Source organism: Streptomyces sp. NPDC057099, assembly GCF_042671245.1.
Lineage (GTDB): Bacteria > Actinomycetota > Actinomycetes > Streptomycetales > Streptomycetaceae > Streptomyces > Streptomyces purpurascens.
The window spans coordinates 111882-224824 of the sequence record NZ_JBHUTX010000005.1; the positions used below are offsets into that span (position 1 = coordinate 111882).

104 protein-coding genes, 2 pseudogenes and 1 riboswitch (1 of these 107 only partly in view) are annotated in these 112943 nt (G+C 70.6%); of the genes and pseudogenes, 57 read left to right on the forward strand and 49 right to left on the reverse strand.

What is annotated here, in order from left to right:
- The 9 genes from ACFT4A_RS09050 to ACFT4A_RS09090 form a co-directional block, all read right to left on the reverse strand.
- On the reverse strand, positions 1 to 18 hold the 5' end (the start) of the coding sequence (locus tag ACFT4A_RS09050) for a hypothetical protein (protein WP_382827336.1). The gene continues 1332 nt to the left of window position 1, outside the view; the window shows 18 of its 1350 coding nt (coding positions 1-18); it begins with the start codon at positions 16 to 18; its stop codon lies beyond the left edge, outside the window.
- Complete coding sequence (locus ACFT4A_RS09055) at positions 15 to 314, reverse strand: hypothetical protein (RefSeq protein ID WP_382827338.1); 300 nt, start codon at positions 312 to 314, stop codon at positions 15 to 17. The genes ACFT4A_RS09050 and ACFT4A_RS09055 overlap by 4 nt, the downstream gene beginning before the upstream one ends.
- Before the next feature lie 40 nt (positions 315 to 354).
- Complete coding sequence (locus ACFT4A_RS09060) at positions 355 to 1440, reverse strand: hypothetical protein (RefSeq protein ID WP_382827340.1); 1086 nt, start codon at positions 1438 to 1440, stop codon at positions 355 to 357.
- A complete protein-coding gene (locus ACFT4A_RS09065; RefSeq protein ID WP_382827342.1) occupies positions 1437 to 2108 on the reverse strand; it encodes a hypothetical protein in 672 nt (223 codons plus the stop codon). The genes ACFT4A_RS09060 and ACFT4A_RS09065 overlap by 4 nt, the downstream gene beginning before the upstream one ends.
- A 306-nt stretch (positions 2109 to 2414) precedes the next feature.
- Positions 2415 to 3089, reverse strand: coding sequence for a hypothetical protein (locus tag ACFT4A_RS09070; RefSeq protein ID WP_382827344.1), 675 nt, complete (start codon positions 3087 to 3089; stop codon positions 2415 to 2417).
- Positions 3090 to 3096: 7 nt separating this feature from the next.
- Positions 3097 to 3615 (reverse strand): hypothetical protein, encoded by a 519-nt coding sequence (locus ACFT4A_RS09075; RefSeq protein ID WP_382827346.1) that lies wholly within the window; start codon positions 3613 to 3615, stop codon positions 3097 to 3099.
- A gap of 255 nt (positions 3616 to 3870) precedes the next feature.
- Positions 3871 to 4548: a hypothetical protein gene (locus ACFT4A_RS09080; RefSeq protein ID WP_382827348.1), complete on the reverse strand. Its 678-nt coding sequence runs from the start codon at positions 4546 to 4548 to the stop codon at positions 3871 to 3873.
- A gap of 281 nt (positions 4549 to 4829) precedes the next feature.
- Positions 4830 to 6065 carry an enoyl-CoA hydratase/isomerase family protein gene (locus tag ACFT4A_RS09085; protein ID WP_382827350.1) on the reverse strand — a complete coding sequence of 412 codons (1236 nt, stop codon included), beginning with the start codon at positions 6063 to 6065 and terminating at the stop codon, positions 4830 to 4832.
- A 1-nt stretch (position 6066) separates the two neighbouring features.
- Complete coding sequence (locus tag ACFT4A_RS09090; RefSeq protein WP_215119644.1) at positions 6067 to 6366, reverse strand: hypothetical protein; 300 nt, start codon at positions 6364 to 6366, stop codon at positions 6067 to 6069.
- 950 nt (positions 6367 to 7316) lie between these two features.
- On the opposite strand from ACFT4A_RS09090, the gene ACFT4A_RS09095 reads away from it, so the two are divergent.
- Together ACFT4A_RS09095 and ACFT4A_RS09100 are read left to right on the forward strand one after the other, a co-directional pair.
- Positions 7317 to 9242, forward strand: coding sequence for a glycosyltransferase (locus ACFT4A_RS09095; RefSeq protein WP_382827352.1), 1926 nt, complete (start codon positions 7317 to 7319; stop codon positions 9240 to 9242).
- A 25-nt stretch (positions 9243 to 9267) separates the two neighbouring features.
- Positions 9268 to 10479, forward strand: a complete 1212-nt coding sequence (locus tag ACFT4A_RS09100; protein ID WP_382827354.1) for an LCP family protein — start codon at positions 9268 to 9270, stop codon at positions 10477 to 10479.
- A gap of 10 nt (positions 10480 to 10489) precedes the next feature.
- Here ACFT4A_RS09100 and ACFT4A_RS09105 read toward each other — a convergent pair whose 3' ends face one another.
- From ACFT4A_RS09105 to ACFT4A_RS09115, 3 genes are read right to left on the reverse strand one after another with little or no spacing between them, the layout of a single operon-like run.
- Positions 10490 to 11686, reverse strand: a complete 1197-nt coding sequence (locus ACFT4A_RS09105; protein ID WP_382827356.1) for an acyl-CoA dehydrogenase family protein — start codon at positions 11684 to 11686, stop codon at positions 10490 to 10492.
- 32 nt (positions 11687 to 11718) lie between these two features.
- Positions 11719 to 12987 carry a hypothetical protein gene (locus ACFT4A_RS09110; protein WP_382827358.1) on the reverse strand — a complete coding sequence of 423 codons (1269 nt, stop codon included), beginning with the start codon at positions 12985 to 12987 and terminating at the stop codon, positions 11719 to 11721.
- A complete protein-coding gene (locus ACFT4A_RS09115) occupies positions 12977 to 15007 on the reverse strand; it encodes a hypothetical protein (RefSeq protein ID WP_382827360.1) in 2031 nt (676 codons plus the stop codon). Before ACFT4A_RS09115 ends, ACFT4A_RS09110 begins: the two co-directional genes overlap by 11 nt.
- Positions 15008 to 15217: 210 nt before the next feature.
- Here ACFT4A_RS09115 and ACFT4A_RS09120 point away from each other — a divergent pair, with 210 nt between their 5' ends.
- Entirely contained in the window at positions 15218 to 15649 is a 432-nt protein-coding gene (locus ACFT4A_RS09120) for an SMI1/KNR4 family protein (RefSeq protein ID WP_382827362.1), read from the forward strand.
- 14 nt (positions 15650 to 15663) lie between these two features.
- On the opposite strand, the gene ACFT4A_RS09125 is transcribed toward ACFT4A_RS09120, so the two are convergent.
- Positions 15664 to 16383, reverse strand: a complete 720-nt coding sequence (locus ACFT4A_RS09125) for a hypothetical protein (RefSeq protein WP_382827364.1) — start codon at positions 16381 to 16383, stop codon at positions 15664 to 15666.
- Between the two features lie 453 nt (positions 16384 to 16836).
- On the opposite strand from ACFT4A_RS09125, the gene ACFT4A_RS09130 reads away from it, so the two are divergent.
- The 12 genes from ACFT4A_RS09130 (at position 16837) to ACFT4A_RS09185 (ending at position 25712) form a co-directional block, all read left to right on the forward strand.
- On the forward strand, positions 16837 to 17559 hold the full coding sequence (locus ACFT4A_RS09130) for a hypothetical protein (RefSeq protein WP_382827366.1): 723 nt from the start codon (positions 16837 to 16839) through the stop codon (positions 17557 to 17559).
- Between the two features lie 17 nt (positions 17560 to 17576).
- Positions 17577 to 18452: a hypothetical protein gene (locus ACFT4A_RS09135; RefSeq protein WP_382827368.1), complete on the forward strand. Its 876-nt coding sequence runs from the start codon at positions 17577 to 17579 to the stop codon at positions 18450 to 18452.
- Positions 18449 to 19756: a CpaF family protein gene (locus ACFT4A_RS09140; protein ID WP_215119620.1), complete on the forward strand. Its 1308-nt coding sequence runs from the start codon at positions 18449 to 18451 to the stop codon at positions 19754 to 19756. Before ACFT4A_RS09135 ends, ACFT4A_RS09140 begins: the two co-directional genes overlap by 4 nt.
- A 44-nt stretch (positions 19757 to 19800) precedes the next feature.
- Entirely contained in the window at positions 19801 to 20757 is a 957-nt protein-coding gene (locus tag ACFT4A_RS09145) for a type II secretion system F family protein (protein WP_382827709.1), read from the forward strand.
- The gene (locus ACFT4A_RS09150; RefSeq protein ID WP_359887480.1) at positions 20754 to 21677 is read left to right on the forward strand and encodes a type II secretion system F family protein; all 924 of its coding nucleotides are present in this window, start codon (positions 20754 to 20756) and stop codon (positions 21675 to 21677) included. Before ACFT4A_RS09145 ends, ACFT4A_RS09150 begins: the two co-directional genes overlap by 4 nt.
- A gap of 74 nt (positions 21678 to 21751) precedes the next feature.
- Positions 21752 to 22003, forward strand: coding sequence for a hypothetical protein (locus ACFT4A_RS09155; protein WP_010041603.1), 252 nt, complete (start codon positions 21752 to 21754; stop codon positions 22001 to 22003).
- Between the two features lie 67 nt (positions 22004 to 22070).
- Entirely contained in the window at positions 22071 to 22529 is a 459-nt protein-coding gene (locus tag ACFT4A_RS09160) for a TadE family protein (protein WP_382827371.1), read from the forward strand.
- A 44-nt stretch (positions 22530 to 22573) separates the two neighbouring features.
- Complete coding sequence (locus ACFT4A_RS09165) at positions 22574 to 22969, forward strand: TadE/TadG family type IV pilus assembly protein (RefSeq protein ID WP_382827373.1); 396 nt, start codon at positions 22574 to 22576, stop codon at positions 22967 to 22969.
- On the forward strand, positions 22966 to 23445 hold the full coding sequence (locus ACFT4A_RS09170) for a pilus assembly protein TadG-related protein (RefSeq protein WP_382827375.1): 480 nt from the start codon (positions 22966 to 22968) through the stop codon (positions 23443 to 23445). The genes ACFT4A_RS09165 and ACFT4A_RS09170 overlap by 4 nt, the downstream gene beginning before the upstream one ends.
- Positions 23446 to 23496: 51 nt before the next feature.
- On the forward strand, positions 23497 to 24156 hold the full coding sequence (locus ACFT4A_RS09175; RefSeq protein WP_382827376.1) for a hypothetical protein: 660 nt from the start codon (positions 23497 to 23499) through the stop codon (positions 24154 to 24156).
- Positions 24157 to 24161: 5 nt separating this feature from the next.
- Entirely contained in the window at positions 24162 to 25193 is a 1032-nt protein-coding gene (locus ACFT4A_RS09180) for a hypothetical protein (protein ID WP_382827378.1), read from the forward strand.
- 291 nt (positions 25194 to 25484) lie between these two features.
- Positions 25485 to 25712, forward strand: coding sequence for a hypothetical protein (locus ACFT4A_RS09185; RefSeq protein ID WP_382827380.1), 228 nt, complete (start codon positions 25485 to 25487; stop codon positions 25710 to 25712).
- Positions 25713 to 25777: 65 nt separating this feature from the next.
- Here the strand turns inward: ACFT4A_RS09185 and ACFT4A_RS09190 are convergent, their stop codons facing one another.
- Complete coding sequence (locus tag ACFT4A_RS09190; protein WP_382827382.1) at positions 25778 to 26140, reverse strand: hypothetical protein; 363 nt, start codon at positions 26138 to 26140, stop codon at positions 25778 to 25780.
- 195 nt (positions 26141 to 26335) lie between these two features.
- Here ACFT4A_RS09190 and ACFT4A_RS09195 point away from each other — a divergent pair, with 195 nt between their 5' ends.
- Entirely contained in the window at positions 26336 to 26842 is a 507-nt protein-coding gene (locus ACFT4A_RS09195) for a hypothetical protein (protein WP_382827384.1), read from the forward strand.
- A 91-nt stretch (positions 26843 to 26933) separates the two neighbouring features.
- Here ACFT4A_RS09195 and ACFT4A_RS09200 read toward each other — a convergent pair whose 3' ends face one another.
- Positions 26934 to 27563, reverse strand: coding sequence for a class I SAM-dependent methyltransferase (locus ACFT4A_RS09200; protein WP_382827386.1), 630 nt, complete (start codon positions 27561 to 27563; stop codon positions 26934 to 26936).
- Between the two features lie 36 nt (positions 27564 to 27599).
- On the opposite strand from ACFT4A_RS09200, the pseudogene ACFT4A_RS09205 reads away from it, so the two are divergent.
- A pseudogene (locus ACFT4A_RS09205) lies at positions 27600 to 28510 on the forward strand (IS5 family transposase).
- 42 nt (positions 28511 to 28552) lie between these two features.
- Here ACFT4A_RS09205 and ACFT4A_RS09210 read toward each other — a convergent pair.
- The 3 genes from ACFT4A_RS09210 to ACFT4A_RS09220 form a co-directional block, all read right to left on the reverse strand.
- Positions 28553 to 29203, reverse strand: a complete 651-nt coding sequence (locus ACFT4A_RS09210; RefSeq protein ID WP_382827388.1) for a hypothetical protein — start codon at positions 29201 to 29203, stop codon at positions 28553 to 28555.
- A 147-nt stretch (positions 29204 to 29350) separates the two neighbouring features.
- A complete protein-coding gene (locus ACFT4A_RS09215) occupies positions 29351 to 30433 on the reverse strand; it encodes a hypothetical protein (RefSeq protein WP_382827390.1) in 1083 nt (360 codons plus the stop codon).
- Entirely contained in the window at positions 30421 to 31089 is a 669-nt protein-coding gene (locus ACFT4A_RS09220) for a hypothetical protein (RefSeq protein WP_382827392.1), read from the reverse strand. Before ACFT4A_RS09220 ends, ACFT4A_RS09215 begins: the two co-directional genes overlap by 13 nt.
- 449 nt (positions 31090 to 31538) lie before the next feature.
- Between ACFT4A_RS09220 and ACFT4A_RS09225 the strand changes: the two genes are divergently transcribed.
- From ACFT4A_RS09225 to ACFT4A_RS09240, 4 genes are all read left to right on the forward strand, one after another.
- Positions 31539 to 34520 (forward strand): BTAD domain-containing putative transcriptional regulator, encoded by a 2982-nt coding sequence (locus ACFT4A_RS09225; protein ID WP_382827394.1) that lies wholly within the window; start codon positions 31539 to 31541, stop codon positions 34518 to 34520.
- Entirely contained in the window at positions 34517 to 35254 is a 738-nt protein-coding gene (locus ACFT4A_RS09230) for a prepilin peptidase (protein ID WP_382827396.1), read from the forward strand. Before ACFT4A_RS09225 ends, ACFT4A_RS09230 begins: the two co-directional genes overlap by 4 nt.
- Before the next feature lie 105 nt (positions 35255 to 35359).
- Positions 35360 to 36559, forward strand: coding sequence for a cyclic dehypoxanthinyl futalosine synthase (gene mqnC / locus ACFT4A_RS09235; RefSeq protein ID WP_382827398.1), 1200 nt, complete (start codon positions 35360 to 35362; stop codon positions 36557 to 36559).
- 17 nt (positions 36560 to 36576) lie between these two features.
- Positions 36577 to 37023 carry a hypothetical protein gene (locus ACFT4A_RS09240; RefSeq protein ID WP_382827400.1) on the forward strand — a complete coding sequence of 149 codons (447 nt, stop codon included), beginning with the start codon at positions 36577 to 36579 and terminating at the stop codon, positions 37021 to 37023.
- A gap of 45 nt (positions 37024 to 37068) precedes the next feature.
- On the opposite strand, the gene ACFT4A_RS09245 is transcribed toward ACFT4A_RS09240, so the two are convergent.
- Positions 37069 to 38118 (reverse strand): chitinase, encoded by a 1050-nt coding sequence (locus ACFT4A_RS09245; protein WP_382827402.1) that lies wholly within the window; start codon positions 38116 to 38118, stop codon positions 37069 to 37071.
- Positions 38119 to 38329: 211 nt separating this feature from the next.
- Between ACFT4A_RS09245 and ACFT4A_RS09250 the strand changes: the two genes are divergently transcribed.
- Genes ACFT4A_RS09250 through ACFT4A_RS09265 form a run of 4 tightly spaced genes read left to right on the forward strand, consistent with a single transcriptional unit; the run spans position 38330 to position 42840 of the window.
- A complete protein-coding gene (locus ACFT4A_RS09250) occupies positions 38330 to 38770 on the forward strand; it encodes a hypothetical protein (RefSeq protein WP_382827404.1) in 441 nt (146 codons plus the stop codon).
- A 13-nt stretch (positions 38771 to 38783) separates the two neighbouring features.
- Positions 38784 to 41036 (forward strand): bifunctional polysaccharide deacetylase/glycosyltransferase family 2 protein, encoded by a 2253-nt coding sequence (locus tag ACFT4A_RS09255; protein ID WP_382827406.1) that lies wholly within the window; start codon positions 38784 to 38786, stop codon positions 41034 to 41036.
- Complete coding sequence (locus tag ACFT4A_RS09260) at positions 41036 to 42148, forward strand: acyltransferase (protein WP_382827408.1); 1113 nt, start codon at positions 41036 to 41038, stop codon at positions 42146 to 42148. Before ACFT4A_RS09255 ends, ACFT4A_RS09260 begins: the two co-directional genes overlap by 1 nt.
- Entirely contained in the window at positions 42145 to 42840 is a 696-nt protein-coding gene (locus ACFT4A_RS09265; protein WP_376386778.1) for a demethylmenaquinone methyltransferase, read from the forward strand. The genes ACFT4A_RS09260 and ACFT4A_RS09265 overlap by 4 nt, the downstream gene beginning before the upstream one ends.
- A gap of 21 nt (positions 42841 to 42861) precedes the next feature.
- Here the strand turns inward: ACFT4A_RS09265 and ACFT4A_RS09270 are convergent, their stop codons facing one another.
- Complete coding sequence (locus ACFT4A_RS09270) at positions 42862 to 43173, reverse strand: PASTA domain protein (RefSeq protein ID WP_382827410.1); 312 nt, start codon at positions 43171 to 43173, stop codon at positions 42862 to 42864.
- A 133-nt stretch (positions 43174 to 43306) separates the two neighbouring features.
- Positions 43307 to 43813 carry a GNAT family N-acetyltransferase gene (locus ACFT4A_RS09275; RefSeq protein WP_382827412.1) on the reverse strand — a complete coding sequence of 169 codons (507 nt, stop codon included), beginning with the start codon at positions 43811 to 43813 and terminating at the stop codon, positions 43307 to 43309.
- Positions 43814 to 43911: 98 nt separating this feature from the next.
- Here ACFT4A_RS09275 and ACFT4A_RS09280 point away from each other — a divergent pair, with 98 nt between their 5' ends.
- Positions 43912 to 45207, forward strand: a complete 1296-nt coding sequence (locus ACFT4A_RS09280; RefSeq protein WP_382827414.1) for a geranylgeranyl reductase family protein — start codon at positions 43912 to 43914, stop codon at positions 45205 to 45207.
- A gap of 24 nt (positions 45208 to 45231) precedes the next feature.
- Here the strand turns inward: ACFT4A_RS09280 and def are convergent, their stop codons facing one another.
- Together def and ACFT4A_RS09290 are read right to left on the reverse strand one after the other, a co-directional pair.
- Positions 45232 to 45858, reverse strand: a complete 627-nt coding sequence (def, locus tag ACFT4A_RS09285) for a peptide deformylase (RefSeq protein ID WP_382827416.1) — start codon at positions 45856 to 45858, stop codon at positions 45232 to 45234.
- A gap of 208 nt (positions 45859 to 46066) precedes the next feature.
- Positions 46067 to 46906, reverse strand: coding sequence for a C40 family peptidase (locus ACFT4A_RS09290; protein WP_382827418.1), 840 nt, complete (start codon positions 46904 to 46906; stop codon positions 46067 to 46069).
- 725 nt (positions 46907 to 47631) lie between these two features.
- Here ACFT4A_RS09290 and ACFT4A_RS09295 point away from each other — a divergent pair.
- The 14 genes from ACFT4A_RS09295 to nuoN are packed head-to-tail and all read left to right on the forward strand — an operon-like array spanning position 47632 to position 63619.
- A complete protein-coding gene (locus ACFT4A_RS09295) occupies positions 47632 to 47991 on the forward strand; it encodes an NADH-quinone oxidoreductase subunit A (RefSeq protein WP_003974383.1) in 360 nt (119 codons plus the stop codon).
- 13 nt (positions 47992 to 48004) lie between these two features.
- The gene (locus ACFT4A_RS09300) at positions 48005 to 48559 is read left to right on the forward strand and encodes an NADH-quinone oxidoreductase subunit B family protein (RefSeq protein ID WP_018528252.1); all 555 of its coding nucleotides are present in this window, start codon (positions 48005 to 48007) and stop codon (positions 48557 to 48559) included.
- Entirely contained in the window at positions 48556 to 49299 is a 744-nt protein-coding gene (locus ACFT4A_RS09305; protein WP_382827420.1) for an NADH-quinone oxidoreductase subunit C, read from the forward strand. Before ACFT4A_RS09300 ends, ACFT4A_RS09305 begins: the two co-directional genes overlap by 4 nt.
- Positions 49296 to 50618 carry an NADH-quinone oxidoreductase subunit D gene (locus ACFT4A_RS09310; protein WP_382489191.1) on the forward strand — a complete coding sequence of 441 codons (1323 nt, stop codon included), beginning with the start codon at positions 49296 to 49298 and terminating at the stop codon, positions 50616 to 50618. The genes ACFT4A_RS09305 and ACFT4A_RS09310 overlap by 4 nt, the downstream gene beginning before the upstream one ends.
- Positions 50615 to 51475 carry an NADH-quinone oxidoreductase subunit NuoE gene (gene nuoE, locus ACFT4A_RS09315; RefSeq protein WP_382827422.1) on the forward strand — a complete coding sequence of 287 codons (861 nt, stop codon included), beginning with the start codon at positions 50615 to 50617 and terminating at the stop codon, positions 51473 to 51475. The genes ACFT4A_RS09310 and nuoE overlap by 4 nt, the downstream gene beginning before the upstream one ends.
- Entirely contained in the window at positions 51475 to 52821 is a 1347-nt protein-coding gene (gene nuoF / locus ACFT4A_RS09320) for an NADH-quinone oxidoreductase subunit NuoF (RefSeq protein WP_267944395.1), read from the forward strand. Before nuoE ends, nuoF begins: the two co-directional genes overlap by 1 nt.
- Positions 52818 to 55322: an NADH-quinone oxidoreductase subunit G gene (locus ACFT4A_RS09325; protein ID WP_382827424.1), complete on the forward strand. Its 2505-nt coding sequence runs from the start codon at positions 52818 to 52820 to the stop codon at positions 55320 to 55322. The genes nuoF and ACFT4A_RS09325 overlap by 4 nt, the downstream gene beginning before the upstream one ends.
- Positions 55319 to 56698 carry an NADH-quinone oxidoreductase subunit NuoH gene (gene nuoH, locus ACFT4A_RS09330; protein WP_382827426.1) on the forward strand — a complete coding sequence of 460 codons (1380 nt, stop codon included), beginning with the start codon at positions 55319 to 55321 and terminating at the stop codon, positions 56696 to 56698. Before ACFT4A_RS09325 ends, nuoH begins: the two co-directional genes overlap by 4 nt.
- Positions 56691 to 57332, forward strand: coding sequence for an NADH-quinone oxidoreductase subunit NuoI (gene nuoI / locus ACFT4A_RS09335; protein WP_382827428.1), 642 nt, complete (start codon positions 56691 to 56693; stop codon positions 57330 to 57332). The genes nuoH and nuoI overlap by 8 nt, the downstream gene beginning before the upstream one ends.
- Positions 57329 to 58171, forward strand: coding sequence for an NADH-quinone oxidoreductase subunit J (locus tag ACFT4A_RS09340; protein WP_382827430.1), 843 nt, complete (start codon positions 57329 to 57331; stop codon positions 58169 to 58171). Before nuoI ends, ACFT4A_RS09340 begins: the two co-directional genes overlap by 4 nt.
- Positions 58168 to 58467, forward strand: coding sequence for an NADH-quinone oxidoreductase subunit NuoK (nuoK, locus tag ACFT4A_RS09345; RefSeq protein ID WP_003992252.1), 300 nt, complete (start codon positions 58168 to 58170; stop codon positions 58465 to 58467). Before ACFT4A_RS09340 ends, nuoK begins: the two co-directional genes overlap by 4 nt.
- A 15-nt stretch (positions 58468 to 58482) precedes the next feature.
- Positions 58483 to 60396, forward strand: coding sequence for an NADH-quinone oxidoreductase subunit L (nuoL, locus tag ACFT4A_RS09350; RefSeq protein WP_382827432.1), 1914 nt, complete (start codon positions 58483 to 58485; stop codon positions 60394 to 60396).
- Between the two features lie 5 nt (positions 60397 to 60401).
- A complete protein-coding gene (locus ACFT4A_RS09355; RefSeq protein ID WP_382827434.1) occupies positions 60402 to 61973 on the forward strand; it encodes an NADH-quinone oxidoreductase subunit M in 1572 nt (523 codons plus the stop codon).
- Complete coding sequence (gene nuoN / locus ACFT4A_RS09360; RefSeq protein WP_382827436.1) at positions 61970 to 63619, forward strand: NADH-quinone oxidoreductase subunit NuoN; 1650 nt, start codon at positions 61970 to 61972, stop codon at positions 63617 to 63619. The genes ACFT4A_RS09355 and nuoN overlap by 4 nt, the downstream gene beginning before the upstream one ends.
- Before the next feature lie 82 nt (positions 63620 to 63701).
- Here the strand turns inward: nuoN and ACFT4A_RS09365 are convergent, their stop codons facing one another.
- Entirely contained in the window at positions 63702 to 64304 is a 603-nt protein-coding gene (locus tag ACFT4A_RS09365; protein WP_382827438.1) for a Uma2 family endonuclease, read from the reverse strand.
- A 201-nt stretch (positions 64305 to 64505) separates the two neighbouring features.
- Between ACFT4A_RS09365 and recQ the strand changes: the two genes are divergently transcribed.
- Positions 64506 to 66509: a DNA helicase RecQ gene (recQ, locus tag ACFT4A_RS09370; RefSeq protein WP_382827712.1), complete on the forward strand. Its 2004-nt coding sequence runs from the start codon at positions 64506 to 64508 to the stop codon at positions 66507 to 66509.
- A gap of 44 nt (positions 66510 to 66553) precedes the next feature.
- Here the strand turns inward: recQ and ACFT4A_RS09375 are convergent, their stop codons facing one another.
- The 8 genes from ACFT4A_RS09375 to fahA form a co-directional block, all read right to left on the reverse strand.
- A complete protein-coding gene (locus ACFT4A_RS09375; RefSeq protein WP_382827439.1) occupies positions 66554 to 69373 on the reverse strand; it encodes a fumarate reductase/succinate dehydrogenase flavoprotein subunit in 2820 nt (939 codons plus the stop codon).
- Between the two features lie 11 nt (positions 69374 to 69384).
- The gene (locus ACFT4A_RS09380) at positions 69385 to 70230 is read right to left on the reverse strand and encodes an ABC transporter ATP-binding protein (protein ID WP_382827441.1); all 846 of its coding nucleotides are present in this window, start codon (positions 70228 to 70230) and stop codon (positions 69385 to 69387) included.
- The gene (locus ACFT4A_RS09385) at positions 70214 to 71107 is read right to left on the reverse strand and encodes an ABC transporter permease (protein ID WP_382827443.1); all 894 of its coding nucleotides are present in this window, start codon (positions 71105 to 71107) and stop codon (positions 70214 to 70216) included. The genes ACFT4A_RS09380 and ACFT4A_RS09385 overlap by 17 nt, the downstream gene beginning before the upstream one ends.
- Positions 71104 to 72450: an ABC transporter substrate-binding protein gene (locus ACFT4A_RS09390; RefSeq protein ID WP_382827445.1), complete on the reverse strand. Its 1347-nt coding sequence runs from the start codon at positions 72448 to 72450 to the stop codon at positions 71104 to 71106. The genes ACFT4A_RS09385 and ACFT4A_RS09390 overlap by 4 nt, the downstream gene beginning before the upstream one ends.
- Positions 72451 to 72465: 15 nt before the next feature.
- Positions 72466 to 72693: a ferredoxin family protein gene (locus tag ACFT4A_RS09395; protein WP_010986276.1), complete on the reverse strand. Its 228-nt coding sequence runs from the start codon at positions 72691 to 72693 to the stop codon at positions 72466 to 72468.
- Positions 72694 to 72726: 33 nt separating this feature from the next.
- Complete coding sequence (locus tag ACFT4A_RS09400) at positions 72727 to 73527, reverse strand: GntR family transcriptional regulator (protein WP_382827448.1); 801 nt, start codon at positions 73525 to 73527, stop codon at positions 72727 to 72729.
- A gap of 128 nt (positions 73528 to 73655) precedes the next feature.
- A complete protein-coding gene (locus tag ACFT4A_RS09405) occupies positions 73656 to 74594 on the reverse strand; it encodes a M56 family metallopeptidase (RefSeq protein ID WP_382490684.1) in 939 nt (312 codons plus the stop codon).
- A gap of 242 nt (positions 74595 to 74836) precedes the next feature.
- Positions 74837 to 76054, reverse strand: coding sequence for a fumarylacetoacetase (gene fahA, locus ACFT4A_RS09410; protein ID WP_382827450.1), 1218 nt, complete (start codon positions 76052 to 76054; stop codon positions 74837 to 74839).
- A gap of 310 nt (positions 76055 to 76364) precedes the next feature.
- On the opposite strand from fahA, the gene ACFT4A_RS09415 reads away from it, so the two are divergent.
- From ACFT4A_RS09415 to ACFT4A_RS09435, 5 genes are all read left to right on the forward strand, one after another.
- Positions 76365 to 77624, forward strand: coding sequence for a DegT/DnrJ/EryC1/StrS family aminotransferase (locus ACFT4A_RS09415; RefSeq protein WP_382827452.1), 1260 nt, complete (start codon positions 76365 to 76367; stop codon positions 77622 to 77624).
- Entirely contained in the window at positions 77617 to 79932 is a 2316-nt protein-coding gene (locus ACFT4A_RS09420) for a lipopolysaccharide biosynthesis protein (RefSeq protein WP_382827454.1), read from the forward strand. The genes ACFT4A_RS09415 and ACFT4A_RS09420 overlap by 8 nt, the downstream gene beginning before the upstream one ends.
- Positions 79933 to 80160: 228 nt before the next feature.
- Complete coding sequence (locus ACFT4A_RS09425; protein WP_382827456.1) at positions 80161 to 81987, forward strand: glycosyltransferase; 1827 nt, start codon at positions 80161 to 80163, stop codon at positions 81985 to 81987.
- A complete protein-coding gene (locus ACFT4A_RS09430; RefSeq protein WP_382827457.1) occupies positions 81984 to 82424 on the forward strand; it encodes a hypothetical protein in 441 nt (146 codons plus the stop codon). Before ACFT4A_RS09425 ends, ACFT4A_RS09430 begins: the two co-directional genes overlap by 4 nt.
- Positions 82421 to 83581 (forward strand): glycosyl hydrolase, encoded by a 1161-nt coding sequence (locus ACFT4A_RS09435; RefSeq protein WP_382827459.1) that lies wholly within the window; start codon positions 82421 to 82423, stop codon positions 83579 to 83581. Before ACFT4A_RS09430 ends, ACFT4A_RS09435 begins: the two co-directional genes overlap by 4 nt.
- Before the next feature lie 16 nt (positions 83582 to 83597).
- On the opposite strand, the gene ACFT4A_RS09440 is transcribed toward ACFT4A_RS09435, so the two are convergent.
- The 3 genes from ACFT4A_RS09440 to ACFT4A_RS09450 form a co-directional block, all read right to left on the reverse strand.
- Positions 83598 to 84353, reverse strand: a complete 756-nt coding sequence (locus ACFT4A_RS09440; RefSeq protein ID WP_382827461.1) for a polysaccharide deacetylase family protein — start codon at positions 84351 to 84353, stop codon at positions 83598 to 83600.
- A gap of 83 nt (positions 84354 to 84436) precedes the next feature.
- Positions 84437 to 85744 (reverse strand): glycosyltransferase, encoded by a 1308-nt coding sequence (locus ACFT4A_RS09445; protein ID WP_382827463.1) that lies wholly within the window; start codon positions 85742 to 85744, stop codon positions 84437 to 84439.
- A 41-nt stretch (positions 85745 to 85785) separates the two neighbouring features.
- A complete protein-coding gene (locus tag ACFT4A_RS09450) occupies positions 85786 to 86856 on the reverse strand; it encodes a GNAT family N-acetyltransferase (RefSeq protein WP_382827714.1) in 1071 nt (356 codons plus the stop codon).
- A 186-nt stretch (positions 86857 to 87042) separates the two neighbouring features.
- On the opposite strand from ACFT4A_RS09450, the gene ACFT4A_RS09455 reads away from it, so the two are divergent.
- Positions 87043 to 87891, forward strand: a complete 849-nt coding sequence (locus ACFT4A_RS09455) for an HAD family hydrolase (protein WP_382827465.1) — start codon at positions 87043 to 87045, stop codon at positions 87889 to 87891.
- Here the strand turns inward: ACFT4A_RS09455 and ACFT4A_RS09460 are convergent.
- Entirely contained in the window at positions 87855 to 88619 is a 765-nt protein-coding gene (locus tag ACFT4A_RS09460) for a transglycosylase SLT domain-containing protein (RefSeq protein WP_382827467.1), read from the reverse strand. The two genes, ACFT4A_RS09455 and ACFT4A_RS09460, sit on opposite strands and share 37 nt — an antisense overlap.
- A gap of 5 nt (positions 88620 to 88624) precedes the next feature.
- A riboswitch (cyclic di-AMP (ydaO/yuaA leader) is annotated at positions 88625 to 88801 on the reverse strand.
- Positions 88802 to 89302: 501 nt separating this feature from the next.
- On the opposite strand from ACFT4A_RS09460, the gene ACFT4A_RS09465 reads away from it, so the two are divergent.
- From ACFT4A_RS09465 to ACFT4A_RS09480, 4 genes are all read left to right on the forward strand, one after another.
- On the forward strand, positions 89303 to 90313 hold the full coding sequence (locus tag ACFT4A_RS09465) for a polyprenyl synthetase family protein (protein WP_382827468.1): 1011 nt from the start codon (positions 89303 to 89305) through the stop codon (positions 90311 to 90313).
- Positions 90314 to 90554: 241 nt separating this feature from the next.
- Positions 90555 to 91829 carry an outer membrane lipoprotein carrier protein LolA gene (locus ACFT4A_RS09470; protein ID WP_382827470.1) on the forward strand — a complete coding sequence of 425 codons (1275 nt, stop codon included), beginning with the start codon at positions 90555 to 90557 and terminating at the stop codon, positions 91827 to 91829.
- A 41-nt stretch (positions 91830 to 91870) separates the two neighbouring features.
- The gene (locus ACFT4A_RS09475; protein ID WP_382827471.1) at positions 91871 to 92866 is read left to right on the forward strand and encodes an ATP-binding cassette domain-containing protein; all 996 of its coding nucleotides are present in this window, start codon (positions 91871 to 91873) and stop codon (positions 92864 to 92866) included.
- Entirely contained in the window at positions 92853 to 93734 is an 882-nt protein-coding gene (locus ACFT4A_RS09480; RefSeq protein ID WP_382827473.1) for an ABC transporter permease, read from the forward strand. Before ACFT4A_RS09475 ends, ACFT4A_RS09480 begins: the two co-directional genes overlap by 14 nt.
- Before the next feature lie 19 nt (positions 93735 to 93753).
- Here ACFT4A_RS09480 and ACFT4A_RS09485 read toward each other — a convergent pair whose 3' ends face one another.
- From ACFT4A_RS09485 to ACFT4A_RS09495, 3 genes are all read right to left on the reverse strand, one after another.
- Positions 93754 to 94335, reverse strand: coding sequence for a flavodoxin family protein (locus tag ACFT4A_RS09485; RefSeq protein ID WP_382827475.1), 582 nt, complete (start codon positions 94333 to 94335; stop codon positions 93754 to 93756).
- Between the two features lie 100 nt (positions 94336 to 94435).
- Positions 94436 to 95725 (reverse strand): amidase family protein, encoded by a 1290-nt coding sequence (locus ACFT4A_RS09490; RefSeq protein ID WP_382827476.1) that lies wholly within the window; start codon positions 95723 to 95725, stop codon positions 94436 to 94438.
- 62 nt (positions 95726 to 95787) lie between these two features.
- A complete protein-coding gene (locus tag ACFT4A_RS09495) occupies positions 95788 to 96291 on the reverse strand; it encodes a DUF6668 family protein (RefSeq protein ID WP_382827477.1) in 504 nt (167 codons plus the stop codon).
- 161 nt (positions 96292 to 96452) lie between these two features.
- On the opposite strand from ACFT4A_RS09495, the gene ACFT4A_RS09500 reads away from it, so the two are divergent.
- Positions 96453 to 98120, forward strand: a complete 1668-nt coding sequence (locus ACFT4A_RS09500) for a tetratricopeptide repeat protein (protein ID WP_382827478.1) — start codon at positions 96453 to 96455, stop codon at positions 98118 to 98120.
- 21 nt (positions 98121 to 98141) lie between these two features.
- On the opposite strand, the gene ACFT4A_RS09505 is transcribed toward ACFT4A_RS09500, so the two are convergent.
- The 3 genes from ACFT4A_RS09505 to ACFT4A_RS09515 form a co-directional block, all read right to left on the reverse strand.
- Complete coding sequence (locus ACFT4A_RS09505) at positions 98142 to 99089, reverse strand: M28 family metallopeptidase (protein WP_382827480.1); 948 nt, start codon at positions 99087 to 99089, stop codon at positions 98142 to 98144.
- Between the two features lie 143 nt (positions 99090 to 99232).
- Positions 99233 to 99706: a VOC family protein gene (locus ACFT4A_RS09510; RefSeq protein WP_382827482.1), complete on the reverse strand. Its 474-nt coding sequence runs from the start codon at positions 99704 to 99706 to the stop codon at positions 99233 to 99235.
- Positions 99707 to 99713: 7 nt separating this feature from the next.
- Positions 99714 to 100139 carry a winged helix-turn-helix transcriptional regulator gene (locus tag ACFT4A_RS09515; RefSeq protein WP_382827483.1) on the reverse strand — a complete coding sequence of 142 codons (426 nt, stop codon included), beginning with the start codon at positions 100137 to 100139 and terminating at the stop codon, positions 99714 to 99716.
- Between the two features lie 166 nt (positions 100140 to 100305).
- Between ACFT4A_RS09515 and ACFT4A_RS09520 the strand changes: the two are divergent.
- Positions 100306 to 101385: pseudogene (locus ACFT4A_RS09520) on the forward strand (MFS transporter); the annotation flags it as partial.
- A gap of 80 nt (positions 101386 to 101465) precedes the next feature.
- Here ACFT4A_RS09520 and rarD read toward each other — a convergent pair.
- Positions 101466 to 102416, reverse strand: a complete 951-nt coding sequence (gene rarD, locus ACFT4A_RS09525; protein ID WP_382827717.1) for an EamA family transporter RarD — start codon at positions 102414 to 102416, stop codon at positions 101466 to 101468.
- Positions 102417 to 102618: 202 nt separating this feature from the next.
- Entirely contained in the window at positions 102619 to 103473 is an 855-nt protein-coding gene (locus ACFT4A_RS09530; RefSeq protein ID WP_382827484.1) for an SDR family oxidoreductase, read from the reverse strand.
- Positions 103474 to 103564: 91 nt separating this feature from the next.
- Between ACFT4A_RS09530 and ACFT4A_RS09535 the strand changes: the two genes are divergently transcribed.
- Entirely contained in the window at positions 103565 to 103951 is a 387-nt protein-coding gene (locus ACFT4A_RS09535; RefSeq protein ID WP_382827485.1) for a winged helix-turn-helix transcriptional regulator, read from the forward strand.
- Positions 103952 to 103983: 32 nt separating this feature from the next.
- On the opposite strand, the gene ACFT4A_RS09540 is transcribed toward ACFT4A_RS09535, so the two are convergent.
- From ACFT4A_RS09540 to ACFT4A_RS09560, 5 genes are all read right to left on the reverse strand, one after another.
- Entirely contained in the window at positions 103984 to 105063 is a 1080-nt protein-coding gene (locus ACFT4A_RS09540; protein WP_382827486.1) for a 2-oxoacid:ferredoxin oxidoreductase subunit beta, read from the reverse strand.
- On the reverse strand, positions 105056 to 106984 hold the full coding sequence (locus ACFT4A_RS09545; RefSeq protein ID WP_382827488.1) for a 2-oxoacid:acceptor oxidoreductase subunit alpha: 1929 nt from the start codon (positions 106982 to 106984) through the stop codon (positions 105056 to 105058). The genes ACFT4A_RS09540 and ACFT4A_RS09545 overlap by 8 nt, the downstream gene beginning before the upstream one ends.
- A 149-nt stretch (positions 106985 to 107133) precedes the next feature.
- The gene (locus ACFT4A_RS09550) at positions 107134 to 107793 is read right to left on the reverse strand and encodes a response regulator (RefSeq protein ID WP_382827720.1); all 660 of its coding nucleotides are present in this window, start codon (positions 107791 to 107793) and stop codon (positions 107134 to 107136) included.
- A gap of 195 nt (positions 107794 to 107988) precedes the next feature.
- A complete protein-coding gene (locus tag ACFT4A_RS09555) occupies positions 107989 to 109353 on the reverse strand; it encodes a sensor histidine kinase (protein ID WP_382827490.1) in 1365 nt (454 codons plus the stop codon).
- A gap of 143 nt (positions 109354 to 109496) precedes the next feature.
- Entirely contained in the window at positions 109497 to 110723 is a 1227-nt protein-coding gene (locus tag ACFT4A_RS09560; protein WP_382827492.1) for a sensor histidine kinase, read from the reverse strand.
- Between the two features lie 220 nt (positions 110724 to 110943).
- Between ACFT4A_RS09560 and ACFT4A_RS09565 the strand changes: the two genes are divergently transcribed.
- From ACFT4A_RS09565 to ACFT4A_RS09575, 3 genes are all read left to right on the forward strand, one after another.
- Positions 110944 to 111351 (forward strand): NADH-quinone oxidoreductase subunit A, encoded by a 408-nt coding sequence (locus ACFT4A_RS09565; protein WP_030234112.1) that lies wholly within the window; start codon positions 110944 to 110946, stop codon positions 111349 to 111351.
- Positions 111342 to 111968 carry an NADH-quinone oxidoreductase subunit B gene (locus tag ACFT4A_RS09570; protein WP_382827493.1) on the forward strand — a complete coding sequence of 209 codons (627 nt, stop codon included), beginning with the start codon at positions 111342 to 111344 and terminating at the stop codon, positions 111966 to 111968. Before ACFT4A_RS09565 ends, ACFT4A_RS09570 begins: the two co-directional genes overlap by 10 nt.
- Positions 111965 to 112943 (forward strand): NADH-quinone oxidoreductase subunit C (locus ACFT4A_RS09575; RefSeq protein ID WP_382827723.1); only part of this gene is annotated, 979 nt, incomplete at its 3' end. The genes ACFT4A_RS09570 and ACFT4A_RS09575, both read left to right, overlap by 4 nt.

The following is a 112943-nucleotide window of genomic DNA, read 5'->3' on the forward strand; positions in this document are numbered from 1 at the left end:
CTTGGATGTAGGTGTCACTTCTTCTGCTTCTTCTCGCCCTGCTTGGCCAACTGCTCGTCCAGGCCCTCGAACGCCTTCTTGGTTCCGGCCACCATCTCGCCCACCGACTTGAGTGACTCGACGAGCCGGGTGCGGTAGTCGTCCCAGTTGTTGACGAAGTCCTCCATGACGCCGGCTATGTCACCGGAGCCCCAGTGCTTGTCCATGTCGTCACGACGATTCTCGATGTCCTCGAAGGTCTTCTTGAGCTGCCCGAGCTTGCGCTCGCAGTCCGCGAGGAACTCGTAGTCGACTGTCAGGTCCGAGTCGCTCATGGATGACCCTCCCCCCGTGTGTGTGCTCGCTGCTGTCGGTTCACCGGTTGACGGCCTGGATCTCCTGGACGGTGATGTCCTGGTCGTTGCCGAAGGTGCCGTTCGGGAGGTCGTCGCCGGCGCCGCCGGTGCCGGTCCAGGCGATCTCCCACGTGATGGTGGCCTGGAGCTTGTACGTGCCGTCGCCGGAGGAGCGGAGGTACTTGATCCCGCACGGCGGTGTCTGGTCGGCCTTGCCCTTGGCGTAAGGCTCGCCGATGGAGTCGTCGGCGTTGATGGTGCACTCGCCGGAGGCCGGGTAGGTCTCGGCGTCCTCGGTTCCCGGCTCCAGCTTGAGGGATACCGGCTTGGCGGTGGTGGTGGCCTGGATGTTGAAGCCGGGGACGTTGAGGGCGGCTGTGGCCTGGACCTCGTCGAAGACGGCCTTGTCGAGCCAGGCCCAGGTCGGCAGGTTCACCTTGGTGTTGGCCTCGGGAGCGAGGGTGACCTCGGTGTCGGGGAGCTCCATGTGCTGGTAGGCGAGCGCGGCGAGGATCTCCGGGGTGATGGCCTCCTCGTACTGGGGCGGCGGGGCATCGCCGTTTTCGACCCAGAACGGGAGGTCCGTGCACGAGGACCGCTTGAGGTAGTCCGGCTCGTTGGGGTTCTCGACGCCGGCCCAGAACATTCCCTTGCCGTCGTTCTCGACGTTGTAGTCCTTGTAGCCGGGGGTGTCGGTCCAGCCGTAGCCGTCCTCGTAGTGGCGCTGCGTCTCGTTGATCGCCGCACCCGCAGTCCCGGTCATGCCGGGTGTGTTCAGCTGGCCCTCAAGGTGCTTGGACATCTCCTTTTTGAAGTCCTTGGCGCCGAGGTAGGGGGCGTACCAGCAGGGAGGTGGTGTCCAGTTGACGTCCGAGGACGTCACGTTTCCGGTGCCGCCGCCCTTGGCGACGGATCCGGAGTACTGGATTCGGGCGGCGGCGTAGATTCCTTTGCCGTCGCCCCCGCCTGACTGTTCTTTATTGGAGCCTTGGGCGTTGCCCGGCAGCTCTCCCGCGTAGGCGGGTTCCTCCAATGTGAGGACACCCAGGGCCAGAGTCAGGGCAGCCGTGGTGGTGCTGAGGGCCGTGCGCCGTGACTTGTTCACTGGCACTTCGCCGCCTTTGTTTCGACGAACACCTTGGACGCCTGCCACAGACCGTCTCCGGTGGGGTGCTTGACCATGATGATCTTGAAGTAGTCGAAGTCCGTGATGCTGGGCTCGCCCTTCAGGACCTTTCCGGTCTTGACCTCTTCGGAGTAGAACTTGCTTGAGTCCACGCACGAGGCGACCTCTACCGAGTTGCCGTTCGGCGCGGACCGCGTGGTGGCCTGGTAGTGGCGTCGTGTGCCGTTTGCCGTCCAGCCGCCTTCGAGCCTGGCTTCGATCTGCGTCGTCGCGTACTTCAGCCCGTCGCCGGTGGCGTACGCGGTCACCGCCGCGTCCTTGGTGGTTCGCTTGTCGACGCCCCGATAGATGGCACGGAAGAAGTTCGCGGCATCATCCATCGCAGCCGCCTCGTTCTTGTCCTTCGGCTTGTCCCAGTCGAAGACCAGGTCCATGTCCTCAGGCAGCGACACGTCCACACCGTCCGGCTTGTCCCCTGCCGGCGCTCCCGCGGGCGATGCCGACTCCTGCGGCGTCTTCGTTCCCTGGTCGGCACCAGCGATCTTGTCGTTGTCGCTGGACTTGTCGTCCCCGCTACCGCAGGCCGTCAACAGCAGTGCTGCCGTCGCTGCCAACGCGGCAGCAACGGGCAATGAGCGGCGCTTCACAGTGGCTCCCCGTGAGAGACAGAAGTTCAGTAAGTGCTCTGACGGTACCGGTGAGGTTTTCGGTTTCACCAGCGTGAACTTTCGCGAGAACCGATGCAATCCGGGAGGTATGGGGCTCTCGGGACGCGGGCTGTGTCCTGATCGTGCCCAAACATGTGACCGCGCCGAATGCCACCGTGTGCGGCGCGCACGCCGCGCTGTTGACGGGTTGCGATTCGCTAGTGCGGTGCCCTGCGTCTGAGGAGCTGCGGTCCGCGGCCGGCACCAGGAGGCGGCGTCGCCGGGATGGGCCACCGCGGTGCTCCGCTAGGGCTGGGCTGTCGTCGACCGGCCTCGTTCAGCAACGGTGCTGCCGTTGAGGAGTTCGACCAGCTCGGTGGTGTGGGCGGAGACGCGTGTGGTGAGCCGTGCCCAGGAGCCGTCCTGGAAGGTGAGCCGGAAGTCCCTGCGGCCGAGGCTGAATTGTTTGACGGTCGCCTCGGCGACGTTGTCGCGTGGTGTCTCCCAGAGTGTCCTGCCGGACTCGACGACGGAAAGACGTCCGGGGGTCAACACGATCTCTGTGACGCAGCGCGGTGGACGTCGGGAAGGGTCGAGCTGCCAGGGCAGGGCGTGGGCGGTGTCGCCGGGGTCGGCCCACATGACCGGGAAGTCGTCGACTTCGTCCTCCTGTTCCTCCAGCTTCCCGCGGCCCGGTTCGGGGTCGACCGTGCTGCCTCCGAGGAGGTCACGGAGGATGCCCCAGGCGAGGAGGAACGGGGCGGAGACAGCGTCGCGCGCATACACACCGATCTTGCCGGGGAGGCGGCGGACCGAGAAGGTGCCGCTGCCCTCCGGCCAGCCGGGGAGCTCGGGTTCGATGTCATGACGGCGGCGGTCGCGGAAGGAGCGGCGGCCGTCCACGGAGGCGGCTGTGCCGGTCGCGAAGGAGACCGGGAAACGCCCCAGCAGTTTCTCGTCGGGTTCCGGATGACAGTCCACGGGGCTCCTACTCGGCAGACGGTGTCTCGGACAGCGCATCTACCGGATCGATGAAGGAAACAGTTTGAAGTACTGCTTCCATCAATTCGCAGAACTGCTGCCAGTGATCGACGTATGCCGTCAAGAGCGTGAAGACCGCTGTGAACGGACCGGTCGGAAAGGGGATGTGCACTTGTAGCTGCGCGGTGACGAGATCCTTCGGGTCGCCGTCCGCTGTCATCTGGGGGTTGACCTGGAACTGGCGCCAAGTGGCGCATGCGACCGCCGGCCCACAAGGAAGGTCGAGCCAGTGGACGTCGTTGTACGGGTCCTGAGAGAGCGTCGCGAGGATGCCCTGCGCCACGACGTCGGTGTTCGCGCCGGTGTGATCTGTAGGGACGGCGGCCAGGGTGAAGGCGCACTGGGCGGCGCCCTCGGAGAGGTCGTGCCTGATCACATCGCCTTGCGGGGTGTGCTCCTCCTCGGAGGTGGAGAACAGGCCCAGCGCCGCGTAGGACACCCCGGTGTCCACCAGGAGCTCCGCCACTCCCGCGTAGTAGGGGGAGGCGGGACTCCATATGGTTTCGTCCCCGCGCGAGTACAGATCACGTACGAAGGAGTCGGCGCGCTGTGCACGCTCTTCGGGGGTGGCGGCGAGCGGGAGGGTGAAGAAGCCCTCGGGGGTGAGGAACCAGACGGGGGGTGGGCCGCTCGGCGGGGCCGGTGGCAGGAGCGGTGCCGTGGAATCAGAAGCGGGTGTCATTGCGTCGCAGGCCGTTCCGGATGAGATGAGGAGATGAGGTCAGAAGTCCTCGGGGAGGTAGTCGCCGATGTCGACCCTTGTTCCGTCGGGTTCCATGGTGATGTTCACCTCCGAGGCTCCGAACAGGGATGTGTACCTGCTCGGGAGCAGGATCTCGACTCGAATGCGACCGGTTGGGTTTCGCGTGATGACGGGAGACACGGACGCCGGCGTCTCCCTCTCGGCGGCGAATTCCAATACCGTGGCTCGCTGTTGTGGCGTCAGGGACTCAAGAGCAATCAGCTCGCGCGGGGGAGCCAGACAACGGGTGAGCTTCCGGCGTGCCTTGCAGCGCAGTCTGCACCACGAGCCGTCGACGAAGGTGACCCTGAAGTCTTCGCCGTCCTTGAAGTTCTTGAGTTCTACGCTGCCGATGTCGGAGCGAGGGCACTCCCAGATCACGTTGTCGTCGATGCGCTCCATGTCCTTCTTGTCGAAGGGCAGGTGAACGATGACGATCCTGCGGTCGGTGACGATCAGATGCGTGACATGGTGTTTCTGATCCGCTCGGCCAGGATCCAGTTGCCAGGGCAGGGTGCGGGCGATCGTGCCTGGCCCGGCCCACATGACGGGGAAGTCCTCGACCTCGTCCGCCGGGTCGTCCGGAGTGTCGGAGCCCTCGCCGCGGGATGTGCCGCCGCCACTGAGGTTGCCGCCGGCTGCGCTGAGGAAGGCCATGACCGCGACGCCCGCCGCCGTTGCGGCACCCCTCAGCGACTTGTCGGCGGCCGCCCCGCTCGTGGAGCGGGGTGTGTAGGAGGGCCCTTCGGGCCAGCCCGGCAGCTCGTGCTGAATATCCTTGCGCTCAAGGTCACGGAACCAGCGCATGCCCCTGACGGGCGCGGCAGTGCCCGTGGCGAACGTGACCGGAGCGCGGGCGAGCAGAGTCTCCCCGGTGCCGGGCTGCCAGATGTTCATTGTGGTGCGGCCTTCCTCACGTGGAGCACTCGGTTCTGCGACTAATCACCGGACAGTGCTTGCCCTATGTGTGTACCGACCTTCGGCGCGATCTTGAAACCACCGTCGATCGCCCTGCCCAGGCCGCTGATCGGATCCATGTTGCCCTTGAACAGCGTGTTGATGCCCTTTGTACCCAACCACTGTCCTTGCTGGTATCCGGCACTCACGAGACCGCCCGCACGGGACATCAAATTACTGCTGGCATGTGAGACCTGATAGGCATGCTCGGACACGCCTCCGATCTTTATCAGGCCGGCTTTCCCAAACCCCTCCGAGAGACCTTCTGAGGCCTTCCCGAAGGAAAGCAGGACCTTGGAGCGGCCGATGTCCTTGTATTTGAACCCCTCCCCGAGCAGCTTCGACGTGGCCTTGGCGGCGTCCAGGGCCTCGTCCGCAGTCTTACCGACCACTTTGACACCCTTGCCGAACATGCCGATGCCCGGCATCAGACCCAGCGCGTCCAATCCGAGCGTGGCCCAGCTCACATCCGCGCCGGCCGCCTTGGCCACGCCGTGCGTCGCCAGCGTCAGGCCCGCGCCGATGAGCGCGGCGGTGCCGAAGATGGCCGCGAGGGGCGGGAACGGGAGGGTGACGATGGCCAGCAGTCCGAGGACCGCGGTGATGTCGCTCAGCACGTCGCCGATCGCCTTGATCAGGTCAGCGTGCTCCTTGAGCCAGTCGCCGGTGGCGTCCCAGGCGTCCGCGATGCCGTTGCCCAGCTTCTCCCAGAAGCCCGGCTCGTCGGGGGCGATGTCGGCGGCCTTGTCCAGCTCCTTGCCGATCTTCGCGGCGGCCTGCTTGTAGCGGTCCTCGAGCTCATGGACCTTCTGGATGAGGCCGGTGACATCGCCGGAGGCCTTGCCGTACTCGTCGGTGCCTTCCTTGGCCTCGGCCTTGGCGTCGAGTTTCTCCCCGGCCTTCTTCTCCAGCCGGTCCGTCTCGTCCTGGAAGTCCTGGAGATCGTTGGCCCAGCGGTGCAGCGCGCGGGATGCCTTGTCGAAGGACTCGTGGCTCTTGCGGATGAGCGGGGTGACGTCCTCGCCTATGTACTCGGTGAAGGCGACAGCGGTCTTGCCCTTCCAGGCGCCGCACTCGATTCGCTCCAGCTCTCTTACTGCCGTGCCCAGTTCGCCCGCCAGCTTGCCCAGCCGTTTGGCGAGTTCCCGGGTGTCCTCCACGCTTCCGGGAGTGGGGTCCCAGCCGATGTTGGGAGGGACGGTGCGCTGACCAGCCACGCTACTTGCCCTTCTTCTTGGCCTTGAGCGACTGAGCCAGCTCAAGGTCAAGGCCGTCGAACGTCTCGCCGATCTTGTTGATCATCTTCACCGCGCCGTGGGTGTGTTTGCCGAGCTGTTTGATGCCGTAGCCCCAGTCATCGGCGAAGTCCTGTACGTCCTCGACGAGTTGGCTCTCGCCGACCGCCGAGGAGTCTGTGCCTCGGAGGTCGCGGCGGGCATCTTCCATGCGGTCGCTGATGGAGGAGAAGGTCTTCTTCAAGTGCTCGAAAATGGTGTCTTCGAGGCGCAGATCGCTCATCTTGAAATCAGTCTCTGTCGGTGGGCGGCGGCCTGCGGAGTGCCGAACCCCGCCTGGGCCAAATCAGCGGTCGCCGGCTGTGAGCGCTTGGAGGGTGAGGACGCGGTCGTCGCCGCTGGGTCCGTGGGCCGGGCCCTCGCGGATGACGCGCGGCGGACGCGGTGGCCTGCGCAGTGGAAGGCGGCGCTTCAAGTGACTCCCCCGAGTAGCAAGAACGGTCTGCCAGTTACGCCGACGGTAGCTGCCGGGTTCCTTGGTTCGCCAGTGCGAACTTCTCCCTAGAATCGGGCGATTCCTGCGCCTGAGGACGAGGTTCGGAGCGTGCGTATATGTGCGCGCCTTTCCCAGGAGCTGGGGAGCGTGAACATTTGACGTCGGCGCACGGTCGCCATCGTGACGACACCTTCACAAAGGCTGTACGAGAGCATCAGCCCTGTTGGGTGTCTGGGGCGGGCGGCTTCCCCGCATGGAGCGCCGTTGCCGCTGTCTCCCGTTCCGCGTCTGGTTGCAGCAGTGACGTACGACCTGCGGCCGACAGGCGGCGATCGATGCCCGCGCGAAGACGGAGGAGTCTGTGAAGCTCGCCGTTCCACCCCTACGACCCCCCCTCCGAAACTACACTCGCGCCCCATGCGTAACTCCCGCAGCGTGCAAGCGAAGCCAGCGCCCCTTTCGTGCGGAAGGCTCCCCGGCGCGCTGTGGAGAAGACGGCTTGTGGGAGGCGGGGTGTGGTCCGTGCGCGGGGGCGGTGAAGCCCCCTGACCTCCACCACGTCCCCCCACCCCCCGCCCCGCCGCAGCAAAGGCCGTCACAAGCAGTCCCGCGACCCCCGGGCCCACTGGCTGCTTCTCGCCCTCACCCTGCCCGTCGTCTTCGCCTTTCTGATCTTCGAGGGCTGGACCCAGCACGAGGTCGACGCCGCGAAGACGCGGTCGGCCTGTGCCTCGCCCGTGCCCGATGCCGTGGCGAAGGGCGGGCCCGTGATCGGGATCAACCGGGACGGGATTCGGACCGGGGGGATGCCCGCCCGGACCGTGGCGCTCACCTTCGACGGTGGGCCGGACCCCGTGTGGACCCCGCGGCTGCTGGATCTGCTCCGCAGGAACAACGCGCGGGCCACCTTCTTCGTGCACGGGGCCCAGGCCGCCCGGCATCCCGAGCTGGTGCGGCGGATCCGGGCCGAGGGGCATGAGATCGGGTCCAACACGTACACCGGGGCCGTGCTGGGGGAGTCGTCCGGGCCCCGTTTCGAGGCCGAGCTGGAGCTGACCCAGAGCGCGCTGGCCGGGACCACCGGGCAGCGGACCAATCTGCTGCGGATGCCGCGGACGACGACCCCCGACACGCTCTGCGGCCGGGAGTGGGACGCGGCGCGGCGGGCCACCGGGTACGGGTACGTGCTGGTCTCCGCCGACAAGGGCGCGCGGAAGCCGGCGCAGGGGATCGTCCGGCAGCTGAGCCAGACGGAGAGCGCCTACGCGGAGGCGCGCAGGCTGCTGAAGGACCGGGGCGTCGACCGGTTCACCACCGTGTCCGACGGGCTCGGGCTCGTCCCGTACAAGTCCGCCTCCTTCGTGGAGCGGTGGTCGGGGGAGGGGCTCATCTGGGTCACGCGGATCGGGCAGGTCTTCTCCACCGCCATGATCTGGATCCTCGGTGTCGCCGGTGGGCTCGGCATACTGCGGCTGTTGCTGCTCGCCCTGTTCGCGCGGGCGCATGTGCGCCGGCTGGAGCGGTTCCGGACCGGGGCGCCCTGGATGCGGGATGCGTCCGGGCCGGTGACCGTGCTCGTGCCGGCGTACAACGAGGAGGCCGGGATCGGGTCGACCCTGCGGTCGCTGCTCGACTCCAGTCATCGGGAGCTGCAGATCGTCGTGATCGACGACGGGTCGAGCGACCGGACCGCCGACATCGCCGAGAACATGGGGGACGCGCGGGTGGAGGTGGTGCGGCAGCCGAACTCGGGGAAGGCCGCAGCCCTCAACACCGGGCTCGCGTACGCCCGGTACGACATCGTCGTGATGGTCGACGCCGACACCGTCTTCGAGCCCGACGCCATCGAGCGGATCGTCCAGCCGCTCGCGCACCCGGCCGTGGGCGCCGTCAGCGGCAACACCAAGGTCGGCAACCGGCGCACCCTGCTGGGCAGATGGCAGCACCTCGAGTACGTCTTCGGCTTCAACCTCGACCGGCGCATGTTCGAGGTGCTGGAGTGCATGCCGACCGTGCCGGGCGCCATCGGGGCGTTCCGCCGGGACGCGGTGATCGGCGTCGGCGGGGTCAGCGAGGACACCCTCGCCGAGGACACCGACCTGACGATGGCCCTGTGGCGGGCGGGCTGGCGGGTGCTGTACGAGGAGTCCGCCGTCGCCTGGACCGAAGTGCCCACCAGCGTCCGGCAGTTGTGGCGGCAGCGGTACCGGTGGTGCTACGGCACGCTCCAGGCGATGTGGAAGCACCGCGGTGCGCTCTTCGGCCGGGGGACCGCCGGGCGGTTCGGGCGGCGTGGGCTGACCTACCTCGCGCTCTTCCAGGTCGCCCTGCCGCTGCTCGCGCCCGTCATCGACGTCTACGCCCTGTACGGCGTGCTGTTCCGCGACCCGGTGGAGTCGGCGGCGGTGTGGTTCGCCTTCTTCGGCGTGCAGGTCGTCTGCTCCGGCTACGCGCTCAGACTCGACGGGGAGCCGGTGCGGGCGCTGTGGTCGATGCCGTTCCAGATCATCGTCTACCGGCAGTTGATGTATCTCGTCGTCATCCAGTCGCTGGTGGCGCTGCTGGTCGGGAGCCGGCTGCGGTGGCAGCGGATGCAGCGCTCGGGGACGGCCGCTGAACAGATCGGTGGGCCCGTTCCGTATAGGAGCGTGCCGATGCGCTGACACCCACAGCACCTTCGAGGGGCCGATGAGCGACTGGACCGACCATCCGGGGGACCACCGGGCGGGGCAGGACCCGAGAAGGGTCCCGCCCTCGTCCCCGATGGTGCCCCCGCCGTCGACCCGTACCGCCCCCCTGCCCGGCATGTCCTCGTCGGCCGCGCCCGGCCGCTACGACGGCGGCGTCCAGGAGCCCGGCCGAAGAGGCGACAGCGGAAACCCAGGCGGCAGAAACCCCGGCAGCAGAACCCCCCGCCGCCGAGCCGGACGCAGCCGCCGCTTCGTGCGTACCGCCGCCGTCCTGTCCACCGTCCTGACGCTCGCCGGCGCCGGTACGTACGTCTGGGCGGACACCCGGCTCAACCAGCAGGTCGACCTCGGCACGCTCAGCAGCCGGGTGCCGCCCGGCGAGGGCACCAACTACCTGGTCGTCGGCTCCGACAGCCGCGACGGACTGTCGGAGAAGGACAAGAAGGACCTCAACACCGGCTCGACCGACGGCCGCCGTACCGACTCGGTGATCCTGCTGCACACCGGGGCGAACGGCACCACGATGCTCAGCCTGCCGCGTGACTCCTGGGTGACCCTCCCGCCCTACGTCGATCCCGACACCGGCAGGAGCTACCGGGCCACTCCGAACAAACTGAACGCCGCGTTCTCGCTGGGCGGCCCCGACCTGCTCGTGCAGACCGTGGAACGCAACACCGGCCTGCACATCGACCACTACGCGGAGATCGGCTTCGCCGGCTTCGTGGGGGTGGTGGACGCGGTCGGCGGCGTCGACATGTGCCTGGACAAGGCCGTACGGGACAAGGACTCCGGCGCCGATCTGCAGGCCGGCTGCCAGACCCTCGACGGCTCCGAGGCCCTGGCCTTCGTACGGCAGCGCAAGCAGGAGGCCCAGGGCGACCTGGGGCGAACCCGCAACCAGCAGAAGTTCCTCGCCGCCCTGGCCGACAAGGCGGCCACCCCCTCCACCCTCGCCGACCCGTCCAAGTCCTTCCCGACCCTGAACGCCGGCCTCGAGACGCTCATCGTCGACGAGGGCACGGAACTGCCCGACCTCATGAAACTGTTCGAGGCCATGAAGAAGGCCACGGCCGGCGGCGGAAGCCAGCTGAACGTGCCCGTGGCCGACCCGGACCTGCGGACCTCCAAGGGCAGCGCGGTGAAGTGGGACGACCGGCGGGCCCGCGCCCTGTTCGCGGCGATACGGGAGGACCGGCCGCCCGGCACATGAGACAGGGCGGCTAGATGAACGGCGTGCCCGGCTCCAGCCCCGCCAGCACCCTGCCGTACAGCTCCAGGTTGGTCGCCGGATGGACGAACGCGTGCAGGTTCAGCGCCCGCAGATCACGCACGGCCCGCTGGATCGGCACCTCCTCGTGGAGGGAGGAGGCGCCCGAGGCCGAGCCGAGCAGGTCGGCGGCCTCCAGGCAGAGCCGCGCCACATAGCCGCTGCGCGCCCGGACCCCGGCCCGTTCCTCGGTCGTGTACGGCTCCCCGCTCGCCGCCCGCTCCCCGAGCAGCGTGACGATCTCGTCGGTCAGATGCTCGGCGCAGGAGATCTTCAACGCCGCCTCGGCCGTCTGCAGATGCGTGACGGGAGCCTCGTTCTGCCGCTCGTAGAAGGTGTACGTGATGCCCCGCCGGTGGATCCGCTCGCGGAACTCGGCGAGGGCCGAGCGGGCGAGGCCGAGGGCGTTCGGCGTCGCCCAGACGCAGAACATCAGCAGCACAGGCACCCGGTAGAACGGGTCCTCCGCGTTGGCCTTCGACGCGAACTCGCCGCCGAGCAGCGGGGCGACCGGCAGTACGCGGTGCGCCGGTACGACGACATCGCGCGCCACGACACTGTTGCTGCCGCTGCCCGCGAGGCCCGACACCCGCCAGTCGTCGAGGATCTCCAGGTCGGCCACGGGCATGGCCGTCCACACCGTCTCGGGCCGCCCCTCGATCCGGGCGGTCAGCAGATGCCAGTCGGCGTCCCGGCAGCCGGTGGCGAAGGGCGAGGTCCCGTTGACCACATAGCCGCCGTCGCCCGTCGGGACGGCCGTCGCGCTCGGGATCAGGCTGCCGCCGACGCGCACGTCGGGGCTGGTGAAGATCTCGTCCTGCGCCTCGTCGGGGAAGAGCGCGGCGACGTACGCGCATCCGGCCTGGATCAGCGTCATGAAGCCGGCCGAACCGCACGCCGCCGACAGCTCCGCCAGCGCGTCGACCTGGGTGCGCAGGCTGCTCTGGTAACCGCCGTACCGCCGGGGCACGTTCATCCGCTGGATCCCGGTCCCGGTCAGCGCCTCCACGACCTCCCGCGTCACCCGCCGCTCCCGCTCGGTCCGCAGGGCGTGCCCGCGGACGAGAGGGGCGAGTTCGCGGACGCGCTCGACCAGGCCGGTGTCGGTGGGAGGTACAGGCAGAACGGTGTCTCGCGTGCCCGAAGTCATGGCTGCACCGTGACCTGCCCCGGGCGCCGGTGTCAACGGGCCCTGATCCCCCGTGAGTTGATCCCGGCCAGCGGCGCCTTCAGCGAGCCGTACCCCGTCGCGGCCCATACGCTCCGCTCGGCCGGCAGCTCGAAGTAGGGGACCGTACGGCCGTTCTCGTCCGTGTCGGTGAGCACCTCCGGGGCGCGGCGGTCCCGCAGCGCGTCCGCGCACTCCTGGCACACCGCCACGTCCAGCCGGTCCCGGCGGCCGAGCGGACGCCAGCCGGTGCGGAGGGCGGCACGGCCGTGCAGGGGGTGGAAGAAGCAGCGGGGGAGCGCCGTGTCGTGGGTGCCGTTCAGGGCGTCCTGGCCCTCTTGGACCAGGGCGAGGACACCCGCCAGGTCGGGCAGGCCCCGGGCCTCGTCGAGGACCGTGCCGGCCGCGGCGTAGGCGTCGAGGGCGTGCTGGAGTCCCGGCGTGGTGGCGAGGTCGGCGGCCTGGGTGGCCTCGCCGAGCGCCAGGACCTCCGTCTCCGCCCGGCGCCGCAGCTCCGCCTCGTCGGCCGCGCGGGCCGTCGCGAACACCAGTTGCGGCACGGCCGGAGGCGTCTTGCGGGTACGGATCCCGCCCCGGGCCGCGAGGGCCGCCGCCAGGGCCAGGACGGGTACGCCGATGAGCAGCCACCATGCGGAGCCGCCCGAGTACGACGCGGCCGAGGTCGCCGCCGAGTCGTCCGGCGTCGCGGAGGGCGCCGTCGCGCCGTCCAGGTCCTTGATCGCCTCCTCGTACCGCTGCGTGCCCTTGCCCTCCGCGACCAGTTCCACGGCCTTGTCGGTCAGGTCGGCGAGTCCCGCGTCCCGCGTCTCGTCCAGGAAGCCGGCGGCGGTCACGGCGTCCCGGGTCTGGTGGGTGTCGGCGGGCCACTCGTAGCCGTTCAGGGAGTCCGCGAAGTCGCCGTCCGTCGTGATGAGGACGAGCTCGCGCTGATCCGGGAGCCGGTCACGGACCGTCCCGGCCAGGACATCGGAGTCGCCGTCGAAGGCGTCGCCCTTGGTGAGGGGAGTGAGCACGACCTTGATCGGCAGGCCCGTTCGGCGGATCTGCTGTGCCAACTGCCGCTGCCGGGACGGCGGTACGGCATCGGCGTAGGCCTCGTCGACGTAGACGGGAGAGGTGCGCAACGCGTTGGCGATGCGTTGCCCGGCGCTGGGCCCGGCGCTGCCCGCCCCCCATGCGGCACCGGGGCTCGCCGTGGTGGTCAGCGCCGCCAGCAGCAGCGCCGTGAGGACGGTGGTCACGCGCTTGACGTCAGTGGACACCTGCGGTCTCCCTCACCTTGTCGATCAGCCGGGCGATTCCGTGGGGTACGGCGGTCAGCGGGCCGTCGGTCGCGTCGTCATAGTCGTAATAGGGGACACGGCTGTTGCCGAGGGAAGGGTCGGGCAGCTTCAGCAATCTGCCCGGGATGCCGCCCGGTTGGGCGATGGCCGTGTCGCGGCAGGGCTCGCAGACGGGGAGCAGCCGTCTGGCCACCCCCTCCGTGGTGACCCTGACGTGGTGACGGCTGACGGCGGGGCCGTGCAGGGGGTTGACGCCGCAGCACAGGCCGTCCGTGTCGCCGGCGAGCGCGGCACGGCCCGCCCGCGCGAGCACGATGACGGCGACCAGGGTCGCGGGATCCGTGCCCGCCGCCCGGGCGCGGTCGGGGTCGCCGTCGACCAGGAGCATCGCCGCGTCGAGGTGGTCCCAGGCGCGGGTGCGGTCGTCCGGGTCGGTGAACTCTCCGGTGAGGGTGTGGAGTTCGGTGTACGCGGTGCGCCGGAGGTAGGAGGCCGAGGGCTCGGTCGGCGCCGTGAAGGGCAGGCGGTCGGTCGGCTCGGGAGCGGGATCGCGGCGCCGCAGCAGACGGCCGGCGGTCCACATCACGCCCGCCACGGCGGCGGACAGTACGAGGGCCGCGAAGGCGCCCACGAACAGGCCGGGCAGGAAGTCGGTGGCGAACAGGGGCGGAAGGGTGTGCTCGTCGGCCTTCGGGGCGGCGGCCGGCGCGGACTCGAGGTCTGGGCGGTCCGTGCGCGGGGCCTTGTCGAGGAAGGTCATGAGCGTGTCGAGGCGCTCGCCGAGGAGGTGGTCGTCGGCGTCGTCCGCCTTGCTGTCGCCGAGCGTGACCGCGTCCGGCAGGTCGAGGGACAGTCGGTCGGCGTCGATGCGCAGGCCGTAGTTGTAGACGTCGATCGTGCCGTCGTCCGGGGCGGCCACGACGTACAGCCCGTCCTGGCGCGCCTTGGCGTGCACGGCGGCGGCGAACAGCCACGAGTCGCCGGCCGACTCGCTCTCCGGCGTCTGCGGCACGAGCAGGACGTACACCGGGCCGCCGCCGTCGGAACGCCGGAAGTCCCGGATCCGGTCGTGCAGCCGGTCCCGTTGGCGGGAGTCGAGGACCCTCGGGCTCTCCGGGTCCGCGTAGACGGGGTCCTGCTTCAGGCCCGCCGCGACGCGGTCGACCCGGGCGGACAGGTCGGCGGGGGCGGGTGGCTCCGCCGCGCTCGACCTGGTCTGGTCGAAGACGACGGGCGCGGTGAGGGCGAAGGCGGCGGCGGTGAGCACGGCCGCGCCGGGCACGACCCAGCGGGGGACGCGCCGCCCGGCCCCGGAGCGACGGCGGCGGCGACGCGCGAAGCCGGCCACCAGGAGGATCGTCAGGGGCACGCCGGTGAGCAGGATGCCCGTGACGAACGACTGGTTCTCGCGGTCGGACGGGCCGATGTACATGTCGGCGGGCTCGTCGTCCCGGTACTTCTCACGCGCCGCCTCGGCCCGAGCCGTGGCCTTCTCGCCGCCCTGGGCGATGACGTCGACGAACCTCTCGAAGCTGAGCAACGGACCCGCGTCATAGGGCAGTTCATACCTCGTGACGGTCAAGGCGGCGTCGGCCGGGACGCGCACGCCGTAGGCCGTGGCCTCCGTGATCCCGCTCTCGTCGACCAGGACGAACACCCCGTCCCGCCCCAGCCGGTCGTGCACCGCGCCGAGCAACTGCCGTGCGTGCGTGCTGCTCTGGGACGGCAGGACCAGGACGTACGTCGGGACGCCGGCCTTCTTCGCGAGCCTCGCGAAGTCGGGGGCGGTGGAGCGGGGGATCTCGCGCGGGAGCTGGTCGGTGACGTGGACCGGGTTCTCGCGGAGGCGGTCGGCGAGGTAGGCGGCCTGGGTGACGGGTGCCGGGGCGTCGGCCTCTGCCGCCCGGGCCGGGGTGGCGGTTGCGAAGAAAGCCGTTACGGCGCAGAGCGCGAGCAGCACCCGGAGGAGACGTGGCCGGTCGCTGCTCAGTACCGGCATATGCACTGCGTATGCCCTGTTTGTCGCGACTGCTCTCACCGGTATGCCCCCCGCGTTCCGATCGCTGTCCGGGCGAAACTCTACCGGGGGCTTCGCGAGTGCTACAGGTTGCCGGGCTCCCGGGCGGGGCGGTCGGGATCGGTGAACACCGGTCGGTGGAAGGATGGATGGCGTTCGCCGGGGCTCGGCACGGGAGGGAGTGAGGCCGGCATGTGGCGCGAGTCGCTCGGAGACTCGGTGACGGGCTCCTGGCGCCCTCCCGCTCCCCACGCCGCCCTCCATGCCGTCGAGACGACCCTGGGCCGCCCTCTGCCACCCGCCCTCCGCTCCCTCCTCCTGGAGACCGACGGGATCGAGGGCCCCTACGGCGAGGACATCGTCTGGCCCGCCGACCGCATCCTGAACGACAACCTCGCCTTTCGCACCCGACCCGAATTCCGTCCCCTCTACCGCCCCTTCGACCCGTTGCTGTTCTTCGGCGACAACGGCGGGGGAGACCAGTTCGCCTTCGTCCAGGACCTCGGCGACGACAGCGTCCACGTCTGGGACCACGAGACGGATGAACGCAGCCTCGTGGCGCCCGACCTGGGCGGCTATCTGCGTAAGGCGTTGGGAAGCGACGGAGAGGACTGGTACCGGTAGCGGAACCCGGTGCCTCAGCCCAGCTTCGCGTTCTGCGCCTTCACCACCGCCGTCGGGAGCTTCGCGTCGCCCGGCCTCTCCTGGACCATGGCCATGGCGTCGACGGAGAAGTAGACGGTGAGGACGTCGCCCTTGCGGACGGCCTGGGCGTGCATGGTGTGGGTGGTGCCCTTGACGGTCGTCGTGGACCGGAAGGCCAGTGACTCGTCACCACCCTCGGCCACCGGCTTCTCGCTGGTGGCGGAGTCGTACGTGGCCGTGTCCTTCGCCTTCGCCGTGAAGCCACCGCCGCACGAGTCGACGCCCTTGGCCAGCCCTGCGAAGGCGGACTCGGCCTTGCCGGGCGCGTACGTCGTGAGCGTGATGTACGTGAACTTGCTGCTTTCCAGGACCGAGTGGGTCAGGTCGCCCTGAGACTCGCCGAGGGGCAGCTGGTTCATCGCGTGGACCAGAGGGGCGCAGGCCGGCTTGTCGACCGTGATCTCGTCCGGGGACTGGGCGAAGGCGTACTCGTCGTCCTTCTTGGACGCGGGCCTCACGGAGAGCCCCGGCACGTCCTTCTTCGTGACCATGAGCTTCGCCAGCCGCTCGGCCGGAGTCACCTGCTTCGCCCGGGACGCGGTGGGCCTCGGCTCACCGGTCGCCGCATCCGATGCGGCGTCCCCGCCGCACGCCGTGAGCGTGGCGAGGGAGAGCAGGGACAGAGTGGAGGCGGCGAGCGCGGCCCGCTTCATAGAGGACTCCTCGTGGGGGACAGGCCGACGATCATGGCACGGCGAAATCCCGCCTCACGTGAGTGAATCGTGTGGGCCTCATGGTCGGTGCGTGACGAAAGGGCCGGTTGTCGTGCGTCCGTCGGTCCGGTGTGGATTCGCTGCCGCACAGGGAGCCGCACGGTGAACGGCCTGTCAGTGTGCCGCCATCAACGGGTTTGTCCGGGCCGGAAGTTGCAGATGGATAACGGCGCGCGCCGTGAGGTTCAGGACGTAGGACGCGCCTTGAGGGGCTTATGTGCGGCTGATACGGTGCGATGGCTTGACACTCACCCCCAGTGCTGGCTATTCGCCCAGGTCGGGCGGGTACGTCCGGCCCGTCCCACAGTTTCCGTGCGGGGCAGGCGCGGGTGAAGTGTCCAATTTTGAAGGCAAATTGACAGACATCATCTTGGGTGTACGGGGAGCGGTTGCGTGAAGATCCAAGAGCGTACGGGGGCGGGCGCTGGCCGTTCCGCCTCTCCGGCTCAGCCGTCGGTCGGCGACCGCCTTCCCGCACCACCTCGCGAGCGCAAACCGGCACTGGCCGCGCTCGCGGTGCTGCTCATCCTGGTGGGCGCGCTGGGCGCGACGATGCTCGTGCTGCAGGCCGGTGACCGGGTCGAGGTCGTCAAGGTGAAGAGCGAAGTCCAGGCGGGCGAGTCCCTCAAGGACACCGACGTGACCTCCGTGATGGTCGCCAAGGACGACAGCATCCACTACGTCGAGTGGTCGCAGCTGAAGACCATCCAGACCTACAAGGCCAAGTCCACGATCTACCCGGGGACTCTCGCGGTCGGTGAGATGTTCGCCAAGAAGGCGAGCCTCCCCGCAGGCAAGGCCTCCGTCGGCCTCGCCCTCAAGGAGGGCCAGTACCCCTCCGACATCAAGGCCGGTGACATCGTCGCCGCCTACCGGGTCAGCACCAGCGGAACCCCCTCGAACAACACCGACGACAACACCGGCTCGAGCGGCACCTCGTCCTCCGGCGCCATCGTCGACAACGCGCGCGTGAACAATGTCGCCGAAGACGACGACGCGACCGTGAGCACCGGCAACCTCTCGCTCACCGTCCTCGTCGACGAGGCCGACGCGGCCGCGCTCGCCTCCGCGGCGGCCGCGAGCCAGGTCGCCATCGTGCACGTCCCCGGCAACTAGAAGGCGGCACCCACCCCATGGCGCTCATCGCTCTCGCCGCCGACAAGGGTTCCCCCGGCGTCACCACCGCGGCCGTCGCTCTCTCGGCGGTCTGGCCGCGCCGTGTCCTGCTCGCCGAGGCGGACCCGGCGGGCGGTGACCTCGTCTACCGCAGCGCCGCCGCGCACGGCGGACCGCTGAACCCCAACACCGGCATGCTGTCCATCGCCGCCACCGCGCGCCGCGGACTCGTGCCGGACCAGCTCTGGGACCACGTCCAGCCGTTGAGCGGCGGCCTCGAGGTGCTCGTCGGGCTCGGCATCGCCGAGCAGGCGGCCGGCCTCGCCGGGCTGTGGCCGACCCTCGGGCACGCCTTCGCCTCCCTCGCCGACTCCCCGAACGCCGCCGCCGACGTCATCGCCGACTGCGGACGGATCAGCGGGGACACCCCTGCCGTCGAACTGTTCCCGCACGCCGCGCTCGTGCTGCTCATCTCGCGCACCGAGCCGGAGGCCATCGCCCGGGTCCGCGACCGCGCAGCCGCCCTCGCCGGCAAGCTGCACGGCGGATCGCGCGGCGCCGCGAGCCTCGGCACCCCGATGATCGGCGTCGTCCTGATCGCCGACACGGGCACGGCGGCCAAGCTCGCCTCGCAGGTCAACGACATGCTCGTGCACGCCCAGACCGGCGCCCGCGTGGTCGGCACCATCGCCGACGACCCGGCCGGCGCCGACCAGCTGGCGGGCCGCAGGCGCGGCCGGCTCGACAAGTCGCTGCTGATCCGCTCGGCCCGCAAGGTCGCGGCCGACATCTACCAGCAGTACGGCGCCGCCTGGGCCGCCTCCGCCCAGGCGAACCAGGCCCAGCACCACCACCCGGGCCAGATGCAGGGCCACGCGGGGGCCGGCGCATGACCGCTGTCGACCACCAGTTGGTCAAGCGGTTCCGCCAGGACGCCGGCGACCGTATCGCCGAGCAGCGCCGACAGGACCAGGTCAACAACGTCACTCCGATGTCCACGGAGGACGAGCGGCAGTACGCGCGTGCCGTCATAGCCCAGATCCTGGAGGAGTACGCCCGCGCCGAGATCAACGCGGGCCGTACGCCGCTGGACGCCGAGACCGAGGAGCAGTACGCGGCCGCCGTGCACGCCGCGCTGTTCGGCGTCGGCCGGCTCCAGCCGCTGCTGGACAACCCCGACGTCGAGAACATCGACATCAACGGCTACGACCAGGTCTTCGTCGGGTACGCCGACGGCCGTGAGGTGACGGCCGACCCCGTCGCCGAGACCGACGAGGAGCTCATCGAGCTCATCCAGGTGCTCGGCGCGTACTCGGGTCTGTCCTCCCGCCCCTTCGACTCGGCCAACCCCCAGCTCGACCTCCGGCTCCCCGACGGTTCGCGTCTGTCGGCCGTCATGGACGTCACCCGGCGCCCCGCCCTGTCCATCCGCCGCGCGCGCATGGGCAAGGTGTTCATCTCCGACCTCGTCGGCAACGGCACGGTGACGCCCGAGGTCGCCCACTTCATGGCCTGCGCGGTCCGCGCCCGCAAGAACATCATGATCGCGGGCGCCACCAACGCCGGCAAGACCACGCTCCTGCGGGCCCTCGCCAACGAGATCCCCCCGAACGAGCGCCTCATCACCGTCGAGCGGGCCCTGGAGCTCGGCCTCGACACCTTCGCCGACCTGCATCCCAACGTCGTCGCCTTCGAGGAACGCCTGCCCAACTCCGAGGGCCAGGGCATGATCTCGATGGCGGAGCTGGTGCGACGCTCGCTGCGTATGAACCCCTCGCGCGTCATCGTCGGTGAGGTCCTCGGCGACGAGATCGTCACCATGCTCAACGCGATGTCGCAGGGCAACGACGGCTCGCTGTCCACGATCCACGCCAACAGCTCCCACGAGGTCTTCAACCGTATCTCCACCTACGCGTTGCAGGCCTCCGAGCGGCTGCCCATCGAGGCCAGCCAGATGCTGATCGCGGGCGCGGTGAACTTCGTCGTCTTCATCCAGCGGCGCAACAACTACGGCAACGGCGGCCGCCTCCAGCGCATGGTCACCTCCGTCCGCGAGGTCAACGGCGTCGACGGACGCGTCCTGTCCAGCGAAGTGTTCGCGGAGGCTCCCGACGGCCGGGTCGTGCCGCACGCCCCCATCGCCTGCCTGGAGGAACTGATGGCACACGGCTACCGGCCGACCGGGACCTGGGGGTGACGGGCGTGAACACAACTCTCGCGGCACTCGGCTCGCTCGGCTCCATGGGCGGCCTGTTCTCCACCACCGTCCTGTACTCGATAGGCAGCGGCGTCGCCGTCGGCGGCGGCATCGCGCTCCTCCTCGTCGCCGTACGCGGCCTGCCCGCCAAGCCCGACCACGAGAAGCAGAAGGCCGCCGAGCGGTGGAGCGAACTGATCCGCTTCGCCGGCCAGCGCGGTTCGCTCGCGGCCATCGTCGGCCTGGTCGTCCTGCTCCTCACCCGCTGGGCCGTCGCGGGCATCGCCGCCGGCGTTCTCGTCTTCTTCTGGGACCGCCTGTTCGGCGGCGCCGGGGAGGAGCGGGCCGCCATGCGCCGCGTGGAGGCCCTCGCCTCCTGGACGGAGTCTCTGCGCGACACCATCGCCGGCGCGGTGGGCCTCGAACAGGCCATCCCGGCCTCCGCCCGCGCCGCGGCCCCGGTCCTGCGTCCCCACCTCGACGCCCTCGTCGACCGCCTGCGCTCCCGCACGCCGCTGCCCGAGGCGCTCCAGCAGCTCGCCGACGAGATCGACGACGCCTCCGCCGACATCATCGTCGCGGCCCTGATCCTCAACGCCCGCCTGCGCGGACCCGGTCTGCGCCAGGTGCTCGGCGCCCTCGCCAAGTCGGCCCGCGAGGAGGTCGACATGCGCCAGCGTGTGATGGCCCAGCGGTCGTCCACGCGGCGGTCGGTGCAGATCGTCGTAGCGGTCTCGATCTCCTTCGTCCTCGGCCTGTCGATCTTCAACCGCGAATTCGTGGAGCCGTACGGGACGCCCGCCGGCCAGCTCGTCCTGGCCTGTGTCTGCGGCCTGTTCGCGCTCGGCTTCTGGTGGCTGCGCAAGCTGTCCACCATCGAGACGCCCGAGCGCTTCCTGGTACGGGACGAGGCAGCCGTCCAGTTCGTCCGTCCCAGGACGCCGTCGCAGCAGTCGCAGCAGTCCCAGCAACTGCCGCAGGAAGAGGGGGCACGCCGATGAACCTCACGATGCCGCTCGTCGTCGGCGCCGTCATCGGTCTGGGCATCTACGCCCTCGTCCGCGCCCTCATGCCCAGCAAGCGGAGCGCGATCTCACAGGTCGCGCGGATCGACGCGATGCGGGCGCGCGGCTCGGCGTACGAATCGGCGCGCCGCGAACGGGAGAAGGGCCGCCTCGGCGCGCTGCGGGCCGAAGTCGGCCTGCGGGTCTCCGAGTTCTACCTCCAGCAGGGGTGGGAGCAGCGCTCGCTGCGCGCCGACCTGGCGGTGCTGGAGCGCAGCTGGGAGAAGTTCCTGGCGACGAAGGTGCTGCTGGGTGTGGCGGGCCTGTTCTTCGGCCCGTTCCTGTTCGCCATCGTCTGGACCCTGGGCGTCGGCAAGAGCCCGATCATCCCGGTGTGGCTGGCGCTGCTGTTCGCGGTGGTCTTCTTCTTCCTGCCCGACCTCGAGGTACGGCGGGACGCCGCCGACAAGCGGCGCGACCTGCGGCGCGTGATCGGCGCCTACCTCGACCTGGTGTCGATGAGCCTCGCCGGCGGACGCGGTCTGCCGGAGGCCCTGATGGCGGCGGCGGAGGTGTCGGACGGCTGGGCCAACCAGCGCATCCGCAACGCCCTGTCCGACGCCCGTATCACCGGCCTCAGCCAGTGGCAGGCGCTCGGCCAGCTCGGCGAGGAGATCGGCGTCGAGGAGCTCAAGGACCTCTCCGCCTCCCTGGCCCTGGTCGCGGACGACGGAGCGAAGGTCCGCGAGTCCCTCGCCTCCCGCGCCGAGACCATGCGGCACCGCGAACTCGCCGAGATCGAGGGCAGCGCGGGCGAGAAGTCCCAGTCGATGCTCGTGGCGCAGCTGCTGCTGTGCGCCGGGTTTCTGGTGTTCCTGATCTTTCCGGCGGCGATGCGGGTGTTCCAGGTGCAGTGAGCCGTGCATGAGCCTTGCAGCGACCTTCACAACTCCAGAACTTCCGTGAACCGATTTCGAAAGGACAAGACGTCATGAACGGACGCAACTTCCACACCGGCATCCCTGCCGTGGACTTCCTGGTCACCTTCCTGCAGGCCCGCACTGAGCGTGCCCGCTCCGGCGAGCTGGACCGCGGTGCCTCCGCGGTCGAATGGGTCATCATCTCCGCGGTCGTCGTGGCGATCGTCGGTGTCGTGGCCGCCATCATCAACGCCGCGCTGAGCGAGGGCGCCAACAAGGTCGGCGACTGCATCAAGGGCGCGGACGCGGGCAAGACCTGCTGATCGCCGATCGCCTGATCGTCGTAGAGGCAGTCGCAGGGACAGACGTAAGGACAACGGGGTCACGGGGATGCCGGCAGACGTGAGCAGACGGGTACGCCGCAGGGTGGAGGCCGTACGGAAGAGGGCGGCCGCCCGCGGTGACTCAGGCATGACCGCGATCGAGTTCGTGCTGCTCACCCCGGTGCTGTTCTTCATGATCTTCGCGACGGTGCAGTTCGCCCTGTACTTCTTCGCGGACCACGTGGCCCAGGCGGCGGCCCAGGCGGGAGCGCGCAAGGCGCGTGCCACGGCGAACGAACACCCGGGTGCCTGGCGGGGCGAGGCACAGGACGTGGTGGACGCCTACATCCGCCAACTCGGCCCGCAGCTGGTGCTGGGGCCGGACGTGACGATGCTCCAGCCGGACCAGAACACGGTGGGCGTGGAGATCGCTGCCCGGGTGCCGACGGTGTTCCCGGGCCTGGATCTGACGGTGCACGCGCAGTCGGCGGGCCCGGTGGAACGGTTCGTCCGGGAGGAGAACTGATGGCTCTCTTCCCTCCAGACGCTCCTGCGAAGGACGGCCGGTCCATGGACGACGATCGGGGCCTGTCCACGGTCGAGGTCGTGATCCTCGCCCCGGTGATGATCCTGTTCATCCTCGTCCTGGTGGCCTTCGGCCAGCTCGTGGACGGCCGCGGGGCGCTCGACGGAGCGGCCCGGGACGCGGCCCGCGCGGGCTCGATCCAGAAGAACCACGCCACCGCCATGGCCGAGGCCAAGAAGGCCGCGGAGGCGAACCTGACGGATGTCTGCGCGGGTCCCGTGTCGGTCGTCCAGACGAGCGACGGCTTCGAGCCCGACACCATCTTCACGGTCGAGGTGAGCTGCGAGGTGCGAGGCCTCGCCATGCTCGGCCTCGACGTCCCGACGACGCTGACGGCGAGCTTCAGCTCTCCGCTGGACCCGTTCCGGAGGTCGGCGTGAGCCACAACCGCTCGTACCGGCCGTCGTTGCGCTCCTGGTGGGCGGCCCGTCGCAGCCACCTGGACGACCGCGGCTCGGGCGCCGGCGCGGTCATCATCTTCACGCTGGTCTTCCTCTCCCTCTCCGCGTTCGTGATCGACGGCGGACTGTCCATCTCCAAGCGGGAACGGGCGGCCGACATCGCGGAACAGGCGGCCCGTTTCGCCGCCCAGGACATCGACCGCGAGGCCCTCTACGACGATGTGGGCGGCCCCGCTCCGATCAATTTCGAGAACTGCAACGCCCGAGTGAAGGCCTTCGCACGCGAGATGGACATGACGGGTGCGGACATCGCGGCGACCCACTGCGTGGCGGCGACCGCCGCGCAGGTGGAGGTCGACGTGCAGCTCACCTACTCCCCGGTCTTCACGGGGATGTTCTACGGCGGCGACGTGGTCGTCCACGGGCAGGCGGTGGCAGAGAACGAGGTCCAGTGAGGCCCTGTCACCCTCGCTGAGCACCGATCCCCCCACTGGAGGTACACCCCCATGCGCACACGCACGACCACGGCGGCCGCGACCGCCCTGACCGCGGCGGTGGCGCTGCTGCTGACGGGCTGCGGTGGCTCGGAGACGTCGGACAAGAAGGACGACGACAAGATCGCGGGAGCGGACGCGGGTTCGGGTTCGTCGAACCCGTCGGCGTCGGCCCCGGCCGACGACATCGACCGGCCGGAGATCAAGCTGCCGGCGGATGTGAAGAACGTCTTCGAGGGCGGCACGACCGGTGACCCCGTCAAGGACGCCGTGCTCGCGGACAACGAGCGGATGATCAACTCGATCGACGAGGCCATCACCGTCGACGCCGACAAGCACCCGGCGCTCAAGTTCTACAGCAAGGACGACGCCCTGCTCGCGGCCGCGACCTACGTCGAGTCCTTCTACGACGCCGGAACGTCATGGGCCGGCGAGACGCGCTACTACGACCGCGAAGTCACCCTGGACGGCGAGACGTCCGCCACGATGACGTACTGCGGTGACGAGACGAAGTCCAACAGCAAGGACCGCAAGACCAAGGAGGTCAAGCAGGCACCGGGGTCCGCGGACGACTACGTGTCCTACAACGCGCGGATGCAGAAGAACGCGACGGGTGTCTGGCAGGCCGTGAAGGTGACGTCCGAGCGAGGAGCGGAGAAGTGCCGACCGTGACATGCATGCGTACGCGAGCCGGGGTCGCCGCCGCGCTCGCCCTGCCGCTGGCTCTCATACCGGCGATGGCGCAGGCCGGAGGCAAGACGGACCAGGGCGCCAGTCTGGGGGATGCACAGGGCGGCAAGAAGGGCCAGAACATCACCGTCCGGACCAAGGTGCGGACGACGGTCGACGGTGCTCCGGGTTCCACGAAGTCCGGCTCCCTGTCCTCCACCGACAGCAACTGGACACCCCCGGCCTGCTGGTACGAGCCCGCGTTCTCGCCCAAGGAGATCCAGTCCACGGTGAAGTCGTGGCGGAACTTCGACATCTCGTTCTTCTACGGGATCGGGGACTTCATCGGCGACTCCCTGGACGTGCGGTACAAGGACGGGCACCCGTACAAGAACTACAACCTGGACAAGCAGGGGGAGGGAATGTTCTGGGCGGCCGCGGTGAACCCCAACCGCAAGGACGAGCCCGAAGCCCTGTCCTGCGACAAGCCGCCCTTCTGGGTCGACGAGGGCGAACCCCCCAAGGAACCCCTGGCCGTCTCCCCTCAGGTCCTCGCGGAATACGCCTACGACGAGCTCCCCGTTCCCGACACCGAGATCAAGATGGCCCCGACGGGCAAGTCGACCGTCAACCTGCCCACCTGGATCTGGCTCGACAAGGCCAAGTTCAAGAAGCTCTCGGTGACGGCGAGCCTCCCCGGCACGGGCCTGTCGGCGACCACCACCGCGGAACCCGTCTCCCTACACATCGAACCGGGCACGGCCGACGCCGAGACCTACCCCGCCTCCGGCGAATGCGCCATCAACGAAGACGGCAGCATCGGCGAACCGTATGCGAAGGGCAAGGCCGGCAAGACCCCGCCCTGCGGCGTGAGCTACCTGCGCTCCACGGGCGACGGCGAGTCCTACCCGCTGAGCGCCACGGTCACCTGGAAGATCAACTGGACGAGCACGAACGGCGACGGCGGCGACCTCCCTGACGGCACATTCGGTACGACCCAGGACGTGACGGTGCAGGAGATCCAGTCGGTGAACCGCTGATCCGGAACATTCGACGGATCTGCACACCGTTCACCGCGGGGTCGTAGGCATCCCGGGCAGGAACCGCGCTCGGCGCATTTCCCGCGCCGCGCAATACATTCCTGTATCGCGAAGCGGCGGAAGATGTGAAGAGGGCGCGGTACCCGGTGACCGAATGGTCACACCCATGAATCAGGCCCCCGATATCCACCGCACCCCCATGACCACTGACTGGCCGCCCCTTCTCCCGGCGTGCTTTGATCGGTCACGCTCGAGCACTTCGAATTATTGAACGAAGGGAACCACCCCCCCATGGCCTTCACCCCGCAGATCGAGACCGCCCAGATGTCCGACGCCGAGCTGGACACCATCGCCGGCGGCCAGGCGGGCGCCGCCGCGGGTGCCGGCGCCGCAGCCGGTCTCTACGTCGAGACCTCGGCCGCCGGCGTCAACGCCGGTGTCGGCGGTGGCGTGGGCCTCGCCGTCTCGCCCCAGGGTGTTGCGGCGGACCTGCACCTCAACGCCGCCGTCGCTTCCTGACGAAGGCACACGAAAGGCCCCGGATCTCAGGATCCGGGGCCTTTCCATCTCTCCTGGACAGCGGGCTACTTCCCCCCGCCGTCCCCCTTGCCACCTTTACCGCCCTTGCCGCCCCGCTTGTCCTCGGTCTTCATGGCATCGTTCGCCTTCTTGGCAAGCTCGTCATCAAGCTTCTTGAACTCGCGAACAACCGCATCGGACATACTCGCCAACGCATCGAGCTGCTGCGTGATGTCCTCGCGCCCGTCTTCCCAGTTGGACTCGAAATCCCCGAGCGCGTCATTGACACTGCCGTCGCCGATGTCGTCCTTGTAGGAGTCGAAGAGCTTCTTGGTGTGATTCAGACGGGTCTTGAGGGAACGAAGCCGGCGCCCGTAGCCCTCCAGCTCCGTCAGCGGGAGCGCGAGGTCGCTCTTGCCCTTGCCCATACGGCAGTCCCCCAACGTCCGACACTCTGATCCCGCATGAACCGTACCGCGAGCCGATCTTTCCGTCGAACGGTTGTGCCTTGTAAGTTCGCGCGTGCATTCGGTTGTTGACGTTGATGTGCGTGGCACGGGGTTGCCGGGCACGCTCCTGGAGGTTCTTTGTCGTGGACGAGGGCGGGCGGCTGAAGATCGAGTGTGTCCAGCTCGTCGGCTCCGGCGGATGGCATCTTCAGCAAGCTGGTCTTCCACCTCTTGGAGTTCCAGATCGGGGGCATCGTGAGCAGCACCTACGCATACCGCTTCCGTGGCTCACGGGGTGGGCTCGCCGCCGACCTGACGGCCGAGTCGGGCGCGCCCGCCGACGGTGACGCCCATCTGCAAATCGAACGGAACGTGTGCCTGACGCTACCCCCGGGAGTCAACTGGCGGGACGCGGCCTGGCTTTCCTTTGGCCTCGCGGTACACGCACCCGAACTCGTGTCGCGGCACCCGGAAGGACTCTGCGTCAGAGTCACATCGTTGGTCTTTCCCCATGCCTATTTCCGCTCGGAAGTCGCGGCATTGGTCATGGATGGCTGGCTCCGGCAGGAATTCGACCTTCCGGACCGTGAGCTGAGCGTTGCCTTCGACGCGGCAGGGGACACCTACAGGTTCCAATGGGGAGAGCACAAGGAACCGTTCTCGGACGACCTCGTGCACTAGGGGGTGTCTGACAATTCCGGTCTGATCAGCGAGATTCGGCTGAGCTGGCAATCAGGAGGTGCGCCGATCGGCTGGGGGGACTGGGCAGTGGCTACGAACGGCGGGCCAGTAGATGGGCGTCGAGGAAGCCCCGATCAGAGGCTGGATCGTGGAGCAGCCGGGCGAAGGGATCGAGCCCAGCATCGCCCAGCAGTTCGGCGAGGCGATCCACCGGCCAGCTGTAGGCGGGCGCCACCTTGTGGTCGAACCGGACCGGTTCTTGTCCGTCGGTCCCGAAGAAGGAGACCAGGAGCAGACCGTCCGGTGCCAGGACGCGTACCTGTTCGGCGAGCAGCTCCGGTAGTTCCCCCGGAGGGGTGTGAATCATTGAGTAGTGGGCCAGTACGCCGCCGAGCGTGGCGTCCTCGATCGGCAGGGATTCCATCCGCGCCTCTTGGAAGCGCAGCGCCGGATGGGCCTGCCGGGCGTGGTCGACCATGCCGGGGGCAAGGTCTAGTCCGAAGGCGTCCAGGCCGAGTTCGTGCAGCATGGCTGTCAGATGTCCGGGCCCGCACCCGACGTCCGCTGTCCGCAGGTTGCCCGTCGCGCGCACCAGTTCGGCGAAGGTGCCGATCATGGCCCGGGAGAAGGGCTGTGTTTCCAGCCGGTTTGCGAACAGCGATGCGTACAGCTCGACGACACCGTCGTAGGCCGTCCTGGCCTCGTCCTGATGATTCGCCACGGGCAGGACTCTATAGCCGGTCTGATAATTGATCTTGTGGCAGGTCGAGGTGAGTTGACGGATGCGGCATGGAGGCGGATAGAGCCTCTTTTGCCTCAGGTGGACGGACGGGGCCGTCCGTGGCGTGATCACCGGCAGGTGGTCAACGGGGTGCTGTGGCGGCTGCGGACCGGGGCTCCGTGGCGGGATCTTCCCGACCGGTTCGGGCCGTGGCAGACCGTCTACGAGCGGTTCGCCCGCTGGGAGGCGGACGGCACCTGGGCACGGTTGCTGGAGCACGTTCAGGTCCGCGATGACGCGGTGGGCCGGGTGGAATGGACCGTCTCCGTCGACTCCACCATCAACCGAGCCCACCAGCACGCAGTCGGCGCCCGCAAAAAGGGGATGTGAACGGGGACGAACTGGAAGATCCGGGCCGCTCGCAGGCGCGCCAGGCCCTCGGCCGCTCCCGAGGCGGACTGACCACCAAAGTCCATCTCGCCGTCGATGGCCGGGGCCTGCCCCTGTCGATTGTGCTCACGCCCGGCAACGTCAAGAACCTACGGCGTTCGGCCAGGTCCTCGACGGCATCCGCACCCCGCGCCTCGGCACCGGCCGCCCGCGCACGACACCGGACCGTGTGCTGGGTGACAAGGCGTATTCCAGCAGGGCCATCCGCCATCTGCTGAGGCGCCGGGGCATCGCTGCCACGATCCCCGAGCGCCGCGACCAGGCGGCGAACCGCCACCGACGCGGAGCCCTCGGCGGCCGGCCGCCGGCCTTCGACAAGGTCACCTACCGCGACCGCAACGTCGTCGAACGATGCTTCGCCCGCCTCAAGCAGTTCCGCGCGATCGCGACCCGGTTCGACAAGCTCGGCGACCGCTACCGTGCCGGAGTTGTCCTGGCTTCCTTGATCCTCTGGCTCCGCGAGTCCACGGGGTAATCATTTGTCAGACAGGCCCTAGTGGCCTTGTCCAGCCACTCCCAGGTCGCCCGGCACCGTGCCCTCACCTGGAGCACTTGCCTCGCTCGGAGCGAACCGACGCGTTCTGCCAGACGCCCTGATCGTTCTTCGCCAGGGAAACCGCGTAGAGGACGTAAGGGCTCGTGTCTGCCGGATTCCCCTCGACCTTGCCGGTCTTGCGGTGCCTGGTCTTGGCCTTGCTCTCGTCCGTGCAGTAGCTGAGCGACGCTCCCCTGCGGTTCTCTGCCAGGGTGACCTTGGGGTTGAAGGCCGGCAGGTCACCGATGACAGTCAGGTTCTTGTCCGTGTAGGACTTGATCCACTCCTTGGTCAGCCCGTGGACGCCCTCGGTGTCGTAGAAGGCGACGGCCTCGCTGTCCGGGTCGTCCGCGATGATCGCCGCGTATCCGGCCCGGACTTCCTCCTTGGCATCATCGAGCACCGCCTGCTGGCCGGGGTTGTTGCTCGTCCAGTCCTCGAAGGTCAACCGGAAGCTGCTCGGGAGGGTGATCTCGGGGCGCCCGGGGCCGGACGGCGTCGATGCCCCAGCCGAAGCCGACGCGCTCGACTCCGTGTCCGCGCCCTCCACGCCGTCCGACGACTTGTCGTCACCCCCACCGCAGGCCGTGAGCAGCAGTGCCGCTGTCGCGGTCAGCGCGGCGGCGGTGGTGGTGGTCAGTGCGCGGCGTGCCAACGTTGGTCTCCCCCGGTGTTCACCGTATGCGACAGGGAACGAAGTTATCAGGGGCAGGCCATGGGTTCTTGAGAGGCAGTGGTGGGTGGAGTGGGGAAGGTGAGGAATCCCCGTGGCAGTTGCGAACGGTGCGGTCGGCCCCGGTAGTCAGCGGTTGATCGACTGGATCTCCTGGACGTTCATGTCCTGGGTGGTCTCGAAGGTGCCGTCGGGGAGGTCGCCGTCGGAGCCGTCGGAACCCTGCCAGGTGATCTGCCACGTGACGCTGGCCGAGAGTTCGTAGGGTGTGCCGTTCGAGGCGCGGAGGTAGCGGATCCCGCACGGCGGGGTCTTCTCGGCGTCGCCCTTGGAGTACGGGGTGCCGATGCTGCCGTCGTCGTTGATCTCGCAGTCGCCGGATGCCGGGAAGACCTCGGCGTCCTCGGTGCCGGGCTCCAGGTGGAGGGCGATCGGCTTGGCGGTCGTCTCGGCCCACAGGCCCGTGTTCGGGAGTTCGGCGCGGACCTTGACGTCCTTGAAGGTGCCCTTGTCCAGCCACACCCAAGTGGGAAGGTTGACCGTGGACTTCGCCTCCGGCTTCAGGTCGACCTTCGTCTCGGGGACCTTGACCTTGTTGTAGGCGTACTCGGCGAGCGTCTTCGGGGTGGGCGCGTTCGGGTCGTCCGGCATCTCGCCGGCGTCGGCCCAGAACATGATCCGGCCGCAGTCCCAGGAGTCCGAGGCGTTGGGGTCCGGTGCCACACCGCGCCAGAAGTAACCGTCCTTGCCGAGGTTGTAGTCCTTGTACCCCTCGGCCATGCTGTTCTTCGACGCGTGCATGTCGAAATTCTCCGCGGGCTTTCCGTCGCGGTAGTGGTCGGTCCAGAGTCCCTTGCCCCACCAGGACTCGTGGATACCGACATCACCGCCACTGTCCGTGTCCACGAACTTCTTCAACTGCGCCGGAGAGAAGGCGGGCTCGTACCAGCAGGCAGGCGGCTTCCAGTTGGGGTCGACCGTGCCGAGGTTGCCCTCTTTGCCGTCGCCGCCCCCGCCGCTGGGATACGAGAGCTTGATGTTGGAGACAGAGGCCGACAGCCCTCCCTTTCCGTCGGAGCCACCTTGCGGAGGGGGTGTGGCCTGGCCGGGGACCGGCTTGTCGGCATGAGCCGGGCCGGCGGTCCAGACGAGGGATCCCGCCGCCAGGGCCACGATCAGCTTCGTTCGCCTGGATGCGGTCAGCCTCGGCATTCCTCCGCCTTCCCCTCGACGGTGACCTGCTGGGCGCGCCACACCGGCTTGCCCTGCACCGACGCCATGAGGATGGTGAACTTCTGGTAGCTCGCCAGGCTTTCCTTCGTGCGGTGGATCTTCTCGGACTTGACTTCCTTGCCGTAGACCTTGGACTGGTCCTCACAGAAGGTGACGTTGACCGTCTTGACCTTCTCCGACTCGTCCACCGGGTTGGTTTCGGCCTGGTAGTACCGGTCCTTGCCCGTGAGGGTCCAGCCGCCGTCCGCATACTCCTTGATCTGCGAGTTCGCGTACTGGGCGGCCTGGCCCGACGAATAGAACTGGAAGGCGGGGTCCGCCGGATCCTGCTTCGTGATGCCGTGGTTCAGCGCGCGGATGTAGTTCGCGGCGTCCTCGAGCGCTGCCGCGCTGTCCTGGTCCGACGGCTTCTCGAAGTCGAAGACCAGATCCAGGTCCTTCGGGACGCTCACGTCGGGCCGGTCGACATCGGTGGACCCCGAACCGGAGGAAGCCGAGGCAGAAGGGCTCTTCGAGCCCTTGTCCGCTCCCTTGATGTCGTCCGACGAGTCGCCGCCTCCGCCGCAGGCGGTGAGCAGCAGGGCGGCTGTCGCGGTGAGCGTGGCGGCTGTCGTTGTCAGAGCGCGGCGGGCCACTGGCGTTCTCCCCCGAAGTTCGATCGTCTTCCTGCGTGTGCGGTAGGGAAGGAAGCTATCAGGGGTGGGTCATGGGCCCTTGAGAGACAGTGGTGGATTGTGTGGGGAAGGTGAGGAGTGTGACGTGGCGGTTGCGAACGCCGGGTGCTGTACAGGCGGAGCCTCGGCGGGGCCGGACGCGGACGCCGATACGCTTCGTCGCTCCGCCCGCCTGATTGTGAGGGGTGCGTGAGGGTTGTGCGGGGCACCTGCGGCGGAGGCTGTTTCGATGCCCGGCAGTAAGGCCGAGCGCATGCGGTCAGCCGGGCAAACCGGACGTCAACGCGCCTCCTCCCCTCCACCCTTCGACGACCTCAATGAGAGTCCATAAGATCTCTGTAGGCTCAGCACACCCCTTACTTCACAGCTCTGCCTCACGGCACTCCACACACGACCCCAGGACACCCGCCATGCCGCGACGCCGCACCTCCAGCTCGTCAAGCTCGACGGGAAGTACTACGGGAGCGACGGCCCCAAGGAATCGGACGCCGCAGCCGGTGAGGATCCGGCGGCGGTCGTTCGGGGACTTCGTCAAGGCGTTCTTCGCCTTTGTCGCGCTGGCCGTTCTGCTCGTCGGCGTGCCGGGCGCGCTGGCCACGCAGATCGGGTGGCCGTTGCCGAACGGTGTGCCGAGCTTCGACTGGCTGCAGCAAGAGATCACCGTTCAGACGTTCCTGAACATCCTCACCGTCGTGGTGTGGCTGGCGTGGGCGCAGTTCACCGCCTGCGTGCTCGTCGAGATGAAGGCCGCGCTGTCGGGTGTCGGCGTGCCGGGACGGGTACCGGGCGCCGGACCCAGTCAGTTGCTCGCGCGGCAGCTCGTCGCCGCGCTGCTGCTCGTCGGCGCCACGGCCGCCAGCTTCGCGCCCGGGCTGTCGCAGCTCGGGCAGACGTACGACGCCAACCAGAAGCCCACCGTCGCCTCGGCCCAGCAGACCCCGGGCGGTCTCTTCGCCCAGCAGCAGGAGCAGGCCGCCGACACCGCGTCCGCCCTCGCCGAGCAGGCCTCGCACGCCGCCTCGCACGCCGAGGCCGGCGGCAGCACCGCCAAGCAGGGCGACACGAAGTACTACCGGATCCAGCCGCCCGAGGGACGTCACCACGACTCCCTGTGGGAGATAGCGGACCGGCACCTCGGTGACGGGCGTCGCTACAAGGAGATCTTCGAGCTCAACAAGGACCGCGTCCAGCCGGACGGGTCCAAGCTCTCCGAGGCCAGTCTCATCCGGCCCGGCTGGATCATGGAGATGCCGGGCGACGCGCGCGGCGGCGACCTCGTGGAGATGCCCGACGAGGCTCCCAATGTCTCGCCCGATGTGCAGCAGCAGATCAGCGACTACGCGCAGAGCGGCGATCACGCCCAGGGCGGCGGGGGGTCCGGCGCCCAGGGCGGTGGGCACGAGCACGCCGGTGGTGGCGCCTCCCAGGTGTCCCTGCCCGAGCAGCGGCCCGCCCCGGACACCGGACACCAGCAGGCCACCAGTGTCGACGCCGAGTCCGACAGCTCCTTCGGCCTGCCTGAAGCGCTTCTCACCGCTCCCCTTCTCGCCGCCGGTCTCCTCGGCGCCCTGGGGCGGCGGCGCCGGCAGGCGCTGTGGCAGTCGGCGTTCGGGGCCATCGGCGGGCGGCGCGGCATGGAGCCGCCCACGCCGACCGGGGATGCCCAGGACGTCCAGGACGCACTGCTCGTGGGCGCCGACCCCGAGGGCGTACGGCTGCTCGACCGGAGCCTGCGGGGGCTCGCCGCCTCCCTCGCCGAGGAGTCGCGCGCGCTGCCGGTCGTGTACGCGGCCTGGCTGAGCAACGGCGACCTGCACCTCCAGCTCGCCCAGCCCGCCGGAAAGCCGCCCGCCCCCTGGCAGCAGGGGCAGGACCAGACCTTCTGGATGCTGGCCAGGACCGACGCCGAGCGCTACGAGGACGTCGACACGGCCGCTCCGTACCCGGGGCTCGTCAGCCTCGGCACCATGGACGACTCGCGGCTGCTGCTCAACCTGGAGGCGGTGCCCGGCATCGTCTCGCTGAGCGGCCGGGAGGCCGACCGGGCCGCCGTCTTCGCGTCCGTCGCCGCCGAGTTGGCGACCAACGGCTGGTCCGACCGCATGACCATCACGCTCGTCGGCTTCGGGGAGGACCTGACGCCGCTCGCCCCGAACCGGATCCGGCACCTCGAGGACATCGAGGCGCTCGTCGAGACCATGGAGGCCGAGACGCGGCAGCGCCGGGGCGCACTCGGCGCCGCCGGGCACGACTCCGTGCTCACCGGCCGCACCGGGCCCGCCCAGCACACCCGCTGGGCCCCGCACCTCGTCCTGCTCGCCGCCCATCCGTCCGCCGAGGACGCCGTCAAGCTCGCCGAACTCGCCTCCGACGCCGGACGCCTCGGCATCGGATACCTCGTCGGCACCGAGACCGGCGATCTGCCGGGCGCCGCCTGGGAGATGGAGATCACCGGCCAGGGCAAGCTGCTCGCGCCCCTGCTCGGGCTCGAACTCGACGCCCAGCTGCTGCCCGCCGCCCAACAGCGCGCCGTGGTCGAGCTGTTCACCGACGCCGACCCCGAGCGCGAGACGAACGGACCCGTGACCACCCCGCCGTTCCTCGTCGACATCAGCGAGCACGGGCGGCCGGCCGTCTACGCCCGTCTCGTCGGGCCGTACGAGATCATCGGCCTGGACACCCCGGACGGGGAGCGCAGCCCGCTGCTGCACGAGGCGCTCGCGCTGCTGCTTCTGCACCGCGAGGGCGTGCACCCGCGCGTGCTGGCCTCGGCGCTGTGGCCGCGCGGCGTCACCGACGACGTACGGGACGCGCTCCTGGACCGGCTGCGGGTGTGGCTCGGCGCCGACCCGGACGGCACGCCCCGCCTCGGCCGGGACGGGACCGGGCGGCTCACGCTCGCCAAGTCCGTCGTCTCCGACCTGGACGTGCTGCGCTCGCTCTACCACGAGGCCACGCAGGGCAAGGGCGTCGACAGCCGGGCCGTACGCGGGCGGCTGCTCACCGACGCGCTCGTCCTGGTGCGTGGGCCGCTGCTCGCCGACCGGCCCGAGGGCCGCTACCGGTGGCTCACCCACGAGATCGTCGACGCCCAGCTGCCGCTGCTGGTCGCGGACACCGGGCTCGCGCTGTGCGAGTTCCACATGGAGAGGGACCGCGCCGAGAAGGCCATCGAGGCCCTGAACGCGGCCCTGCGCACCGCCCCGGCCGACGAGCGCCTGTGGCACGAGCTGCTGCGCGCCACCCACGCCACCGGCGACACGTCCCAGCTCACCGCGCTCGCCACCGATCTCATCGGCCGCAGCGGGGCCCGGGGCCTGCCGCCGCGCACCGAGGCACTGCTCGACGAGCTGCTGCCGACGTGGCGCGACGCGATCGCCGCGGTGGGATGAACGCCGGGCTGCTGATCGTCGCCGCCGCGCTCTGGGGTGCGGCGGCGGGAGCGTTCCTGCCCCGCGCGGCCTATCGCTTCTCGGCCGAGGCGGGCGAGCCGTGGCGCGACAGCTGCCCCGGCGGGCATGCCCTCAAGGGCTGGCTGGGACGCGCCGCCTGCCCGGAATGTCCGGAGGGTGAGGACGCCGGATACGGGCCCCGTACGACCCCCCTGGTGATCGCCACCGCCCTCGTCTGCGCCGCCCTCGCCGCCGCCACCGGTACCCGCCCCGAGCTCGGCGTCTGGCTGCTGCTCGCCCCCGTCGGGGTCCTGCTGACGGCCGTCGACTTCCGGGTGCGGCGGCTGCCCGACCCGCTCACGCTCCCGTTCGCCGGGGCCGCGCTCGCCCTGCTCGGCCTCACCGCGCTCGTGCCCGAGCACGCGGGGGAGTGGACGACCGCCCTGCTCGGCTCGCTCGCGCTGGGCGGCGGCTACTTCGTGCTGTTCCTCATCAACCCCGCGGGCATGGGCTTCGGGGACGTCAAGCTCGCCCTGGGCACGGGGGCGGTGCTCGGCTGGTACGGCTGGCCGACCGTGATGCTCGGCACCTTCGCCGGGTTCCTGCTGGGCGCGCTGTACGGCGGTGCCCTGGTCGTCGCGCGGCGGGCCTCGCGCAAGACGGCGATCGCGTTCGGGCCGTTCCTGATCACGGGCGCTCTGCTGGGACTGCTCGTGGGCGCCTACACAGCCTGACGTCCGGTCCGCGCAACCCCTGCACGACGGCCTGACGTCCAGTCCGCACACCCGCTGGCGTACGCTGGCCTGGTCCGTCCACAACCCTTACGAAAGGGACGCCCGGTGACCGAGAAGGCCGACCTTCAGCCCATCCTCGACCGCGCAGCCGCCGGTGGGCGGATCACCCCGGACGAGGCGCTCGCGCTGTACCGCGACGCCCCGCTGCACGCGCTGGGCGCCGCCGCCGACGCCGTACGCCGCCGCCGGTACGCGGGAACCGAGCACATCGCGACGTACATCATCGAGCGCAACATCAACTACACGAACGTGTGCGTCACGGCGTGCAAGTTCTGCGCGTTCTACGCCCCGCCGAAGGCCAAGGACAAGGGCTGGACGCGCGACCTCGACGACATCCTGCGCCGCTGCGCGGAGACGGTCGAGCTGGGCGGCACCCAGATCATGTTCCAGGGCGGCCACCACCCGGACTACGGCGTCGAGTACTACGAGGAGCACTTCGCCGCCATCAAGCAGGCTTTCCCGCAGCTGGTCATCCACAGCCTGGGGGCGTCCGAGGTCGAGCACATGGCCCGCATCTCCAAGGTGTCGGTCGAGGAAGCCATCCAGCGCATCCACGCCGCCGGGCTCGACTCCTTCGCCGGTGCCGGTGCCGAGCTGCTGCCCGAGCGGCCCCGCAAGGCCATCGCCCCGCTGAAGGAGTCCGGCGAGCGCTGGCTGGAGATCATGGAGATCGCGCACGGACTGGGCGTGGAGTCGACGTCTACCATGCTGATGGGCACCGGCGAGACCAACGCCGAGCGCATCGAGCACCTGCGGATGATCCGGGACGTACAGGACCGCACGGGCGGCTTCCGCGCCTTCATCCCGTACACCTACCAGCCCGAGAACAACCACCTGAAGGGCCGTACGCAGGCCACGCTCTTCGAGTACCTGCGGATGATCGCGATCGCGCGGCTCTTCATGGACAACATCGCCCACATCCAGGGCTCCTGGCTGACGACGGGCAAGGAGGTCGGCCAGCTCTCCCTGCACTACGGCGCCGACGACCTCGGCTCGATCATGCTGGAGGAGAACGTGGTGTCGTCGGCCGGCGCCAAGCACCGCTCCAACCGGCTGGAGATCATCGACCTGATCCGCAAGGCCGGGCGGGTGCCGGCCCAGCGGGCGACCACGTACGAGCACCTCGTCGTGCACGACGACCCGGCGAACGACCCCGCCGACGACCGCGTGGTCTCGCACTTCTCGTCCACGGCCATCGAGGGCGGCACGGCTCACCCCGAGCTCAAGCTGCTCGCCCCCAACTAGGCGGCGGCGAGCAAGCGTTGGAGACGATCCACACGGCGGACGCCGTCCGCATCACCTGGGACTCCGATCCCGTCAAGAACGGCGCCGTGGTCGTCGGACGGGACCGGATCGGTGCCGTCGGGAAGCTCGGCGACGTGCGCGGGGCGTTCCCGAAGGCCCGGGTGCGCAGTTGGCCCGGGACCCTCGGCCCCGCCCGCGTCCACGAGGGCCCGCTCCCGGACGCCCCGAGCCCGCGCGAGCGCGTCCACGCGGTGCTGAAGCTCGGAGCGGTGGCGGTCCTGGAGGAGTACGTCGACTCGGCGGAACTCCGGGCCGCCGCCGAGCGCAACGACGTCGTCGTCCTGCCCACCACGCGCCGGCCCGCCCTCGTGCCGACCGGCCGGGCCGACCTCGCCGTCTTCGACGAGGCCGGGGAGTGCGTCGCGACGGTGTGCGCGGGGCGGCTGGTGCACCGGCGGCGCTGAGCAGCGCCCTTCCGACGCGCGCTTTTCAAGCGCCTTGTCGATTCGTCAGCCCGTGAACTCCGCCGCGAACGCCCCCGAACTCTGCTTCACTCCACTGCAGTCGGTCGCCGGCTTGTCGGTCTTCGCCCCGTCCGCGCACTGCCGGTCCCGGGCCGCCGACCACATCGACACCCACCCGATGCCCTTGCCCGCGGCGAAGGCGCGGACCTCGGCGGCGTCGGCGAGCGTGAAGGTCTCGCCGTCGACGTCGTTGACGCCGATCATCGAGGTGAGCGCCATGCCCCGCCAGGCGGCCGCGTCCGACGTGCCGAAGACCTTCTTCAACTGGGTGTGCGAGGCCTTGGCGGCCGCGAGGGCGTAGCCGCCCATGTCGCCGTCGAACGACGAGCCGTAGTTCATCGTCATCAGATTGACCGTGGCGACCTTGACGCCGTTGTCGTTGGCGGAGGCGAGGAGCGCCAGGCTGTCCTTGCCCAGTCCGGACGGCATGACGGGCAGCGTGAAGGAGACCTCCAGATCCGTACGTTCCTTCTGGAGCAGCGCGATCGCCTTCGAACGCACCTCTATGGAGGCGGAGTCGGCCAACTCGTCGCCCTCGATGTCGAAGTCGGCCCGGGTGGCACCGGCCGCGTCGAGGGCCTTGCCGTACGCCGCCGCCAGCTCCGGCGCGCTGTCGCAGGCCGCCGCGAGTTCCTTGCCGGAGGCGCCGCCGAAGGAGACCCGGACCTGAGCACTGTCCCCCTTCAACTTGGCGATACGGGACTTCACCGCGGAATCGTCGATCGCGTCCGTGCCGTTCCAGCGCGGGGTGCAGCCGCTGCCGCCGGCCAGCACGAACGCCAGGTTGTACGTCGTGGGGGAGCCCGCGGAGTCGGTGCCGGAGGCGTCCCTGGCGTCGACGTACGGGGCGTACGCGGTGCTCGTGCCGGTATCGGACTCGGAGTCGGACCCGGACTCGCCGGGGGATGAGGCGCTGGGCGCGGCCGACGCCGGGGGTGCCGGACGGGCCGCCTCGCCCTGCTCGGAGCAGGCCGTGGTGGCCAGGGCGAGCAGACAGCCCAGTCCGACCGCCGCCCGCTTCCGGTGACTCCTCATAGCGCACGCTCCCGTTCTCGTGAGGTCATAAAGGTCCAAACCCCTAGTACGTTTCCCGGCAGCAAACGTCTCACGATGATGGGCGCTCGGATCGAGTTCCGCAGGTGTTCCCGAAAACTCTCAGAGAAAGGACAGCTTCGGTCGTTTCTCATGGGTCTCTCACATCAGAGCCCAAGTTTATGGCACATAAAGCCCGCCTAATGTCCGGGGAATGCATTCCGAGCCTGCCATCGAAAGCCGCGTCACCCGCGGTCGCCGCCGCAAACGCGGCAACGAGTCCGCCGAAGGGCCCGTGTTCGTTGACAACTCCGGACGCCGGGCCCGGCTGCTGCGCCGGATCGGTCTCCTCCTGGGGGTCGTCTGCCTCGGGTACGCGGCCGTGCTCGGCGCGGCCTTCATGGGCTGGGGCACCTCGCTCACACCGTCGCAGCTGCTGCCGTTCGCGGGCGGCGGGCCCGGCGGTGGCCGGCCGCAGGACGGAGGGCCGCAGGGCGAGGGGCAGGGGGGTGTCGGGCCGGGGGGCCCGGGCGCCGCCCCGCCGAGCGGCGTCCCCTCGGCTCCGCCCCAGGTCACCGAAGACGGCACCGCCGGTTCCGCCACGTCCCCGTCCACCGCGTCCCCGTCGGCCTCCGCCGCCGCGGGCGCCAACTGACCGGGGCCGCCGTATGACCACGACCACCCCCTCCCGCGGCCGCCGCCGCGCCCCCTCCCGGATGGAGCGGGCCGCCGGCAAGGCCGCCGCGCTGCAGAGGCCGCGCGTCATCCTCGCCCTGCTGCTCCTGCTCGCGCTGATCTGCGTGATGCTCCTCGACGGCTATCTGCGCGCCGAGGTCGGCGGCGACCAGCGGGTACGCACCGGGGCCGGCTCCAGCGACGTACCGGACGACGTCCTGGACGGCGGGCCGATCGTCACCTTCCGCGGCGGACAGGCCACGACCGTCTCCGTCCCCGACAAGACGATCGCGCTCACCTTCGACGACGGACCCAACCCGACCTGGACGCCCCAGGTGCTGGCGATCCTCGAGAAGTACGACGTGCCCGCCACGTTCTTCCTGGTCGGCTCGATGGTGTCGCGCTACCCGGGCATCGTCGAGGACATGGTCGAGCAGGGCCACGAGGTGGGCATCCACACCTTCACGCACGTCGACCTGTCGTACCAGAGCGATGCCCGGGTCCGGCGCGAGATGGAGCAGACCCAGCTCGCGCTGGCGGGCGCGGCCGACATCACGACCACCCTGTTCCGGGCGCCGTACTCCTCGGAGACGGACGCCATCGACAACTACAGCTGGCCCGTCTACAAGAAGCTCGGCGAGGACGGCTACACCAGCGTCTTCGTCGACACCGACAGCGACGACTGGAAGCGGCCGGGCGTCTCGAAGATCGTCCAGTGGGCCACGCCGAAGAAGAACAAGGGCGCGTCGGTCCTCTTCCACGACGCGGGCGGCGAGCGCTCGCAGACGATCAAGGCGCTGCCGCAATACATCGAGAAGATGCGGGCGAAGGGGTACACCTTCACCACCATCAGCGGCGTCGTGGAGCAGGGACGTGGCTCCGGGCAGCAGCAGCCCGGAACCGGAGGACCCCAGAGCGCCGCGAACGGCCCTCAGGGCACCGCGAACACCCTCCAGGCCGCCCACCGCGAGGCCACCGGCGCGATCCTCTACGAGGGCAAGGCCCTGGTCGCCGCCGTGGCGGTCGCCGAGTGGGCCGTGCCGACGCTGTCCGTCGGCCTGATGGTGGTCGGCGTGGCCGTCATCGGCCGCTTCGGGATGATGCTCGTCCTGGCCCGCCGCCACTACCGCCTGCGCAACAGGCGCCGCTTCAGCTGGGGGCCGACGGTCACCCGGCCGGTGAGTGTGATCGTCCCGGCGTACAACGAGAAGGAGTGCATCGCCAACACCCTCGCCTCGCTGGCGCGGAGCACGCACCCGATCGAGATCATCGTCGTGGACGACGGCTCCACGGACGGCACGGCCGAGATCGCCGAGTCCCTCGGCATGCCCAACGTGCGTGTCGTCCGCCAGGCCAACGCGGGCAAGCCGGCCGCCCTCAACAACGGCGTACGGAACGCGGCCTACGACATCGTGGTGATGATGGACGGCGACACCGTCTTCGAGCCGGACACCGTACGGCAGCTCGTCCAGCCCTTCGCCGACCCGGAGGTCGGCGCGATCGCGGGCAACGCCAAGGTCGGCAACCGCACCACCCTCATCGGCGCATGGCAGCACATCGAGTACGTGATGGGCTTCAACCTCGACCGGCGCATGTACGACCTGCTGCGCTGCATGCCGACCATCCCCGGCGCGATCGGCGCCTTCCGCCGCGAGGCGGTGCTCCAGGTCGGCGGCATGAGCGAGGACACCCTCGCCGAGGACACCGACATCACCATCGCGATGCACCGCGCCGGCTGGCGGGTCGTCTACCAGGAGCACGCGCGCGCCTGGACCGAGGCGCCGGGCTCCCTCAAGCAGCTCTGGTCCCAGCGCTACCGCTGGTCGTACGGCACGATGCAGGCGCTGTGGAAGCACCGCAAGTCGCTCACGGACAAGGGACCTTCGGGGCGTTTCGGGCGGGTCGGCATGCCGCTGGTGGTGCTGTTCCAGATCGTCACGCCGGTCTTCGCCCCGCTCATCGACGTGTTCACGGCCTACTCGATGATCTTCATCGACTTCGAGGCGGCGCTGCTGGCCTGGCTCGCGGTGCTCGGGGTCCAGCTGGTGTGCGCGGCGTACGCCTTCCGCCTGGACCGCGAGAAGTACCGCTATCTGCTGATGATGCCGCTCCAGCAGCTGGCCTACCGCCAGATGATGTACCTCGTCCTCATCCACTCCTGCGTCACCGCCCTGACCGGCGGCCGGCTGCGCTGGCAGAAGCTGAAGCGGACCGGCGAGGTCGGCACCCCGGCGGGGGCGGGCTGATGGGGGCGCACAGCAGGACGGCCGAGCGGGTGCTCCCGGAGGCCGTCGCCCGCCCGGTGCGGGACCGCTACTTCGACACGCTGCGGGCCGTCGCCCTGGTCCGCGTCGTCACGTACCACACCTTCGGCTGGGCCTGGGCCGGGCTGGTCTTCCCCTCCATGGGGGTCATGTTCGCCCTGGCCGGGACCCTCATGGCGCGGTCCCTCCAGCGCCCCGCCCTCACGGTGATCAGAAGCCGCCTGCGCAGACTGCTGCCGCCCTTCTGGTTCTGGGGCGTGTTCGTGGTGGGCGCGATGCTGGTGCACGGCTGGATGCCCGGCTGGCAGATCGTCTACTGGGTGGTGCCGCTCGGCGACCCGCCGGGCAACGCCTGGGGCGAGCAGGCCTGGGAGATCCTCTGGTACCTGCGGACGTACCTGTGGTTCGTGCTGCTCTCCCCGCTCCTGCTACGGGTCTTCCGGCTCGCCCCGATCCCTGTGCTGCTGCTGTCCCTGGGGCCCGTACCGGCCTTCCAGTTCGTGTGGCAGCCCCCGGACGACCGGCTCGGCGCCGCGCTGTGGGACCTGGCGACGTTCCTGTTCTGCTGGCTCCTCGGCTTCGCGCACCACGACGGCGTCCTGGCCCGGCTGAAGCCCGCCGCGCTGCTCCCGCTCGCGTCGGCCGTCCTCGCGTTCGGCGGCTGGTACGCCCTCGCGCACCAGGCCGAGTACGGCACGTACGACCTCGACGAGAACCCGCTCGCGCAGGCCTTCTGGTCGGCCGGGTTCGTGACGCTGCTGATGTACGCCAAGGCCCGCTTCCGGACCGACTTCGCGGGACTCGCCCGGTTCCGGCGGCTGGACCGGCTCGTGACCGTCTTCAACGCCCGGGCCGTCACGCTCTACCTCTGGCACGAGATCGCCCTGATCCTCGCCGTACCGCTGATCGACCGGCTCTGGAACGTGCCCGCCTTCGAGGCGTACCTGCCGCTGGACAGCCAGTGGTTCATGTTCGGGGTCGGCTGGGTGCTGATCGCGGTGTTCGTGCTGCTGTGCGGGTGGGTGGAGGACGTGGCGGCACGGAAGAAGCCGCGGCTCCTTCCCCGATCGGGTGCTGCAAGAATGGGCGCGTGACCCGCGCATCCCTGGACAAGCAGCCGCACGAAGTCGCCTCGATGTTCGACGACGTGGCGGAACGGTACGACCTGACCAACGACGTGCTGTCCCTCGGCCAGGACCGGCGATGGCGCAAGGAGGTCGCCAAGGCGGTCGACGCGCGCCCCGCCCAGAAGGTCCTCGACCTGGCGGCGGGCACGGGCACCTCCTCGCTGCCCTTCGCGCAGACCGGTGCCTACGTCGTCCCGTGCGACTTCTCCCAGGGCATGCTCCAGGTCGGCAAGCAGCGCCGGCCCTGGCTGCCCTACACCGCCGGCGACGCGACGCGGCTCCCCTTCAAGGACGACACCTTCGACGCCGTCACCATCTCCTTCGGGCTGCGCAACGTGCAGGACACGGACACGGCCCTGCGGGAGATGCAGCGCGTGACCCGGCCCGGCGGGCGGATCGTGATCTGCGAGTTCTCGCACCCGACGTGGGCGCCGTTCCGCACCGTCTACACCGAGTACCTGATGCGCGCCCTGCCGCCGGTCGCCAGGGCCGTGTCCTCCAACCCCGACGCCTACGTCTACCTCGCCGAGTCCATCCGCGCCTGGCCCGACCAGCCCGCGCTGGCCGAGCGGCTGGGCAAGGCCGGCTGGTCGCGGGTGGCCTGGCGGAACCTGAGCGGCGGGATCGTCGCCCTGCACCGGGGCTTCAAGGAGAGCTGAACCCCTCCGGGCAGCCGCCGGCTACGGGGAGCTGAGCACCATGTACGGGTCGCCCGGCTCGTCCAGCTCCCGTTGCAGACCGCCCCGGGGCGGTCTCGGGATCCGCGGCTCGTGCACGCCTCCGCCGCCCTCGCCGGGGCCGAAGTCGAACCACACGTAGACCATCGAGTCCCGCGGCACCTCGGCCTCGGGCTGCGGGTACTGACGTACGACGTAGTCGACGACGGCGAGATGGAAGTCGGGCCGGTCCGGCGCGTTGAGGAACAGGCCCCGCGACCGGGCCGTCTCGCGCGCGTCCACGGCCATCAGACCGACCAGACGCGGTACGCGCACTTCGGGTGCTTTGCGGGATATCTGCACAGAGGTCACCCCCAGCGGTACAGGAAGGGTAACTCCGGGCCCGTACCGGCCGGAAGCGACGGATGTCTTTCTGTGACAGTCGACTACGCAGGGTGATGTCGTCGTCTCAGAGGTCGAGCCGGTAGCAGTGCCCCGCGCGGTCCGACGCCAACGTCGTGAACGTCTCGGCGAGGCGCATTCCCAGCCGCCGGGTGACCGCGATGGACCGGCTGTTGCGGGCGTCGACCATCGCCACCACGCCCGGAACACCGGCCGCCCGCATCCGCTCCAGCGTCTGCCGCGCGGCCGCGGTGACGTACCCCTTGCCCCAGTGCTCCCGGCCCAGGCGCCAGCCGATCTCGATCTCCCCCTTCGGCCCCCAGTCCCGCTCCCAGGGCTGGGCCCCGGTGAAGCCGATGACCTGACCGGACTCGTCGAGCAGGGTCCACAGGCAGAAGCCGCGCTCGGCGTCGTGCCGGCGCTGGCGGGCGGTGAGCTCCTCGTAGACCGACAGTTCGGCGGCCTTTCCGCCGTGGAACTCCATGACGTCCGGGTCGTCGAAGATCCGGTGCCAGGCGAACGCGTCCTCGTGGGTGGGCACGCGCAGTCGCACAGCGGGGAGGGCAGGGTTCACGGAGGCATCCCTTCAGCAGGTGATCGATACCGCTGCATAGACTGCCCATGTCCTGTGCCGGCCGGCACACAGATTCCGAAGCTTGGGGAGATCCCGCCGTGACCGTCGTGACCGAGCCTCTCTCCGAGAACACCGCCGATGTGATCGTCGTGGGCGCGGGGCCGGCCGGCTCCACGACCGCCTACCACCTCGCCAAAGCGGGACTCGACGTCCTCCTGCTGGAGAAGACCGCGTTCCCGCGCGAGAAGGTCTGCGGCGACGGCCTCACCCCGCGCGCCGTCAAACAGCTCGTGGCGATGGGCATCGACATCTCGGAGGAGGCCGGCTGGCTGCGCAACAAGGGCCTGCGGATCATCGGCGGCGGAGTGCGCCTCCAGCTCGACTGGCCGGATCTCGCCTCTTTCCCCGACTACGGCCTCGTCCGCAAGCGCGACGACTTCGACGACCAGCTCGCCCGGCAGGCCCAGAAGGCGGGCGCCAGGCTGTTCGAGCGCTGCAACGTCGGCGCCCCGGTCATCGACGACCGCACCGGCCGGATCACCGGTGTGCACGCCAAGCTCGGTGAGGAGAAGCGCGAAGTCACCTTCCACGCGCCGCTCGTCGTCGCCGCCGACGGCAACTCCACGCGCCTCTCCCTCGCGATGGGCCTGCACCGCCGCGAGGACCGCCCGATGGGCGTGGCCGTACGGACGTACTTCGAGAGCCCCCGCCACGAGGACGACTACCTGGAGTCCTGGCTGGAGCTGTGGGACCGCCGGGGCCCGGGGGAGGACCGGCTCCTGCCCGGCTACGGCTGGATCTTCGGCATGGGCGACGGCACCTCCAACGTCGGCCTGGGCGTGCTCAACACCTCCGACTCCTTCAAGGAGCTGGACTGGCGCGAGGTCCTGAAGGCCTGGTGCGCGTCCATGCCGGAGGACTGGGGCTACACCCCCGACCACATGACCGGCCCGATCCGCGGGGCGGCGCTCCCGATGGCCTTCAACCGCCAGCCGCACTACACCAAGGGCCTGCTGCTCGTCGGTGACGCCGGCGGCCTGGTGAACCCCTTCAACGGCGAGGGCATCGCCTACGCCATGGAGTCCGGCCAGATCGCCGCCGACGTCATCGTCCAGGCCCACGCCCGCGCGACCCCCGCGGGGCGTGAACTCGCCCTCCAGCGCTACCCACGCGTCCTGAAGGACACGTACGGCGGCTACTACACACTCGGCCGTGCCTTCGTGAAGCTCATCGGCAATCCGAAGGTCATGCAGATCGCGGCCCAGCGCGGTCTCACGCACCCGCTGCTGATGAAGTTCACCCTGAAGCTCCTCGCGAACCTCACGGACCCGACCGGCGGCGACGCGATGGACCGCATCATCAACGGGCTGAGCAAGGTGGCCCCGAAGGCCTGATCACGCACGCGGCGCCGGGCCCGATCAGGTACTCAGCGCCTCGACGTTGGCGGCCCGGCGCGCGAGCACCTCGTCCCGCCGGTCCGCCGCCTGCCGCAGCGCGTCCTTCCGCTCCCGCCTGGAGAGCCGGTCCAGATAGAGCCGCCCGGCGCAGTGGTCGGCCTCATGGGCGAGGCAGCGCGCGAAGTACCCCGTGCCCTCGATCACGACCGGCTCGCCGTCCCGGTCGAACCCGCGCACGACGGCCCGGTCCGGCCGCGGTACGTCCATGGTGGCACCCGGCACCGACAGGCACCCCTCGCCTTCGTCGAGCAGCCTCCGGTGAGCGGCGTCGAGCGGCTCCAGGACCGGGTTGACGATGTGCCCGACGTGCCGCACCCCGTCGTCGTCCGGGCAGTCGTACACGAACAGCCGCAGGCCGACACCGACCTGGTTCGCGGCGAGCCCGGCTCCGTCCGCGGTGTACATGGTCAGGAACATGTCGTCGATGTGCGCGGCGAGGTCCGGGCCGAACTCGGTGACGTCCCGGCACGGCTTGTGCAGGACCTCCTCGCCGGCCTCGGTGATCCGCCTGACCTTCCCGCGCCGTGCCTCGGGCGTGAGCCGGGGGTACGAGTCGACGGGCCGTCCCTGTACGAAGACGCTCGACATCCTGCTCTCCTCGGGTGTCGGTGGGTGACCGGCACCCATCATGGGCCAGAGGGCCGTCTGAGCACCGCGCTACGGCTCGGTCTGCTCCGGGCACACTTCGGCCCCGAAAGGCCGGGAGACGGCCGTGAGGGCGGCAGGAGGGGTGCGGACACGCCGGGAGGGCCGCTGCCTCCGAGAGGCAGCGGCCCTCAAACCCGTGTGCGTGACGTCAGAGGACGCGGACGGCACCCGACGCCGGGTAGCCCGACAGGTCCTGGATGACGACGCCCTTGGACGGGTTGGCCGCGTCCAGGTACTGGCCGTCGCCGATGTAGACACCCACGTGGTACGCGGAGCCCTTGCCACCCCAGTACAGGATGTCGCCGACCTGGACGTCGGACAGCGGCACGTCGGTGCCGGCCATCGACTGGTCCTGCGAGACGCGCGGCAGATCCACACCAACCTGCTTGTACGCGGCCTGCACGAGGGAGGAGCAGTCCCAGGCGCTGGGACCGGTGGCGCCCATGACGTAGGCGTCGCCGACCTGAGCCTTGAGGAAGGCGACGACGGTCGCGACGCTGCCGCTGGCAGGCGCGGTCGTCGAGGTGGACGCCGACGCGGAGGCGGAAGCGGAGAGGGTGGCGCGCTCGGCGCTGCGCGTGGCGCGCTCGGCGGCGGCCTTGCGGGCTTCCTCGGCGGCCTTCTTCTTGGCCTCCGCCTTCTTCTTCGCCTCGGCGAGGTCCTTCTTGGCCTCGGTGGCGGCCTTGGCGGCGGCGGCGTCACGCTCGGCGCGCAGCTCGTAGTTCGCGGCGGCCTGCTGCGTGGCGGCCGCGGACTGGGCGACCTGAGTGGCCATGTCGGCCGTCAGGGTGGGCAGTTCGATGGTCTGCGTCACCGGCTCGGCGGCGCTCGCCGAGGCCGACGCACCCGCCGCTGCCAGGCTGAGGATGCCACCGGTGACTCCGGCACGCACGGCGATCGTCGAGGTCGCACTGCGGCGGGGTTTCCGGTGGCTGCGTATGTGAGCGGTGTGGGACATGGGAACAACCGGTACCAGGGGCTCCTTCATATCTTCAAGAAACGTGTGCTGCGCCACAGTTGTTCAATCGAGCCCTCAAAACCCCCGCTCGAGGCCCTTTATTGACGCCGTAACGGACATTGCGGGCACACCGTGACCGGGCTGTGATCACGGTCTTTGATCAATACGCCCGAATTGCCCCGCACCTACCACCGGTTGCGTTGATTGGCCAAGCCCCGTTCTCATGGATCTCTCATCGGTGTGACGGAGGTCACGGAACGGTAGCCCCGGTGCTCGCGTCGCGCGCCGTGGATCACGAGCCGGTCACGGCCTCGCGAAGATCGTGAACGCGCGCACACGTCCACATCCCGCTCCACATGCCCTCTGATGTGTGAATGCGGCCTCTATCAAGAGATCGAGCCCCTCGCCAATTTGCATGCAAGGGAACCCTCTTGATATTGAGACGGCCCTTCTGGCCTGCGCTGACTAGGTAAAATGTCACGTCTGGTGATCGCCCGGACGCTTCGCGTGTGAAGATCACCGCTCATCCGACTTCATGATCCTTCGTCAGGTGGTGGAGATCACAAAGGTTGAGTAATACCCCGTGTCGCAGATCACAGAGCGACAGGCATAAGATGCACGCGGTTGGGCTTGTGACCTGCTTCACATGTTCCCGATCTTCGCCGGGGCGGGCGGGGTTCGAGGGACGGACGGGGCGGAAGTGAGCCCGATGCAAACCGCCAGCAGTCAGTGCCGACTGAGAGGAGCGAGGAGCGGTGAACGCGTATGCGCCCATCCTCGTACTGGGAGCCCTCGGGGCAGGCTTTGCGATCTTCTCCGTGGTCATGGCCACGTTGATCGGGCCGAAGCGGTACAACCGGGCCAAGCTCGAGGCCTACGAGTGCGGGATCGAGCCGACCCCCACGCCGGCCGGCGGCGGGCGCTTCCCCATCAAGTACTACCTGACGGCGATGCTCTTCATCATTTTCGATATCGAGATCGTCTTCCTCTACCCCTGGGCCGTCACCTTCGACGCCCTGGGGATCTTCGGGCTCGTGGAGATGCTGCTCTTCGTGCTCACCGTCTTCGTCGCGTACGCGTACGTATGGCGGCGCGGCGGCCTGGAATGGGACTGAGGGGCCTTTAGTCATGGGACTCGAAGAAAAGCTGCCGAGCGGCTTCCTGCTGACCACCGTCGAGCAGGCCGCGGGCTGGGTGCGCAAGTCGTCCGTCTTCCCCGCCACGTTCGGCCTCGCCTGCTGTGCCATCGAGATGATGACCACCGGCGCCGGCCGTTATGACCTGGCGCGCTTCGGCATGGAGGTCTTCCGGGGCTCGCCCCGGCAGGCGGACCTGATGATCGTCGCCGGCCGGGTCAGCCAGAAGATGGCGCCGGTACTGCGGCAGGTCTACGACCAGATGCCGAACCCCAAGTGGGTGATCTCCATGGGGGTCTGCGCCTCCTCGGGCGGCATGTTCAACAACTACGCCATCGTCCAGGGCGTCGACCACATCGTGCCGGTCGACATCTATCTCCCCGGCTGCCCGCCACGGCCGGAGATGCTGATGGACGCCATCCTCAAGCTCCACCAGAAGATCCAGTCCTCCAAGCTCGGCGTGAACGCCGAGGAGGCGGCCCGCGAGGCGGAGGAGGCGGCGCTCAAGGCCCTGCCCACGATCGAGATGAAGGGGCTGCTGCGATGAGCGACGCGAACGGCACGGGCGGCGCCAACCCGGAGAAGGACCTGTCGGCCTCCAACCTCCCCGGCCGGCGCGGCGAGGGCGGCGAGGAGATCCGCGTCCAGCGCGGCATGTTCGGCGCGAACAACGGCGGCGACACCTCCGGCTACGGCGGCCTGGTCCGCTCGGTCCGGCTCCCGGGCCAGACGAACCGCCCCTACGGCGGCTGGTTCGACGAGGTCGCCGACGAGCTGGAGGGAGCCCTGGAGGAACAGGGACTGCTCCCGGAGAACGCCATCGAGAAGACGGTCGTCGACCGCGACGAGCTGACCTTCCACATCGAGCGCGAGCACCTGGTCCGCGTCGCCCGCACCCTGCGCGACGACCCGGCCCTGCGCTTCGAGCTGTGCACCGGCGTCAGCGGCGTCCACTACCCGAACGACAAGGGCCGCGAGCTGCACGCCGTCTACCACCTGCGCTCGATCACCCACAACAGGCTGATCCGCCTGGAGGTCAGCGCCCCCGACGGCGACCCGCACATCCCGTCGCTGTTCTCCGTCTATCCGACGAACGACTGGCACGAGCGCGAGACGTACGACTTCTTCGGCATCGTCTTCGACGGTCACCCGGCCCTGACGCGGATCATGATGCCGGACGACTGGCAGGGCTTCCCGCAGCGCAAGGACTATCCCCTCGGCGGTATCCCCGTCGAGTACAAGGGCGCCCAGATCCCGGCTCCGGACCAGCGGAGGTCGTACTCATGAGCACTTCGCACGCCTCCCCTCGCGAGACCACCGAGGGCACCGTCTACACCGTCACCGGCGGCGACTGGGACGAGGTCGTCGAGTCGGCGGCCCGCGCCGACGACGAGCGCATCGTCGTCAACATGGGCCCGCAGCACCCGTCCACGCACGGCGTGCTCCGTCTGATCCTGGAGATCGACGGCGAGACCGTCACCGAGGCCCGCTGCGGCATCGGCTACCTGCACACCGGCATCGAGAAGAACCTCGAGTACCGGACGTGGACGCAGGGCACGACGTTCGTGACGCGCATGGACTACCTGACGCCGTTCTTCAACGAGACGGCGTACTGCCTCGGCGTCGAGAAGCTCCTCGGCATCGAGGACCAGATCCCGGACCGGGCCTCGATCATCCGGGTGCTCCTGATGGAGCTGAACCGGCTGTCGTCGCACCTGGTGTGCATCGCCACCGGCGGCATGGAGCTCGGCGCCACCACGGTCATGATCTACGGATTCCGTGATCGTGAACTCATTCTCGATATCTACGAGCTGATCACCGGCCTGCGGATGAACCACGCGTACATCCGCCCCGGCGGACTCGCCCAGGACCTGCCGCCCGGCGCGGTGGACCACATCCGCGAGTTCGTGAAGAAGATGAAGAAGAACCTCCCGGAGTACGACAAGCTCGCCACCGGGAACCCCATCTTCAAGGCCCGTATGCAGGACGTCGGCTATCTGGACCTGGCCGGCTGCATGGCCCTCGGCGCGACGGGCCCGATCCTGCGCTCCACCGGCCTGCCGCACGACCTGCGCAAGACGCAGCCGTACTGCGGCTACGAGACGTACGACTTCGACGTCCCGACCGCCGACACCTGCGACTCCTACGGCCGCTTCCTGATCCGGCTGGAGGAGATGCGCCAGTCGCTCCGGATCGTCGAGCAGTGCCTGGACCGGCTCCAGCCCGGCCCGGTCATGGTCGCCGACAAGAAGATCGCCTGGCCCGCCCAGCTCGCCCTCGGGCCCGACGGACTCGGCAACTCCCTCGACCACATCAAGAAGATCATGGGCACCTCCATGGAGGCCCTGATCCATCACTTCAAGCTGGTCACCGAGGGCTTCCGCGTCCCGCCGGGCCAGGCGTACGCGGCGGTCGAGTCGCCCAAGGGCGAACTCGGGGTGCACGTCGTGTCCGACGGCGGCACCCGCCCCTACCGGGTCCACTTCCGCGACCCGTCCTTCACCAACCTGCAGGCCATGGCGGCGATGTGCGAGGGCGGCCAGGTCGCCGACGTCATCGTCGCCGTCGCGTCCATCGACCCCGTGATGGGAGGCGTCGACCGGTGACCACCTCTTCTTCCGAGCGGGGCGTCAGCCTGGGCATGCCCGAACTGCCCGCGCCCGCCTACCCGGACGACGTCCGGGCCCGACTGGAGACGGACGCGCGCGAGGTCATCGCCCGCTACCCGGACTCCCGGTCCGCCCTCCTGCCCCTGCTGCACCTCGTGCAGTCGGAGGAGGGACACGTCACGCGCACGGGCATGCGGTTCTGCGCGGACATCCTCGGCCTGACCACGGCCGAGGTCACCGCGGTCGCCACCTTCTACTCCATGTACCGGCGCCGGCCGAGCGGTGACTACCAGGTCGGGGTGTGCACCAACACCCTGTGCGCGGTCATGGGCGGGGACGCGATCTTCGAGGAGCTCCAGGAGCACCTCGGCGTCGGCAACGGCGAGACCACCGACGACGGCAAGGTCACCCTGGAGCACATCGAGTGCAACGCGGCCTGCGACTTCGCGCCGGTCGTGATGGTCAACTGGGAGTTCTTCGACAACCAGACCCCGGGCAGCGCCAAGCGCCTCGTCGACGACCTGCGCGCGGGACGCCCGGTCACGCCCACGCGCGGTGCGCCGCTGTGCACCTTCAAGGAGACCGCCCGGGTCCTGGCCGGATTCCCCGACGAGCGGGACGGGGCCGTCGAGTCCGGAGGAAGCGCGGGACACGCCTCCCTGGTCGGCCTGAAGCTCGCCAAGGGGGAGGCCGCACCCGCGCGCGTGGTGCATCCCCGCGGTGAGGCGGCCCGGACCGAGACACCCCACGACCCGTCACCGACGGAGCACTTGAGCTCGCACGACGCGCCGCAGGACACGTCGGCCTCCGACCCGGCCCACCCGGCCGGGCCCGCCGCCGAGGAGGGGGAGTGATGACCTTGGCACCCGAGCTGAAAGACATGAGCCCCGAGAAGCTGCTCGCACCGGTGCTGTCGGCCTTCTGGGACGAGGACAAGTCCTGGACGCTGGACGTGTACCGAAGGCACGAGGGGTACGAAGGGCTGCGCAAGGCGCTCGCCATGTCGCCGGACGACGTGATCGCGTACGTCAAGGAGTCCGGTCTGCGCGGGCGCGGCGGCGCGGGATTCCCGACGGGGATGAAGTGGCAGTTCATTCCCCAGGGGGATGGAAAGCCGCACTATCTAGTTGTCAACGCCGACGAGTCGGAGCCGGGGACGTGCAAGGACATCCCGCTCCTCTTCGCGAACCCGCACAGCCTCATCGAGGGCATGATCATCGCGTGTTACGCCATCAGGTCTTCGCATGCCTTCATCTATCTGCGTGGTGAAGTCGTACCGGTGCTGCGGCGGTTGCACTCCGCCGTACGCGAGGCGTACGAGGCGGGCTTCCTGGGCGAGAACATCCAGGGCAGCGGACTCGACCTCGACATCACCGTGCACGCGGGCGCGGGCGCGTACATCTGCGGTGAGGAGACCGCACTGCTGGACTCGCTCGAAGGCCGCCGGGGTCAACCGCGGCTCCGTCCTCCCTTCCCTGCTGTCGCGGGTCTCTACGCATGCCCGACTGTGGTGAACAACGTCGAGTCGATCGCGTCGGTTCCCGCCATCATGAGCCGGGGCAAAGACTGGTTCCGGTCGATGGGGAGTGAGAAGTCGCCAGGCTTCACGCTCTACTCCCTGTCCGGCCATGTCGCGGGCCCCGGTCAGTACGAGGCGCCGCTCGGGATCACGCTCCGCCAGCTCCTCGACATGAGCGGCGGCATGCGCCCCGGCCATCGCCTCAAGTTCTGGACGCCGGGGGGCTCCTCGACCCCGATGTTCACCGACGAGCATCTCGACGTCCCTCTTGATTACGAAGGAGTGGGCGCCGCGGGTTCCATGCTCGGCACAAAAGCTCTCCAGTGCTTCGACGAGACGACCTGCGTGGTCCGTGCCGTCACGCGCTGGACCGAGTTCTACGCCCACGAGTCCTGCGGCAAGTGCACGCCCTGCCGCGAAGGCACGTACTGGCTCGTGCAGTTGCTGCGCGACATCGAGGCCGGCAAGGGACGGATGTCCGACCTCGACAAGCTGAACGACATCGCCGACAACATCAACGGCAAGTCCTTCTGCGCCCTCGGCGACGGCGCCGCCTCGCCGATCTTCTCCTCGCTCAAGTACTTCCGCGAGGAGTACGAGCAGCACATCACGGGCCGGGGCTGCCCCTTCGACCCGGCCAGGTCGACGGCCTGGGCCGACCGCACGGAGGTGAACGCATGACCGTGACCACCAGCTCTCCCTCCGGCGGGGGAGAAGCGGCGGTCCCGCCGGAGGACCTCGTGTCGCTGACGATCGACGGCGCCGAGATCAGCGTGCCCAAGGGCACCCTGGTCATCCGGGCCGCCGAGCAGCTCGGCATCGAGATCCCCCGGTTCTGCGACCACCCGCTCCTCGATCCGGCCGGCGCCTGCCGCCAGTGCATCGTCGAGGTCGAGGGCCAGCGCAAGCCCATGGCGTCCTGCACCATCACCTGCACCGACGGGATGGTGGTGAAGACCCACCTCACCTCGCCGGTCGCCGAGAAGGCCCAGAAGGGTGTGATGGAGCTCCTGCTCATCAACCACCCGCTGGACTGCCCGGTCTGCGACAAGGGCGGCGAGTGCCCGCTGCAGAACCAGGCCATGTCGCACGGCGACGCCGAGTCCCGCTTCGAGGGCCGCAAGCGCACGTACGAGAAGCCCGTGCCGATCTCCACGCAGGTGCTGCTCGACCGTGAGCGCTGCGTGCTGTGCGCCCGCTGCACCCGGTTCTCCAACCAGATCGCGGGCGACCCGATGATCGAGCTGGTCGAGCGGGGCGCGCTCCAGCAGGTCGGCACCGGCGAGGGCGACCCGTTCGAGTCGTACTTCTCCGGCAACACCATCCAGATCTGCCCGGTCGGCGCGCTGACCTCGGCGGCGTACCGATTCCGCTCCCGCCCCTTCGACCTGGTCTCCTCCCCGTCGGTGTGCGAGCACTGCTCCGGCGGCTGCGCGACGCGCACCGACCACCGGCGCGGCAAGGTCATGCGGCGGCTCGCGGCCGACGACCCCGAGGTCAACGAGGAGTGGATCTGCGACAAGGGGCGGTTCGGGTTCCGGTACGCGCAGCAGCGGGACCGGCTTCAGACGCCGCTCGTGCGCAACGCCGAGGGTGAGCTGGAACCGGCCTCCTGGCCCGAGGCGCTGCAGATCGCGGCCCAGGGGCTGCTGGCCTCCCGAGGCCGCACCGGCGTCCTGACCGGCGGCCGGCTCACCATCGAGGACTCCTACGCGTACAGCAAGTTCGCGCGCGTGGCGCTCGACACCAACGACATCGACTTCCGCGCGCGCGTGCACAGCGCCGAGGAGGCCGACTTCCTCGCCGCCCAGGTCGCCGGGCGCGGCCGGGACCTCGACGGTACGGGCGTCACGTACACCGCGCTGGAGAAGGCGCCCGCCGTCCTGCTGGTCGGGTTCGAGGCGGAGGAGGAGGCGCCCGGCGTCTTCCTGCGGCTGCGCAAGGCCTGGCGGGGGCACGGACAGCGGGTCTTCTCGCTGGCCACGCACGCCACCCGCGGTCTGGCGAAGGCCGGGGGCACGCTGCTGCCCGCGGCTCCCGGCACCGAGACCGAGTGGCTGGACGCGCTCGGCAGCGGCGCCGGCCTGGAGGACGACGGCGCCACGGCCGCCGAGGCGCTGCGCGCCGAGGGCGCCGTGATCGTCGTCGGCGAGCGGCTGGCCGCGGTGGCCGGCGGACTCACCGCCGCCATGCGCACCGCGACCGCCACCGGCGCCCGGCTGGTGTGGATCCCGCGCCGGGCCGGGGAACGCGGCGCGATCGAGGCGGGCGCGCTGCCGTCGCTGCTGCCGGGCGGACGCCCGGCCACCGACCCACGCGCGCGTGACGAGGTCGCCGGCGTCTGGGGCGTGGCCGGCCTCCCGCACCGCTACGGCCGCGACACCGGCCAGATCGTCGAGGCCGCCGCGACCGGCGAGCTGCAGGCGCTGCTGGTGGCGGGCGTGGAGATCGCCGACCTGCCCGACCCGGCACGCGCGCGTGAGGCGCTCGACGAGGTCGGCTTCCTGGTCTCCCTCGAACTGCGGCCCAGCGAGATCAGCCGCGAGGCCGATGTCGTCCTGCCCGTCGGCGCGGTCGCCGAGAAGGCCGGCACCTTCCTCAACTGGGAAGGCCGGGTGCGCTTCTTCGAGGCCGCGCTCAAGCCCGACCAGATGACCCGCCGCCTCGCGCCGACCGACGCGCGGGTGCTGCAGATGCTGGCCGACGCCATGGACGTCCACCTCGGACTGCCGGATCTGCGCACCGTGCGCGCGGAGATCGACCGGCTCGGCTCCTGGGACGGCCCGCGGGCCGGCGAACCCCTGGAGACCGCGGCCGCGCTGCCCCGCCCGGCCGTCGGCGAGGCCGTCCTCGCCGGGCACCGGCTGCTGCTCGACCAGGGCCTCCTCCAGCAGGGCGACGAGGCACTCGCCGGAACCCGGCACGCCGCACGCGCGCGTGTGTCGGCCGCGACGGCCGCCGAGGCGGGCGTCAAGGACGGCGACCTCCTCGCCGTGACCGGCCCGCAGGGCGCCGTGGAACTCCCGCTCCAGATCAGTGAGATGCCCGACCGGGTGGTGTGGCTGCCGCTGAACTCCAGCGGTGGCGGCGTCGCCTCCGACACCGGGGCGCGGCCCGGCTCCCTCGTCCGCATCGGACCGGCGACGCTCGCCGGCGAGGCCCCCAAGGAGGTGGAGGCATGAGCCCGTATCTCCTCGCCGCTGAAGACCTCTCGATGTTCGGCCGCGACCCCTGGTGGCTGGTCGTCATCAAGGCGGTGTTCTGCTTCGCCTTCCTGATGGTGACCGTGCTGATCTCCATCGTCATGGAGCGCAAGGTCGTCGCCTGGATGCAGCTGCGCGTCGGCCCCAACCGGCACGGCCCCTGGGGCATGCTCCAGTCGCTCGCCGACGGCATCAAACTGATGCTCAAGGAAGACGTGATCGTCAAGCGCGCGGACAAGGCGGTCTACGTCCTCGCGCCGATCATCGCGGCCATCCCGGCCTTCATGGCGATCGCGGTGATCCCCTTCGGCCCGGCCGGCAACGAGATCTCGATCTTCGGCCAGCGCACCACGATGCAGCTCACCGACCTGCCGATCGCGATGCTCTACATCCTCGCGGTCGCCTCGGTCGGCATCTACGGCATCGTCCTCGCGGGCTGGAGCTCCGGCTCGACGTACCCGCTGCTGGGCGGCCTGCGCTCCTGCGCGCAGATGATCTCCTACGAGATCGCGATGGGCGCCGCCTTCGCCTCCGTGTTCCTCTACTCGGGGTCGATGTCGACGTCGACGATCGTCGAGCAGCAGGCCGACCGCTGGTACATCCTGCTGCTGCCGCTCTCCTTCATCCTCTACATCGTCACCATGGTCGGCGAGACCAACCGCGCCCCCTTCGACATGCCGGAGTCCGAGGGCGACCTGGTCGGCGGCTTCAACACCGAGTACTCGTCGATCAAGTTCGCGATGTTCATGCTCGCCGAGTACGTCAACATGGTGACCGTCTCGGCCGTCGCCACCACGCTGTTCCTCGGCGGCTGGCGGGCCCCCTGGCCGATCAGCACCTTCTGGGAGGGCGCGAACCACGGCTGGTGGCCGATGCTCTGGTTCACCGTCAAGGTCCAGCTGCTGCTGTTCATGTTCATCTGGATCCGCGGCACGCTCCCGCGCGTCCGCTACGACCAGCTGATGAAGCTCGGCTGGAAGGTCCTCATCCCGGTCTCGCTGGTGTGGCTGATGCTCGTCGCCACCGTGCGCGCCCTGCGGAACGAGAACTACGACTTCGCCGACATCGTGCTCTACGTCGGCGGCGGCGTGCTGGCCCTGCTGGTGCTCTCCTTCGTCGTCGACATGTTCCGCGAGAAGTCCAAGGAGGCCGAGCGGCCGGCCGAGACCCCGGCGGCCTTCGACCCCATGGCGGGCGGATTCCCCGTACCGCCGCTGCCCGGACAGGAGCTTCCGCCGGCTCCCCGGCGCCGCTCGCGCCGTGAGCGGGAGCTGATTGTCAGTGGTGGGCCCGATACTCAGAGTGACGGATCTCTGGACGGATCTACGGATGGAAAGGAGGCGTCAGATGGCTGAGGAACCGAAGGACACCAAGCCCGGTTTCCAGAACCCCGTGGCCGGCTTCGGCGTGACCTTCAAGGCCATGTTCAAGAAGCGGCTGACCGAGCAGTACCCGGAGCAGAAGAAGACCACGGCTCCGCGCTTCCACGGACGGCACCAGCTCAACCGCCATCCGGACGGCCTGGAGAAGTGCGTCGGCTGTGAGCTGTGCGCGTGGGCCTGCCCCGCGGACGCGATCTATGTGGAGGGCGCGGACAACACCGACGAGGAGCGCTACTCGCCGGGCGAGCGGTACGGCCGCGTCTACCAGATCAACTACGCCCGCTGCATCCTGTGCGGCCTGTGCATCGAGGCGTGCCCCACGCGCGCGCTCACGATGACGAACGAGTTCGAGCTGGCCGACTCCAGCCGGGCCAACCTCATCTACACCAAGGAGCAGTTGCTCGCCGGTCTCGAGGACGGCATGGTCGACTCGCCCCACGCCATCTACCCGGGGACGGACGAACAGGACTACTACCGGGGCCTGGTCACCGAGGCCGCGCCCGGCACGGAGCAGCAGGTCGTCCACTCCGAGGGCGAGGTCGTGCAGGAGGCCGACTCCACCTTCGGCGACACCGAGCCGGCGTCGGGGAAGGTGGTCGGCCGATGACCGCCCAGCTCGCCGCCTACTCCACCTCCACCGGAGAAGCCGTCCAGTTCTGGATCCTCGGCACGATCGCGGTGATCGGCGCCCTGTGCACCATCCTCATGAAGAGGGCCGTGCACAGTGCGCTCTGCCTCGCCGGCACCATGATCATCCTGGCGGTTTTCTACCTCGCCAACGGCGCCTACTTCCTGGGCGTCGTCCAGATCGTCGTCTACACCGGCGCGATCATGATGCTGTTCCTGTTCGTGGTGATGCTCGTGGGTGTGACCGCGGCGGACTCCCTGAAGGAGACCATCAAGGGCCAGCGCTGGCTGGCCCTGCTGTGCGGTCTCGGCTTCGGCGTCCTGCTGGTCGGCGGCATCGGCAACGCCTCGCTCACGGAGTTCAACGGCCTCGGCCAGGCGAACGCCGGGGGCAATGTGGAGGGCATCGCCGCCCTCATCTTCACCAAGTACGTCTTCGCCTTCGAGATCACCGGCGCCCTGCTCATCACGGCCGCCGTCGGCGCCATGGTGCTCACCCACCGCGAGCGCACCGAGCGGGCCAAGACGCAGCGGGAGCTCTCCGAGGAGCGGGTCCGCGCAGGAAAGCAACTGCCGCCCCTGCCGGCCCCCGGTGTGTACGCCCGGCACAACGCGGTCGACATCGCGGGCCTGCTGCCCGACGGCACACCCTCCGACCTCACCGTCAGCAAGACGCTGCGCGAGCGCGGCCAGATCCGCGACGTGTCGCAGGAGGCGCTCAACGACCTCAAGGCTCTGGAGCAGCGGTCCGAGGACCGCCTGGAGCGCAGGGCGGTCGGGCCGGCGAAGTTCCAGCGGTCCGAGGAGGCGTCGAAGTGAACCCCGTCAACTACCTCTATCTCGCGGCCCTGCTGTTCACGATCGGCGCCACCGGCGTGCTGATCAGGCGCAACGCGATCGTCGTGTTCATGTGCATCGAGCTCATGCTCAACGCCTGCAACCTCGCGTTCGTCGCCTTCTCCCGGATGCACGGCAACCTCGACGGACAGATCATCGCGTTCTTCACGATGGTCGTCGCCGCCGCCGAGGTCGTGGTCGGGCTCGCGATCATCGTGTCCCTGTTCCGTGCCCGTCACTCGGCCTCGGTCGACGACGCCAGCCTGATGAAGCTGTAAGGGGTCGGAAGAATCGTGGAGAACCTGATTGCGCTGCTGGTGGCGGCGCCCCTGCTCGGAGCGGTGGTCCTGCTGTGCGGCGGACGCCGGCTGGACGCCGTCGGCCACTGGATCGGCACGGCCCTCGCCGCCACTTCCTTCGTGCTCGGCCTGGTCCTGTTCGCCGACATGCTGGGCAAGGACCCGGAGCACCGGGAGATGGGCCAGCACCTGTTCAGCTGGATCCCGGTCGAGGGCTTCCAGGCGGACGTCGCCTTCCAGCTCGACCAGCTGTCGATGACGTTCGTCCTGCTGATCTCGGGCGTCGGCTCGCTGATCCACCTCTACTCCGTCGGGTACATGGAGCACGACGAGCGGCGCCGCCGCTTCTTCGGCTATCTGAACCTGTTCCTCGCGGCGATGCTGCTGCTCGTCCTCGCCGACAACTACCTGCTGCTGTACGTCGGCTGGGAGGGCGTCGGTCTCGCCTCCTACCTGCTGATCGGCTTCTGGCAGCACAAGCCCAGCGCCGCCACGGCCGCGAAGAAGGCCTTCCTGGTCAACCGCGTCGGCGACATGGGCCTGTCCATCGCGATCATGCTGATGTTCCTGTGGTTCGGCACCTTCGCCTTCGGGCCGGTGCTCGGCACCGAGGGGGAGGCCGGGCTGGCCGGTGCCGCCGGTGAGGACAAGCTGACCGCCATCGCCCTGATGCTGCTGCTCGCGGCCTGCGGCAAGTCCGCCCAGGTGCCGCTGCAGTCCTGGCTCGGGGACGCGATGGAGGGCCCGACCCCGGTCTCGGCTCTCATCCACGCCGCGACGATGGTGACCGCGGGCGTGTACCTGATCGTCCGCTCCGCGGCCGTCTTCAACGGCGCCCCGGACGCCCAGCTCGTCGTCACCGTCGTCGGAGCGGTCACGCTCCTCTTCGGTGCGATCGTCGGTTGCGCGAAGGACGACATCAAGAAGGCACTGGCCGGCTCGACCATGTCGCAGATCGGCTACATGGTGCTCGCCGCGGGCCTCGGCCCCATCGGCTACGTCTTCGCGATCATGCACCTGGTCACGCACGGCTTCTTCAAGGCGGGGCTGTTCCTCGGCGCCGGTTCGGTCATGCACGGCATGAACGACGAGGTGGACATGAGGAAGTACGGCGGTCTCAGGACGTACATGCCGATCACCTTCGTCACCTTCGGCCTCGGCTATCTGGCGATCATCGGCTTCCCGGGCCTGTCCGGCTTCTTCTCCAAGGACATGATCATCGAGTCGGCGTTCGCCAAGGGCGGCACCGAGGGCTGGATCCTCGGCGGCGTGGCCCTGCTGGGCGCGGCCATCACGGCCTTCTACATGACGCGCGTGATGCTGATGACGTTCTTCGGCGAGAAGCGCTGGCAGCCCGACGCGAACGGCAACGAACCGCATCCGCACGAGTCGCCCAAGGTCATGACGATCCCGATGATCGTGCTGGCCGTCGGGTCGGTGGCCGCCGGTGGGTTCTTCAGCATCGGCGACCGCTTCGTGCACTGGCTGGAGCCGATCACCGGGCACAGCCACGGCGACTCTCCGCTCAGCGCCGCCGCGGTCACCGGCGCGACCGTCACCTGCATGGTCATCGGCGTCGCCCTCGCCTGGGCGCAGTACGGACGGCGCCCGGTCCCGGCCGTCGCCCCCCGCGGATCGCTGCTCACCCGGGCCGCCCGGCGCGACCTGCTCCAGGACGACTTCAACCACGTCGTCCTGGTCCGCGGCGGCGAACACCTCACGCGGTCCCTGGTCTACGTCGACCACACCCTGGTCGACGGCGTCGTCAACGGCACGGCGGCCTCGGTCGGCGGCCTCTCCGGGCGGATGCGCAAGCTGCAGAACGGCTTCGCCCGCTCCTACGCGGTCTCGATGTTCGGCGGTGCGGCGGTCCTGGTCGCCGTGACCCTGCTGATGAGGGCGGTCTGATACCGATGTCCTTTCCTCTGCTGACAGCGACAGCGGTGCTCCCGGCCGTCGGGGCGATCGCCACGGCCGCCGTACCGGCCGCGCGGCGCACCGTCGCCAAATGGCTGGCGCTGCTCTTCTCGCTCGCCACGCTCGTCCTCGCGATCGTCGTCCTGGTGCGCTTCGACCCGGGCGGCGACCGCTACCAGCTCACCGAGTCCCACTCCTGGATCGCGGACTTCGGCGTCCGCTACGAACTGGGCGTGGACGGCATCGCGGTGGCGCTGATCGCGCTCACGGCGCTGCTGATCCCGTTCATCGTCCTCGCGGGCTGGCACGACGCCGACCCGCTGGAGACCGGGTCCACGCGGTGGCGGCCGACACAGGGCTTCTTCGCCCTGATCCTGGCCGTCGAGGCGATGGTGATCATCTCCTTCGAGGCCACGGACGTCTTCCTCTTCTACATCTTCTTCGAAGCCATGCTGATCCCGATGTACTTCCTCATCGGCGGCTTCGGGGACCGTGCCCACGAGCACGGCGAGAAGGCGGCAGCGACGCAACGGTCGTACGCGGCGGTGAAGTTCCTGCTCTACAACCTGGTCGGCGGTCTGATCATGCTGGCCGCGGTGATCGGCCTGTACGTGGTCGCCGGGAACTTCTCGCTCACGGAGATCGCCGAGGCCCGGGCCAACGGCTCGCTCGACATGGCGACCAACACCGAACGATGGCTGTTCCTGGGCTTCTTCTTCGCCTTCGCGGTGAAGGCCCCGCTGTGGCCGCTGCACACCTGGCTGCCCAACGCGATGCAGGAGTCCACCGCCCCGGTCGCCGTCCTCATCACAGCGGTCGTCGACAAGGTCGGCACCTTCGCGATGCTCCGCTTCTGCCTCCAGCTCTTCCCGGAGGCGAGCAAGTGGGCGACGCCCGCGATCCTCGTCCTCGCCCTGATCAGCATCATCTACGGGGCGCTGCTCGCGGTCGGCCAGCGCGACATCAAGCGGCTGGTGGCGTACGCGTCGATCTCCCACTTCGGCTTCATCATCATGGGCATCTTCGCGATGACCAGCCAGGGCCAGTCCGGGGCGACGCTCTACATGGTCAACCACGGCATCTCGACCGCCGCGCTGATGCTGGTGGCGGGCTTCCTGATCTCCCGGCGCGGCTCGCGGCTCATCGCCGACTACGGCGGAGTGCAGAAGGTCGCACCGGTGCTCGCCGGCACGTTCCTGATCGGCGGTCTGGCGACCCTGTCGCTGCCCGGACTCGCACCGTTCGTCAGCGAGTTCCTGGTCCTGGTCGGCACGTTCACGCGGTACCCGGTGGTCGGCATCATCGCCACCTTCGGCATCGTCCTGGCCGCGCTCTACACCCTCGTCCTCTACCAGCGGACGATGACGGGCCCGGTGAAACCCGAGCTCGCGAAGATGCCGGACCTCAGGGTGCGTGAACTCGTGGTCGTCGCCCCGCTGGTCGTCCTGCTGATCTTCCTGGGCGTCTACCCGAAGCCCCTCACCCAGATCATCGACCCGGCGGTCAAACAGACCATGTCCGACGTACAGCAGAAGGACCCCAAGCCCGAGGTGGAGGCGGCCAAGTGAGCGCAACAGCCGTCCACAGCCTGTGGACAACGGCGGCCGAACCGATCTCGAAGATCGACGCGCCGAAGATCGAATACGGGCAGCTCGCCCCCACCCTGATCATCGTCGGTGCGGCGATCCTCGGGATCCTGGTCGAGGCGTTCGTACCGCGCAAATCCCGCTATTACGTCCAGATGTTCGTGTCCGTCGTCGCGATCGCGGCCGCCTTCGCGGCGGTCGTGGCGCTCGCGGCCGACGGGTACGGCACGACCAAGGCGCACATCGCGGCGATGGGCGCCATCGCCGTCGACGGACCGGCCCTCTTCCTGCAGGGCACGATCCTGCTGGCGGCCCTGGTCGGTCTGTTCACCTTCGCCGAGCGGCGCCTCGACCCGGAGGCGCACGGCAACCGTGTCGACTCCTTCGCCGCGCAGGCCGCGTCCGTGCCGGGCAGCGACAGCGAGAAGGCAGCGGTCAAGGCAGGGTTCACCACCACCGAGGTGTTCCCGCTGCTGCTGTTCGCCGTCGCCGGCATGCTGATCTTCCCGGCGGCCAACGACCTGCTGACGCTGTTCGTGGCGCTGGAGGTCTTCTCCCTCCCGCTGTACCTGCTGTGCGCGCTGGCCCGCCGCAAGCGGATGATGTCGCAGGAGGCGGCGGTCAAGTACTTCCTGCTCGGCGCCTTCGCCTCCGCGTTCACCCTGTTCGGCATCGCGCTGCTGTACGGCTACGCGGGCTCGATGTCGTACGCGACGATCGCGCAGGTCGTCGACGGCACCGTGCAGGACGTCAACCCGGCGCTCGCCGGCACCATGGGCAACGACGCGCTCCTGCTGATCGGCGCCGCGCTGCTGGTGATGGGCCTGCTGTTCAAGGTGGGCGCGGTGCCGTTCCACATGTGGACGCCGGACGTGTACCAGGGCGCGCCGACGCCGGTGACCGGCTTCATGGCGGCGGCGACGAAGGTGGCGGCGTTCGGCGCGTTGCTGCGCGTGCTGTACGTCGTCCTGCCGGGCCTGCGCTGGGACTGGCGGCCGGTGATGTGGGCCGTGGCGATCATCACCATGCTGGGCGGTGCGATCGTCGCGATCACGCAGACCGACATCAAGCGGCTGCTGGCGTACTCGTCGATCGCGCACGCCGGGTTCATCCTCGCGGGTGTCATCGCGACCACGCCCGACGGTGTCTCGTCCGTCCTCTTCTACCTGGCGGCGTACTCGTTCGTGACGATCGGCGCCTTCGCGGTGGTCACGCTCGTGAGGGACGCGGGCGGCGAGGCGACGCACCTGTCCAAGTGGGCGGGGCTCGGCCGGCGCTCGCCGCTGGTGGCGGCGGTGTTCGCGGTGTTCCTGCTGGCCTTCGCCGGCATCCCGCTGACCTCCGGCTTCACCGGGAAGTTCGCCGTGTTCAAGGCGGCGGCGGAGGGCGGGGCGGCCCCGCTGGTCGTGGTCGGTGTGATCTCGTCGGCGATCGCGGCGTTCTTCTACATCCGCGTCATCGTGCTGATGTTCTTCAGCGAGCCGCGGCCGGAGGGCCCGACGGTGGCCGTGCCGTCGCCGCTGACGATGACGGCGATCGGGGTGGGCGTGGCGGTCACGCTGGTGCTCGGTGTGGCGCCGCAGTACTTCCTGGATCTGGCGGGGCAGGCGGGGGTGTTCGTGCGCTGACGAGGCGCTTGCCCTGATGAGGCTGCGGCCCGGTTTCCCCTTGGGGGAGCCGGGCCGTTGTCCTTGGTGCGGTGCCTGGTGGCTATTCGCCGCTCTTGCGGCGTGCCTTGATGTCGGTGAGATCGAGGTCCACGGGGAACGGGGCACTGACCTTCATCCGCTCACGGAAGATGCCGATGCTGGTGTACGCGCCGGTGGTGGGCTCCAGCTCGAAGGCGTGCACGGCGGCGAGGCCCTTGTCGTTCTCCACCCGCCAGTAGTGGGGAATACCGGCCCGGGCGTACTTCAGCGGCTTGGTCTCGCGGTCCCGCGATACGGAGTCCGGCGAGACGACTTCGATGGCGAGGAGGACGGATCCCGCGGGATACCGGGTCTGCTCGGGGTCCTCCACCACGTCCTCCCGGACCACGATCACATCCGGCTCGGGCCGGTTCTGGCGGTCGATGTCGATGGTGAACTCGCGGATGACCTCGAATTCCGCGGGGGCCAGGGACTGGAGCTGCCAATTGAAGAAGTCGACAGCGCGTGAGTGGAAAAGAGTCTGCGGACTCACGAAGACGAGGCTCCCGTCGATCAGTTCCGTGTGCGGAGGCAGATTCGGGAGGCGGTCCAGGTCATCGGCGGTCCAGCCGCCTTCCGGCGGGGTCGGCCAGCTGGGCGTGGACGCCTTCGGTGCGACGCTCATCAGTGCTCCCATGGGACGGAGTCTCGCCGGGGCTTTCAGACTATCGGGCGGAATCGGACGAGGTCTCGCGCGAACGTATGAACGATGATCGCGCCCTTGACGCAGCCTGAGCGGATGCGCCTGTGGATAACTTCGGGGCTGTCGGTGGGGACCCCTATCGTGGAGGCAGTGGTCGAGGGACGACGTACGGGGGACAGGACGATGGGCGGGACGGGCGGTATCGCTGAGATGTCAGTGACGCAGAGCGAGGCGTTGGCCACGCTGCACCGGGTCTTCGGGTACGAGACCTTCCGGGGCGAGCAGGAAGCGGTCATCGAGCACGTGGTCGCGGGTGGCGACTCCGTCGTGCTCATGCCGACCGGTGCCGGAAAGTCCCTGTGCTACCAGGTGCCTGCCCTGGTCAGGCCTGGTACGGGGATCGTCGTGTCCCCGCTCATCGCCCTGATGCAGGACCAGGTGGACGCACTGCGGGCGCTGGGTGTGCGGGCCGGGTTCGTCAACTCCACGCAGGACTTCGACGAGCGGCGCGTGGTGGAGGCCGAGTTCCTCGCGGGCGAGCTGGACCTGCTGTACCTGGCTCCGGAGCGGCTGCGGCTGGAGAACACGCTCGATCTGCTCTCGCGCGGCAAGATCTCCGTGTTCGCGATCGACGAGGCGCACTGCGTCTCCCAGTGGGGCCACGACTTCCGGCCCGACTACCTGACGCTGTCGCTGCTCGGCGAGCGCTGGCCGGACGTGCCGCGGATCGCCCTCACCGCGACGGCCACGCGTGCCACGCACCAGGAGATCACCGAGCGGCTGAACATGCCGGCGGCCCGCCACTTCGTGGCGAGCTTCGACCGGCCCAACATCCAGTACCGGGTCGTGCCGAAGGCGGACCCGAAGAAGCAGCTGCTGAGCTTCCTGCGCGAGGAGCACGCGGGCGACGCGGGCATCGTCTACTGCCTGTCGCGCAACTCCGTCGAGAAGACCGCCGAGTTCCTCAGCCGCAACGGCGTCGAGGCAGTGCCGTACCACGCGGGCCTGGACGCGGGCACCCGCGCGGCCCACCAGTCCCGCTTCCTGCGGGAGGACGGCCTGGTCGTGGTGGCGACCATCGCCTTCGGCATGGGCATCGACAAGCCGGACGTCCGCTTCGTCGCCCACCTCGATCTGCCCAAGTCGGTCGAGGGCTACTACCAGGAGACGGGCCGGGCCGGCCGTGACGGGCTGCCGTCGACGGCCTGGATGGCCTACGGGCTCAACGACGTCATACAGCAGCGCAAGCTGATCCAGTCCGGCGAGGGCGACGAGGCCTTCCGGCGGCGCGCACAGGCCCACCTGGACTCGATGCTGGCGCTGTGCGAGACCGTCCAGTGCCGCCGGGGCCAGCTCCTCGCCTACTTCGGCCAGGACCCGGACCCGGCCGGCTGCGGCAACTGCGACACCTGCCTCACCCCTCCGGAGACCTGGGACGGCACGGTCGCGGCGCAGAAGGTGCTGTCGACGGTGGTGCGGCTGCAGCGCGAGCGCGGGCAGAAGTTCGGCGCGGTGCAGATCGTCGACATCCTGCTGGGGAAGCGGACCGGCAAGGTCATCCAGTTCGACCACGACCAGCTGTCGGTGTTCGGCATCGGCGAGGAGCTGACCGAGGCCGAATGGCGGGGCGTCATCCGGCAGCTGCTGGCCCAGGGACTGCTCGCCGTGGAGGGCGAGTACGGCACGCTGGTGCTGACCGACGGCAGCGGGACGGTGCTGCGGCGGGAGCAGGACGTGCCGCTGCGCAAGGAGCCGAAGAAGCCGGTGACCTCCCGGTCGGGGTCGTCGGGGTCCGGACGGGGCGAGCGCAAGGGCAAGGCGGCCGCCGCCGAGCTGCCCGAGGCGCTGGTGCCGGCCTTCGAGGCGCTGCGCGCCTGGCGGGCCGAGCAGGCACGCGAACAGGGCGTACCGGCCTACGTCATCTTCCACGACGCCACACTGCGGGACATCGCCACGGTGTGGCCGGCGTCGGTGGCCGAGCTCGGTGGGATCGGCGGAGTGGGCGAGAAGAAGCTCGCGACGTACGGGGAGGGCGTGCTGGCGGTGCTCGCGTCACTGGGCGGGCAGCAGCCCGGCTCGACCCCGGACCAGGTGCCCGAACGGGCTCAGGCCCAGGCACCCGGCCCGCAGGCGGGTGAGCCGGACGACTGGCCCGAGATGACGGAGCCGGAACCCGACTGGATATGAGGCCGGGCTCCGGCCAGGTCACGTAGCCGCGGGGGACGGCCCGGTCACAGCGCCCGTGCCGCGTACGCCCTGACGTCCGCGTCGGAGTCGGTCGTCGCCGTGGCGAGGGCAGCGCGGGCCTCCTCGGCGGTGCGGTGCCGGGTCAGTGCCAGGACGGCGGCCTTGCGGACATCGGCGTTGGCGTCCGCGAGGGTCTTGGCGAGGGCGGGGACCGCCACCTCCGGGTCGGCGACGGACAGGGCCGTGGCGGCTCCGGCCCGTACCTGCCAGGCCGACTCGGACAGGGCGGTCACGGCATGCGTGGTGAGGGGCGCCGGGCAGCCGGTGGTGCCCAGTGCTCCGTAGGCCGCCGCGCGCACCAGGGCGTCGGGGTCGTCGAGGAGACCGGTGAGGGCCGCCTCGATCGAGTCGGCGGCGGCATCGGAGCCGGCCGGAAGGCTGCCGGACAGCCGCTCGGCACCCACCGTGGCCAGCCCCTTGGCGATCGCCACCCGGACCTCGCGGGACGGGTCGTCGACCGCCGCACGGGCCAGTTCCTCGGCGGCGTCGACCGACACCAGCGCGCGTACGGCCTCGATCCGGACGGCGATGTCGGCGTCGGCCACGGAGTCCGAGAACAGGACGGCGTCCCCGAGGCGCAGGGCCCGCAGGACGTCCAGCGCGGCGGCGCGGACCACCGGGTCGGGCTCGGCCAGGGCGGCGGCGAGGCCGTCCCGCAGGTCGGGCTCGGGCGGGAGCGTCTCGACGAGCTCCCGCAGTGACGCGGCCGCGGCCGCCCGTACCTCGGCGGCGGTGTCGCGCAGCGCGGAGGCGAGGGCGCGTCCTGTTCCGGGCGGCAGCGTCTCGGTGAGCACGGCGACCGCCTCACGCCGGACGGCTGGCGCGGGGTCGGTCAGATAGGGCTGAAGGGCGTCGAGTTCGGGCTCCTCATCGGCCAGAGCGACGAGTTCGAGGAGGCGCGCGGAGGACTGCTCGGTGGCGGGTGTGGGGGACGAGGACGGCGCGGCCTGCTGCGCCTGCTCAGCCCCGGCCGCCCCCACCTGGGCCGCCACCGGAGCCACATCACGCGGCCCCGCCATCGCCACGTCCTCGGCGTGGACCTCGCCGATGAGCCGGGACTCGCCTCCGACGGGGGTGAAGCCGTCGACCGGAACGAGATAGGGAGCCACGGGACGGGCCGTGAACTCCATGGCACCAGAGGGGGACTTGTGCAGATCGAGGTGGTGGAACCAGGACGCGTCGTCGCGTTGGGGGTGGTCGAGGCGGTCGTGGTAGAGGCCCCAGCGGGACTCCGTGCGGGCCAGGGAGGACCGGGCGGCCATCTCCGCGCAGTCGCGGATGAAGGTGACCTCCGCGCAGCGCATCAGTTCGTGCGCGGTGTGGGCGCCCATCTCGGCGATGTCGGCATGCATCCGCTCGAACGATTCCAGGGCCAGCGACAGCCGGGCGCCGGACTTCGGCGGGGCCACGTAGTCGTTCACGAAGCGGCGCAGCTTGTACTCGACCTGGGGCTGCGGCGGGCCGTCGGGGTTGCGCAGCGGGCGGTAGATCAGCTCGTGTGCCTCCCGGAGCTGCTCGGAGGGCAACTCCCCTTCGTAGGCCGCGTACTGGGAGGCGTCCGCACCCGCGAGGTCGCCGTAGACGAACGCGCCGATCATGTAGTTGTGCGGGACGCAGGCCAGGTCGCCGGCCGCGTACAGCCGGGGCAGGGTCGTACGGGCGTGGTCGTCCACCCGGACGCCGGAGGCGGAGTGTCCGCCGCACAGGCCGATCTCGGAGATGTGCATCTCGATGTCGTGGGTGCGGTAGTCGTGGCCGCGGCCGGAGTGGAAGGTGCCGCGGGTCGGGCGTTCGGTGGAGTGGAGGATCGTCTCCAGGGCCGAGACCGATTCCTCGGGGAGGTGGCTGAGCTTCAGGTAGACCGGGCCCCGGTCGGAGGCGACCTCCGCCGCGAACTCGGCCATCATCTGGCCCGACCAGTAGTCGGAGTCGACGAAGCGTTCGCCGTGCCGGTTGACCTGGTAGCCGCCGAAGGGGTTGGCGACGTAGGCGCAGGCCGGGCCGTTGTAGTCCTTGATCAGCGGGTTGATCTGGAAGCACTCGATGCCGGTCAGCTCGGCGCCCGCGTGGTAGGCCATGGCGTAGCCGTCGCCCGCGTTGGTGGGGTTCTCGTAGGTGCCGTAGAGGTAGCCGGAGGCAGGCAGGCCGAGGCGGCCGCAGGCGCCGGTCGCGAGGATCACCGCGCCCGCGCGGACCTGGACGAACTGCCCGGTGCGGGTGTTGAAGCCCGCAGCGCCGACGGCGCGCCCCTCCGCGGTGAGGACACGCACCGGCATCACCCGGTTCTCGATGCGGATCCTCTCCCGCATCTCGCGCCGCCGCAGCTGCCGGTACAGGACCTTCTTGACGTCCTTGCCCTCCGGCATCGGCAGCACATAGGAGCCGGAGCGGTGGACCTGGCGGACCGCGTAGTCGCCGTGCTCGTCCTTCTCGAACTTCACGCCGTACGACTCCAGCCGCTGCACCATGCCGAAGCCGCGGGTGGCGGTCTGGCGGACGGTGGACTGGTCGACGATGCCGTCGTTGGCGCGGGTGATCTCGGCGACGTAGTCGTCGGGTTCGGCGCGGCCCGGGATGACCGCGTTGTTGACGCCGTCCATGCCCATGGCGAGCGCGCCGGAGTGGCGGACGTGGGCCTTCTCCAGCAGCAGCACGTTCGCGCCGTGCTCGGCGGCGGTCAGTGCCGCCATGGTGCCGGCGGTGCCGCCGCCGATGACGAGGACGTCGCAGGTCAGTTCCTCGGCGTCGGCGAGGGACGGGACGGCCAGGGAGGTGTCCGCAGGGGGGTTCACGGAGGTGGTCACCAGGGTGCCTTTCACGTACCGAGCGAGGTGAGGACGTCGCGCCGCAGGGCCACGCGCGCCGGGTCGTCGTGCGCGCCCCGGTCGCGCGGGCGGGGCACGTCCCGTACGGCGACGAGGCCGCCCGCGCCGAGCAGGGCCACACGGTCGCCGAGGAAGAGCGCCTCGTCCACGTCGTGGGTGACGAAGACGACGGTCGCGCCCGTGCCGTGCAGCACCTCCACCAGCAGGTCCTGCATGCCCGCCCGGGTCTGGGCGTCGAGCGCGCCGAACGGCTCGTCCATCAGGACGGCGCGGGGGCGTGCGGTCAGGGCGCGGGCCAGCTGGACGCGCTGGCGCTGCCCGCCGGAGACCCGGTGCGGCAACTGCCGTGCCTGCGAGCCGAGTCCGACCCGCTCCAGCCAGGCCTGGGCCTGCTCCCGGCGCTCGGCGCGGGACACACCGTGGATGGCGAGGGGCAGTTCGACGTTGGCGCGCAGGGTGCGCCAGGGGAGCAGGGCGTCCTCCTGGAAGACCAGGGCGCGATCGGCCGCGGGGCCGGTCAGCGGGTGCCCGTCCTGGGTGATCTCCCCGGCGAGCGGCGACAGCAGGCCGGCCAGGGTGCGCAGGAGGGTCGACTTGCCGCAGCCGGACGGGCCGACGACGGTGAGGATCTCGCCGGGGGCGACGTCCAGGTCGACGTCGTCCAGGGCGGGGGCGCCGGGGCGGCCGAGGGAGGCGCCCGACAGGGTGAGCCGGGTACCGCGCACCGGCGTCGCGGCGGCATCGGTCTCGGGTGAGGTGCTCCGGACGGCCTCGGACGAGGTGTTCGGGACGGTGTCAGACGAGGTGTTCGGGACGGTGTCAGACGAGGTGCTCATCGCGTGCCTCCTCGGATGCGGGGCCGCCGGAAACGGGGCCGCCGGATGCGGCGGCGGGTGCGGCCGGCGTGGGCTTCACGGCCCGGGCGGGCCGGGGCGGCCGGGCGCCGGGAACGTAGGCGGTGCGGGGCAGCCAGCGGGTGAGGCGGCGGCCCAGCAACTCCACGGCCGTGGAGGTGAGCCAGCCGAGCACGCCGATGGTGACCATGCCGACGAACACGCCCGGGTAGTCGACGACGGTGTAGTCCTGCCAGGTGCGGTAGCCGACCCCGTACTGGCCGGAGATCATCTCGGCGGAGATCACACAGATCCAGGACACGCCGATGCCGACGGACAGGCCGCCGAAGACGCCGGGCAGCGCGCCCGGCAGGACGACGGAGCCGAGGATCCGCCACCGGCCGCCGCCCATGGTGCGCACCGCCTCCTCCCACATGGGGGTCAGGGCGCGCACCGCGTGCCGGGTGGAGACCAGGACCGGGAAGAAGGCGGCGGTGCAGGTGATGAAGACGATGCCCTGTTCGTTGGAGGGGAAGAGCAGGATCGCCACGGGGACGAGCGCGATGGCCGGGATCGGCCGGATCACCTCCAGCACCGGGCCGAGCAGGTCCTCGGCGAGCCGCGAGCGCGCCACCAGCACGCCCGTGGCGACGCCCAGGACGGCGGCCAGCAGGAAGCCCGTGAGGATCCGGGTGAGGCTGTCGGTCAGGTCCGTCCAGTAGTCCGGCCCGGACAGCCGGGCGGCGAAGGCGCGGGCCACGTCGGTGACCGTCGGGAACTGCGAGAAGCGCAGCCACAGGTCGACGTTCAGGCTGGTCAGCGTCTGCCACAGGCCGAGGGCGACGGCCAGGGAGGCCACGCGGAGCGCATAGCGCCTCACGACGCCCGCTCCAGAGCGTCGGCGTAGGAGACGACCCGCGCTCCGCCGTGCCCGGCGATGTACGCCTGCGCGGTCTCGGGTGCGACGAAGGGCAGCAGCTTGTCGCCGTCGGCCACCCACACGGCCTTGTCGGCGAACCACAGGGTGCCGGTGGTGGTGTCGGGGACGTAGGCGGCGCGGAGATCGTCGCGGTGACCGGCCACGTAGTTCAGCAGCTGAGAGGGGGAGGTGAAGGTGACGGTCTTCGAGGCGCCCTTGGGCCAGGCCTCGCTCGCGGCCGGTGCGGGCTTCGTGGCGAGCTGCTTGGCGTACGCCGCCTGGCCGAGGGCCTTCTTCACGTACTGGTCGTCGACGAAGGAGTCGACGTCCACATCGCCGGTGAGCTTCGCCGACTTGAGGATCGAGACGTCCTTCTTCAGGGCGGAGACGAGCTGGGGCTTGATCGCCGGGTCGAAGGTGGCGATGCCGTGAGCGCCGTTGTAGAGGTAGACGACCTCGGCGGGCAGGCCGGTCGCCTTCGCGACCTTCTCGGCCGCGTCCACCGGGTGGTCGTTCAGATAGTCCGTCGCCTGCGCCTGAGCCTTCAGGAACGCGTCCAGCACGGCGGGCCGCTCCTTGGCGAAGTCCTCGCGGGCGGTGACGCCGTGGAAGGTGGGCAGATTCAGCCGGGCCCCGTCGTACAGGGCCTTCGCCTTGCCCTGGTAGGCGAGCAGGCCCGGCCAGGCGACGAACTGGGACAGCGCGTCCGCGCTGCCCGCGGTGAGGGCCGAGGCGCCGACGGAGGGCTGCTGGTTGAGCTTCTCGATGCCGCTGTTCGGGTCGATGCCGGCGCGCTGCAGGGCTCGTACGAGGGTGCCGTCGGCGGCCGAGCCGACGCTCGTGGAGACCTTCTTGCCCTTGAGGTCCTTCAGGGTGGCGAGCTTGGAGCCGGGCGCGGTGACGATGGTGTTGAGGCCGCCGCGGAGGTTGTAGCCGGTGACCGAGACCAGGCGGGTGGGGCTGTTCAGCTGTTTGCCGCGGGCCGCGTTGATGAGCAGCGGGAAGTCGCCCATCGAGCCGATGTCGATCTTCCCGGCGGTCATCTGGGCGGTGATGGGGGCGCCGGTGGCGTAGTCCTGCCAGTTCACCTTGTACGTGATGCCGTCGTGGCGGGCGTTGAGCTGCTTCTCGAAGTAGCCGAGGGAGCGGAGCAGGGTGCCCGCCGTGACGGTGTTGATCGTCCGGGACTGGTAGCCGACGGTGACGGTGACCGTGGAGCCGCTGCCGGCCTCGGCGTCACCGCCGCAGGCGCTGAGCGGGAGCAGGAGGACGACGGCGGATACCGCGACTGCTGTGCGTTTCATGACGGTTGGGGCCTCTCACCGGAGCAGATAGGGCATGTTGACCGTGACGGCTCCGGTGGGGCATCGGGCCGCGCACGGGCCGCAGTACCAGCACTCGTCGACATGCATGTACGCCTTGCCGTTGCTCTCGTCGATGGCGAGGGAGTCCAGCGGGCACATGTCCACACAGAGCGTGCAGCCGTCGATGCACTTCGACTCGTCGATGGTCACGGGCACGTCGGCCCGCTGGGGCGCCAAGGGCATGGCTGTCTCCAGGAATCTGCGCGAGCGGGATGGTTACTGAGACCGGTGCAGCAGGCCGCTCATGGTGATGCGGTCGCCGCGGAAGCGGATGAACTCCAGGTCGACCGGGCGGCCGTCCGCGAGGTGGGTGAGGCGTTCCAGCATGAGGACGGCGGTACCGCGCGGGGCCTCGAGCACGGCGGCCGAGTGGGTGTCCGCGCTGACCGCTTCCAGGGTGATCTCGGCGTGGCCGAGGGGCCGGCCGGTGACGGCTTCCAGGAGGCGGAAGACGTCGGTGTTCTCCAGGTCGGCGCCGAGCAGTTCGGTGCCGATGTCGAGCGGGATGTAGGTGAGGTCGAGGGACAGGGGGAGGCCGTTCAGACGGCGCAGGCGTTCGATGTAGAGGACGTCGGTGCCGGGCGCGAGGTGGAGGCGTTCGGCGACCGGCGCGGGTGCCGGGGCGGGGCCCATGGTGCGGACCTCGTTGGTGACCCGGCCGTGTTCGCGGAGGGTTTCCGCGAGGCCCATCAGGCGGTCGAGGCCGTGGGGGTACTTGTGGGCCACGACCACGGTGCCGACGCCGGGCCGGCGTTCCACGAGGCCCTCGGCCCGCAGCAGGTCGAGCGCCTCGCGGACCGTGTTGCGGCCGGCGCCGTAGTCGGCGGCGAGGGTCGACTCGTGGGGGAGGGTGCCGCCGGGGAAGGCGCCGGTGAGTGTCTGCTGGCGGAGCAGGTCCGCCAGTTGCCTGGCCCGGTCGGCGCGCAGCCGTCGCCGCGCGCGGTGGGCGGCGACGGTGGTCGCGGCTCCCGGTCCGGCGTGGTCTCGGCTGCGGTCGATGGGCATGGATCGGACCATACCTATCCGATAGGAAAAGGAGTGTTGCGGGAGTGTTGCGCCACCGGGAATGTGACCGGTTCGACTGTTGAGCTGCGGTTTCGGCGGGCCCGTGGGGAGATCTGCCACCACGGCTCGGGCCGGTACGGCTACGACAGCGCCGTCAGGCCCGGGGCGAACGCGATCAGCAGGGGCAGCAGCGGTACGAGCGCGGCCGTGGTGGTCGTCAGGGCCCGGTGCCTGCGGCCCAGCCGGGGCGGCGGTTCCAGGAGCCGGTCGACCCGCTCGCCCAGCAGCCGGTGGCTGGAGGCGCAGGACAGGACACCGCGGTGCTGGTTGAGCTCGATCAGGGCCAGTGCGGTGGTCAGGTGGCCGCAGCGGCGGGAGGCGGTGTCGTCGGCGGCCAGTTCGACCAGGCGGTGGGTCTGGTCGCAGAAGTGGGCGAACAGCGGGATGCGGGGGAAGCCGGTGGCCAGGGCCGTGGACAGGTGCAGCAGCCAGTCGTGGCGGGCGCGCGCGTGGCCGCGCTCGTGGGTGAGGACGGCGTCGAGCTGGTGGCCGGTGAGACGGTGCAGGGCGCCCGTGGTGACGATCAGCTGGGACGGACTGCCGGGCATCCACCAGGCGTCGGGGTACTCGTCCTCCAGGACCAGCAGGGGACCGCGGGCGGCGGGCAGGCCGGCCGGCAGGTCCGGGGCGCGTTCGCGCAGATGGGCGCGGGCCTGGGCGCGGCGCCGGCGGGCCTCGACAAGTTCACGCGCGAGCATCGCGGTCGTCCAGGCGGCGCCGCAGGCCAGCAGCAGGGTGAGGGTGGCGGCCCACGGCGGGGCGGTGGAGAGGTCGTACGCCGCGGTCACGGCCGGCGGCGCCGGGGCGAAGAGCTGGGCGCGGACCGTGCCGAAGACGGCGGCGGCACCCAGCGCGAGAGCCGTCACGCAGCACAGCAGGACGGTGGCGACCAGGCACTGCCACACCCACAGCGCGACCACCGGTTCCCGCTCGGGCCACGCGGACCGGGTCAGCGCCCGGGGCGCGGGCACGGCGGCCGTCACGGCGACAACACTCAGCAGGAGCAGGCAGACGGTCATTGCCACGGGCTCCGGTTCCTGGTCGGAAGAGGGGCGGCTACGGGTGGTGCGGGGGAGAGCGGCTGCTGTGCGCGGGGGTGCCACGGCCGAAGTGCTCGCCGAACGTTCCGTGTACCGCGCGCGGGCGGACGCACCGCCCGACGCCCAGTATGACGGGCAGGGCGGTGTGAGTCAGGAGTCGAACGCCATCGGAAGAGCCGGGAGGGGCGACTGTCGGCCAGACTCGCCCCTGCCGGGAGGATTCACTCCGCTCCCGGTGTCACCCGCCCCGTCACCTCGCCGAGCCCCACCCGCACGCCGTCCGGCCCCGGGGCCCAGGCCGAGAGGGTCACCACGTCGCCGTCCTCCAGGAACGCCCGCTTGCCGTCCGGGAGTTCGAGGGGGTCGCGGCCGTTCCAGGTCAGCTCCAGCAGGGAACCCCGCTCCCGGTCCGACGGGCCGCTCACCGTGCCCGAGCCGTACAGGTCGCCGGTGCGCAGGGAGGCGCCGTTCACCGTCATGTGGGCCAGCTGCTGGGCGGCCGTCCAGTACATGGTGGAGAAGGGCGGCTCGGAGACGACGTGGCCGTTGACGGAGACGGTGATCCGCAGGTCGTAGCCGCCGGGTTCCTCGTCGCTGTCGTCCAGGTACGGCAGCAGCTCGTGCGTCCGGGCCGGCGGGGCCACCCGGGCGTCCTCCAGGGCGTCCAGCGGGGTGATCCACGCCGACACCGAGGTGGCGAAGGACTTGCCGAGGAACGGGCCGAGGGGGACGTACTCCCAGGCCTGGATGTCGCGCGCGGACCAGTCGTTGAGGAGGCAGAGGCCGAAGACGTGCTCGCGGAAGCCGTCGAGGGAGACCGGCTCGCCCATCCGGGACGGGGCGCCGACCACGAAGCCGACCTCCGCCTCGATGTCCAGGCGGACGGACGGTCCGAACACGGGAGCGGCGTCAGTGGGCGCCTTGCGCTGGCCCGAGGGGCGTACGACGTCCGTGCCGGAGACGACGACCGTGCCGGAGCGGCCGTGGTAGCCGATCGGCAGATGCTTCCAGTTGGGGGTGAGGGAGTCCTCGGCGTCGGGGCGGAAGATCTGGCCGACGTTCCGGGCGTGGTTCTCGGAGGCGTAGAAGTCGACGTAGTCCGCGACCTCGAAGGGCAGGTGCAGCGTCACCGAGGACAGGGGGTGGAACAGCGGTTCGACGGTCTCGCGGTGGGACGGCACGGTCACCCAGGCGGTCAGCGCCCGGCGCACGTCCGACCAGGCCGTGCGCCCCGCGGCCAGCAGCGGGTTGAGGCTCGGCTGGGCCAGCAGGGCGGCGTACGGGGAGCCGAGCGCGTGGGCCGCGGCACCGGCGTCCAGCACATGGTCGCCGAGCCGGACACCCACGGACCGGTGGGACGAGCCGGGGAGGGAGAACACGCCGTACGGCAGGTTGTGCGGGCCGAAGGGGTCGCCCTCGGGGACATCGAAGGGGGGCATCGGGTGCTGCCTCGCTTTCGGGTGTGCCATGTCGTCGCCACGTGTTCGTGGTCGTGCCACACGTTACGGGTGGCACGCCGGTCATGGGCAGAGTCCGAGGAGGCGGACCCGGGCGAACGGGGCAGGTGGGTGTGGGGGTGACCGGTCGGTGCGACTCGGACGGGGCGGACGAGGCGACACTTTCGTACGTGCCGGAAGTTATCCACAGGACGCGACGCAATCTTGACGGAGCGGTGCGAACGGGGCGACTCTGGGCGGGTGCCGGAAGGCCTCGGGGAGGGGGCGTTCCCATGGCACACCAGGGGGGCGGATGGCCATAGGGGAGGCCGGTCCGGGCTCGGTACGGCGTGGTCCACAGCCGAAGCGGCTGGAAGAGACCATGCGCGTCCGGCTCGGCCGGGAATGTGTGTATGTACCGTCGTGCCGTTTCGGGCTGTACGTGGCGCTGCGCCACTGGTGCCCGCCCGGCGGACGGGTGTTGATGTCGCCGGTCAACGACGACGTGATCTTCTTCGTCGTGCTCGCGGCCGGACTGCGCCCGGTGCAGGCGCCGCTGAACCCGCTCGACGCGTCCATCGACCTCGATGCCGTGCCCGAGGAGACGTGGCGCTCGGTGTCGGCCGTGCTCACGACGAACCTGTACGGGAACCCGGACCCGGCGCCACGCCTCAGACGGAAGTGCGACGCGCTCGGCATCCCGCTGTTCGAGGACGCGGCGCACGCCATCGGCAGCAGGGTGGGGGACCGGCCGGTCGGGGCATGGGGGGAGGCGTCCGCGTTCAGCCTGTCCAAGCATGTGGGCGCCAAGGCCGGAGGCATGCTCTCGCTCGCCGATCCGGGGCTGCGGGAGGCGGTGGAGAAGACCTGCGCGGGGCTGCTCGTGCCGCGCCGGACGAGTTCCGAACTGGCGTACGCCGTCCGTCCGTTCGCCGAGGCGACGGTGCGCGGGCTGCGGTTGCGGCGCGCCGCCTGGGCCGCGATCCGGCTGCTGGGCCTCGCGGACCGCGAGGAGATCCGGATGCCGCTGCGCCCGGACGAACTCGCCCGGGCCGAGGGCCGGGCGCCCGGGCTGGAGGCCCACCACCCTTGGGTGCGGGTCGACATGCACGACTACCGCCAGGAGTCCGGCCTGTTGCGGCTGCGGCGCATCGGGCGCAAGCTCGACCGGCTCGACGACGTGCTCGACGCCTGCCGGGCGGGCACGGAACTGCTGCTGTCCACGCCCTGGGCCAAGCCGCGCGACGCGTACGGCACCCAGCCGCTGTTCCGCGTCCCGCTGTTCGTGGCGGACCGGGACGCGGCGATCGCGGCACTGGCGCGACGGGGCATCGTCGTCGGCTACCTCTACGACCCGCCCCTGGACGACTACGCCGGTGCGGAGTTCACCGACTCCTCACCGGCCCCCGAGGCGGCCCGCTGGTTCGCGCGGCACGCGCTGCCCGTGGACCCGCTGCGGGCGCGGACGGTCGTCGAGGTGCTGGAGCGCTCCGGGGCACGACCGGTCGAAGCACCGGGGGAGCTGCCTGGGAGCAGGCCGACACCGGGAGGGCCGGGTCAGTCCCGTGGCTGAGATCCAGGTGCACGAGCCCGCCCCCGCGCGCGCCGACGGGGGCGGGCCGCGGCCTGCCGACAGCGAACACACGCACGACTCGCTGTTCAAGAACGCCTACTTCCTCATGCTCAGCACCGGCGTGTCCGCCGTTTTGGGCCTGGGATTCTGGCTGGTGGCCGCCCGCTACTACTCCGAGGAGGCCGTCGGCCAGGGCTCCGCCGCGATCGCCGCGATGCGGCTGCTCGCCAGCATCACCGCGACGACGATGATCGGGGCCGTCGTGCGCTTCGTCCCGCGCGCGGGACGGGAGACCGGGCGCCTGGTGTGGGGCACGTACGCGGCCAGTTCGCTGGTCGTGGCGCTGGCCGCCGCCGTCTTCCTGCTCACGCTGGACGCCTGGGGCGCCTCGTACGCGCCCCTGGGCACCCCCATGGCGGGGGCGGTGTTCGTCGCGGCGTGCGTGGCCTGGGCGCTGCTCACCCTCCAGGACGGCGTGCTCACCGGGCTGCGCAAGGCGGAGTGGGTGCCGGCCGGGAACGCGGTGTTCTCGGTCGGGAAACTGGCCCTGCTGGCCGTCTTCGCCGGCACCCTGCCCGTCCTCGGCATCTTCGTGTCCTGGGCGGTGGCGATCGCCTTCTCCACCCTGCCGCTGGGCTGGCTGATCTTCCGCAAACTCATCCCGGGCCAAGCGGCACACGACCGCGAGAAGGAACCTCCGCGACTCCGCGACATGGGCCGCTTCCTGGCCGGGGACTCGCTGGGCGCGCTGTTCAGCCTGGCCATGATCAACCTGTTGCCGGTGATGGTCGCGGTCCGCTTCAGCGCCGCGGAGAACGGCTACTTCTACGTGGCGTACACCGTCGGCGGCACGATGGAGTTCATGGCCATCAACATGGCCTCGTCCCTCACCGCGCACGCCTCGCACGACCCGCGCCAGCTCGCCGACGGCGTCCGGGGAGCGCTGCGGCGCATGACGCTGCTGCTGGTGCCGGTCGTGGCGGTGCTGGTCCTCTTCGCCCCGTACATCCTCACGCCCTTCAGCCCGGACTACGCCGAGCACGGCTCGACCGTGCTGCGGCTGCTCGCCCTGGGCGCGCTGCCGCGGGTCGTGGTGGAGCTGTACATCGGCGTGCTGCGCGTCCAGGGGCGCACGGGTGTGCTGGCCGCGCTCCAAGGCGCCATGTGCGTCCTGGTGCTGGGCAGCGCGGCCGTGCTGTTCACCCCGGCGGGGATCGCGGGCGCCGGCTGGGCGGTGCTGCTGAGCATGACGCTGATCGCCGTCGTCTCCTCGGTCGGGCTCCGCGCGGCACTGCGCCACAATGACAGCGCGCCCGTTGTCCGCCCGCCCGCCGACCCCTCCTACGGCACCCGCTGGGCCAAGCTCAACGCCACCGCCGGGTACGGCACGACCTGGGCCCGCCGGGCCGCGTACCAGCCCAGGGACGGTGACGAGGACACGGTCACGCTGTTCATCGGCCGGCCGGGGTACGAACGCGAGGCGCTGCAGGCGGACACGCTGGCGCTGATCGTGCGGCCGGAGGGGCCACACCGGGAACCACCGCACCCGCCCGGAGCACCACCCCACGAGCCCGGAGCGCCCCCGCACGATTCCGCGGCACCACCGCACGAGCCCGGAGAACCGCTCCCGGACCAGGAGTCGCAGGAGCGGCGGCTCAGAGGCGCCCTCTGGAGTCTGCTCGGTGTCGCCGCCGTCTTCTTCCTGGCACCGCTGCGCGACCTGCCCTGGCTCGACGACGCCTCCGCAGCGGCACTGACCGGACGCCAGTTGCTGGACGGGCTGCCGTTGCCCTCGCTCACCGCGGGGGGCCTGCTGCTCGTGGTGTTCGTCGCCGCCCTCACGCTGTGCACCCGGCGCGACCCGTGGCTCCCTGGCACGGCGCTGTACGCGGCCCTGCTCGCCCTGTACACCGCACCGGTCGCCCTCGGACGGGAACCGCGGCCGGTGGACGGGGCGTTGTACGAGAAGACGGCCGGCTTCCTCGCGGACACGCTCGGGCTCGACGGGCCCGAGCCGCTGCTGCGCTGGGCGCCGCCGGTCTGCCAGCTGCTGTGCCTCGTGCCGCTGTGGCTGCTGCTCGCGAGCGCGGGCGGGCGGCTGACGTGGCCGGGGCGCTGGGGGGTTCTGTATCTCGTCGCGGTCGGCGGCTGGGTGTGGCGCGAGGCGCTCGCACCCGTCGCGCCGCCCCTGCTCGCCGTCCTCGTCCTGCTCCTGCTGCTCCGTCGCGCCGTGTCGGCGTGGACGCTCTCCCGCTCCAGATCCAACCGAACGGCCGCCGGACCACCGCGCGGCCGGCCCAGCGACTGATCACGATCCAGCGCCGTACAGACAAGATCCAGCGCCGAACAGAGTCGAACAGAGCCGAATCGCCAGGGGGGAACCACCGTGCGTCCGCCAGCAACTCCACGGGAGAGATCCACGCCAGAACCCACACCTGCCCGGGGTGAAGCGGACTCGTCGGCTCCCCACCCCGAGACCTCCAGCCAGTCCTCCAGCCCCTCTTCCTCGGAGTCGTCGAGCCCCGCCCATGAGCCCGTGACGGACCTGTCCGATCTGCCTCCCGTCTGGCCCGGGCGCCGCGCCCTCGCCTGGCCCGGTGTTCCGCTGTTCGCCGCGCTCGCCCTCTGGGTGTACGCCGTACGGCACACCGACGTCTCGGGGCTCGACGACTACGGCCTGATCACCGCGCTGCACCCCACCTTCTGGGCGGGCCTCGCGGTGCTCACCACCGGCTTCTGGTTCACCGTCCGCGATCCGCGCCGACGGGGCGGCTGGGCGGCGGCGTACGTCCTCGGGCTGCTGGTGATGGAGCGGGCCACCCAGGCCGTGGTCTACCCGACTCCGCTGTACGCCTGGGCGTGGAAGCACGAGGCGGTCATCGACCATCTGCTGACGGCCGGCGGTCTGCAAACGGCCGACCAGGTCGGCGACATGGCGGTGTACGACCAGTGGCCGGGCTTCTTCGCCGCCCAGGCCGCCCTGGTGCGGCTGCTGGGCGTGGACTCGACGGCGATGTTCATGGCCTGGTGGCCCCTGGCATCCAGTCTGATGCTGCTGCTCCCGCTGCTGCTGATCTACCGCACCTTCACCGAGGACCGGCGGCTGATCTGGACGGCGGTCTGGCTCTTCTACGTCGCCAACTGGGTCGGGCAGGACTACTTCTCGCCCCAGTCCGTGGCCTACGCGCTGCATGTCGGCGTCCTGGCCGTCGTCCTGCGCCGCTTCGGCCGGTCCGCCGTGCGGCGCGGGCAGCCCCGGCAGGCCGTCTGGACGGTGGTGATCACCGTCATGCTCGTGGCGATCGTCATCTCCCACCAGCTCACCCCGGGCATGCTCGTCGTCTGCCTGCTCGCCCTGTGCCTCAGCCGCCGCTACCGCGACTGGGTCCCGGTGGTCACCACCGTCGTGATCTTCCTCGCCTGGTGTCTCACGGCGGCGCTGCCCTTCCTGTCCGCCGCGATGCCGGACATGATCCGCTCCATCGGCGACGTCGGCGCCAACGTCGAGACGGGATACGGCGCCACCCCGACCGGCACCGGAGCGATCGCGACCTCCTGGGCGGCCCGGCTGCTGTCCGGCTCCGTCCTGCTGCTCGCGGCCCTCGGCGTGCTGCGCCAACGGGTGCTGCGGCACCGGGCCCGGCCGCTGCTGCTGATCGCGGCGGCCCCGCTGCCGATGTTCGCGGCCAGCAGCTACGGCAGCGAGATGATCTTCCGGGTGCTGCTCTTCATGCTGCCCGGCGCCGCGTTCTTCGCCGCCGCCGCGCTGCTGCCCAAGGTCCGCACCCTGGCCGCCGACGCCGCCGCCCGGGAAGCCGGCAGCCGGCAGGCCGCCTCCGCCAAGGGCAACGCCAAGGGCGGACGACGGTGGCTCGGCGTCTGGCTGCCGCTGGCCGCGCTGCTCGGCGGAACCCTGGCGTTCGTCCCGGCCTACTCCGGCAAGGACCGGATCAACTACTTCCCGCCGCAGGAAGTGGCCCTCGTACGGCAGCTGTTCGACCAGGCGCCCGACGGCTCGCTCGTCGTGGCGGCCAACCGCAACTATCCGCTCGCGTACGACTCCTACTGGAGCGTCGACCACTACTGGTTCCTCGACGACGCCCGCAGTCATGTCGACCGGATCGTCCAGAAGCCGGCCGCCACTCTCGCCAGTGACATGGCCGGGGTGGAGCGGCCGGCCCGGGCCTACTTCCTGCTCACCCAGGGGCAGTCGGCCAACTCCGAGATGAACGGCCAGCTCACCAAGGCGCAGCTGGACCGCATCCGGAAGTCCGTCGCCGCCTCACCGCGGTTCCGGCTCGTGGCGCAGAACAGCGCCGGATGGCTCTACGTACTGAAGCAGTCCGAGGGAGCGGAGCGATGACACCGCAGGAACTCGTGGTCCGGATGCTGCCGCCGTTCGGCGGCTGGCTCGCGCTCGCCGCGCTCGCCCTGCCCGGCGGATCGCCGCTGCGGGGCGCCGCGGTCGTCCTCTTCCTGGCGACCGGCCCGGGCGCGGCGATGGTCAGAGTCTGCGCCCCCGCACTGGGGGCGCGGCCCGCCGAAGGGCCCGTCGAGCGCCGGGACCCGGACTTCGCACGCCACTCCGACCTGCTGGAGCGGCTGATGCTGGTGCTGTTCATGAGCATCGGTGCCGTGATGCTCGTCGCGACCGTCCTGATCGCCACGCACACCTTCAGCGCGCAGCGGGTGCTGCTGACGCTGACCCTGCTGACCACGCTCGCCGCGTTCTGTCCGCCGCTGCGCGCCTCCCCGCAGCCCAGGGCGACGCCGAGTACACCGAAGGGTTCCGCTCAGTGAGGTTCAACCGTCCCCACCGGTCCGACCGTTCCCACCGTTCCCGCCGATCCCACCGCCCCTTTCGCCGCGACCCGAACACGACGACCGAGGAGCGGCCGGCGGCCGGCCCGTTCGCATCGAGCCGGCGCCGTCTGCTGATCACGTCCGCCACGGTCGTCACCGCGGTCCTGGTCGGCGCAGTCGCCCTCCGGAACGCCTCCGGACCGGACCCCCAAGGCGCCGGTTCCAGGGCGGACTGCCGTCCCACCGCACTCCTGGAACCGCCCTGCGGCGCCTGGTTCGGCGCGTTCGTGCCGCACGAGCGCGGCGACCTGCCCGAGAAGGTGCGCGCCTACGAGAAACGCGTGGGCCGCGAGCTGGACATCGTGTACACGTACCACGACATGTCGCTGCCCCAGGGCACCCGCCGCGAGGGCCAGCTGCTCACCCCCGAGGAACAGCGCGTCGGCGAGGACCACCTGCTGCTGCTGTCCTGGGAGAGCAAGTGGTGGGGCGGCACGAAGCAGCAGCAGCCGACCTGGAAGCAGATCGCGTCCGGCGAGCTGGACGACAAGGTCGTCGACGTCCAGGCCCGGCGCATCAAGGACTACGGCAAGAAGGTCTTCCTCTCCTTCGACCTGGAGATGGACACCCGCACCCCGGACAACGGCACCCCCGCCGAGTACGTGAAGGCGTACCGGCACATCCACGACCGGTTCCGCGAGCTGGGTGTCGACAACGTGGTGTGGACGTGGATCACCACCGGCTATCTCGACCACGCCGACGAGATGAAGCGGATGTATCCCGGCGACCGGTACGTCGACTGGATCGGCTACAACCAGTACAACTACTACCGCTGCCACAACACGGGCTGGATGAGCTTCGCGCAGACCCAGGACGCCGCGCACGACTGGATCCGCGAGAACATCTCCGACGACAAGCCGCTGATGCTCTCCGAGTTCGGCACCGCCGAGGACTCGGCCCGCCCGCAGCGACAGGCCGAGTGGTACGCCCAGGTGCCCGGCGTGCTGAAGGGCCTGGACGGCGTCAAGGCCGCCCTCCAGTGGAACTACCGCGACCCCGGACCGCACTGCAACCTGGCGCTGGCCAACGACGCGGCCTGGGACAGCCTGCGCAAGGCGGCCGCCGACCCGTACCTCAACCAGCCGCTCAAGTAACGGCCGGGCGCGCCGGTCAGCCCGCGAACTCGGGCCCGTGCACGACGGCACGGGCCCGCCGGTACCACCGCCACCCGATCGTCTTCGGCCCGTCGCGGTACGGCGCGACCCGCGCGCCCGCCCCCGCCAGCCAGCCCTCGACATCGGCGACGGTGTGGGTACGCCGGACGATGAGCCGGGCGATGCGGTACCGCTCGTCGTGGTCGGAGCTGAGCGCGTGCCGTACGGCGGTCGCCGTCTCGTAGCCGGCCCGGGCCGACATGGCCCGCACCCGCGGGCTGTTGTAGCCGTGCGGATAGGCGAGGTGGCGGACCTCGTGCCCGAGGACGTCCTCCAGCACGGCCTTCGACGTGCGCAGTTCGTACGCGAGGTCCTTGCCGGACAGGGTGTCGAGCTGGGCGTGGGTGACGGTGTGGCTGCCGATCTCCATGCCGGAACGTTCCAGCTCCGCCGCCCGGTCCAGGGTCATCATCGGGGCGGGCGGCAGCAGACTGCGGCCGCCCGGGGCGATGGCGCCGGTGGTGAGATAGGCGGTGGCGGGCAGCCCCCGTCCGGCCAGTGTCTCGGCGGTCGGGCCGGGCAGATCGGCGAAGCCGTCGTCGAAGGTGAGCAGCACCGGCCGGGGCGGCAGGGGTGCCCGCCCGGCCAGATGGTCGGCGATCGCGCTGATCGTGACGGGCGTACGGCCGCTGTCCGCCAGGGCGTCGAGATGGGCCGCGAACTGCTTCGGCGTGACCGTGAACTCGGCGATCCAGTCGGGCGGGTCGTCCATCACGGCGTGGTACAGGAAGACGGGGATGGCCGGGGTCCCCGAGGGCGATATCGGCCCCTCACCACGCGTCCGTGCCGACGTCCTCATCTCGCCCCCCGAACCGTCGCGCCGACCGTCGCGCGCAGCGCCCGCCGCGCCCGCACATAGCCGACAGGCCCGTACAGCATCCCCCTGCGCTGCAGCCGCGACAGCCGCCGTGGCCAGGGATGCGTCCGCACGTCGTGGTCGCCCGGCGCGCCGCCCCCGTCCGTCTCGCGTACGGCCGTCAGCGTCCGGGCGTGGGCGAGACCGCGGGGCAGCCGTGCGAGGAACGCCGGCAGCAGCGCGGGCCGGTTCACCAGCACCGCGGTCAGATAGGCGGTGAGCCCGGCGCCGTAGCCGTACGCCTGGGTCTCCAGGTCCCGCCAGGTCTCCCGGTGGTGGTGCCACACCAGTGCGGACGGCGTGTAGCGCAGCCGGTGGCCCTGGGCCAGGACACGGACGAAGCCGTAGAGGTCGTCGCCGCCCCGGGCGGCCGTACCGGCACCGGTGGCCGGGTCGAAACCGCCGACGGAACGCAGCACCGCCGTTCGGAACGCCATGTTGGCGCCGGAGCCGAACCGCCCCGCCGTGAACGGGAACAGCGGTTCGTCGCCCGGCGGACGCGCCGGGTCGTACGTCCTTGGAGTGAAGCCCTTCGCGAAGCCGCCGTGGCTCTCCAGCAGCACCTGGGCCGGGGTCGTCAGCCGCGCGGGCAGGATCAGCCCGGTGGCGCAGCCGAGTGCGGCGTCGGCGGCGAAGGGCGCGGTCAGCTCGGTCAGCCAGCGCGGATCGGCGACCACGTCGTCGTCGGTGAAGGCGACCACCTCGCCCCGCACGGAAGCGAGACCCGCGTTGTGCGCGACCGCGAGGCCGGGCACCCGCTCGCACACGTACCGCACGCGCTCGGCGTACTTCCGCTCGATCAGCTCCCGCGTCTCGTCCGTGACGGGCGCGTTGTCCACGACGACGATCTCAAACCGGGGGTGGTCCTGCGCCAGCAGCGAGTCCAGCGCGCGGGCCAGCTGCCCGGCCCGCTCCCGGGTCGCGACGACGACACTGGTGTACGGAGGCTCACCGGCAAACCCAAAGTCCTCGACATCCCGGGCCGCACACTCCGCCCGCGCCCGCCCCTCCAGCACACCCCGCGCGTCCGCTCCCTCAGGCACCCGCCCCAGCAGCGTGCCCACGGGCCGCCCACCCCTGCGGACCAGCACGAACACCTCGCCGTGCGTCACCGGCGGGCCCCCCGGACCGGGTCTGAGCACCGCCTCCTCACCCTCGAGTCCGTCGAGGTCCAGCTCGGCGACCTGCACCGCCCCGATGTCCAGGAACCGCCGTATCTCCTCCCGCGCACGCGACGAACGAGCCATGCGCCCCTCACCCCCCACTCGTGTCAGGTACGAACTCGTGCTCAGCCACGGCGCAGCCGAGCCGCGCCCTTCAGGGTCCGCGCGGCCAGCGCCGCGAGCCGCGGCCTGCCCCGGACGAAACTGTGCGCGCGGCGCGCCGGCTCACGGCTCAGCCAGTGCAGCGCCGCGCCCGCCCCCGGCCGCGTCACCGCACCCTCGTACACGGGCAGTTCGCCCGTCTTCAGCGCGTCCTTGTACTCCGCCGCGCCCCGCCCCAGGTCGAGCATGCCGATGCCCTCGGCGGCCGCCGCCTCGGCCATCCGCAGGTGCAGCACCAGACCCGGCGAGTACTTCGCGAACTCCGGGTCGTAGGCCGGGAACCAGCAGGCCAGGACGGACGTCGAACGCAGTCCGAAGTGGGCGGCGACGGGTCGCTCTCCGGCGTACAGCACGGACAGCGTGCCGCCGCACTCCGGTGCCCGGGTTTGGGCCAGCCGTCCCACGAGCCGGGTGATCCACTCGCGGGCGAAGCGGTCCTGCCGGCCCGTCCTGCGGTACTGCGCCGACTTCCACTCCATGAGGGTGCGCAGCGCGGCCGGGTCGCGTTCGTCGAACACGAACCGCGTCTCTCCGGCCTGCCGTCCCAGCCTGCGCTCCTTGGCCAGGGTGGTCTTCAGGAACTTCGGCGACTGGGCGCGCAGCACCGACTCGTACGTCTCGTAGCCCTTCTCCACGTCGACGACGTAGGTGGCGTGCTCCTCGGCCGCGTACCGGACGAACAGCCGCTGCTCGGCCTCCAGGTTGTCGAAGGCGAAGCTCGACACCGAGCAGGCCTTGAGGAGCCGGCCCGCGTCCAGGTCCAGGCCCGGCCGCAGGATCGCCCCCTGCGCGTCCGAGACCCCGAGCCCGATCGCCCGGCCCTGGCCCAACGGGCCCCGTTCATAGGGCAGGAAGCCGACCGGCTCCGGCCCCTCGTACACCACCGCGATCCGGGCCTGCGGCCTCACCAGGCCGACGGCTTCGGTGAACTCCGGTTCCATGAAGGGGTTGCGCGGTGCCTCGGAGGCAGCGCGCAGTGCGCGCCAGCGCTCCTTCTCCCCTTCGCCGAGCTCCCCGGGCCCAGCCACGCGAATGCGCCCACTGCTCAACCTGACCCCCCGATCAAGTCCCCCCTGGACACATGGAAGGTACCGCCCGAGACGGCCCCGACGGTAGGTAGCGGACCATGTTGTTGCCAACTGGTACAGAGGCCTTCAACCGGGCAATCGGTGTCCACGGTGCGATGAAACGAAGGGGCGCGCTGTCCGTATTCTCAGATCATGGCCGCACCCATCGCATATTCACTCATCGCCACCGACCTGGACGGAACGCTGCTGCGCGGCGACGACACCCTCTCCGACCGGTCGCTCGCCGCGCTCGCGCGGGTGGCGGACACCGGTGCGCAGCACCTCGTGGTGACGGGCCGGCCGGCACCGCGTGTGCGACCGCTCCTCGACGACCTCCGCTGCACGGGGCTCGCGGTGTGCGGGCAGGGCGCGCAGGTGTACGACGCGGGCGCGGACCGGCTGCTGTGGTCCGTCACCCTGGACCGGGAACTGGCGGAGACCGCGCTCGGCAAGATCGAGGCCGAGGTGGGGCAGGTGTACGCGGCGGTCGACCAGGACGGGGTCGACGGGCTCACGCTCATCGAGCCGGGCTATCTGATGCCGCACCCGACCCTGCCGGCCGTCCGGGTCGAGCGGCGCGACGATCTGTGGGGCGAGCCGATCAGCAAGGTGCTGCTGCGCCATCCCTACCTGACGGACGACGAGTTGGCGGCGACGGCCCGTTCGGTGGTCGGCTCATTGGCGACGGTGACGATGTCGGGGCCCGGCACGGTCGAGCTCCAGCCGTGCGGTGTCACCAAGGCGACGGGCCTGGCGCTGGCCGCCGAGCATCTGGGGCTGCGGCCGGCGGACACCATCGCCTTCGGTGACATGCCCAACGACATCCCGATGTTCGACTGGGCCGCCCACGGCGTCGCGATGGCGAACGCCCATCCCGAACTCAAGGCCGTGGCCGACGAGATCACCCTGTCGAACGAGGACGACGGCATCGCCGTCGTCCTCGAGCGACTGCTGGGCGGGACGGATCAGTACGGGCCGTTGACGTTGTCGATCGAGCCGTAGCGGTCGGCCGCGTAGTTGCAGGCCGCGGTGATGTTGGCGACCGGGTCGTACGGGTCCCACGACGTGCCGTCCACGTGGTAGGCCTGGAAGGTCGGGTCGATGGTCTGGAGCAGGCCCTTGGACGGGGTGCCCTTGACGGCGTTGGAGTCCCAGTTGTTGATCGCCTGGGGGTTGCCGGACGACTCGCGCATGACGTTGCGGTAGATGCCGTCGTACGACCCCGGAATGCCCTTCTGGCCCATGATGTCCAGCGCCTCGCGGATCCATCCGTCGAGGTTGTCGGCGTAGGTCTTCGCCGAGGCCTGGGTGGCCTTGGCGACGCCGCCGGCGGGCTTGGCGGGGGCGGACGACTTGGCCGCCTTCTTCGCGGCGGGTGCCTTGGTCGTCGACACCTTCAGCTTCAGACCCGGGTGGATCAGCTTCGGGCTGTCGCCGATGGCGGAGCGGTTGTCCTTGTAGAGCTTCTTCCAGCCGCCCGCGACGTCGTACTTGTCCGCGATGCGGTAGAGGCTGTCGCCCTTGGCCACGGTGTACGTGAGCGACTTGGGCTGGGCCGCCTGGGGCACGGACTGTGCGACGGCGGGTGCGCTCTGCGGCGCCTCGGCGGCGCTGGCGTAGGTGGCTCCGAGGAGCGGGAGGGTGAGTGCCGCTGCGCCGGTGCCGGCGATGGCGACACCTCGGGTGAGCGGGTTGGTTCTGGGGCGACGGTGCTTGCCTCGTCCGGCCATGGCGATATTCCTCTCCGGCGCCTGCGAGGTGAGCTGTCGGGTTCGGGCCGGGAGGTGCCCGGCCGCGTACGGCGGTGTACTGCCGTGCGCGGCTTCACCCCGAGCCGTGCCGCTGTGCGGACCGGCGACTTACCTGGGTCCCCCGCTCCTGCCCTGCGTGAGTGAGTCGGTTCATGTGGGGGTCCGGGCGGTGGCAGGATTCGGCGTCCGCCGGACAGGCCGGGAACGTATGCGAGAGCACATGTCGGGAACAAGCACCGGAGTCACATATCGCGCGGTTGACCTTGGTCGGGGGCATTTGGCCCGCTTGATCCTTTGCGGGAGCCAAGGCTCAACTGGCGTTCGGCTGAAGGGGGTACGGGTCGATGCCGGGGTGCGGCGACACAGGGGTTAACGTGATTCAACTCACTGATCACGGGCCTGTGGGGCAATTCCCGCCAAAGGGAATTTGCTCAATCATCATGGCAAATCGTGTATATCTCACTACCTCCCGGTAAGTCGATAAATGTCTGTTCTTATGAGCTGATCGAAAACATAACGGTCGTGATCAGATACCACCCGGCCTGTAACCATGGGCGCTGGCGGTGATCGAAACGTGACCGGATACGCTGACTCGAGTGATGGCAGCGACCTATCGACAATCCGCGTAATCACCGGCAGACACAGCAGACAGGAGACCCCTCGTGACCGACGTCGGGCCGTTCGGGCTGAGCGTGCGGGACCAGGCTCTGGAAGCCGATGTCCAGGCCGGGTTGGCGGCTGTCGAGGAAGGCTTGTTCGAGGCCACCAAGAGCGAGGTGCCCTTCATCACGGAGGCCGCCCAGCATCTGGTGCGGGCCGGCGGCAAGCGGTTCCGTCCGCTGCTCGTGATGCTCTCCGCCCAGTTCGGTGACCGCTACGCGCCCGGGATCGTGCCGTCGGCCGTCGTCGTGGAGCTGACCCACCTCGCCACGCTGTACCACGACGACGTGATGGACGAGGCGACGGTGCGCCGCGGGGTGGCGAGTGCGAACACTCGCTGGGGCAACTCCGTCGCGGTCCTCACCGGCGACTTCCTCTTCGCCCGTGCCTCGCACACCCTGGCCGACCTCGGCCCGGAGGCGGTGCGGGTGCAGGCCGAGGCGTTCGAACGGCTGGTGACCGGGCAGATCCTGGAGACGGCCGGACCGCAGGACGGCCGCGACCCCGTCGAGCACTACCTGGACGTGCTGGGCGGCAAGACGGGTTCGCTGGTGGCGGTGTCGTGCCGGTTCGGCGCGATGATGTCCGGCGCCGACGAGACGACCGTGGACGTGCTGACCCAGTACGGCGAGCGGCTCGGCGTCGCCTTCCAGCTCGCCGACGACGTCCTGGACATCGCCTCCGACTCCCACGAGTCCGGCAAGACGCCCGGCACCGATCTGCGCGAGGGCATCCCCACCATGCCGGTGCTGCGGCTGCGCGAGCGGGCGGCCCGGCTCGGGCTCGCGGACGACATCGCCCTGTGCGAGCTGCTGGACTCCGACCTCACCGACGACGAACGGCACGCCGAGGCCCTGCGCCTGCTGCGCGCCCACCCGGCGCTGGAGCAGGCCCGGAAGGACACCGTCCGCTACGCCCAGGACGCCCGCTCGGCACTGGCCCCCCTGCCCGAGTGCGCCGCGAAGACGGCACTCGTGGAGCTGTGCGACGCGGTGGTGCACCGGGCGGGCTAGCCCCGAAGCCGCCCGAACCGGCCCCCGTCCCCTACGGGTCGGGGGAGGAGCCGCTCCTCCGTGTCATACCCCAGCAGTACGTGGAGTTGAGTCCGGGGTCTGACGTATTTCCCTGGCCGATTTGGTCAGATGGACACCAGGGAAAACACCACTCCTCACCTGTTCGGGTGAGAATGGCGGCTCAGGGACGAGTGCGTGGACGACACGGACAGCCGCCGCCGACCACGGAGGTAGGGCACACATGGCACCGTACGCATCCGACGACAGCACGACCGCCGGGGAGGTCGACGAGCAGCGTTCCGGACGGCGCAAGGCCGCGCGGTACGTCGTACCGGTCACGGTGATGGGGGTGGCGGCCGCGACGATCGGGCTGGTCCCCGCGCTCGCCGACTCCGGTGACCCCGACCTCCCGAAGATCACCGCACAGCAGCTCATCGAGAAGATCGCGAAGTCGGACGTCCAGCAGCTGTCCGGCACCGTGAAGATCAGCACGGACCTCGGGCTGCCGGACCTCGGCGGGCTGGAGAGCAGCCTGATGTCCGGTGCCGCGGGCCGGGGCGAGGGCGGCTCCTCCGCCGACCCGACCGCCAAGCTCACCGAACTGGCCTCCGGCACGCACACCCTGCGCGTCGCGGCCGACGGCCCGGACAAGCAGAAGCTGTCGCTGCTGGAGAACGCCGCCGAGTACAGCATCGTCCACAACGGCAAGGACGTCTGGGCCTACGACAGCAAGTCGAACGAGGTCCACCACGGCACGGCCTCCGAGAGCGGCAAGGACCACCGGCAGCAGCCGCCGGCCACGCCGAAGGACTTCGCCGAGGAGGCCCTCAAGGCGGCCGACGACACGACCTCCGTGACCGTGGACGGCACCGCCCAGGTCGCCGGCCGGGACGCCTACAAGCTGCTCATCAAGCCGAAGCAGTCCGGCTCGACGGTCGGCGCGATCACCGTGGCCGTGGACGCGAAGACGGGCACCCCGCTGAAGTTCACGCTGACCCCGGCGAGCGGTGGCTCCGCCGTCGTCGACGCGGGCTTCACCCAGGTCGACTTCGCCAAGCCGGCCGCGTCGACCTTCGACTTCACCCCGCCGAAGGGGGCGAAGGTCACCGAGGAGGAGGCGCCCGAGAAGGGCTCCGAGAAGGGCCTCGAGAAGGGCTTCGGCAAGGACTTCGGCAAGGACTTCGACAAGGGGGAGGCCCCTCGGCACGCCCCGAAGTCCCTCCCGAAGTCCGATGAGGACCTCGGCCAGGGCCTCGACGGCATGAAGACCATCGGCGAGGGCTGGAACGCGATAGCCACCTTCGACACCGGCGGCGAGGGCGTGCCCTCCGGCAAGGCCGGCGGCGACCTCGGCGGCTTCGTGGACTCGCTCGGCGACAAGGTCACCGGCAAGTTCGGCTCGGGCACGGTCTTCTCGACCCGCCTGGTCAACGCCCTGATCACGGACGACGGCAAGGTCTACGTCGGTCTGGTCACCAAGGACGCGCTGGTGAAGGCGGCCGACGCCGGCAAGTAAGTCCCGTACCGCCACGGGGCGTCGAGAGAACGAGGAAGCCGATGGGCGAACCGTCCGCCACGGAATCGGAGCGGCGGGAGGCGCGGGGTGAGTCCGAAGACCCCGCGGACCCCGTCATCTCCACCCGCGCGCTCACCAAGCGCTACCGGGGCGGACAGCTCGCCGTCGACGGTCTCGACCTGACCGTCCCGGCGGGCAGCGTCTTCGGCTTCCTCGGCCCCAACGGCTCCGGCAAGACCACCACCATCCGCATGCTGATGGGCCTCATCGAGGCCACCTCCGGCACGGCGCGGGTCCTCGGGCAGCCCATGCCCCGGGCCACCCGCGCCGTGCTGCCGCACGTCGGCGCCCTCATCGAGGGCCCGGCCCTCTACGGCTTCCTCTCCGGCCGCGACAACCTCATCCGGTACGACTCGGCCGACCCGGCCGCCGATCCGCGCACCCGGCGGGCCCGGGTCGCCGCCGCCCTGGACCGGGTGGGCCTGACCGCCGCGGGGAGCAAGAAGGCCAAGGCGTACTCGCTGGGCATGAAGCAGCGCCTGGGCCTCGCGGCCGCGCTGCTCCAGCCGCGCCGGCTGCTGGTGCTCGACGAGCCGACCAACGGCCTCGACCCGCAGGGCATGCGCGAGATCCGCACCCTGATCCGGGAGCTGGCCTCGGACGGCACGACCGTCTTCCTCTCCTCCCATCTGCTCGACGAGATCGAGCAGGTCTGCACGCACGCGGCCGTGATGGCCCAGGGCCGACTGATCACTCAGGGCCCGGTGGCGGAGCTGTCCGCCGGGGCACGCGGCCGGCTCGTCGTGACCACGCCGGACCCGGCGGAGGCGGCCCGGGTGCTGAAGGAGCAGGGCGTCGGCGACCTCGTCGTCACCGACGACCGGGTGACCGGCGAACCGCCGGACCGCGACCTCGCCGACGTGAACGCCGCGCTGGTGACGGCCGGGGTGCGCGTACGCGGCTTCACCGTCGAACGGGCCTCGCTGGAGGACGCGTTCGTGGCGCTGACGGGGGAGGGGTTCGATGTCGCAGGCTGACACGGCGAAGGCCGCCGTACGCCCGGTGAGTCCGCTGTGGACCTTCGGGCTGCTGCGCAGCGAACTCACCACGACCTTCCGGCGCTGGCGCACCCTCGCGCTGCTGGCCGTCCTGGCGGGCGTGCCCGTCCTGGTCGGCATCGCCGTCAAAATCGAGACGGGTGACGGTTCGTCGCCCGGCGGTGGCGGGGGCGGAGGACCGGCTTTCATCTCGCAGATCACCAACAACGGCCTGTTCCTCGTCTTCACCGCCCTGGCCGCCACCCTCCCGTTCTTCCTGCCGATGGCGATCGGGGTCGTCGCGGGCGACGCGATCGCCGGCGAGTCGAACGCCGGCACCCTGCGCTATCTGCTCGTCGCCCCGGCCGGCCGCAGCCGTCTGCTGCTCACCAAGTACGCGACCGTCGTCATCTTCTGCCTGGTGGCCACCCTGGTGGTCGCCGTCTCGGCGCTGACGGTCGGCGCGCTGCTGTTCCCCCTGGGCGACCTGACGACCATCTCCGGTACGCGGATCAGCTTCGCCGAGGGCCTGGGCAGAGCCCTGCTGATCGCCGTCGCCGTCGCCGCGTCACTGATCGGCGTCGCGGCGCTCGGCCTGTTCGTCTCGACGCTCACGGGCAGCGGCATCGCGGCGATGGCGACCACCGTCGGCCTGCTGATCACGGTCCAGATCCTCGACCAGATCCCGCAGCTGCACGCCCTCCAGCCGTACTTCTTCTCGCACTACTGGCTGTCCTTCGCCGACCTCATGCGCGAGCCGGTCTACTGGGACGACCTGACGAAGAACCTCGGCCTCCAGGCCCTGTACGCGGCGGTGTTCGGCTCGGCGGCCTGGGCCCGCTTCACGACGAAGGACATCACGGCCTAGAGCTCTTCGCCGTCTGGGCTCACTCCTCGTACAGGAACCGGGCGGGCGGTGCCTCCTGGGAGAAGAACGTCTTCGCCCGGGTCAGCGCCTCGGTGTCGTTCAGCACGTCACCGGGCTTGCTGCCGTTGCCGAGCAGCACTCCGCCGAAGCGCATCCCCATGTACGCGGCCGAGTTGTGCAGCGTCCCGATCAGCGGGTCGGCGACCACCTCCTCCCGGTGCGCCAGGGCGGTCACGCCCCACAGGGTGCGTCCGGCCAGGGTCGCCTTGAAGTCGAGGCCGGGCGTGCGCAGCCAGCCCGACCAGTAGTCCAGGTAGCGCTTGGTCTGTGCGGAGACCGAGTACCAGTACAGGGGCGTGACGATCACGATGTCCGTCGCCGCGAGCGTGGCGTCGAGGAGCAGGGCGTGGTTGCCCTCGGTGGGGCGGACGTGGTCGCTGTCGTGCCGCAGGTCCTCGAAGTCGGGCACGGGGTGCTCGGAGAGGTCGAGCCACTGCTGTTCGGCGTCCGGGGGCAGTTGCTCGGCGGCCCGACGGGCCAGCAGCTCGGAGTTGCCCTCGGCGCGGGCGCTGCCCAGGACGAAGAGGAAGCGGCGGGTCATGGTGTCCCCCAGAAGAAAGGCGTACGGCGATTACACGCGCTTGCATCATATGCGTGCGCATTCAAATCCGCCAGGGGTGCCCGTCACGCGGGCCTGCGCGTCAGCTCTCGATACGTGCCTCCGCCTCTCGCGCCACGGCCAGCAGCAGCGCCTCCCGCCCGTGCGGCGCGACCAGGTGCAGCCCGGCCGGGCAGCCGTCCTCGCCGAAGCCCGCCGGGAGGCTCAGCGCCGGATGCCCGCTGAGGTTGAACGCCCAGGTGAGCGAGGTGGAGTAGCGGTCCCCCGGCCCTTCGTGGCCGTGCGGGGCGGTGGGTGCCGTGGGTGTCAGCAGCAGCTCGCCATCCTCGAACAGCCCGGCCAGCCGCCGGTCGTTCTCCGCCCGGTCGCGATGAGCCCCTGCCAGGTCGGCGCCGGGTGCGCGCAGGGCGAGCCACGCGGGCCCGGGGTCCGTGAGCCGCAGCGGCACCCGCGGTCGTACGAGCCGTACGACGCCCGCCGCCACGAGCCGTTCCACCGCGGCCCGGGCGAGGGCGACCGGCTCCGGATCGGGCCCGGCGAAACCGAGGTCGGGCGACCAGACGGCGGTGACGGGCAGGGGCGGGGCGACGGGCTCCGGCTCGCCCGTCACCACCTGCCACCAGCCCGCCGCGTCCGACGCCGAGCGGGCGAGCACACCGGGGACGGCAAGCCCCGTACGGTCGGCGGAGGGCAGCCGCCCGGCCGTGGCCTTCAGCCCGACGACCCCGCACCACGCCGCCGGGATCCGCACCGACCCGGCCCCGTCACTGCCCGTCGCCAGCGGCACCAGCCCGGCCGCCACCGCCACCGCCGACCCGGCCGAGGAACCGCCCGGCGTACGGTCGGCCCGCCACGGATTGACGGTCCGCCCGCGCGCACCGAGCCCCCAGGTCTGCCAGGGCGTCCCCGGCCCGGGCGCGGAGGTCGCCCCTACGACCACCCCTCCGGCTGCGACCAGCGGCCCCGCGGCCCGCATCCCGTGTCGGCCCTTCACGGCGATGGGCACACCGGCGAGTGGCAGGGGCCCGGCCTCCATGAACCCGTCGGCGACACCCCCTGGCCCTTCGGCACCACTCGTGCGAGGGGCATCCCCGGATCTGTCGGCATCACTCGTGCGAGGGACACCCCGGGGCCTGCTGGCTGCGCTCCTGCGAGGGAGATCCCCCGACCTGTCGAGGGCTCCGCTCGTGCGCCGGGGGTGCTCGGAACCGTCGGCTCCACTCGTGCGGGGGACACCCCCGGCGCACCCGTCGAGCAGCGCGTCCACCTCGCCCGCCCGCCGCAGCGCCTCCTCGTGCCACACCTCGACGAACGCGCACAGCTCCGGATCGGCCCGATCGATCCGTTCCAGTGCCGCCGCGACCACGTCCACCGCGCGCAGCTCCCGGGCCCGAACGCCCGCCGCGATCTCCCCCGCCGACAGGGGCGCGGCCGTCAGCGTGCCGCTCCCGTCAGTCTGGCCAGGGGCGCCGTCTCGCGCGGCGGGTGGCCCAGTTCACCGAGCCGCCAGGACGGCATCCACGGCACGCGGTACACGTCGATGACCGCCTCCAGGGCCTTGACCCGCTGGGCGAGCGGGCGGGGCAGCCGGCCCGGGGCGTCCGCCACGAGGACGACGCCTTCGAGGTCGAGCCCCGGCGGAGCCTGGCCGCGCCGGAAGATCTCCACCGCACCGGCGACCGTGTCCAGCCCGGCCGCGTGCGTCCGGGCGACCAGCAGCACCGACGGCGGATCGCCCGGCCCGGGCCAGGCGCGGCCGCCGTCATGACCGCCGTAGACCGCGGCGAGCGTGGAGACGCCCGCGCCGCCGTGCGTGCCGACCCAGGAGAACCGCCGGGCCCCGGCATGGGCGTGGGCCGGCTCCGGCGGTCCCGGCTCCGGGGTGGTCACCGGGCCGCGGATCCAGATCTCCGGGCCCTGTCGCATGCCTGTCTGCATGCACCTCTCCTCCCTCGTACTCCCGATCTTCATGCCGACCGGAACAACGCGCGCCGGGGCCTACAGTCCTTGGGACGAGCCTGTGACACCGCGGTGACGTGAGAAACGGGAGCGAGCGGACACACTCGACAAGTAGGTGTACGACGCCGAGTGAGGGGACGATGTCGCGACTCAGCCGCGAGAAGAAGCGGGAACAGAAGCAGGCCGCACACGCGGCGACTCCGGCGGCGCCGATCGACGTCCATGTCCCCGGGGCAACAGGACACGGTGCCGGAGCCGGTGTCGGAGCGCCGGGGGTGTCCGACGGCGCGTCCGTCGGCGGCGTCCCGGTCTTCGCGGCCCCCGGCGAGGAGATCCAGAAGGCCGTCCTGAACCGCCTCCACCACATCGCCCTCGCCACCGGCCATGCCGTCCTCGCCACGATCCACGACGAGCGCATCGGCTACGTCGTCCCCCTCCGGGTCGAACCGGACGGCTCCAGCCACTTCACGGCCGAGCCGGTCCGTACGACACCGCCGGAGGAGTCCGTCACCGGACGCCCGCCGCACTCCCCGACGACCGGCCCGACCACCCGCCCGGCCCCGGAACCGACGACGGCCGGCGCAGCGGTGAAGTGGCCCGAGGCCGGCACACCCACACCACCGACCGCCGCCCCGGCGACGGAGTGGCCCCCGGCCGCCGCCGCTGAGCAGCCCCCGGTGGGCGCGGCTACGGAGCCGCCCTCGGTCGGCCCGGCCGTGGAAGCGCCCTTGGCCGGCACACCCACGCACCCTCCGACCGCCGGTCCGGCGACGGAATGGCCCCAGGCCGGCGCCGCCGCTGAGCCGCCCCCGGTGGGCGCGGCTACGGAACCGCCCCTGACCGGCCCGGCGACGGAATGGCCCCCGGCCGCCGCGGATGCCGAGCCGCCCCAGGTCGACGCCGTCGCGGAACCGCCCGCACCCGGCACGCCCGGACCTATGCCACCCGCGGCGGAGCAGGAGTTCCCGCGGAGCGACAGCGCCACACACGTCCTGCGCCCCGTCCCGGAGTCGGACGACCTCGGCGCGGCCCCGACGTTCCGCCTGCGCGCCGTACAGGAGCCGCCCGCACCCGAAGACACACCCCCCGGCCCGGTCACACCGCCCGGCACCGTCGTGCCCCCGACCGGTGAGTTCGGCCCGCCTCCGCCCATGGACGTGAGGCCGCTCCCCCTCCCCGAAGCGGGTCCCGTCGTCGAGCCCCGGCGCACCAGGAAGCCCGACCCGGTGCTCGAAGCGGAGATGCTGGCCGACCTCGACGCCAAGCCCACGCCCGCCCGTGGTTTCGACGCCGTCGCGGAGGCCATGTTCGGGGACGAAACCTCTAACACCTCGGGCGACTCGGCAGCCCCCGCCCTCGTCGCGGAGCCGATCACCCGGATCAACGAGGCCGTGAAGGAGGGCAGGATCGAGGAGGCGGCCGGGCTCGCGGAGCAGACCGTCGCGCAGGCGTCGGCGGCGCTGGGGCCGGAGCACCCCGAGGTGCTCCGGCTGGGTGAACTCAGCGCGTACATCGCCTATTTGGCGGGCGACCCGCTCCGTGCCTTCCGGCTGTCGCTCGACCTGGCCGGTGCCCGCCGCCGTACGGGCGACGCGGAGGCCGCCTACGGCAACGTGCAGAGCGCGTCCACCGCCTGGCGGGCCGTGCGCGACCCGGCGGTGGGCCTGGAACTGGGGCGCGACCTGATCGGCCTGTGGACCGAGCTCGCCGCCGAGGACGGCCCGGCCGCCGACGAGATCGAGCAACTGGAGTCGGCCCGGGCCCGCATGGGCCGACTCACGGAACGCGCCCGCAACCAGGAGGGGTGACCCTGACCTAAACGACAGGACCTACTCCGACAGCTCCCACACCGCGTACGCGACCGCGTCGCTGTTGCGGTCGAGGGCCGTGTCGTTGATGTTGGCGGTGGTGTCGCAGGAGGAGTGGTAGCACCGGTCGAAGGCCTGCCCGGCCGTACCGCCCCACTTGGCCGCCTGCGCCGCCGTCTTCGCACGGCTGGCCCCGGTGAACAGGCCGCCCACCGGCACGCCCGCGCTCTTGAAGGGCGCGTGGTCGGAGCGGCCGTCGCCCTCGGTCTCGATCTCGGTCGGGACGCCGAGGCCGGTGAAGTAGTCCTTGAAGGTCTTCTCGACCGCCGGGTCGTCGTCGTAGACGAAGTAGCCGGGGTTCGGGGAGCCGATCATGTCGAAGTTGAGGTAGGCGCTGATCCGCGAACGGTCTCCGGTCGTCAGCCGGTTGACGTAGTAGCGGGAGCCGACCAGGCCGAGTTCCTCCGCGCCCCACCAGGCGAACCGCAGATGCTTGGTGGGCTTGTACTGCGCCCGGGACACCGCGAGGGCGGTCTCCAGGACGGCGGCCGAGCCGGACCCGTTGTCGTTGATGCCGGCCCCGGAGGAGACGCTGTCGAGGTGCGAGCCGGCCATCACGACCTGGTTCGCGTCACCGCCGGGCCAGTCGGCGATCAGGTTGTAGCCGGTGCGTCCCGAGGCGGTGAACTGCTGGAGCGTGGTGGTGAATCCGGCGGCGTCCAGCTTGGCCTTCACGTAGTCGATCGAGGCCTTGTAGCCGGTCCGGCCGTGCGCGCGGTTGCCGCCGTTGGCGGTGGCTATGGACTGCAGCTGGGTCAGATGGGCCTTGACGCCCGCCAGGGGAAGGTCGGGCGCCGCCGCCGGTCTCGGGGGAGCGGACGCGGCATCGGCCACGGCACCACTGGTCAGGAGCATGACACTCGCTATGCCGCCTGCTGCCACGGCACGCGCGGAAACGGAGAGCTTCATGTGGGGACTCCGAGTTCCTTCGGGCAGCCCGTGGGGTGTCCGAAGGCCGCCCGGGGTGAATGGGGTGCCTGGATGGTGAGGCTGATGCTGACTCTCCGTCAAGAGCCTGAACAGGACAGGGCGTTACCGGGCCCGCCTCCGTGCTACTGCACGCAGAACTCGTTCCCCTCCGGGTCCGCCATCAGAGCCCACTCGCCGCCCTGCTCCGCCACCCGCCGCAGCACCCTCGCCCCGAGCCCCTCCAGCCGCGCGACCTCCTCCTCGCGCCGCCCCTCGCCCGGGTGCAGATCGAGGTGCAGCCGGTTCTTGACCGTCTTCGCCTCCGGCACCCGCTGGAACAGCAGCCGCCGCCCCAGCCCGGTCCCGCTCTCCTCCTCGAACGGGTCCTCGGGGTGCCGTACGGCGACCAGGTCCCGGAAGGCGTGGCGGCCGTGGAACTCGACGACGAGGTCCTCCGGCACGACACCGGCGCCGAGCAGCTTCCCGATGAGGACGCTGTTGTCCTCGACCTCGTAGTGGAGCGCGGCGGCCCAGAAGTCGGCCTGCGCGTGCGGGTCGTTCGCGTCGATGACGACCTTCCAGTGCACGGGGGCGGGACGTGCCGGTGTCTGTGTCATGTACCAGTTATACGGCGCGGGTGTCGTACGCGGTCCGGGCCGCGGCGATCTCGTCCTGGTGTTCCTCCGTCCAGGTCACCAGGGACTGGATCGTGGAGTGCAGCGTCCTGCCGAGGGAGGTCAGTTCGTACTCGACCCGCGGCGGCACCACCGGGTGCACGGTCCGCTTCACCAGCCCGTCCCGCTCCAGCGACCGCAGGGTCACCGTCAGCATCCGCTGGCTGACCCCGTCGATCTCCCGGCGCAGCTCGGTGAAGCGCAGCCGCCGGTTCTCCAGCAGTGCGATGACCAGCAGCGACCACTTGTCGGCGATCCGGTCGAGGATCTGCCGGACCTGGCAGTCCTCCCGGGTGTCCCACTGGAAGGGGTCGGCGTCGCCGTAGTCCACGGTGCTCTCGCGGTTACTCGGTGACTTCGAAGTGCCTTCTTCCATGTCTCCCGATGCTGCCGGAGGCTGGTCGTGGTTACAAGAGGGAACCGACCCTCGGTTGCGTAACCGACTGACGGCGGAGGAGTGTGGACTGATGGGCACCCGTGCCTGGGCGCTGCTGCTCGTTCTGTGCGGAACGATCTTCCTCGAAGGCATCGACATCGCGATGATGGCGGTGGCGATCCCGGCCATCCGCTCCGACCTGGGGCTGGGCACCGACACCGCGGCGTGGGTGATGAGCGCCTACGTGCTCGGCTACGCCGGCTTCACCCTCCTGGGCGGCCGGGCCGCCGACCTGCTCGGCAGGCGCCGGATGTTCCTGCTCTGGCTGGCCGTCTTCCTCGCCTTCTCGGGGCTCGGCGGCTTCGCGACCGAGGGCTGGATGCTGGTCGTCGCCCGCTTCGTCACCGGCGTCGCCGCCGCCTTCATGACCCCGGCCGCGCTCTCCCTGATCACCACGTCGTACGCGGAGGGCCCCGAGCGCAACAAGGCGCTGCTGATCTTCGCCGGGACGGGCGCGGCCGGCTTCTCCCTGGGGCTGGTGATCGGAGGTCTGCTCACCGAGTTCGGCTGGCGCTGGGTGTTCTTCGCGCCCGTGCTGCTGGCCGCGGCCCTGCTCGTCCCCGCCGTACGGCTGATCCCCCGGAGCGTTGCCCCCACGGCCCGCCGGGGCACCTTCGACCTGCCCGGCGCGATCACCGCCGCCGGAGCGATGCTGCTGGCCGCCTACACCGTCGTACGCCTCGAACACGGCCTGAGCGACTGGCCGCTCACCGCGGCCTCGGGGCTCGCGGCGCTGCTCCTGGCCGGTGCCTTCGTCGCGGCCGAACGCCGCTGCCCGGACCCGCTCGTCCGGCTCGGCATCCTGCGTCAGGGCCGCGTCGTGCGCGCCGACCTGGGGGCGCTGCTCTTCCTCGGCGCCTTCTTCGGCTTCCAGTTCATCGTCACGCTCTACCTGCAGGAACTGCGCGGCTGGTCGTCCCTCCAGACGGCGCTGGCCCTGATTCCCATGGGCATCGACGCCGTCCTCGCCCCGACGCTCACGCCGCGGCTGGTGGCCCGCTGGGGCAACGCCCGCGTGATCGTCGGCGGTTTCGTCCTGGCCGTGGCCGCGTACGCGCTGTTCCTGCCGGTCGGCATGGACTGGGCCTACGCCGCGATGTTCCCGACGCTGTTCCTGGCGGGCTTCGCCTTCGCCCTGGCCTACGGGCCGCTGACGATCGCGGCCACGGACGGGGTCGCCGAGTCCGAGCAGGGGCTGGCCGGCGGGCTGCTGACCACCGCCACGCAGTTCGGCTCCGCGATCGGCATCTCGGCGGTCACCGCGGTCTACGGCTTGGCGTCCACCGGGTCCGGACCCGAGGCCACGCTCTCGGCGTTCCGGGCGGCGCTGGTCGTGCCGGTCGTCCTGGTGGTGCTGGGCACGCTGATCTCGTCGGTGAGCGCGCGGGCGGCGCGGCGGGCGGTGCGCAGCGCGTCCCAGGTGAGCAGTGTCAACGCCAGCCACACCAGCGCGAAGCCGGCCCAGCGCTCCGGCGGCATCTCCTCGTGGAAGTAGAGGATGCCGAGCAGGAACTGGAGGACCGGCGTCGAGTACTGCAGCAGGCCGATGGTGGACAGGGGCACGCGGATGGCGGCCGCGCCGAAGCAGACCAGGGGCAGCGCGGTGACGATGCCGGCCGAGGCGAGCAGGGCCGCGTGCCCCGCGCCCTCGACGGTGAAGGTGGAGTCGCCCCGCGCGGTCAGCCACACCAGGAAGCCGAGAGCGGGCAGGAACTGGATCGCGGTCTCGGCGGCCAGCGACTCGATGCCGCCGAGGCCCACCTTCTTCTTCACCAGCCCGTACGTGGCGAAGGAGAAGGCGAGACAGAGGGAGATCCACGGGGGTTGGCCGTAGCCGATGGTCAGTACGACGACCGCCAGGCAACCGGTCCCGACCGCCGCCCACTGCACCGGCCGCAGCCGCTCCTTCAGCAGCAGCACCCCGATCCCGATGGTGACCAGCGGGTTGATGAAGTATCCGAGCGAGGCCTCGACGACGTGGCCGCTGTTCACGGACCAGATGTACAGGCCCCAGTTGACGGTGATGACCGCCGCGGCGACCGTGATCAGCGCCAGCTTGCGCGGCTGCCGCAGCAGTTCTCCGGCCCAGGCCCAGCGGCGCAGCACGAGCAGGGCGGCGCCCACGAAGACCAGCGACCACACCATCCGGTGGGCCAGGATCTCCACCGCCCCCGCGGGCTTCAGGAGGGGCCAGAACAGGGGGACGAGCCCCCACATCCCGTAGGCCGCGAACCCGTTCAGCAGTCCTATCCGCGCCTCGCCCTTCGGCTTGCCGGTCACGGGCCCCCTCCTTCGCACTTCGCACGTGGTGTTCCGCGACCACGAAGGTAACGCCGAGCACCCCCGGCTGTCATGGCCGTATCGGCATACGGTCATGACAGCCGGGGGTGGGGCGGCTCAAGGGCCCGCCGGGGGGATGTCAGCCCTTGAGCGCCGCGGCGATGGCCTCGGAGAACGGGGTGGTCGGGCGGCCGGCCAGACGGGACAGGTCACCGGTCGGGACGACCAGCTCACCCTTCTCGATGGAGGCGTCGACCCCGGCCAGGATCTGCGCGAACTGCTCGGGCAGACCGGCGCCGGCCAGGATGCCGGTAAGGGCCTCGGGCGTGACCGCGTTGTAGGTGATCTCCTTGCCGGTCTGCCGGCTCAGCTCGGCCGCGTACTCGGCGAAGCTCCACGCGGTGTCGCCGCCCAGCTCGTACGTCTTGTTCTCGTGCCCCTCACCGGTCAGTACGGCGACGGCGGCGGCGGCGTAGTCGGCGCGGGAGGCGGAGGAGACCCTGCCCTCGCCGGCGGCGGCGACGACCGCGTTGTGCTCCAGCGTCGGGGCGAGGTTCTCGGTGTAGTTCTCGTGGTACCAGCCGTTGCGCAGCAGCGCGTAGGGCACACCCGAGTTCAGCAGGGCCTCCTCGGTGCCGCGGTGGTCGTCGGCGAGCGCGGCGGTCAGGCTGCCCGGGGCGCTGGTGTAGGCGAGCAGGGCGACCCCGGCCGCCTTGGCGGCGTCGATGACGACCTGGTGCTGCGCGACGCGGCCCTTGTCGAACTCGTTGCCCGAGATCAGCAGGACCTTGTCACCGGCGGCGAAGAGGCCGTCGAAGGACGCGGGGGTGTTGTAGTCGGCGAGCGCGATCCTCACCCCGCGGTCCGCGAAGCCGGCGGCCTTCTCGGCGTCGCGGACGACCGCGGTGATCTGCTCGGCGGGAACCTTCTCCAGCAGCTGCTCCACGACGTGACGGCCGAGCTGTCCGGTGGCTCCGGTGACGACGATGCTCATGGTGATGACTCTCCTTGTGGGGTGCGGTGGCACTAACCCTAGGAGTAGCGCTAACTCTTGGAAAGTACCCACTTTGAAGTAAGGTACTGGCATGGCAGTAAGTGATGGCGAGGCCCTGTGCCCGTACCGGCTCGTCCTGGAACACGTCACCAGTCGCTGGGGCGTGCTCGTCCTGATCGAGCTGATGGAGCGCCCGTACCGCTTCAGCGAGCTGCGCCGGGCGATCAGCCGGTACGGCAACGGCGCCCGGGGCGTCAGCGAGAAGATGCTCACTCAGACGCTCCAGACCCTGGAGCGCGACGGACTCGTCGACCGGGACGCCAAGCCGGTGATCCCGCCCCGCGTCGACTACTCCCTCACCGACCTGGGCCGCGAGGCCGCCGAGCAGGTCAGGTCCCTCGCCCAGTGGACCCACGACCGCATGGACGACGTGGAGAAGGCCCGTCTGACCTACGACGAGACCCGGGCCGCTTCCTAGCGCTCCCGGGCCTCGGTGTTCCTCGGAGGGGCTCAGCCGGCGACCGTCCAGGTGTCCCCGCCCGCCAGCAGCGCGCCCAGGTCGCCCTTGCCGTGCTGCTCGATCGCCTGGTCGAGCTGGTCGGTCATCTGCGTGTCGTAGACGGGCCGGTCCACGGCACGGAAGACGCCGATCGGGGTGTGGTGCAGGGTGTCCGGGTCGGCCAGGCGGGACAGGGCGAACGCCGTGGTCGGGGACGGGGAGTGCGCGTCGTGGACGAGCACCCGGTCCTCGTTGTCCGGCGTCACCGCGACCACCTTCAGATCCCCGGTCAGCGGGTCCCTCACGACGCCCTTCGCCAGGTCGGCTCCGAAGCGGATCGGCCGGCCGTGCTCCAGCCGGATCACGGCCTCCTCGGCCTGCTGCTTGTCCTTGAGGGCCTCGAAGGCGTTGTCGTTGAAGATGTTGCAGTTCTGGTAGATCTCGATCAGGGCCGTGCCCTGGTGGGCGGCGGCCTGGCGCAGCACCTCCGTCAGATGCTTGCGGTCGGAGTCCACCGTCCGCGCCACGAACGAGGCCTCCGCGCCGATCGCCAGCGACACCGGGTTGAAGGGCGCGTCCAGCGAGCCCATCGGCGTCGACTTGGTGATCTTCCCGACCTCGGAGGTCGGCGAGTACTGGCCCTTGGTCAGACCGTAGATCCGGTTGTTGAACAGCAGGATCTTGAGGTTGACGTTGCGGCGCAGCGCGTGGATCAGATGGTTGCCGCCGATGGACAGCGCGTCGCCGTCACCGGTGACGACCCACACCGACAGATCGCGGCGCGAGGAGGCCAGACCCGTGGCGATGGCGGGGGCGCGGCCGTGGATGGAGTGCATCCCGTACGTGTTCATGTAGTACGGGAACCGGGAGGAGCAGCCGATGCCCGAGACGAAGACGATGTTCTCCTTCGCCAGACCCAGCTCGGGCATGAAGCCCTGCACCGCCGCGAGGATGGCGTAGTCGCCGCAGCCGGGGCACCAGCGCACTTCCTGATCGGACTTGAAGTCCTTCATCGACTGCTTCGCCTCGGCCTTGGGGACGAGGGAGAGCGATTCGATGGTGCCCGTGCCGTGCGTGGACGTCTCAGCCATCGATGGCCTCCTTCAGAGCCGCGGCGAGCTGCTCCGCCTTGAACGGCATGCCGTTGACCTGGTTGTACGACTGCGCGTCGACCAGGTACTTCGCCCGGATGAGCGTGGCGAGCTGCCCGAGGTTCATCTCGGGGATCACCACCTTGTCGTAGCGCCCGAGGACCGCGCCGAGGTTCTTCGGGAAGGGGTTGAGATGGCGCAGATGCGCCTGCGCGACCGACTCCCCGGCCCTGCGCAGCCGCCGCACCGCCGCCGTGATCGGCCCGTACGTCGAACCCCAGCCCAGGACGAGGGTCCTGGCCTCGTGCGGGTCGTCCACCACGAGGTCCGGGACGTCGATGCCGTCGATCTTGGCCTGCCGGGTGCGGACCATGAAGTCGTGGTTGGCCGGCGAGTAGGAGATGTTGCCGGTGCCGTCCTCCTTCTCGATGCCGCCGATCCGGTGCTCCAGACCCGGCGTGCCCGGGATCGCCCACGGCCGGGCCAGCGTCCGCGGGTCGCGCTTGTAGGGCCAGAACACCTCGGAGCCGTCCTCCAGGGTGTGGTTCGGGCCCTGCGCGAACTGCACCCGCAGGTCCGGCAGCTCGTCCAGGTCCGGGATCCGCCAGGGCTCGGAGCCGTTGGCCAGATAGCCGTCGGAGAGGAGGAAGACCGGCGTGCGGTACGTCAGCGCGATCCGCGCCGCCTCCAGGGCCGCGTCGAAGCAGTCCGCCGGGGTGCGCGGCGCGACGATCGGCACCGGAGCCTCGCCGTTGCGCCCGTACATCGCCTGGAGCAGATCCGCCTGCTCGGTCTTGGTCGGCAGACCGGTCGACGGGCCGCCGCGCTGGATGTCCACGACCAGCAGCGGCAGCTCCAGGGAGACCGCCAGGCCGATGGTCTCCGACTTCAGCGCCACCCCGGGACCGCTCGTCGTGGTCACGGCCAGCGAACCACCGAAGGCCGCGCCCAGCGCGGCCCCGATTCCGGCGATCTCGTCCTCGGCCTGGAAGGTGCGCACGCCGAAATTCTTGTGTTTGGACAGCTCGTGCAGGATGTCCGACGCCGGAGTGATCGGGTACGACCCCAGATACAGCGGCAGATCCGCCTGCCGGCTCGCGGCGACCAGGCCGTACGACAGGGCGAGGTTGCCGGAGATGTTGCGGTAGACACCCGGCGGGAACGCCGTGGCCGCCGGGGCCACCTCGTAGGAGACGGCGAAGTCCTCGGTGGTCTCGCCGAAGTTCCAGCCGGCCCGGAACGCGGCGATGTTGGCCGCCGCGATGTCGGGCTTCTTCGCGAACTTGGACTTGAGGAACCTCTCCGTGCCCTCGGTGGGCCGGTGGTACATCCAGCTCAGCAGGCCCAGCGCGAACATGTTCTTGCTGCGCTCGGCCTCCTTGCGGCTGAGGTCGAACTCCTTCAGCGCCTCCACGGTGAGCGTGGTCAGCGGCACCGGGTGCAGGTGATAGCCGTCCAGCGACCCGTCCTCCAGCGGACTGGTGTCGTAGCCGACCTTCTGCATCGCCCGTTTGGTGAACTCGTCCGTGTTGACGATCACCTCGGCGCCGCGCGGCAGGTCGCCGATGTTCGCCTTCAGCGCGGCCGGGTTCATCGCCACCAGCACGTTCGGCGCGTCACCGGGCGTGAGGATGTCGTGGTCGGCGAAGTGCAACTGGAAGGACGACACACCCGGCAGGGTCCCGGCGGGCGCCCGGATCTCGGCCGGGAAGTTCGGCAGCGTCGACAGGTCGTTGCCGAACGACGCGGTCTCCGAGGTGAAGCGGTCACCGGTGAGCTGCATACCGTCACCCGAGTCCCCCGCGAACCTGATGATCACCCGGTCGAGACGGCGGACGCCCTTGGCGCCCCCCGCTTTGCGCTGCTCTCCTACGACTGGTCCGTCGGCCTGCTCCGCTGGGCTACTGACCTGGCTGGTCACTGAACTGGACCTCCCTCGAGGCGGCTGTCCCGGACAGGCCTTCCCGCAGGCCTCCCAGGATCAACCCTACGACCGTAAGGGTCGCCTTCTTTGTGTCATTCGCATCTTGGACGCGACTTTGGGGTGATCACGCACCCGTGCCGCCCATGTCAGGAATTGAGGTACGTCAGCACGGCCAGCACCCTGCGGTGGTCCCCGTCGCTCTGCGACAGCCCCAGCTTCAGGAAGATGTTGCTGACGTGCTTCTCCACCGCGCCGTCGCTGACCACCAGCTGCCGGGCGACCGCCGAGTTCGTCCGCCCCTCGGCCATCAGCCCCAGCACCTCCCGCTCCCGCGGCGTGAGCCCCGCGAGCACGTCCTGCTTACGGCTGCGGCCCAGCAGCTGCGCGACCACCTCCGGGTCGAGGGCCGTACCGCCGTCGGCCACCCGCACCACCGCGTCCACGAACTCACGGACCTCGGCCACCCGGTCCTTCAGCAGATAGCCGACGCCCCTGCTGGACCCGGCGAGCAGTTCCGTGGCGTAGCGCTCCTCCACGTACTGCGACAGCACCAGCACACCGAGCCCCGGGTGCGCCTTGCGCAGCCGCACGGCAGCCCGCACCCCCTCGTCGGTGTGCGTCGGCGGCATCCGCACATCGGCCACCACGACATCCGGCAGCTCGCCCTGCGCGTCCAGCTCGGTGATGGTCTTGATCAGCGCCTCGCCGTCACCCACCCCGGCGACGACCTCGTGCCCGCGGTCGGTCAGCAACCGGGTCAGGCCCTCCCTGAGCAGCACTGAGTCCTCGGCGATGACCACCCGCACCCTGTCCTCCACGATGTTCCGGCCCCCCACAGCCCGACGCCGCCCGTCCGCGACCCACATCGGCCCCGCGCCCACCCGTGCGACGGGTCCAGCATTTCAGGATCGGGGGGCGGATGGGGGGTGGGACGGGCTTCTTGTCCGACCTTCTTGTCCGACCTTCTTGTCCGACCGAACAGGGGAGGGGCTCGCCGGAGGTCACCTCACATACGCCCCCCGCCACGGCAACTCCGCCGTCACCCGCGTCGGCCCGCCCGCAGGCGAGTCCACCACCAGGATCCCGTCCACCGCATCGAGCCGCTCCGCCAGCCCGGCAAGACCGGACCCCCGGGACACATCGGCCCCACCCCGCCCGTTGTCCACGACCTGCAACATCAGCCGGTTCTCGACCCGCCAGACCTCCACACCCGCCCAGGTAGCCCCCGCGTGCTTGCTGACGTTCTGCAGCAGCTCCGAGACGGTGAAGTACGCGATCCCCTCGATCGCCGGCGCCGGCCGCTCCGCCAGATCGACCTCCACCCGCACCGGCACCGTGCACCGCGACGCCACCGCCGACAGCGCCGCGTCAAGCCCCCGGTCCGTCAGTACCGCGGGATGGATCCCCCGGGCCAGGTCCCGCAGCTCCTGCAGCGCCGTCTTCACCTCGCCGTGCGCCTCGTCCACCATCCGCGCGGCCGCCTCCGGATCCTCCTGGAGCTTCTCCTTCGCCAGCCCCAGATCCATGGCCAGCGCCACCAGCCGGGCCTGCGCCCCGTCGTGCAGATCCCGCTCGATGCGCCGCAGGTCGGCCGCCGCCGTGTCGACCACGACCCCCCGGTCCGACTCCAGCTCCACCACCCGCGAGACCAGCCGCGACGGCCCGAGCAGCCCGTGCACCAGCAGCCGGTCCACCATCGTCAGCGCCCGCAGGATCCACGGCATGGCGATCGTGAACAGCAGCCCGACCAGCGCGGTCATCGTGATCTCGAACGGGTTGTCGAGGTAGATCCGGTGCGTCTCGTCGCCGTACAGCTGGATCCCGTCCTGGCCGGCGTACATCGGGAACACCCAGAACCACAGCGGATACGTCAGCAGCCCCCAGCCCAGCACCCACACGTTCACGGCGACGGCGAACGAGAACACCGCCCACGGCAGCTGCAGCAGCGCGTACAGCAGGGCCCGCCACGAGGCGCCGCTCTTGAGGACGGCCCCCATCCACGCCATGGCGCCCGGCTTCCGCATCCGCAGCGGCTCCGGCTCGGCCACCTCCAGGTCCAGCAGCGCCCGCGCCCGGAACCGCTCCATCGCCCCGAAACCACGGCACCCGGCGAGCGCCGCCGCCAGCACCGGCACGCCGAGGAACGTCACCAGCAGCCCCGCCCCCAGCGACACCATCGTGACCGCGTAGGTGAACAGCACGATGCTGATCGGCAGGCTGAGCAGCACATGGCCGAGCTCCCGCCAGGTGCGGCCCTCGACCGGCGCCCGCAGCGCGACCGGCAGCCGGTGCCGCCGTCGTGCGGTGCCCCCGCCGAACCCGGGCCCGCCGTCGAACCCGTATCCCTGTCCGTACTCCGTGGCCATCGGCGTCGTCCTTCTCCTCGTCCCGCTGCTGTGCTCCCGATACCTCCACCCTGCTCCGCCGCAGGTCGGCGGACCATGGAGTCCGTCGGCGTCTTGGACGGGGGGTTTTCCCCACCTCCGGCCCAGCGGTTTCCCGGTTCGGCTCAGCGGCCGCCGGTGCCCGCGGCGGAGGCGTCCGTGCGGTTGCGCCACGGCAGTTCCGCCGTGATCGTCGTCGGGCCGCCCTCGGGCGACTCCAGGACGAACAGGCCGTCCACGGCGCCCAGCCGGTCGGCCAGGCCCTTCATCCCCGTACCGCCGTCGAGACTCGCGCCCCCGCGCCCGTCGTCCCACACCTGGATGAGCAGCCGGTCGGCCGTGCACCACACATCCACCGACGCCGACCTCGCCCGCGCGTGCTTGCTGACGTTCTGCAGCAGCTCCGAGACGGTGAAATAGGCGATGCCCTCGATGGCCGCGGCCGGCCGCGCGGGCAGGTCGACCGTCACCTTCACCGGGACCGTGCAGCGCGAGGCGACCGAGGACAGGGCCGCGTCCAGGCCGCGGTCGGTCAGCACCGCCGGATGGATCCCGCGGGCCAGATCCCGCAGCTCCTGGAGCGCCAGCTTCACCTCGCCGTGCGCCTCCTCGACCATCGCCGCCGCCGCGTCGGGGTCCTCCAGCACCTTCTCCTTGGCCAGGCCGAGACCCATGGCCAGGGCCACCAGCCGGGCCTGCGCCCCGTCGTGCAGATCCCGTTCGATGCGCCGCAGGTCGGCCGCGGCCGTGTCGACCACGACTCCCCGGTCCGACTCCAGCTCGGCGATGCGCCGCTCCAGTTCGTCCGAGGGCGACAGCAGTCCGCGCACCATGGCCCGGTCGGCGTTGGCGAGCCCCCGCGCGATGAACGGCAGCACCGGCCACAGTACGAACAGCGAGGTCAGCGTGATGGTGAAGGTGACCACGCCCCACGGCAGCCGTATGAACTCGTACAGCACCGCACGCCAGCCCACCGGGTCCTTCAGCGACATCCACACCTGGGCGAGGAAGCCGCCCGAGCCGCGCAGCGGCAGCCGGCTCGGCTCGTCCACCCGCACCCCGAGCAGCGCCCTGGCCCGCGCCCGCTCCAGCTTGCCCAGCTGTCGCGCGCCCATGAGTCCGGCCGCGAGCAGTGGGAACCCGATCACCGTGACGGTCAGCCAGACGCTGGTGAACAGCACCGTCATGACATAGGTGAATCCGAGCAGGGAGAGAGGAAGGTTCGCCAGGAGGTGCGCGATCTCCTTCCAGGTGTGCCGGTCGTAGGCGAACCGGGGCGGTGGCGGGCGGTCGTCCGGCCCGGCCGTCGTCGCGGCCGCCTTCGAGCCGGTGGACGGGAAGCGTTCGGTCATGTGCGCTAGCGTGCCCGGCCGCGGGCAGCCGCGCCATGAGGTGGTCCGCCAGGATCGACTGAGGAAAACCCCACCCCCGCATGCCAGGGCGTGACGGGCTGCTTACCCTGCCTTTATCAGGGCCTAGACTCCCGTGCGTACAGATCGTCGAACAGCGGCGTCCGGGTGAGCCGGGGGATCGTCGCGCCAGGTCCGAGTTTCAAGGGAGCGAGGGACGGACGTGCCGGAACCGACCGTCGTCACCACGACCGTCGTCGCGGCGGACTACTTCCAGTCCTATTCGGTCGTCGGACTGCTCGCCGTCGTCGGCGTGCTGTTCGTCGCCGTCGCCTTCGGGGCCGGCCGCCTGCTGCGGCCCGTGGTCCCCACGCCCGAGAAGCTCCTGACCTACGAGTGCGGCGTCGACCCCGTCGGCGAGGGCTGGGCCCACACCCAGGTCCGCTACTACGTCTACGCCTTCCTCTACGTGATCTTCGCCGTCGACTCGATCTTCCTTTTCCCCTGGGCGACCGTCTTCGCCGCCCCCGGCTACGGCGCGGCGACCCTGGTGGAGATGTTCATCTTCCTCGGCTTCCTGGCCGTGGGCCTGCTCTACGCATACAAGAAGGGCGTCCTGGCATGGACGTGACCCCCGACGTGACCCCCGCCGGCCCTGAACCCGTGCTGCTTCCGGAACCGAAGCGGCTCGGCGCCCTCGCGCGCCTCGCACCCGAGCCGATGAAGGTGATCCTCAACTGGGGCCGCCGCTACTCGCTCTGGGTCTTCAACTTCGGCCTCGCCTGCTGCGCGATCGAGTTCATCGCCGCGTCGATGGCCCGCCACGATTTCATCCGGCTCGGCGTCATCCCGTTCGCCCCGGGCCCCCGCCAGGCCGACCTGATGGTCGTCTCCGGCACGGTCACGGACAAGATGGCGCCGGCCGTGAAGCGCCTCTACGAGCAGATGCCGGAGCCCAAGTACGTCATCTCCTTCGGCGCGTGCAGCAACTGCGGCGGCCCCTACTGGGACTCCTACTCCGTCACCAAGGGCGTCGACCAGATCATCCCCGTCGACGTCTACGTCCCCGGCTGCCCGCCCCGCCCCGAGGCGCTGCTCCAGGGCATCCTCAAGCTCCAGGAGAAGATCGCCCGCGAGTCGCTGGGGGAGCGGTACGGCACGGAACGCCCCTCCGCGGCGGCGCTGCAGAGCGGCCTGGTGAAGCCACCGTCCTCGGACTCGGACTCGGCGTCGGGGGAGGGGCGATGACCGTGGTCGGCTGGCTGCCCGCCGCCACCGAGGAACTCTTCGGCCCGGACACCACGGCCGAGGAGTCGTACGAGGTCCTGACGGTCGACGTCCCCCCGGCGACCTGGATCGCGGCCCTGGAGACCGCCCGCGACCGCCTCGGCTGCACCTACTTCGACTGGCTGAGCGCGGTCGACGAACCGGGCACGGGCTTCCGCGTCACGGCCCACATCGCGGCCCTGTCCCCCCTCCGCCGCCTCCTCCTGCGTACGACGATCCCGCACGAGTCCCCCGCCCTGCCCTCGGCGGTCGGTGTCTACGCGGGCGCCGCCTGGCACGAACGCGAGACGCACGAGATGTTCGGCATCGCCTTCGAAGGCCACCCGGCACTCGACCACCTGCTCCTGCCCGACAGCTTCGAAGGCCACCCCCTGCGCAAGGACTTCGTCCTGGCCGCCCGCGTCGCCAAGGCCTGGCCCGGCGCGAAGGAACCCGGCGAGTCGGAACACGGCGGCCCCAAACGCCGCCAGATGCTCCCACCGGGCGTCCCCGACCCCAACGAATGGGGCCCCCTCAAGGGCCAACTCCCCCCGGCCCCGTCCCGCCCGACCCGCGGCACGGCCCGACCAGCAGCCGACCGCCCGCCCCGCCCCGCCGGCGAACGCCCTGTGCGGCGGGCGCGCACGGCGGGGGAGGGCTCGGCGAGCCAGGCGGCTGCCGGTGCCCCGGAAGCTCCGGGTCCGGCTGGTCCGCGCCGTGCGCGTTCGGCGGCGGAGGGTTCGGCGAGCCAGTCCACGCCCGGGGAGACGCCTGCTTCGGCTCCGACGGGTCCGCGTCGTAACCGCACGGCGGGGGAGGGTTCGGCGAGCCAGGCGGCTGCCGGTGCCTCGGAAGCTCCGGCTCCGGCTGGTCCGCGCCGTGCGCGTTCGGCGGCGGAGGGTTCGGCGAGCCAGTCCACGCCCGGGGAGACGCCTGCTTCGGCTCCGACGGGTCCGC

What these genes read in the sequence shown, in the direction of transcription:
- ACFT4A_RS09310 (WP_382489191.1), top strand. Translation starts at nt 49,296, where the DNA reads ATGAGCACTTCGCACGCCTCCCCTCGCGAGACCACCGAGGGCACCGTC.
- ACFT4A_RS09155 (WP_010041603.1), top strand. Translation starts at nt 21,752, where the DNA reads ATGAACGGACGCAACTTCCACACCGGCATCCCTGCCGTGGACTTCCTG.
- ACFT4A_RS09540 (WP_382827486.1), bottom strand. Translation starts at nt 105,063, where the DNA reads ATGGCTGAGACGTCCACGCACGGCACGGGCACCATCGAATCGCTCTCC.
- ACFT4A_RS09145 (WP_382827709.1), top strand. Translation starts at nt 19,801, where the DNA reads ATGGGCGGCCTGTTCTCCACCACCGTCCTGTACTCGATAGGCAGCGGC.
- fahA (WP_382827450.1), bottom strand. Translation starts at nt 76,054, where the DNA reads ATGCCCCCCTTCGATGTCCCCGAGGGCGACCCCTTCGGCCCGCACAAC.
- ACFT4A_RS09125 (WP_382827364.1), bottom strand. Translation starts at nt 16,383, where the DNA reads ATGAAGCGGGCCGCGCTCGCCGCCTCCACTCTGTCCCTGCTCTCCCTC.
- ACFT4A_RS09225 (WP_382827394.1), top strand. Translation starts at nt 31,539, where the DNA reads ATGCCGCGACGCCGCACCTCCAGCTCGTCAAGCTCGACGGGAAGTACT.
- rarD (WP_382827717.1), bottom strand. Translation starts at nt 102,416, where the DNA reads ATGTGGGGGCTCGTCCCCCTGTTCTGGCCCCTCCTGAAGCCCGCGGGG.
- ACFT4A_RS09445 (WP_382827463.1), bottom strand. Translation starts at nt 85,744, where the DNA reads ATGGCTCGTTCGTCGCGTGCGCGGGAGGAGATACGGCGGTTCCTGGAC.
- ACFT4A_RS09355 (WP_382827434.1), top strand. Translation starts at nt 60,402, where the DNA reads ATGTCCTTTCCTCTGCTGACAGCGACAGCGGTGCTCCCGGCCGTCGGG.
- ACFT4A_RS09400 (WP_382827448.1), bottom strand. Translation starts at nt 73,527, where the DNA reads ATGGTCCGATCCATGCCCATCGACCGCAGCCGAGACCACGCCGGACCG.
- ACFT4A_RS09555 (WP_382827490.1), bottom strand. Translation starts at nt 109,353, where the DNA reads ATGGCCACGGAGTACGGACAGGGATACGGGTTCGACGGCGGGCCCGGG.
- ACFT4A_RS09260 (WP_382827408.1), top strand. Translation starts at nt 41,036, where the DNA reads ATGGGGGCGCACAGCAGGACGGCCGAGCGGGTGCTCCCGGAGGCCGTC.
- ACFT4A_RS09105 (WP_382827356.1), bottom strand. Translation starts at nt 11,686, where the DNA reads ATGACTTCGGGCACGCGAGACACCGTTCTGCCTGTACCTCCCACCGAC.
- ACFT4A_RS09570 (WP_382827493.1), top strand. Translation starts at nt 111,342, where the DNA reads ATGGACGTGACCCCCGACGTGACCCCCGCCGGCCCTGAACCCGTGCTG.
- ACFT4A_RS09255 (WP_382827406.1), top strand. Translation starts at nt 38,784, where the DNA reads ATGACCACGACCACCCCCTCCCGCGGCCGCCGCCGCGCCCCCTCCCGG.
- ACFT4A_RS09325 (WP_382827424.1), top strand. Translation starts at nt 52,818, where the DNA reads ATGACCGTGACCACCAGCTCTCCCTCCGGCGGGGGAGAAGCGGCGGTC.
- ACFT4A_RS09440 (WP_382827461.1), bottom strand. Translation starts at nt 84,353, where the DNA reads ATGGACGACCCGCCCGACTGGATCGCCGAGTTCACGGTCACGCCGAAG.
- ACFT4A_RS09340 (WP_382827430.1), top strand. Translation starts at nt 57,329, where the DNA reads ATGACCGCCCAGCTCGCCGCCTACTCCACCTCCACCGGAGAAGCCGTC.
- ACFT4A_RS09215 (WP_382827390.1), bottom strand. Translation starts at nt 30,433, where the DNA reads ATGCCGAGGCTGACCGCATCCAGGCGAACGAAGCTGATCGTGGCCCTG.
- def (WP_382827416.1), bottom strand. Translation starts at nt 45,858, where the DNA reads ATGTCGAGCGTCTTCGTACAGGGACGGCCCGTCGACTCGTACCCCCGG.
- nuoI (WP_382827428.1), top strand. Translation starts at nt 56,691, where the DNA reads ATGGCTGAGGAACCGAAGGACACCAAGCCCGGTTTCCAGAACCCCGTG.
- ACFT4A_RS09560 (WP_382827492.1), bottom strand. Translation starts at nt 110,723, where the DNA reads ATGACCGAACGCTTCCCGTCCACCGGCTCGAAGGCGGCCGCGACGACG.
- ACFT4A_RS09175 (WP_382827376.1), top strand. Translation starts at nt 23,497, where the DNA reads ATGCGCACACGCACGACCACGGCGGCCGCGACCGCCCTGACCGCGGCG.
- ACFT4A_RS09160 (WP_382827371.1), top strand. Translation starts at nt 22,071, where the DNA reads ATGCCGGCAGACGTGAGCAGACGGGTACGCCGCAGGGTGGAGGCCGTA.
- ACFT4A_RS09055 (WP_382827338.1), bottom strand. Translation starts at nt 314, where the DNA reads ATGAGCGACTCGGACCTGACAGTCGACTACGAGTTCCTCGCGGACTGC.
- ACFT4A_RS09470 (WP_382827470.1), top strand. Translation starts at nt 90,555, where the DNA reads ATGGCACCGTACGCATCCGACGACAGCACGACCGCCGGGGAGGTCGAC.
- ACFT4A_RS09185 (WP_382827380.1), top strand. Translation starts at nt 25,485, where the DNA reads ATGGCCTTCACCCCGCAGATCGAGACCGCCCAGATGTCCGACGCCGAG.
- ACFT4A_RS09080 (WP_382827348.1), bottom strand. Translation starts at nt 4,548, where the DNA reads ATGGCCTTCCTCAGCGCAGCCGGCGGCAACCTCAGTGGCGGCGGCACA.
- ACFT4A_RS09180 (WP_382827378.1), top strand. Translation starts at nt 24,162, where the DNA reads ATGCGTACGCGAGCCGGGGTCGCCGCCGCGCTCGCCCTGCCGCTGGCT.
- ACFT4A_RS09460 (WP_382827467.1), bottom strand. Translation starts at nt 88,619, where the DNA reads ATGGCCGGACGAGGCAAGCACCGTCGCCCCAGAACCAACCCGCTCACC.
- ACFT4A_RS09365 (WP_382827438.1), bottom strand. Translation starts at nt 64,304, where the DNA reads ATGAGCGTCGCACCGAAGGCGTCCACGCCCAGCTGGCCGACCCCGCCG.
- ACFT4A_RS09495 (WP_382827477.1), bottom strand. Translation starts at nt 96,291, where the DNA reads ATGCAGACAGGCATGCGACAGGGCCCGGAGATCTGGATCCGCGGCCCG.
- ACFT4A_RS09480 (WP_382827473.1), top strand. Translation starts at nt 92,853, where the DNA reads ATGTCGCAGGCTGACACGGCGAAGGCCGCCGTACGCCCGGTGAGTCCG.
- ACFT4A_RS09140 (WP_215119620.1), top strand. Translation starts at nt 18,449, where the DNA reads ATGACCGCTGTCGACCACCAGTTGGTCAAGCGGTTCCGCCAGGACGCC.
- ACFT4A_RS09165 (WP_382827373.1), top strand. Translation starts at nt 22,574, where the DNA reads ATGGACGACGATCGGGGCCTGTCCACGGTCGAGGTCGTGATCCTCGCC.
- ACFT4A_RS09390 (WP_382827445.1), bottom strand. Translation starts at nt 72,450, where the DNA reads ATGAAACGCACAGCAGTCGCGGTATCCGCCGTCGTCCTCCTGCTCCCG.
- ACFT4A_RS09245 (WP_382827402.1), bottom strand. Translation starts at nt 38,118, where the DNA reads ATGAGGAGTCACCGGAAGCGGGCGGCGGTCGGACTGGGCTGTCTGCTC.
- ACFT4A_RS09505 (WP_382827480.1), bottom strand. Translation starts at nt 99,089, where the DNA reads ATGAAGCTCTCCGTTTCCGCGCGTGCCGTGGCAGCAGGCGGCATAGCG.
- ACFT4A_RS09535 (WP_382827485.1), top strand. Translation starts at nt 103,565, where the DNA reads ATGGCAGTAAGTGATGGCGAGGCCCTGTGCCCGTACCGGCTCGTCCTG.
- ACFT4A_RS09510 (WP_382827482.1), bottom strand. Translation starts at nt 99,706, where the DNA reads ATGACACAGACACCGGCACGTCCCGCCCCCGTGCACTGGAAGGTCGTC.
- ACFT4A_RS09135 (WP_382827368.1), top strand. Translation starts at nt 17,577, where the DNA reads ATGGCGCTCATCGCTCTCGCCGCCGACAAGGGTTCCCCCGGCGTCACC.
- ACFT4A_RS09485 (WP_382827475.1), bottom strand. Translation starts at nt 94,335, where the DNA reads ATGACCCGCCGCTTCCTCTTCGTCCTGGGCAGCGCCCGCGCCGAGGGC.
- ACFT4A_RS09455 (WP_382827465.1), top strand. Translation starts at nt 87,043, where the DNA reads ATGGCCGCACCCATCGCATATTCACTCATCGCCACCGACCTGGACGGA.
- nuoH (WP_382827426.1), top strand. Translation starts at nt 55,319, where the DNA reads ATGAGCCCGTATCTCCTCGCCGCTGAAGACCTCTCGATGTTCGGCCGC.
- recQ (WP_382827712.1), top strand. Translation starts at nt 64,506, where the DNA reads ATGGGCGGGACGGGCGGTATCGCTGAGATGTCAGTGACGCAGAGCGAG.
- ACFT4A_RS09120 (WP_382827362.1), top strand. Translation starts at nt 15,218, where the DNA reads ATGTGGCGCGAGTCGCTCGGAGACTCGGTGACGGGCTCCTGGCGCCCT.
- ACFT4A_RS09290 (WP_382827418.1), bottom strand. Translation starts at nt 46,906, where the DNA reads ATGAAGGAGCCCCTGGTACCGGTTGTTCCCATGTCCCACACCGCTCAC.
- ACFT4A_RS09500 (WP_382827478.1), top strand. Translation starts at nt 96,453, where the DNA reads ATGTCGCGACTCAGCCGCGAGAAGAAGCGGGAACAGAAGCAGGCCGCA.
- ACFT4A_RS09250 (WP_382827404.1), top strand. Translation starts at nt 38,330, where the DNA reads ATGCATTCCGAGCCTGCCATCGAAAGCCGCGTCACCCGCGGTCGCCGC.
- ACFT4A_RS09115 (WP_382827360.1), bottom strand. Translation starts at nt 15,007, where the DNA reads ATGCCGGTACTGAGCAGCGACCGGCCACGTCTCCTCCGGGTGCTGCTC.
- ACFT4A_RS09380 (WP_382827441.1), bottom strand. Translation starts at nt 70,230, where the DNA reads ATGAGCACCTCGTCTGACACCGTCCCGAACACCTCGTCTGACACCGTC.
- ACFT4A_RS09475 (WP_382827471.1), top strand. Translation starts at nt 91,871, where the DNA reads ATGGGCGAACCGTCCGCCACGGAATCGGAGCGGCGGGAGGCGCGGGGT.
- nuoF (WP_267944395.1), top strand. Translation starts at nt 51,475, where the DNA reads ATGACCTTGGCACCCGAGCTGAAAGACATGAGCCCCGAGAAGCTGCTC.
- ACFT4A_RS09100 (WP_382827354.1), top strand. Translation starts at nt 9,268, where the DNA reads ATGAGCGACTGGACCGACCATCCGGGGGACCACCGGGCGGGGCAGGAC.
- ACFT4A_RS09530 (WP_382827484.1), bottom strand. Translation starts at nt 103,473, where the DNA reads ATGAGCATCGTCGTCACCGGAGCCACCGGACAGCTCGGCCGTCACGTC.
- ACFT4A_RS09405 (WP_382490684.1), bottom strand. Translation starts at nt 74,594, where the DNA reads ATGACCGTCTGCCTGCTCCTGCTGAGTGTTGTCGCCGTGACGGCCGCC.
- ACFT4A_RS09305 (WP_382827420.1), top strand. Translation starts at nt 48,556, where the DNA reads ATGAGCGACGCGAACGGCACGGGCGGCGCCAACCCGGAGAAGGACCTG.
- ACFT4A_RS09190 (WP_382827382.1), bottom strand. Translation starts at nt 26,140, where the DNA reads ATGGGCAAGGGCAAGAGCGACCTCGCGCTCCCGCTGACGGAGCTGGAG.
- ACFT4A_RS09090 (WP_215119644.1), bottom strand. Translation starts at nt 6,366, where the DNA reads ATGAGCGATCTGCGCCTCGAAGACACCATTTTCGAGCACTTGAAGAAG.
- ACFT4A_RS09415 (WP_382827452.1), top strand. Translation starts at nt 76,365, where the DNA reads ATGGCCATAGGGGAGGCCGGTCCGGGCTCGGTACGGCGTGGTCCACAG.
- ACFT4A_RS09515 (WP_382827483.1), bottom strand. Translation starts at nt 100,139, where the DNA reads ATGGAAGAAGGCACTTCGAAGTCACCGAGTAACCGCGAGAGCACCGTG.
- ACFT4A_RS09395 (WP_010986276.1), bottom strand. Translation starts at nt 72,693, where the DNA reads ATGCCCTTGGCGCCCCAGCGGGCCGACGTGCCCGTGACCATCGACGAG.
- ACFT4A_RS09300 (WP_018528252.1), top strand. Translation starts at nt 48,005, where the DNA reads ATGGGACTCGAAGAAAAGCTGCCGAGCGGCTTCCTGCTGACCACCGTC.
- ACFT4A_RS09430 (WP_382827457.1), top strand. Translation starts at nt 81,984, where the DNA reads ATGACACCGCAGGAACTCGTGGTCCGGATGCTGCCGCCGTTCGGCGGC.
- ACFT4A_RS09150 (WP_359887480.1), top strand. Translation starts at nt 20,754, where the DNA reads ATGAACCTCACGATGCCGCTCGTCGTCGGCGCCGTCATCGGTCTGGGC.
- ACFT4A_RS09230 (WP_382827396.1), top strand. Translation starts at nt 34,517, where the DNA reads ATGAACGCCGGGCTGCTGATCGTCGCCGCCGCGCTCTGGGGTGCGGCG.